General features: G+C 43.4%; 116 protein-coding genes, 1 other RNA gene, 8 pseudogenes and 2 other annotated features (1 of these 127 only partly in view). Of the genes and pseudogenes, 31 read left to right on the top strand and 94 right to left on the bottom strand.

Features of this window, described 5'->3' with window-relative positions; genetic code table 11:
• The 3 genes and pseudogenes from BFW96_RS12385 to BFW96_RS12395 all read left to right on the top strand — a co-directional run.
• On the top strand, window positions 1-100 hold the 3' end of the coding sequence (locus tag BFW96_RS12385; RefSeq protein ID WP_069839567.1) for a nitronate monooxygenase. The gene continues 944 nt to the left of window position 1, outside the view; the window shows 100 of its 1044 coding nt (coding positions 945-1044); its start codon lies beyond the left edge, outside the window; the stop codon is at window positions 98-100.
• A 331-nt stretch (window positions 101-431) separates the two neighbouring features.
• Window positions 432-1228 (top strand): annotated as a pseudogene (gene murI / locus BFW96_RS12390) (glutamate racemase).
• Window positions 1229-1622: 394 nt separating this feature from the next.
• A complete protein-coding gene (locus BFW96_RS12395) occupies window positions 1623-2330 on the top strand; it encodes a YrpD family protein (RefSeq protein WP_069839568.1) in 708 nt (235 codons plus the stop codon).
• 399 nt (window positions 2331-2729) lie between these two features.
• Here BFW96_RS12395 and BFW96_RS12400 read toward each other — a convergent pair whose 3' ends face one another.
• From BFW96_RS12400 to csn, 5 genes and pseudogenes are all read right to left on the bottom strand, one after another.
• Complete coding sequence (locus BFW96_RS12400) at window positions 2730-4139, bottom strand: MDR family MFS transporter (RefSeq protein ID WP_069839569.1); 1410 nt, start codon at window positions 4137-4139, stop codon at window positions 2730-2732.
• 151 nt (window positions 4140-4290) lie between these two features.
• Window positions 4291-4758, bottom strand: coding sequence for a MarR family winged helix-turn-helix transcriptional regulator (locus BFW96_RS12405; RefSeq protein WP_038829673.1), 468 nt, complete (start codon window positions 4756-4758; stop codon window positions 4291-4293).
• A gap of 304 nt (window positions 4759-5062) precedes the next feature.
• Window positions 5063-5815, bottom strand: a complete 753-nt coding sequence (locus BFW96_RS12410; RefSeq protein WP_069839570.1) for a metal-binding protein ZinT — start codon at window positions 5813-5815, stop codon at window positions 5063-5065.
• Window positions 5816-5968: 153 nt separating this feature from the next.
• Window positions 5969-6211 (bottom strand): annotated as a pseudogene (locus BFW96_RS12415) (sigma factor-like helix-turn-helix DNA-binding protein); the annotation flags it as partial.
• A gap of 195 nt (window positions 6212-6406) precedes the next feature.
• Complete coding sequence (gene csn / locus BFW96_RS12420; protein ID WP_069839571.1) at window positions 6407-7243, bottom strand: chitosanase; 837 nt, start codon at window positions 7241-7243, stop codon at window positions 6407-6409.
• Between the two features lie 444 nt (window positions 7244-7687).
• On the opposite strand from csn, the pseudogene BFW96_RS12425 reads away from it, so the two are divergent.
• Window positions 7688-7881 (top strand): annotated as a pseudogene (locus BFW96_RS12425) (hypothetical protein).
• 136 nt (window positions 7882-8017) lie between these two features.
• Window positions 8018-8830: an alpha/beta hydrolase gene (locus BFW96_RS12430; protein WP_069839572.1), complete on the top strand. Its 813-nt coding sequence runs from the start codon at window positions 8018-8020 to the stop codon at window positions 8828-8830.
• A gap of 287 nt (window positions 8831-9117) precedes the next feature.
• On the opposite strand, the gene BFW96_RS12435 is transcribed toward BFW96_RS12430, so the two are convergent.
• The 3 genes from BFW96_RS12435 to BFW96_RS12445 form a co-directional block, all read right to left on the bottom strand.
• A complete protein-coding gene (locus BFW96_RS12435; RefSeq protein ID WP_069839573.1) occupies window positions 9118-9474 on the bottom strand; it encodes an SH3 domain-containing protein in 357 nt (118 codons plus the stop codon).
• A gap of 51 nt (window positions 9475-9525) precedes the next feature.
• A complete protein-coding gene (locus tag BFW96_RS12440) occupies window positions 9526-9885 on the bottom strand; it encodes an SH3 domain-containing protein (protein ID WP_069839574.1) in 360 nt (119 codons plus the stop codon).
• A gap of 449 nt (window positions 9886-10334) precedes the next feature.
• Window positions 10335-10721 carry a VOC family protein gene (locus tag BFW96_RS12445; RefSeq protein ID WP_069839575.1) on the bottom strand — a complete coding sequence of 129 codons (387 nt, stop codon included), beginning with the start codon at window positions 10719-10721 and terminating at the stop codon, window positions 10335-10337.
• A 285-nt stretch (window positions 10722-11006) separates the two neighbouring features.
• Here BFW96_RS12445 and BFW96_RS12450 point away from each other — a divergent pair, with 285 nt between their 5' ends.
• Genes BFW96_RS12450 through BFW96_RS12470 form a run of 5 tightly spaced genes read left to right on the top strand, consistent with a single transcriptional unit; the run spans window position 11007 to window position 13324 of the window.
• Entirely contained in the window at window positions 11007-11252 is a 246-nt protein-coding gene (locus BFW96_RS12450) for a hypothetical protein (protein WP_014477469.1), read from the top strand.
• Between the two features lie 17 nt (window positions 11253-11269).
• Window positions 11270-11638, top strand: a complete 369-nt coding sequence (locus BFW96_RS12455; protein ID WP_069839576.1) for a spore coat protein — start codon at window positions 11270-11272, stop codon at window positions 11636-11638.
• A gap of 18 nt (window positions 11639-11656) precedes the next feature.
• The gene (locus tag BFW96_RS12460; RefSeq protein ID WP_069839577.1) at window positions 11657-12793 is read left to right on the top strand and encodes a zinc-dependent alcohol dehydrogenase; all 1137 of its coding nucleotides are present in this window, start codon (window positions 11657-11659) and stop codon (window positions 12791-12793) included.
• Window positions 12794-12811: 18 nt separating this feature from the next.
• Window positions 12812-13009 (top strand): hypothetical protein, encoded by a 198-nt coding sequence (locus BFW96_RS12465; protein ID WP_069839578.1) that lies wholly within the window; start codon window positions 12812-12814, stop codon window positions 13007-13009.
• 15 nt (window positions 13010-13024) lie between these two features.
• Window positions 13025-13324 carry a spore coat protein gene (locus tag BFW96_RS12470; RefSeq protein ID WP_069839579.1) on the top strand — a complete coding sequence of 100 codons (300 nt, stop codon included), beginning with the start codon at window positions 13025-13027 and terminating at the stop codon, window positions 13322-13324.
• A gap of 228 nt (window positions 13325-13552) precedes the next feature.
• Here BFW96_RS12470 and sacC read toward each other — a convergent pair whose 3' ends face one another.
• The 7 genes from sacC to levR all read right to left on the bottom strand — a co-directional run bounded on the left by sacC (window position 13553) and on the right by levR (window position 21344).
• Complete coding sequence (gene sacC, locus BFW96_RS12475; RefSeq protein ID WP_234698038.1) at window positions 13553-15556, bottom strand: levanase; 2004 nt, start codon at window positions 15554-15556, stop codon at window positions 13553-13555.
• On the bottom strand, window positions 15495-15626 hold the full coding sequence (locus BFW96_RS21910) for a hypothetical protein (protein WP_227098854.1): 132 nt from the start codon (window positions 15624-15626) through the stop codon (window positions 15495-15497). Before BFW96_RS21910 ends, sacC begins: the two co-directional genes overlap by 62 nt.
• 116 nt (window positions 15627-15742) lie before the next feature.
• Window positions 15743-16570, bottom strand: a complete 828-nt coding sequence (levG, locus tag BFW96_RS12480; RefSeq protein ID WP_040082343.1) for a PTS fructose transporter subunit IID — start codon at window positions 16568-16570, stop codon at window positions 15743-15745.
• A 22-nt stretch (window positions 16571-16592) separates the two neighbouring features.
• Complete coding sequence (gene levF, locus BFW96_RS12485) at window positions 16593-17402, bottom strand: PTS fructose transporter subunit IIC (RefSeq protein WP_069839581.1); 810 nt, start codon at window positions 17400-17402, stop codon at window positions 16593-16595.
• Between the two features lie 16 nt (window positions 17403-17418).
• Entirely contained in the window at window positions 17419-17907 is a 489-nt protein-coding gene (gene levE, locus BFW96_RS12490; RefSeq protein ID WP_069150778.1) for a PTS fructose transporter subunit IIB, read from the bottom strand.
• Window positions 17907-18347, bottom strand: coding sequence for a PTS fructose transporter subunit IIA (gene levD / locus BFW96_RS12495; protein WP_014664766.1), 441 nt, complete (start codon window positions 18345-18347; stop codon window positions 17907-17909). Before levD ends, levE begins: the two co-directional genes overlap by 1 nt.
• A 189-nt stretch (window positions 18348-18536) precedes the next feature.
• Window positions 18537-21344: a transcriptional regulator LevR gene (levR, locus tag BFW96_RS12500; RefSeq protein ID WP_069839582.1), complete on the bottom strand. Its 2808-nt coding sequence runs from the start codon at window positions 21342-21344 to the stop codon at window positions 18537-18539.
• A 731-nt stretch (window positions 21345-22075) separates the two neighbouring features.
• Here levR and BFW96_RS12505 point away from each other — a divergent pair.
• Complete coding sequence (locus BFW96_RS12505; RefSeq protein WP_069839583.1) at window positions 22076-23464, top strand: amino acid permease; 1389 nt, start codon at window positions 22076-22078, stop codon at window positions 23462-23464.
• Between the two features lie 84 nt (window positions 23465-23548).
• On the opposite strand, the gene BFW96_RS12510 is transcribed toward BFW96_RS12505, so the two are convergent.
• Window positions 23549-24181, bottom strand: a complete 633-nt coding sequence (locus BFW96_RS12510; RefSeq protein ID WP_040082335.1) for a LysE family transporter — start codon at window positions 24179-24181, stop codon at window positions 23549-23551.
• Between the two features lie 153 nt (window positions 24182-24334).
• Here BFW96_RS12510 and BFW96_RS12515 point away from each other — a divergent pair, with 153 nt between their 5' ends.
• The 5 genes from BFW96_RS12515 to BFW96_RS12535 all read left to right on the top strand — a co-directional run bounded on the left by BFW96_RS12515 (window position 24335) and on the right by BFW96_RS12535 (window position 29162).
• Window positions 24335-25162 (top strand): TrmB family transcriptional regulator, encoded by an 828-nt coding sequence (locus BFW96_RS12515; protein WP_014664770.1) that lies wholly within the window; start codon window positions 24335-24337, stop codon window positions 25160-25162.
• A gap of 194 nt (window positions 25163-25356) precedes the next feature.
• Complete coding sequence (sigV, locus tag BFW96_RS12520; RefSeq protein WP_069839584.1) at window positions 25357-25857, top strand: RNA polymerase sigma factor SigV; 501 nt, start codon at window positions 25357-25359, stop codon at window positions 25855-25857.
• Complete coding sequence (rsiV, locus tag BFW96_RS12525) at window positions 25857-26714, top strand: anti-sigma-V factor RsiV (protein ID WP_069839585.1); 858 nt, start codon at window positions 25857-25859, stop codon at window positions 26712-26714. The genes sigV and rsiV overlap by 1 nt, the downstream gene beginning before the upstream one ends.
• Window positions 26715-26827: 113 nt before the next feature.
• On the top strand, window positions 26828-28732 hold the full coding sequence (locus BFW96_RS12530; protein ID WP_069839586.1) for an acyltransferase family protein: 1905 nt from the start codon (window positions 26828-26830) through the stop codon (window positions 28730-28732).
• A 133-nt stretch (window positions 28733-28865) separates the two neighbouring features.
• Complete coding sequence (locus tag BFW96_RS12535; protein ID WP_069839587.1) at window positions 28866-29162, top strand: YrhK family protein; 297 nt, start codon at window positions 28866-28868, stop codon at window positions 29160-29162.
• Between the two features lie 233 nt (window positions 29163-29395).
• On the opposite strand, the gene cypB is transcribed toward BFW96_RS12535, so the two are convergent.
• The 7 genes from cypB to BFW96_RS12570 form a co-directional block, all read right to left on the bottom strand.
• Window positions 29396-32560 (bottom strand): bifunctional cytochrome P450/NADPH--P450 reductase CypB, encoded by a 3165-nt coding sequence (gene cypB, locus BFW96_RS12540; protein ID WP_069839588.1) that lies wholly within the window; start codon window positions 32558-32560, stop codon window positions 29396-29398.
• Window positions 32561-32575: 15 nt separating this feature from the next.
• Entirely contained in the window at window positions 32576-33160 is a 585-nt protein-coding gene (fatR, locus tag BFW96_RS12545) for a transcriptional regulator FatR (protein WP_069839589.1), read from the bottom strand.
• A 219-nt stretch (window positions 33161-33379) separates the two neighbouring features.
• Window positions 33380-33922, bottom strand: a complete 543-nt coding sequence (locus BFW96_RS12550; protein WP_069839590.1) for a class I SAM-dependent methyltransferase — start codon at window positions 33920-33922, stop codon at window positions 33380-33382.
• 187 nt (window positions 33923-34109) lie between these two features.
• Entirely contained in the window at window positions 34110-34268 is a 159-nt protein-coding gene (locus BFW96_RS21520; protein ID WP_139123535.1) for a hypothetical protein, read from the bottom strand.
• Window positions 34269-34423: 155 nt separating this feature from the next.
• Complete coding sequence (locus BFW96_RS12560; protein ID WP_004399102.1) at window positions 34424-34573, bottom strand: YrzI family small protein; 150 nt, start codon at window positions 34571-34573, stop codon at window positions 34424-34426.
• 391 nt (window positions 34574-34964) lie between these two features.
• Window positions 34965-35765 (bottom strand): formate/nitrite transporter family protein, encoded by an 801-nt coding sequence (locus BFW96_RS12565; protein WP_069839591.1) that lies wholly within the window; start codon window positions 35763-35765, stop codon window positions 34965-34967.
• Window positions 35766-36026: 261 nt separating this feature from the next.
• On the bottom strand, window positions 36027-36395 hold the full coding sequence (locus tag BFW96_RS12570; RefSeq protein WP_014664781.1) for a Na-translocating system protein MpsC family protein: 369 nt from the start codon (window positions 36393-36395) through the stop codon (window positions 36027-36029).
• 315 nt (window positions 36396-36710) lie between these two features.
• On the opposite strand from BFW96_RS12570, the gene fdhF reads away from it, so the two are divergent.
• Both fdhF and BFW96_RS12580 read left to right on the top strand, forming a co-directional pair.
• Complete coding sequence (gene fdhF / locus BFW96_RS12575; protein ID WP_083252886.1) at window positions 36711-39653, top strand: formate dehydrogenase subunit alpha; 2943 nt, start codon at window positions 36711-36713, stop codon at window positions 39651-39653.
• Between the two features lie 18 nt (window positions 39654-39671).
• On the top strand, window positions 39672-40154 hold the full coding sequence (locus tag BFW96_RS12580; protein WP_069839593.1) for a helical membrane plugin domain-containing protein: 483 nt from the start codon (window positions 39672-39674) through the stop codon (window positions 40152-40154).
• Between the two features lie 33 nt (window positions 40155-40187).
• Here the strand turns inward: BFW96_RS12580 and BFW96_RS12585 are convergent, their stop codons facing one another.
• The 5 genes from BFW96_RS12585 to BFW96_RS12605 all read right to left on the bottom strand — a co-directional run bounded on the left by BFW96_RS12585 (window position 40188) and on the right by BFW96_RS12605 (window position 43985).
• The gene (locus BFW96_RS12585; protein ID WP_003237358.1) at window positions 40188-40418 is read right to left on the bottom strand and encodes a YrhC family protein; all 231 of its coding nucleotides are present in this window, start codon (window positions 40416-40418) and stop codon (window positions 40188-40190) included.
• 82 nt (window positions 40419-40500) lie between these two features.
• Window positions 40501-41640 carry a bifunctional cystathionine gamma-lyase/homocysteine desulfhydrase gene (locus BFW96_RS12590; protein WP_069839594.1) on the bottom strand — a complete coding sequence of 380 codons (1140 nt, stop codon included), beginning with the start codon at window positions 41638-41640 and terminating at the stop codon, window positions 40501-40503.
• A gap of 1 nt (window position 41641) precedes the next feature.
• Window positions 41642-42565, bottom strand: coding sequence for an O-acetylserine dependent cystathionine beta-synthase (locus BFW96_RS12595; protein ID WP_014664784.1), 924 nt, complete (start codon window positions 42563-42565; stop codon window positions 41642-41644).
• A 62-nt stretch (window positions 42566-42627) separates the two neighbouring features.
• Window positions 42628-43323, bottom strand: a complete 696-nt coding sequence (mtnN, locus tag BFW96_RS12600; RefSeq protein ID WP_014664785.1) for a 5'-methylthioadenosine/S-adenosylhomocysteine nucleosidase — start codon at window positions 43321-43323, stop codon at window positions 42628-42630.
• A gap of 20 nt (window positions 43324-43343) precedes the next feature.
• Window positions 43344-43985, bottom strand: coding sequence for a class I SAM-dependent DNA methyltransferase (locus BFW96_RS12605; RefSeq protein WP_014664786.1), 642 nt, complete (start codon window positions 43983-43985; stop codon window positions 43344-43346).
• 192 nt (window positions 43986-44177) lie between these two features.
• Here BFW96_RS12605 and BFW96_RS12610 point away from each other — a divergent pair.
• Window positions 44178-44380, top strand: a pseudogene (locus BFW96_RS12610) (YrzA family protein).
• A gap of 36 nt (window positions 44381-44416) precedes the next feature.
• Here the strand turns inward: BFW96_RS12610 and BFW96_RS12615 are convergent.
• The 13 genes from BFW96_RS12615 to BFW96_RS12675 all read right to left on the bottom strand — a co-directional run bounded on the left by BFW96_RS12615 (window position 44417) and on the right by BFW96_RS12675 (window position 57702).
• A complete protein-coding gene (locus BFW96_RS12615) occupies window positions 44417-45112 on the bottom strand; it encodes a YrrS family protein (RefSeq protein WP_040082312.1) in 696 nt (231 codons plus the stop codon).
• Window positions 45113-45176: 64 nt separating this feature from the next.
• Window positions 45177-46931, bottom strand: coding sequence for a peptidoglycan D,D-transpeptidase FtsI family protein (locus BFW96_RS12620; protein WP_069839595.1), 1755 nt, complete (start codon window positions 46929-46931; stop codon window positions 45177-45179).
• Between the two features lie 53 nt (window positions 46932-46984).
• Window positions 46985-47458, bottom strand: a complete 474-nt coding sequence (greA, locus tag BFW96_RS12625; protein WP_004399078.1) for a transcription elongation factor GreA — start codon at window positions 47456-47458, stop codon at window positions 46985-46987.
• Between the two features lie 250 nt (window positions 47459-47708).
• Window positions 47709-48344, bottom strand: coding sequence for a uridine kinase (gene udk, locus BFW96_RS12630; RefSeq protein ID WP_003225916.1), 636 nt, complete (start codon window positions 48342-48344; stop codon window positions 47709-47711).
• A gap of 6 nt (window positions 48345-48350) precedes the next feature.
• Window positions 48351-49619 (bottom strand): peptidase U32 family protein, encoded by a 1269-nt coding sequence (locus BFW96_RS12635; RefSeq protein ID WP_003229802.1) that lies wholly within the window; start codon window positions 49617-49619, stop codon window positions 48351-48353.
• Between the two features lie 18 nt (window positions 49620-49637).
• A complete protein-coding gene (locus BFW96_RS12640; RefSeq protein ID WP_040082309.1) occupies window positions 49638-50567 on the bottom strand; it encodes a peptidase U32 family protein in 930 nt (309 codons plus the stop codon).
• A gap of 5 nt (window positions 50568-50572) precedes the next feature.
• Window positions 50573-51226: an O-methyltransferase gene (locus BFW96_RS12645; protein WP_014664790.1), complete on the bottom strand. Its 654-nt coding sequence runs from the start codon at window positions 51224-51226 to the stop codon at window positions 50573-50575.
• A 151-nt stretch (window positions 51227-51377) separates the two neighbouring features.
• Window positions 51378-52460, bottom strand: a complete 1083-nt coding sequence (mltG, locus tag BFW96_RS12650; protein WP_069839596.1) for an endolytic transglycosylase MltG — start codon at window positions 52458-52460, stop codon at window positions 51378-51380.
• A gap of 140 nt (window positions 52461-52600) precedes the next feature.
• Window positions 52601-52882 carry a DUF1292 domain-containing protein gene (locus tag BFW96_RS12655; RefSeq protein WP_014664792.1) on the bottom strand — a complete coding sequence of 94 codons (282 nt, stop codon included), beginning with the start codon at window positions 52880-52882 and terminating at the stop codon, window positions 52601-52603.
• A gap of 17 nt (window positions 52883-52899) precedes the next feature.
• Window positions 52900-53316 (bottom strand): Holliday junction resolvase RuvX, encoded by a 417-nt coding sequence (ruvX, locus tag BFW96_RS12660; protein WP_003229795.1) that lies wholly within the window; start codon window positions 53314-53316, stop codon window positions 52900-52902.
• 7 nt (window positions 53317-53323) lie between these two features.
• Window positions 53324-53590 carry an IreB family regulatory phosphoprotein gene (locus BFW96_RS12665; RefSeq protein WP_003225903.1) on the bottom strand — a complete coding sequence of 89 codons (267 nt, stop codon included), beginning with the start codon at window positions 53588-53590 and terminating at the stop codon, window positions 53324-53326.
• 84 nt (window positions 53591-53674) lie between these two features.
• The gene (gene alaS, locus BFW96_RS12670; protein WP_040082306.1) at window positions 53675-56311 is read right to left on the bottom strand and encodes an alanine--tRNA ligase; all 2637 of its coding nucleotides are present in this window, start codon (window positions 56309-56311) and stop codon (window positions 53675-53677) included.
• 329 nt (window positions 56312-56640) lie between these two features.
• Complete coding sequence (locus BFW96_RS12675) at window positions 56641-57702, bottom strand: AI-2E family transporter (RefSeq protein WP_040082305.1); 1062 nt, start codon at window positions 57700-57702, stop codon at window positions 56641-56643.
• Window positions 57703-57804: 102 nt separating this feature from the next.
• On the opposite strand from BFW96_RS12675, the pseudogene BFW96_RS21915 reads away from it, so the two are divergent.
• Window positions 57805-58065, top strand: a pseudogene (locus tag BFW96_RS21915) (amino acid ABC transporter permease); the annotation flags it as partial.
• Window positions 58066-58099: 34 nt separating this feature from the next.
• On the opposite strand, the gene BFW96_RS12680 reads toward BFW96_RS21915, so the two are convergent.
• The 8 genes from BFW96_RS12680 to cymR all read right to left on the bottom strand — a co-directional run bounded on the left by BFW96_RS12680 (window position 58100) and on the right by cymR (window position 64884).
• Window positions 58100-58231: a DUF3918 family protein gene (locus BFW96_RS12680; RefSeq protein ID WP_014664797.1), complete on the bottom strand. Its 132-nt coding sequence runs from the start codon at window positions 58229-58231 to the stop codon at window positions 58100-58102.
• Between the two features lie 21 nt (window positions 58232-58252).
• Window positions 58253-58444, bottom strand: a complete 192-nt coding sequence (locus BFW96_RS12685; protein WP_069839597.1) for a hypothetical protein — start codon at window positions 58442-58444, stop codon at window positions 58253-58255.
• An 11-nt stretch (window positions 58445-58455) separates the two neighbouring features.
• The gene (locus BFW96_RS12690; protein WP_082032957.1) at window positions 58456-58980 is read right to left on the bottom strand and encodes a PRC-barrel domain-containing protein; all 525 of its coding nucleotides are present in this window, start codon (window positions 58978-58980) and stop codon (window positions 58456-58458) included.
• A 56-nt stretch (window positions 58981-59036) separates the two neighbouring features.
• A complete protein-coding gene (gene recD2 / locus BFW96_RS12695) occupies window positions 59037-61433 on the bottom strand; it encodes an SF1B family DNA helicase RecD2 (protein WP_069839598.1) in 2397 nt (798 codons plus the stop codon).
• Window positions 61434-61457: 24 nt separating this feature from the next.
• Window positions 61458-62078: a tetratricopeptide repeat protein gene (locus tag BFW96_RS12700; RefSeq protein WP_206696623.1), complete on the bottom strand. Its 621-nt coding sequence runs from the start codon at window positions 62076-62078 to the stop codon at window positions 61458-61460.
• Window positions 62079-62163: 85 nt separating this feature from the next.
• A complete protein-coding gene (gene mnmA, locus BFW96_RS12705) occupies window positions 62164-63279 on the bottom strand; it encodes a tRNA 2-thiouridine(34) synthase MnmA (protein ID WP_069839599.1) in 1116 nt (371 codons plus the stop codon).
• 27 nt (window positions 63280-63306) lie between these two features.
• Window positions 63307-64449: a cysteine desulfurase family protein gene (locus BFW96_RS12710; protein ID WP_014664801.1), complete on the bottom strand. Its 1143-nt coding sequence runs from the start codon at window positions 64447-64449 to the stop codon at window positions 63307-63309.
• Window positions 64450-64467: 18 nt separating this feature from the next.
• Complete coding sequence (cymR, locus tag BFW96_RS12715) at window positions 64468-64884, bottom strand: cysteine metabolism transcriptional regulator CymR (RefSeq protein ID WP_003225879.1); 417 nt, start codon at window positions 64882-64884, stop codon at window positions 64468-64470.
• A gap of 202 nt (window positions 64885-65086) precedes the next feature.
• Between cymR and BFW96_RS12720 the strand changes: the two genes are divergently transcribed.
• Window positions 65087-66352 carry a replication-associated recombination protein A gene (locus tag BFW96_RS12720; protein WP_069839600.1) on the top strand — a complete coding sequence of 422 codons (1266 nt, stop codon included), beginning with the start codon at window positions 65087-65089 and terminating at the stop codon, window positions 66350-66352.
• 39 nt (window positions 66353-66391) lie between these two features.
• Here the strand turns inward: BFW96_RS12720 and BFW96_RS12725 are convergent, their stop codons facing one another.
• From BFW96_RS12725 to BFW96_RS12745, 5 genes are all read right to left on the bottom strand, one after another.
• Entirely contained in the window at window positions 66392-67156 is a 765-nt protein-coding gene (locus tag BFW96_RS12725; RefSeq protein WP_014664803.1) for a tRNA threonylcarbamoyladenosine dehydratase, read from the bottom strand.
• Between the two features lie 81 nt (window positions 67157-67237).
• Window positions 67238-67430: non-coding RNA, 6S RNA (gene ssrS / locus BFW96_RS12730), on the bottom strand.
• Between the two features lie 60 nt (window positions 67431-67490).
• Window positions 67491-69269: an aspartate--tRNA ligase gene (gene aspS, locus BFW96_RS12735; RefSeq protein ID WP_069149972.1), complete on the bottom strand. Its 1779-nt coding sequence runs from the start codon at window positions 69267-69269 to the stop codon at window positions 67491-67493.
• Window positions 69270-69282: 13 nt separating this feature from the next.
• Complete coding sequence (hisS, locus tag BFW96_RS12740; RefSeq protein WP_069839601.1) at window positions 69283-70557, bottom strand: histidine--tRNA ligase; 1275 nt, start codon at window positions 70555-70557, stop codon at window positions 69283-69285.
• An 89-nt stretch (window positions 70558-70646) separates the two neighbouring features.
• Window positions 70647-70879 (bottom strand) — a binding site (T-box leader).
• A 59-nt stretch (window positions 70880-70938) separates the two neighbouring features.
• Window positions 70939-71109 carry a YrzK family protein gene (locus BFW96_RS12745; RefSeq protein WP_014664807.1) on the bottom strand — a complete coding sequence of 57 codons (171 nt, stop codon included), beginning with the start codon at window positions 71107-71109 and terminating at the stop codon, window positions 70939-70941.
• A gap of 132 nt (window positions 71110-71241) precedes the next feature.
• Here BFW96_RS12745 and BFW96_RS12750 point away from each other — a divergent pair, with 132 nt between their 5' ends.
• Window positions 71242-72798: an N-acetylmuramoyl-L-alanine amidase family protein gene (locus BFW96_RS12750; protein ID WP_069839602.1), complete on the top strand. Its 1557-nt coding sequence runs from the start codon at window positions 71242-71244 to the stop codon at window positions 72796-72798.
• Window positions 72799-72824: 26 nt separating this feature from the next.
• On the opposite strand, the gene dtd is transcribed toward BFW96_RS12750, so the two are convergent.
• The 8 genes from dtd to comN form a co-directional block, all read right to left on the bottom strand.
• Entirely contained in the window at window positions 72825-73265 is a 441-nt protein-coding gene (gene dtd / locus BFW96_RS12755; protein WP_040082299.1) for a D-aminoacyl-tRNA deacylase, read from the bottom strand.
• A gap of 12 nt (window positions 73266-73277) precedes the next feature.
• Window positions 73278-75482 (bottom strand): GTP diphosphokinase, encoded by a 2205-nt coding sequence (relA, locus tag BFW96_RS12760; protein WP_003229747.1) that lies wholly within the window; start codon window positions 75480-75482, stop codon window positions 73278-73280.
• Window positions 75483-75650: 168 nt separating this feature from the next.
• Window positions 75651-76163: an adenine phosphoribosyltransferase gene (locus BFW96_RS12765; protein ID WP_003229745.1), complete on the bottom strand. Its 513-nt coding sequence runs from the start codon at window positions 76161-76163 to the stop codon at window positions 75651-75653.
• A 5-nt stretch (window positions 76164-76168) separates the two neighbouring features.
• Window positions 76169-78529, bottom strand: a complete 2361-nt coding sequence (gene recJ, locus BFW96_RS12770) for a single-stranded-DNA-specific exonuclease RecJ (RefSeq protein WP_069839603.1) — start codon at window positions 78527-78529, stop codon at window positions 76169-76171.
• A 66-nt stretch (window positions 78530-78595) separates the two neighbouring features.
• Window positions 78596-78919 (bottom strand): LapA family protein, encoded by a 324-nt coding sequence (locus BFW96_RS12775; protein WP_040082297.1) that lies wholly within the window; start codon window positions 78917-78919, stop codon window positions 78596-78598.
• A 74-nt stretch (window positions 78920-78993) separates the two neighbouring features.
• The gene (locus BFW96_RS12780; protein WP_069839604.1) at window positions 78994-79491 is read right to left on the bottom strand and encodes a cation:proton antiporter regulatory subunit; all 498 of its coding nucleotides are present in this window, start codon (window positions 79489-79491) and stop codon (window positions 78994-78996) included.
• Window positions 79492-79648: 157 nt separating this feature from the next.
• Window positions 79649-81862, bottom strand: coding sequence for a protein translocase subunit SecDF (gene secDF, locus BFW96_RS12785; protein WP_069839605.1), 2214 nt, complete (start codon window positions 81860-81862; stop codon window positions 79649-79651).
• Window positions 81863-81900: 38 nt separating this feature from the next.
• Window positions 81901-82197, bottom strand: coding sequence for a post-transcriptional regulator ComN (comN, locus tag BFW96_RS12790; RefSeq protein ID WP_069839606.1), 297 nt, complete (start codon window positions 82195-82197; stop codon window positions 81901-81903).
• 115 nt (window positions 82198-82312) lie between these two features.
• Between comN and spoVB the strand changes: the two genes are divergently transcribed.
• A complete protein-coding gene (gene spoVB / locus BFW96_RS12795; protein WP_040082292.1) occupies window positions 82313-83869 on the top strand; it encodes a stage V sporulation protein B in 1557 nt (518 codons plus the stop codon).
• A 3-nt stretch (window positions 83870-83872) separates the two neighbouring features.
• On the opposite strand, the gene BFW96_RS12800 is transcribed toward spoVB, so the two are convergent.
• Window positions 83873-84529, bottom strand: a complete 657-nt coding sequence (locus tag BFW96_RS12800; RefSeq protein ID WP_069839607.1) for a DUF421 domain-containing protein — start codon at window positions 84527-84529, stop codon at window positions 83873-83875.
• 197 nt (window positions 84530-84726) lie between these two features.
• On the opposite strand from BFW96_RS12800, the gene BFW96_RS12805 reads away from it, so the two are divergent.
• Entirely contained in the window at window positions 84727-85116 is a 390-nt protein-coding gene (locus BFW96_RS12805) for a TIGR04086 family membrane protein (protein WP_032728255.1), read from the top strand.
• 53 nt (window positions 85117-85169) lie between these two features.
• Here the strand turns inward: BFW96_RS12805 and yajC are convergent, their stop codons facing one another.
• The 9 genes from yajC to iolG all read right to left on the bottom strand — a co-directional run bounded on the left by yajC (window position 85170) and on the right by iolG (window position 92618).
• Window positions 85170-85436: a preprotein translocase subunit YajC gene (yajC, locus tag BFW96_RS12810; protein ID WP_003237527.1), complete on the bottom strand. Its 267-nt coding sequence runs from the start codon at window positions 85434-85436 to the stop codon at window positions 85170-85172.
• 37 nt (window positions 85437-85473) lie between these two features.
• Window positions 85474-86619 (bottom strand): tRNA guanosine(34) transglycosylase Tgt, encoded by a 1146-nt coding sequence (gene tgt, locus BFW96_RS12815; RefSeq protein WP_014664820.1) that lies wholly within the window; start codon window positions 86617-86619, stop codon window positions 85474-85476.
• Between the two features lie 26 nt (window positions 86620-86645).
• Window positions 86646-87674: a tRNA preQ1(34) S-adenosylmethionine ribosyltransferase-isomerase QueA gene (gene queA, locus BFW96_RS12820; RefSeq protein WP_069839608.1), complete on the bottom strand. Its 1029-nt coding sequence runs from the start codon at window positions 87672-87674 to the stop codon at window positions 86646-86648.
• A gap of 29 nt (window positions 87675-87703) precedes the next feature.
• Window positions 87704-87904 (bottom strand): DUF2905 domain-containing protein, encoded by a 201-nt coding sequence (locus BFW96_RS12825; RefSeq protein ID WP_014664822.1) that lies wholly within the window; start codon window positions 87902-87904, stop codon window positions 87704-87706.
• Window positions 87897-88901 carry a Holliday junction branch migration DNA helicase RuvB gene (gene ruvB, locus BFW96_RS12830; protein ID WP_014664823.1) on the bottom strand — a complete coding sequence of 335 codons (1005 nt, stop codon included), beginning with the start codon at window positions 88899-88901 and terminating at the stop codon, window positions 87897-87899. The genes BFW96_RS12825 and ruvB overlap by 8 nt, the downstream gene beginning before the upstream one ends.
• Before the next feature lie 10 nt (window positions 88902-88911).
• Window positions 88912-89517 carry a Holliday junction branch migration protein RuvA gene (gene ruvA, locus BFW96_RS12835; RefSeq protein ID WP_069839609.1) on the bottom strand — a complete coding sequence of 202 codons (606 nt, stop codon included), beginning with the start codon at window positions 89515-89517 and terminating at the stop codon, window positions 88912-88914.
• A gap of 137 nt (window positions 89518-89654) precedes the next feature.
• Entirely contained in the window at window positions 89655-90167 is a 513-nt protein-coding gene (bofC, locus tag BFW96_RS12840) for a sporulation cell-cell signaling protein BofC (RefSeq protein ID WP_040082284.1), read from the bottom strand.
• A gap of 47 nt (window positions 90168-90214) precedes the next feature.
• A complete protein-coding gene (locus BFW96_RS12845; protein WP_069839610.1) occupies window positions 90215-91522 on the bottom strand; it encodes an MFS transporter in 1308 nt (435 codons plus the stop codon).
• A gap of 70 nt (window positions 91523-91592) precedes the next feature.
• A complete protein-coding gene (gene iolG / locus BFW96_RS12850; RefSeq protein ID WP_069839611.1) occupies window positions 91593-92618 on the bottom strand; it encodes an inositol 2-dehydrogenase in 1026 nt (341 codons plus the stop codon).
• Between the two features lie 236 nt (window positions 92619-92854).
• Here iolG and BFW96_RS12855 point away from each other — a divergent pair, with 236 nt between their 5' ends.
• Window positions 92855-93502, top strand: coding sequence for a phosphotransferase (locus BFW96_RS12855; RefSeq protein WP_069839612.1), 648 nt, complete (start codon window positions 92855-92857; stop codon window positions 93500-93502).
• Window positions 93503-93548: 46 nt separating this feature from the next.
• On the opposite strand, the gene BFW96_RS21525 is transcribed toward BFW96_RS12855, so the two are convergent.
• Window positions 93549-93668 (bottom strand): hypothetical protein, encoded by a 120-nt coding sequence (locus tag BFW96_RS21525; RefSeq protein ID WP_014664829.1) that lies wholly within the window; start codon window positions 93666-93668, stop codon window positions 93549-93551.
• Window positions 93669-93869: 201 nt separating this feature from the next.
• Here BFW96_RS21525 and BFW96_RS21530 point away from each other — a divergent pair.
• Window positions 93870-94197 (top strand): annotated as a pseudogene (locus tag BFW96_RS21530) (DUF5412 family protein).
• Between the two features lie 282 nt (window positions 94198-94479).
• The gene (locus BFW96_RS12870; protein WP_069839613.1) at window positions 94480-95934 is read left to right on the top strand and encodes an alanine/glycine:cation symporter family protein; all 1455 of its coding nucleotides are present in this window, start codon (window positions 94480-94482) and stop codon (window positions 95932-95934) included.
• A gap of 41 nt (window positions 95935-95975) precedes the next feature.
• Here BFW96_RS12870 and BFW96_RS12875 read toward each other — a convergent pair whose 3' ends face one another.
• From BFW96_RS12875 to nadB, 6 genes are all read right to left on the bottom strand, one after another.
• On the bottom strand, window positions 95976-96698 hold the full coding sequence (locus BFW96_RS12875) for a YebC/PmpR family DNA-binding transcriptional regulator (RefSeq protein WP_069839614.1): 723 nt from the start codon (window positions 96696-96698) through the stop codon (window positions 95976-95978).
• 106 nt (window positions 96699-96804) lie between these two features.
• Complete coding sequence (gene sgpA / locus BFW96_RS12880; protein ID WP_040082279.1) at window positions 96805-97404, bottom strand: spore germination protein SgpA; 600 nt, start codon at window positions 97402-97404, stop codon at window positions 96805-96807.
• Window positions 97405-97551: 147 nt separating this feature from the next.
• Window positions 97552-98706 (bottom strand): spore coat assembly protein SafA, encoded by a 1155-nt coding sequence (gene safA / locus BFW96_RS12885; protein WP_069839615.1) that lies wholly within the window; start codon window positions 98704-98706, stop codon window positions 97552-97554.
• 115 nt (window positions 98707-98821) lie between these two features.
• Window positions 98822-99928 (bottom strand): quinolinate synthase NadA, encoded by a 1107-nt coding sequence (gene nadA / locus BFW96_RS12890; RefSeq protein WP_014664835.1) that lies wholly within the window; start codon window positions 99926-99928, stop codon window positions 98822-98824.
• Window positions 99915-100784 carry a carboxylating nicotinate-nucleotide diphosphorylase gene (gene nadC / locus BFW96_RS12895; RefSeq protein WP_014664836.1) on the bottom strand — a complete coding sequence of 290 codons (870 nt, stop codon included), beginning with the start codon at window positions 100782-100784 and terminating at the stop codon, window positions 99915-99917. Before nadC ends, nadA begins: the two co-directional genes overlap by 14 nt.
• Complete coding sequence (gene nadB / locus BFW96_RS12900) at window positions 100738-102330, bottom strand: L-aspartate oxidase (protein WP_069839616.1); 1593 nt, start codon at window positions 102328-102330, stop codon at window positions 100738-100740. The genes nadC and nadB overlap by 47 nt, the downstream gene beginning before the upstream one ends.
• A gap of 102 nt (window positions 102331-102432) precedes the next feature.
• On the opposite strand from nadB, the gene BFW96_RS12905 reads away from it, so the two are divergent.
• On the top strand, window positions 102433-103620 hold the full coding sequence (locus tag BFW96_RS12905) for an IscS subfamily cysteine desulfurase (protein ID WP_041521395.1): 1188 nt from the start codon (window positions 102433-102435) through the stop codon (window positions 103618-103620).
• Window positions 103580-104122, top strand: a complete 543-nt coding sequence (locus BFW96_RS12910; protein WP_014664839.1) for a transcription repressor NadR — start codon at window positions 103580-103582, stop codon at window positions 104120-104122. The genes BFW96_RS12905 and BFW96_RS12910 overlap by 41 nt, the downstream gene beginning before the upstream one ends.
• Window positions 104123-104146: 24 nt before the next feature.
• Here BFW96_RS12910 and pheA read toward each other — a convergent pair whose 3' ends face one another.
• Genes pheA through spo0B form a run of 4 tightly spaced genes read right to left on the bottom strand, consistent with a single transcriptional unit; the run spans window position 104147 to window position 107422 of the window.
• Window positions 104147-105004, bottom strand: coding sequence for a prephenate dehydratase (gene pheA / locus BFW96_RS12915; protein WP_014664840.1), 858 nt, complete (start codon window positions 105002-105004; stop codon window positions 104147-104149).
• A 16-nt stretch (window positions 105005-105020) separates the two neighbouring features.
• Complete coding sequence (gene thrR / locus BFW96_RS12920) at window positions 105021-105464, bottom strand: transcriptional regulator ThrR (RefSeq protein ID WP_003222630.1); 444 nt, start codon at window positions 105462-105464, stop codon at window positions 105021-105023.
• A 60-nt stretch (window positions 105465-105524) separates the two neighbouring features.
• A complete protein-coding gene (gene obgE / locus BFW96_RS12925; protein WP_069839617.1) occupies window positions 105525-106811 on the bottom strand; it encodes a GTPase ObgE in 1287 nt (428 codons plus the stop codon).
• 32 nt (window positions 106812-106843) lie between these two features.
• Window positions 106844-107422 carry a sporulation initiation phosphotransferase Sop0B gene (gene spo0B / locus BFW96_RS12930; RefSeq protein ID WP_014664842.1) on the bottom strand — a complete coding sequence of 193 codons (579 nt, stop codon included), beginning with the start codon at window positions 107420-107422 and terminating at the stop codon, window positions 106844-106846.
• Between the two features lie 77 nt (window positions 107423-107499).
• On the opposite strand from spo0B, the pseudogene BFW96_RS21535 reads away from it, so the two are divergent.
• A pseudogene (locus BFW96_RS21535) lies at window positions 107500-107624 on the top strand (hypothetical protein).
• 120 nt (window positions 107625-107744) lie between these two features.
• Here BFW96_RS21535 and rpmA read toward each other — a convergent pair.
• The 11 genes and pseudogenes from rpmA to radC form a co-directional block, all read right to left on the bottom strand.
• Window positions 107745-108029 carry a 50S ribosomal protein L27 gene (gene rpmA / locus BFW96_RS12935; RefSeq protein WP_003222623.1) on the bottom strand — a complete coding sequence of 95 codons (285 nt, stop codon included), beginning with the start codon at window positions 108027-108029 and terminating at the stop codon, window positions 107745-107747.
• Window positions 108030-108041: 12 nt separating this feature from the next.
• Window positions 108042-108380 carry a ribosomal-processing cysteine protease Prp gene (locus BFW96_RS12940; protein WP_014477547.1) on the bottom strand — a complete coding sequence of 113 codons (339 nt, stop codon included), beginning with the start codon at window positions 108378-108380 and terminating at the stop codon, window positions 108042-108044.
• A gap of 2 nt (window positions 108381-108382) precedes the next feature.
• Window positions 108383-108691, bottom strand: coding sequence for a 50S ribosomal protein L21 (gene rplU, locus BFW96_RS12945; RefSeq protein ID WP_010330275.1), 309 nt, complete (start codon window positions 108689-108691; stop codon window positions 108383-108385).
• 13 nt (window positions 108692-108704) lie between these two features.
• Window positions 108705-108780: a sequence feature (ribosomal protein L21 leader region), on the bottom strand.
• 57 nt (window positions 108781-108837) lie between these two features.
• Window positions 108838-109704 (bottom strand): stage IV sporulation intramembrane metalloprotease SpoIVFB, encoded by an 867-nt coding sequence (gene spoIVFB / locus BFW96_RS12950; protein ID WP_014664844.1) that lies wholly within the window; start codon window positions 109702-109704, stop codon window positions 108838-108840.
• Window positions 109697-110491 (bottom strand): stage IV sporulation protein SpoIVFA, encoded by a 795-nt coding sequence (spoIVFA, locus tag BFW96_RS12955; protein WP_069839618.1) that lies wholly within the window; start codon window positions 110489-110491, stop codon window positions 109697-109699. Before spoIVFA ends, spoIVFB begins: the two co-directional genes overlap by 8 nt.
• A gap of 148 nt (window positions 110492-110639) precedes the next feature.
• Entirely contained in the window at window positions 110640-111446 is an 807-nt protein-coding gene (gene minD / locus BFW96_RS12960; protein WP_014664846.1) for a septum site-determining protein MinD, read from the bottom strand.
• A gap of 1 nt (window position 111447) precedes the next feature.
• Window positions 111448-112128: a septum site-determining protein MinC gene (gene minC / locus BFW96_RS12965; protein ID WP_014664847.1), complete on the bottom strand. Its 681-nt coding sequence runs from the start codon at window positions 112126-112128 to the stop codon at window positions 111448-111450.
• Between the two features lie 52 nt (window positions 112129-112180).
• The gene (gene mreD / locus BFW96_RS12970) at window positions 112181-112699 is read right to left on the bottom strand and encodes a rod shape-determining protein MreD (RefSeq protein ID WP_014664848.1); all 519 of its coding nucleotides are present in this window, start codon (window positions 112697-112699) and stop codon (window positions 112181-112183) included.
• A complete protein-coding gene (gene mreC / locus BFW96_RS12975) occupies window positions 112696-113568 on the bottom strand; it encodes a rod shape-determining protein MreC (protein ID WP_040082268.1) in 873 nt (290 codons plus the stop codon). Before mreC ends, mreD begins: the two co-directional genes overlap by 4 nt.
• Window positions 113569-113598: 30 nt before the next feature.
• Window positions 113599-114612 (bottom strand): cell shape-determining protein MreB, encoded by a 1014-nt coding sequence (mreB, locus tag BFW96_RS12980; protein WP_003229650.1) that lies wholly within the window; start codon window positions 114610-114612, stop codon window positions 113599-113601.
• A 91-nt stretch (window positions 114613-114703) separates the two neighbouring features.
• Window positions 114704-115006: pseudogene (gene radC, locus BFW96_RS12985) on the bottom strand (RadC family protein); the annotation flags it as partial.
• Between the two features lie 130 nt (window positions 115007-115136).
• Here radC and BFW96_RS21730 point away from each other — a divergent pair.
• Window positions 115137-115289 (top strand): hypothetical protein, encoded by a 153-nt coding sequence (locus BFW96_RS21730; RefSeq protein WP_042975112.1) that lies wholly within the window; start codon window positions 115137-115139, stop codon window positions 115287-115289.
• Window positions 115290-115343 lie beyond the last annotated feature (54 nt).

Below are 115343 nucleotides of genomic sequence, written 5' to 3' on the forward strand. Positions count from 1 at the left end.
GATGTCTTTATGGGCAGGTCAAGGGATACGATCATTAACTGAGGAAATGTCGGTTAAGCAGCTTTTACATAAGCTTTGCCCAGAGGATATAAAAATATAAGTGCAGCTCATTGTTTGGATAGAGCCAACAAGCAAACTCCGACAGGCAGTTTGCTTTTTTTTGTGATTTCACACCCTGAACCGTAAAATCATCCAGAATCTAGCCCAGAATCCGAAAACTTGACTGGTTGGTGCGATCTTGATGTTTTCGCCACATTTACATCACCAAGTTTTCACTATTGGTCTTCTCTCTCTTCTCAAGAGTTGCTGCCTATTCAAAAAATCGATAGCCCCCATATTTAACTCGAATATTAAAATCAGCCTTTTTCATTTGATTCAAATGATATGAAGTCATATGATAAAAAAAGATTAGATAGAAAGCGTGAAAAGTTATGAAAATAGGTTTCTTTGATTCTGGAATAGGTGGAATGACTGTATTGTATGAGGCCATAAAAGTTCTTCCTTATGAAGATTACATTTTTTATGCGGACACTTTACATGTTCCATACGGTGAAAAATCAAAGATAGAAGTGAAGAATATATTTTTAATGCAGTTGAATTTCTAGCCAGTCAAAATATCAAAGCTCTTGTTATTGCATGTAATACAGCTACTAGCATTGCTGTAGAAGATCTTCGGAGAAATTTCGACTTTCCGATAATCGGAATAGAGCCTGCTGTAAAACCTGCTATAAAAAACTGTGAGGAGGAAAGGAAAAGAGTTCTCGTAGTTGCTACTCATTTGACGCTTAAAGAAGAGAAATTTCATCATCTAGTAAAAGAAGTTGATCACCATGACCTTGTTGATTGCTTAGCTCTTCCAGGGCTGGTTGAATTTGCTGAGAACTTTGATTTTAATGAAGACAAGATCATTAAATATCTAAAGAATGAACTATCTTCTTTTGATTTGAAACAATACGGAACCATTGTGTTAGGATGCACTCATTTTCCGTTTTTCAAAAACAGTTTTGAAAAACTGTTTGGAAAAAAAGTTGATATTATTTCAGGCAGCGTCGGTACTGCAAAACAGTTGAAGAAAATACTTGCAGAGCGTAACCAGCTTGGTAAAGGATCGGGCTCAATCACCTTTTTCAATTCAGGCCATAAAGTCGATGACCACGAAATCGTATTAAAGTACAAAACATTGTTTGAAATATTAGATGAAAATCAAAGGAGTCATGTTGGACATTGAATGTAAGGGCTCCTGGTTATAAACAATGCAAATTATGGGTTTTCAGTAAATGTACAAAATGATAGAGGCAGTCTTCTGAGGGGAAATATGAACTAAGAAGTGGGCTTCAAAAGCCCACTTCATTACCCTTTTATGTTTATATTTTTCCCTCTCTTATCTCTCCCCCTTTTTTATATTGAATTTCTTTTAAGCACAAACACATTAGAAATTTATAGTTAAATGTACACTTCATAGGGCATTATTTGAGATTACGAATCAACCGTTTGCCAGATCTATAAAGTCATAATGTGTAAATTCTGTGTCTATTTGCATGTTCATTATGGAATTTTTTTCATAATGTTTTATAATACTAGATGATAGCGTTTTCTAATTATAATAATAGGGGGAGACAATGATGATGAAAAAAGGACTGCTTGCGGGTGTGCTTACGGCAACCGTGCTTTTTGGCACATGTGCAGTAGATGTGCCAGGTATTATTAGCCCAAAAACCGCAGAAGCTGCATCACAGCTAACTGATGGAATCGGCGGGAGGGCTTACTTGAACAGCACCGGTGCCATTCTTGTTACGAAAATCCAGCTTCCTAGCTCCGTTCAAGTTTCAAATGGGACAGCCTACATCTACTCTGGCTTTAGCGGAGGCACAGAATCCGATATCGGGCTTCAGTACAGTGCAAAATATAATGTATGGAAACCATATATGAAAGTTGGTTCAAAAGGACAGGATCAGGTTCAGTACCTCGAAGGTGGAAGCCAATTCACGAATACGAAAGGTTTCCGTCCAGGCAGCACCGTACAACTTACCATCTACAAAAATCTTAACGGCAATACCCGCGCTACCTACTGGGGCACGAACAATGCGGGATACAATGGCCGCCTCATTTCAGAAATCAGCAAAACAAATGTCGGCTCCATCTCGAAGTGGAAAGCGCTCGCTACAGTTGCAACAACAGGGTCACGCCAATCTATCAAATCAAATTTTTCAACATCTTTTACAAACATCACCATCGACAACAAAGCAATAACACCTGTGATTGATACTCAAGACTTTGCTAAAGTAACAGTCTCAGGCAACAGTGTCAGTTTGTCCGTTGTGAAAAACTAAAACATGTCGAGCAACCAGTGCGGCAATTGGCTTAAAAGGGGTTTAAAAAGCCCTTTTTTCATTTCAATTTAACAGTTAGCTTTGGTAAGCAGCCCGCCCGGTAGCCAAGACAGCTAACTGTTTGTACAGCAAAAACCGCTTCAACTTATTAAGGTCGAAGGCGGTTCTTTTTAAAACGAATCACTTGTCTGTATTCTCCTTCTTTTCAGCTACTTACTACGTGATAAGCGCGAAAAATTAAGGCTCCCCTTTGCCGCTCTCTTAAAGGATAGGGCATCTCTTCTAATATATGTTCTTTAGCTTCCCCTCTGATTTCCGCTGTACTAGTAAAGCACAGAGTTTTTTTAGTTCCCGATTGATACAAGTATAAAAATCCAATAATCACCAATTCTCATTTGCTTATTTAGCTTTTTTATGTGTGAGGAATAGACTTGGGATGAAGATTACAGCAAGGACAATGGTGGATACTAAGAACCCAGCATGGTAACCTTTTAAGCCATTCGCAATCGTTGGTTGTAATCCTTGCATGACAGTTGCGACCACAGTGGCGATAACAGCCGTACCAAAGCTCGAACCGAGATTTTCAATAATATGAATACCGACACCTGCTTCTGGAAGCTGTTTGCTGCCAAGCCCTGTATAAGCATTACTCGTCAATGGAAGCATAATTCCTCCAAAACTGGTCCCACGGATGAATAATATGATGGAAATCCAAATCATACTCGTTTTATCGGTGATAAAGATAAGTGGAATAGACCCGATAAGCGAAAGAACAAGACTGGCCATAACGACGTATTTCGCACCGATCCGATCAATCATTTTTCCAATCATTGGCCGAGTAACAAGCATCCCGACTCCTTGGGGGATTAATGCTAGCGCAGCTTCGATTGCCGTGAAATGACGGAAGTTTTGAAAGAACAATGGAAGTATTAACATGGGTCCCATGACGGCAATATTCGCTAATAATAACCCGACGCTGGATGCTAAGAAGTTTTTGTGTGCAAACAAATTTATGGGGAGTACGGTTTGATTTTTTCTGATTCGGTTATATACGATGTAAATTACAGCTAAAGCGAGGCCGATGCCCGCCCATAGGATTGTTTCGCTATTGTTAAATGATGCATGGTCCGCTGCTTTCGTAATTCCGTATATCATTGCTGCACTCATTAAGGATAAATTGATAATTCCAAAAATATCAAGTTTGCTATTTTTGTTGAATGGCTCAAAGTCTGGAAGAGTTTTCATCATCAGTGGTGCAGCAATCAAAACGATGAACACGTTGATGAAGAAAATCCAATGCCATGATGTAGCTTGGACGATGAAGCCCCCGATTACAGGTCCTAAGATTGGGCCCAAAATCATTGGTGTGCTGACAATAGCCATCACTTTCCCTATATGTTCTCGGCCTGCTGTTTTAACCAATAGCGTTGACATAAGCGGGGTAATAATTCCAGCGCTAAACCCTTGAAGTAAACGGAATAAGATAAAGCTAGAAATATTCCAACTAACCCCAGCAAAAACAGAAGTTACACCAAAGGCGATGACTGCACCGATTAAGATTTTCTTTCCGTTAAATTTGTTCATAAGCCAGCCGGATACAGGAACTGCAATAGCAAGGGCTAAAACATAACCTGTAATGGACCATTGAATGGTATCCAACGTCGTGCTGAAATCTTTATTTAATTTGTCAATGGCGATGTTTACCATAGTTGAATCAAGCATTGGAGCAATTGCTCCAAGTGCAATTGCCCAGGCAGCCGAGAGAATTTCTTTCGATAAGCCTGATTTCTTTATTTGATCTTTTGACATATTATTCTCCTCTCAGAAACCATTTTGTTTCTCTGTCAACAAAAAGATAGCACCATATTGTTTCCTTGTCAACAAAATTAAGAATAAAAAAAGACAGCCCTTTCACAATAGAGTTGGGCTGACTTTGGTTTCTTTATTCTATTTATCCGATCTAATTAACAGCTATTCCCTGTTTCTTTATTTCAGTATCCAAATGCCTGCTGTACTTTTCCACGAAGCTAAGCATACTGTCAAATTGTTCTTCGGTAACTTGTTCAAAAACGACTTTGTCCCGTTCTCGAAACTCTTTATGGAGTTCCTCATGGATGTTATAAATTACTTTGCCTTGCGCAGTAAGCCTAAAATAAATTTCTTTTTTATTATCCGGCTTCTGGTAGCTTTCAATAAGGTCTTTTTTTATCAGTTTCTTAGTTAATTTACTTATGGCACCTCTCGTCATATAAAGGGACTCCGCAAGTTTTCTCACATTGCTATCAGCATTTTTCCCAATGGATTCAATACAATGTACTTCAGAAGGCTTGTACCCCTTCAAACTGTCTTCCATCTTAGACTTATTAAGCAACACCATCTTGTTAAATAAGTCTCTGAAATTCAATATGAGCTGTTCTTCTTTGTTCATGGCCTGCCCTCCCACCAGTTGGTGCACTAGCAATATTATATTCATTTTTTGTTTCTATTTCAACAAAATGAGAAAATGATAACTAGTAACATCAGGGCAGTCCCTTGACTTTTAATTGGATGCTGTCGGGCTTATAGACCACCTTAATTTAGAAATCACCGTCGGCGGAGAGAAAAAACGCCAAAAACTAAAGAGGACAAAAAGCTGCTGGCGAAGGGTCAGCAGCTAATACAAGGGCGTATAAATATTTCATTCCATACTTTATGATAAAAGAACACCATACTTCATAGAATAAAATCATCATTTAATGAGCCATCATCTCATGGGCAATATCGTGCCCATCCATTTTTGACGGGTAGTAGGTAGGCCAGTTTTTGACTTCATCAAGTAAAGCTTCACGGTCGTCACCCCAATAGAGATGGTAATGACTAGCTTTAGTGGGATAAATACTATGATCGCTAAACTGGATATACTGAGGAAGCCCTTCCGCTTTTTTAGCTAGTTTGAATATGTATCTTACCCCCCTATTGCCCGCATCATATGTTAGAATTTCGTACCCGTCATACGTATACTTACCAGAATATTCTTTTCCATTTTTAAAGAAGGTTACAGTATCTTTGTGGATTACAATACGGTCAACATCTGTTTGATAACCTTTTTTATAATACTCTTTATATTCTTTAGCTGTCTTGTCGCCTTCGTGTTCTGATTTATATGAAAACACTTCGTCAAGAGTACCATCTTGCAGGTATGGAAATACAGATTGCCAATCTCCTTCCCAATCAGAAAGTGGGCGATCTTTTACTTGACTGTTTTTAAAATAGCCTTCATACATTTTTTCTGTTTCTTTATCATGCGCATGACTATGATCGTGAGAATGTTCATGTGTGTGACTTTCAGATGTGTGCTCTTGCGCTTTGGAAGAGTTTTCTTCAGCTGCTGAGGATGATGTTGTTTGATTAGACTCTTTAGATGAATCGGAAGTCTGACATCCTGCCAATACGAGTAATGAACCTATAGCTAATATACCTAACCTCTTTGCAAATAAAATCTTCATTCCAACACTCCTTTTTATTAAATCGAAAACATTACGATTTATATTATACATCTATCTCTTGCCTACATCAACGGGAACTTCATCTACCTATTTCAGAATCGTATCTGGCAGCGGATGGCCAATTTACATTAGAAAACTGACTTTGTTCATCAGTTATTCCTTTACAATACGAAAGTCTACGATATTTCCATATTGATCCGCTTCAATATGACAGCATCCCTCAAGCAGCTGTTTTCATTTTCCCCTTCCGCGCTGTACCCTTGATTTTGCTCCCGAGTAAGAAATGCCGAGCTTTTCACTCAGCTCTTTTTGTGATAACCCCTGATATTCAGTTAACTTGAGCGCCTCTCGATACTTTTCAGGCAACCGTTTGATGGTCGATTGAATACACACAGTATCTTTCCCGGACCTGGAGGAGAGACACCTGAAGCATACGCCTGGTGATACATTCATTACTTGATACTGACATTTTTTTAAAATATTTATGCTGAACGATCATATATAGGAAAGACAAGAGCTTGTTTGTCTCTTGTCTTTTTCACATCATGCGGAGAATGCAGCGGCAAGAAACGCTGCCGCTTTATTCAATGCTTATTTGATTACGAAATGACCGTACTCGTTTGAACGGACATGAATCGGCCCATTTAAATTGTAGTTGTTCTCCTTGGCGATAGAGCGAAGCACGTCCACACGGGCAACCGACTCTCTCCACTCGTCACGGGTGTCATGATTTGCCGGATTCATCAGATCGTCATAGCGTACGTCCAAGAATTTATTTAACCACTTCTTCTCGTCTATTCCGTCTTTTGGTGACCCGCCCGCTTTTTTGTTCGTACGTTTAATTAAAGCATAAAAGGAGTCAGGATCATCACCATCGCCATGCTGAATAACCGTATCGTACATTACAGCTCTTGCCAATGCTGTTTTTAGTCCGGCATTATCCGATCGTTTCATGGCAGGCTGATAATACAAACGGTCATTTACTTTGTCTTGGGCAGCGCGAAATTCCTTATCATTTGCAAGCGACTTCCAGGCAGAAGCGAAGCCCTTAAGATTGCTTATGTCATCGCTTTCTTCCTTGGCCAGACGGCGCAATTCAGGCAGGTACTTTTTCAGTTTGTTATTCGGAACTGCCTTTGTGTATTCTTCCACTACTTCCAATGCATCCCCGGTAGCCGTTGTAAAACCTGCCCGTCCGCATGTATAGCCTCGCCCGTCACCCAATGGCTCGACATATCCATATTGGATCTCCGTCGTGCCGTTTTCGAAGATACTTGTCAGCTGTTCCGCCCGGCGTTTTTGATCTTTATTCAGTCCCGCCGCAAAAACCGTTTCGCTCATCATCAAGGTAAAAAACATGGTGAAAACAAGTAATGAGATTGCTGCCTTTTTCCAGAAGTCCGCTTTTTTCTTCAAACTGATATTCATTTTATTGCCTCCTTCTAAATATTGTAAATCCAGACTTAGTATACATGAAGAAGCTGTCCTATTGTTGAAAATACATTGTTTTGTCAATATTTTGAATCCAAAGTAATATAACTTGCATCTTACTCTTTTCTTTGCCAATCAGTCTCAGCCCTTCTAACTTGGAAGGTCCCCTTTGATTTTCATACTGCTTCAACTTTCATTAACAAGATGCCATAAAGCTTTACTCTAATTTATAATGAAAATGATCATCGAAAATAGGTAAGGAGGTGATGTAAATGGCAAGCAAGATGAGAATGCCAGATTCCGCAACGTCCCATGCAAAGCCTATTATTGGGAAGGCGATACTTTGCATGGGGTAGACTTTCTAAAAGATCGCCCAAGTAAGCTTTTCTGATATAGTGGCTTTGCACCTTATTTAACATAAAAAATAAGGAGCTGGCAGAAATGGCATATGTAAAAGCAACCGCTATTTTACCTGAAAAGCTGATATCGGAAATTCAAAAGTATGTCCAAGGAGAAACAATATAGGAAACGCTTCTATTAAAAAAGCATTTAAAAACGGCAAAACCATTCATCAATTATGTGAGGAATATCACCTCTCTGGTGAAACAATAAAAAAAATTGTCTACTCTAAATAAACCAAACGGAAGCACTGATGAAATATAATCAGTGCTTTTTATATGGCGAGTTTGTTTCTTAGTTATTTCCTGCATATGATCCCATTGGCTCATTGTGTAAAGTTAAGGGAGATGAGAAGAAAGGAAGGTTTTACAAATGACGATAAACAATGGAACGTTGCAAGTACCCGGCGCCAACATCCACTATCAGGTGCGGGGCACAGGTCCAATCATTCTTTTGGTCCACGGCGGAGGCGGTGATGCCGACAAGTTCCATCATGTTGCCAATCATCTGGCTAACTGGTACACGGTTGTTACTTACGATCGCCGTGGCCATTCCCGCAGCAATCTCGCCCATCAGGTTGAGAATTACCGTGTGGAAACACACAGCGACGATGCTCACCGTCTTCTAGCCAAAATCACCACTAAGCCGGCCTATGTATTTGGAAGCAGCTCCGGTGCTGTTATAGGGCTTGATCTGTGCATACGCCACCCTGAACAAGTACGTGTCATGATCCCGCACGAACCAATCCTATTGCAGCTTCTGCATGGAAATGAGCTGAAACAAGCCGAGCAATTCATGGAGGACCTTAAGATAAATCATCGAGGTGAAGTCACGAAGTTAATAGCAAGATTAGAGACTGACGAACAATCAAAGAATGTCCTGACAAAACGGCTCCTCGGCAATTCAACGTATTTCACTGATTATGAAATTCAAGGAATTCTCAACTATACATTAGATATCGAAGCATTAAAAACTGTGTTTACATCTGCATCGGTGAAGATAATCCCAGCTGGCGGAAGTGCTTCACGGGAGCTTTTTCCTTATCGCTGCGCGAACGCCCTAGCAGAACACTTGGAAACAGAATTGGTTGAATTCCCCGGAAATCATACGGGGTACACCATGCATCATAAAGAATTTTCTGAGAGGTTACACGACATGTTAGAAAAAAGTAAACATACGGGTTAAGGATAGATTAAAATTTTCATAAAAGGACCAAGAGAACTTTTCAATAACGAGAACGGTAATGTGAGATGTTCCCTATCTTCATTTCGTATTTTAGAGCATTAAATACAACCCTAAAGCGGCTGGTTGTTTTGTCCTCACCAACAACCAGTGTCTAACATCATGAAGCTACTTTGAAAATCACCACAAATGCAGGAATAGAAGACGCAAGCATAGCAAAAACCATACCAACTATTGTGATTGGTATGGTTTCTCTCTGATAGACCCTTGAGAGGGAGATCCGTATATCGCTAGTTGCATTTGTAACCGACTGGGCCATCTGAGCCTGTGTACACATACGTGTCAGACACATATCCAATATTTACGATCCCCCGGGAATCTTTCCATTGGATTTGGTCCCAAATATTACTCGTTCCATACTTCCCAGTCACTGTTGTTCCATAAGCATAACAATAATAAGGAACACGGGAGCCACTCGGAATGGAAAGCATAATAGGATAATTTGTGCCTGGACCGCTGCGCATATTTACAGGCGCACCGCTGCTTGTTGAGACAGTAAAGTACTGAACGGCAAGCGCTTGACTGGAAAAAATGAATAATGATGCAATCATAACGGTTAACATACTGAGCTTTTTCAGTTTAGCCAATGTCATCCCTCTTTCTTCAATTTCTTCATTTTGAGAATCGATAGAACAATGCTACCAGCTGCATTTAGGAACAACCGGACCATCTGAGCCTGTATACATATAAGTATCAGAGACAAAACCAGGAACGATCTCGCCGCTTGCAAGCGTCCGCTCTGTGTAATTCCAAATATTACTCGTCCCATACTTTCCAGTTACAGTTGTACCGGTTTTGTAGCAATAGATCGGGATGCGGGTTCCGCTCGGGATGGTCGTTACAATTCCCCAACTTGTACCTGGGCCGCTGCGCATATTTACAGGCGCACCGCTGCTTGTTGAAACCGTATAATACTGAGCCGCAAGTGCATGACTAGAAAAAATGAACAATGATGCGATCATTACCATTAGCATACCTAGTCTCTTTAGCTTATTCATCTTATACCCTCCCCTTTAAATGCCGTACGTTTGACTTACTTTAATCCAGTTACAAGATCTACTTTCAGAAACATGCCCCCTCCCCTCCCATATATGTATCAATGTACCATAAACTAGATCTTTCAAAAGTGGAATTATTCCTATGTTTTCGACAATTAAAGATACAAAATAAATGGCAGTCAGGCTTGATATTAAGGACTTGGATCATGCGGTTCATTTCCACCAATTAACTCTATCCGTGTACTGCTGCCTTGTATCCGCGCTTTTCCTCGATTCGTGGATACTTCTCCTTTTTCATCTAATCAAAAACGAACACCAAACAAACCAGCGTAAATGCTGTAAGTTCAGTGTCCAAAGGGTGTTATGGCTTTGCTTTTTTTCTAGGGCGTAACTAAAAAGGATAAGGTGCGTTATCAAAAGCTGATTCTATCATTTTGCAAGTCGAAAAATTATAGCATTTTATATATTTCAATCAGGTTATGATCTGGATCTCTGAAGTGAGCAACTCGGGCACTCCATTCCTTGCGATCATGCGGTTTATTCACACATTTCACTCCTTTTTTGTGTAAATCGTCATACGTTTTGTCAACATCAGCTACCTTAAACTGAAGCAAAAATTTTGATTGAGCATCTCCTTCTAAAGATTGTTTTTCCTCTCCAACGATTTCAGCCATCGTTTCTCGAGATAATAGCTCTATTTTCGTTTCCCCATTATCAAAGAGTGCATATTCCATTTCATTCTCTAACCAACTTATCGGAAGTCCTAATGAATCTTTATAAAACTCGACGCTTTTCTTAAAATCGTTCACCAAAAGTCTAATTTGCAGCAGCTTCATATTATGTGCCTCCTATAAAAAATACTTTTTACTGGTCAACATTTTAATGATACAAAAAGAAACTTGACAGCATGATGTCAAGTTTCCATAAAAAACTTCACTCGTCTTTCAGGTTCAAAATATACTCACCATTTAAAGTGCAGTTTATTCCATGTCATGAGTAATGTACGCTAACGAGCAAAAACAGCGTTCCTACATAAACAAAAAATAATACCGAGTGTTCTTTCTGTATGCTTCAACTTCATTTTGGGAAATGTAACGTTGATAAAAGGAGGTTGCATCAATATGGATCATCAAACATTAGCAGCTCACGAAGCTGTAGACTTACATGAAATCGTGAACTTTAAAACACTTTGTATAGCGAAATCAAAGTTAATGCAAGGACTTGTGTTTGACCAAGAACTGAAGGACTTGATGCAAAAAGATGTGCAGCAATCCATTCAAGACCTTACTGAATTACAAGCGGTTTATGAGCGTGCCTCATTTCAGGCCCCTGTCCCTCAAAGCCGCCCAACGCCAATCATCAATTGAAAGGGAGGTAAGCCTCTTTGAATAATGATCATTTAGACCCCATTAATTCGCTGAATGTGCCTGAACTAGCAGACACTACATTCGCGATGGATTTTCTTATACGAGCTAAGGAAGGCGTACGGAATACTGCTGTAGCTTTGACAGAAACCGCTTCACCAGATGTAAGAGCCATGCTGCGAAAACAGCTGATGCAAGGAATTGCGATGCACCAAGAGATTACAGAACTGATGATCAGCAAAAAATGGTTCCATCCATATGAGCTGAGCGAACAGTATAAGCTGGATCAGCTCTCTGCAAAAAACACGATCATGGTCGGCAATATGAACCTCTTTCCTGATGAAACAAATCGAAAAGGGATGTTTGACCGGACACCTGATGAACACTAACACTGGAGGTTTTACAGCATGAAGGCAGTAACGTATCAAGGCATTAAAAATGTTGTTGTCAAAGATGTCCCCGATCCAAAGATTGAAAAATCCGATGACATGATTATCAAAGTCACTAGTACAGCCATTTGCGGATCAGATTTACATTTAATCCATGGATTCATTCCGAATATGCAAGAAGACTATGTCATCGGCCATGAACCGATGGGAATCGTCGAAGAAGTTGGTTCTGATGTGACTAAACTAAAAAAGGGAGATCGGGTAATTATTCCCTTTAATATAGCATGCGGGGAATGTTTTTTTTGTAAAAACCAACTGGAAAGCCAATGTGATCAGTCTAATGACAATGGGGAAATGGGTGCTTATTTCGGCTATTCAGGGCAAACTGGCGGTTATCCGGGCGGCCAAGCTGAATATTTAAGAGTGCCGTTTGCGAATTTTACCCATTTTAAAATTCCTGAATCTTGTGAGGAGCCCGATGAGAAATTAAGCGTGATTGCCGATGCCATGACCACCGGCTTTTGGAGTGTTGACAATGCCGGCGTAAAAAAAGGCGATACTGTAATCGTTCTCGGCTGCGGACCAGTCGGCCTGTTTGCTCAAAAGTTTTGTTGGCTAAAAGGCGCAAAACGCGTCATAGCAGTTGACTATGTAAACTATCGCTTACAGCATGCGAAACGCACAAACAAAGTAGAAATCGTTAATTTTGAAGACCATGAGAATACAGGGAATTATTTAAAGGAAATTACGAAAGGCGGAGCGGATGTAGTCATTGACGCTGTTGGGATGGATGGGAAAATGAGCGACCTCGAGTTCCTAGCCAGCGGGTTAAAGCTTCATGGGGGAACGATGAGTGCATTGGTCATTGCTTCCCAGGCTGTTCGCAAAGGAGGAACCATACAAATTACAGGTGTGTATGGAGGCAGATATAACGGTTTTCCGTTAGGAGATATCATGCAGCGTAACATCAATATACGCTCTGGACAGGCTCCTGTAATCCACTATATGCCGTACATGTTTGAACTCGTATCAACGGGCAAAATTGATCCGGGAGATGTTGTCAGCCATGTTCTGCCGCTTAGTGAAGCCAAGCATGGCTATGACATTTTTGATGCAAAAATGGATGATTGTATAAAAGTTGTGTTAAAGCCTTAAAAAACGGAGGTGACAGAAATGGAATACGCCTTACATGAACTGCTTGAGGTCCAGGAAATGACTGCTTTCAAGACCCTCTGTTTGACGAAATCTAAAACAATGAAAGCATTGGTATCTGATCCGAAGCTTAAAGAAATCATGCAGCAAGACGTTGACATCACCACCCGGCAGCTGCAGGAATTTGCCGCTATTTTATCTAATGCAAAGCAAGAATGAGGAGATGAGTGAATAATGAATCCAATCATTGAATATCTAACAGGCATGAATGTTCTGACAGACCAAATCATTGCTATGGACTTATTAATTTCAGCAAAAAACGGAGTCAGAAATTATGCGATGGCAGCCACTGAAGCCGGAACGCCTGAAGTAAAAGAGGTCCTTATCCGCCATTTGGAAGAAGCACTCGATATGCATGAACAACTCTCAAGCTATATGATAGAAAAAGGCTGGTACCATCCTTGGAATACAGACGAGCAAGTCAAGCTGAATTTACAAAATATTGATACGGCGATCCAATTACCAACCCTTTAATAGACAATGATTGATTTGCTGAGGAACAGTATTGATAGACCAAAACTGCTCCTCAGCTTTTTTTAGTCGCTATGAGCACTGTTTTTCATCTTTCGGTCCTCATGAGTGTAAACAGATTAACATTGATACGGATTTTCTAAGATGATTTGGAGGCATGTAACCGCGAAGCATTAATTTGTTGAAATAACGAGAAGGCACAGATTATTCAGATCTGTGCCTTCTTAAAAATTAAGACTCCTTGTTTACATTCTGAAAGACAGCAGTCGCGTCCCACACATTCAAACCAAATTGGCCTTCTGAAAATGTGGAATCATTGGTATCAATCACAAGACGATCATCTAAATAAATTGTAAAACGATTACCGTTGGCCTTTGTTTTCAGATGATACTTTTTATTAACATCGATCGGCGTTTTGTATTCAGCAATGACAGAAGCAACGCCGTTCTCAAATTTAAAGAATTTCACCAGGTCATGCTTCGCATCCACGTTGGCAAGATAACCGTTTTTGGCATCTTTGTCAGAGCGAAACATGAGTGCTCCCGCCCCTCTTCCGTTTCCATCCTTTATGGTGATATCAGTTTCATAAGTGAAGTCTGACCCGGATGCTGAAGACAAGATAAAGGAATCGCCATCCGACCGCCCTTGTTTTCCCTCAATTGTGTCGGCCCACGTGCCATTTACCGTTGTCCATCCGGTTACATTGGACATAAAAGGTGACGTGCCCCAGACCTTTTTTAAAGGGTGAATCCTTAAAGATTTTACCTTTACATCTCCATTTGCAGCATATAATTCAAGCCCTTTGCTTGATCGATCTGGGAGAATGACATCTGTTATGACCTGCTGTCCGTCATTCCCAAATACTTCAACCGAGGAGCGGTCAACAAAAATGCGCATCTTAACCTTTCCATTTACCGGCTTCAGCGGTGCTGTTTCTTTTCCGGTGTCAAAGGCCGGATTAAAGGTGACGTTGCCCGACTTGCTCCGGTCAACGAACAGTTTGGAGTTCCTTCGGTCATAGCCGACTTTCGTAAATTGCTTTTCTCCTGTTCGGACCTTAAAACCAAATTCAGCAGCTGAACCAGGGCTTACTTTAAATTCTGCATTTATTTCATAGGCATCTCCAGATAGACCCGCTAACACATTATGACTTGCAGGTGATATGCTCAGATTCTTCCACTTCTTAGAGGTCCCGCGAATGGCTTCCAGCTCTTTTACTGGTGTTTGGATAACTCTAACCCCGTTGGTAAGCGCTTTCAATTTTAACTCTCTTGGAATAGTCGTTGCACTTCTCCATGGGGATGTCGGAACATCATTCGCATATTGCCAATTGCTCATCCAACCTAACCAAAGCCTCCGGCCGTCTCTGGATGGAATATCGGACCAGGATACAGCTGCGTAAAAGTCTCTGCCGTAATCCGTCCAGAGAACTTTGTCTGATGGGTTTTCATTTTTAAAATGAGTTCCATCAAAGTCCCCTACGAAATATTGCATACCTGATCCTCCCGAAACCGCTCCGTTTCCGACACTGACTTGCAAGACCCATTTTTTTTGATTCGGTTTGCCATCTACCGGTAGCTCAAATAAATCCGGACATTCCCATACTCCCCCGTGGCTTCCTTGCCCCTGTCCAAATTCACTTGCATACGCCCACTGTTTCAAATTTTTTGATGTATACATGAGAATTCGGTCACCAGCTGCCAGTACCATCACCCACTTTTTCTCTTTCTCATACCAAAAGACTTTTGGATCGCGAAAATCTTTTTTACCCGGGTTTGGAATGGCAGGGTTGCCTGCGTATTTCGTCCATGTTCTGCCTTTGTCATTGCTATAGGCAATACTTTGCACTTGATGGCCTTCCCGATCCTGTGTATAAATGGCCACAAGCGGCTTCTCTTTGCCTGTTTGAAAACCGCTTGTGTTATTTTTATCGACAACTGCGCTTCCAGAAAAGATCGTGCCTTTTTCATCCGGATACAGCGCAACAGGAAGGTGCTCCCATGTAACCAAATCTTTGCTGACGGCATGCCCCCAATGCATTGGCCCCCACTGAAGCCCGTAAGGATGGTATTGATAGAACAAGTGATATTCCCCCGCATAATATACCATTCCGTTTGGGTCATTCATCCAGTTTGCTTCCGGTGTGAAGTGATATTGAGGACGGTATTCCTCATCATAGTAGCTTGAATCGGCTGCATCCGCCGAAAATGCCATAGTCAACAGCAGGGTGAACATGATCATGACTTGAATAAGTCTCTTTTTCATTTGTTCCTTCGCTCCTCTCTTCATGGTTGAACACTTTCAAGAGAGACTGCTGCGCAAGCTGGTCCGTTTCTGGAAATTCTCTTCTGTTTCGCTGTTATCCGAATCATTTATATCTTAAAAGACTGCTGCAGTTTCTCTCTTCTTCCCTCACACAGCTTATGCTAAGAATCCAGCCCAATACCCGAGAATCCCGATGATAAAGATGCCGCAAATAATGAGAAGAGGGTTCACTCCTTTGCGCAGCATCCAAGCCACCAATAACGTTAATCCGAGCGGCAGCGCACCCGGCATAATGCTGTCTAACACATTTTGTACCGTTTGAACATCTACTTTGCCGCTTTCATCCTTAATCCTGGATACAACGATTGGAATGTTGATGGTGGTCCATTTGGACACGAGGGCCCCCATAACAAATAACCCGAGAATCGAAGCACCCTCTGTAAGCTTTTGAATGCGATTCCCCGCTAAATCCTGAAGAATCTCCATTCCTTTCACATAGCCATACTTTAATCCGTAATATTTTGTGCTTAATCTTATGGCATTCAGCAAGAAAAAGAATAGCAAAGGACCGGCAATGTTTCCTCCTAAAGCAAGAGAGGCTCCTAAGGCAGCTAAGACCGGGCGAATCGTTCCCCAGAAAATGGGGTCGCCTACGCCCGCTATTGGTCCCATCAAACCGATTTTCATTCCGCTTATCGCTTTTCCATCAATTCCTTTATTGTTCGCCATTTCTTCTTCCATGGCTGCCGTCACGCCAAATATAGGCGCTGTCAGCCACGGGTGTGTATTAAACCATTCCAAATGGCGCTGCAAGGCTTCGTTTCTTTTCGCTCCGGGAGCGTACAATTTTTTGATCGCCGGTATCATGACGTAACAATATCCCATTGCCTGCACACGTTCGAAGTTAAAGGAACCGAGCAAAAAATTTGAACGAATAAACATGCTGAAAATTTCTTTTTTCGTTAATCGTTTTTCTTTCTCCATTTTTTTCTTCCCCCCTCATCGTTTAGGCATCAAGATCGTCATCATCGTCATCATAAACAGCAACACTGCCACTGTCTGATGCGGCCGCGACTGCTCCGTGCGCGCTTTGTTTTTGCATCATCTGCTGGTATAAAAGCGCCAGACAGAGACCAAGGGCTCCGAATCCCACTAAGTTAAAATCGGTAAACGCCGCTAATAAGAAACCGATATAGAAAAATGGCTTTAAGTAAGGAATATTCATCATATTGATCACCATGGCATACCCGACAACCACAATAATGCCTCCGCCTATTTGCAGTCCTTTTGTAATGACATCAGGAATATTTCCCAGGAATGCCTGAACAGCGCTGACACTAATTAAAGCAACAATTAATGTAGGAATCATGACGCGCAAAGCTTGAAACACCATCGCGGTAATATGCATAATTTCAATTCCTTTTATATTTCCTTCTTTTGCATATTTGTCAGCGCGGTGAATGAAAAAGACAGTGATCGTCCGAACAAAGATCGTCAGCGCCTGACCCGCAGCTGCCAAAGCAACAGCGACAGCAATCCCTTCGCCAATTCCCTGATCAGCGGTAATAACTAAAATGGTTGAGATGACAGAAGCGATCGCCGTATCAGGCGCCATGGCAAGCCCGACGTTCATCCAGCCGAGCGCCATCAGCTCCAGTGTGCCTCCAAGAATAATTCCCGTTTTTAAATCCCCGAGCACCAAGCCAACTAACGTACAGGCCACAAGCGGCCGGTGTGTCTGCCCTTCATCCAATACGCTTGCGATTCCGGTGATTGCTGCAATGACTAACAACAAAATAATTTGTAATGAAGACATATTCTCATCCCCTTGATTATTTTGTTACGTTCCGTAATATCTGTACAAAATCTTCACTGGCATCTGAAGGCAGCTGCCTTAATTCCAGTTTCACGCCCTTGTCACTTAATGTTTCAAATGCCTTTATATCTTGCTCTGTGACACTGACTGATTTTGTGATTTGCCTGCGCTGATTTTCAAAACGCATTCCCCCGACGTTTACGGTTTTGATCGGTACGCCTGCTTCTATGAGGGATACGATATCGGACGGATTTTCAAACAAGAGCATGGCTGTTACTCCTTCATAGCGCGGACTATGAAAGGCTTTTGCCATTTTAGAAACAGAGACGGCACTCGCCTTTACATTTGAAGGCGCAACAGATAGGATCAGCGTTTTTCTCATTTCGTCCTGAGCAATATCATCGGAGACAACGATGATTCGATCGGCCGCATGTACTTTAATCCACCTTGTCAGGATTTGGCCGTGAATAAAGCGGTCATCAATTCTTGCTAACACAATGTTCATCATAATTCATCCTCTCTTGTATCTTGATTGGCTGTTTTTACTTTTTCTAAATGTTCACTGCACACTTGAAAGCTTTGCTGACTCATTGCTTTTAAGTTGTTCAGCAAAGCTTTGAGAGCCAGATGTTCTCTCAAGCTTAATACCTCCAGCAGAATCGGCAGGTTTACGCCGGCTGCCATATCCATTCTTTGATCCTCAGCAATGATGGAAGCTGCCGCGTTATATGGCGTCCCTCCAAAAATATCGACTAAAAAAAGCACCTCATGTTCTTCCGGAATATCCTTGAGCGCCTGATGATATTTTTCCTGCAGCGTTTGAATCCCTTCCCCTTTAAAAAACGGCACTGCAATCAAGTTATTTTCTTCACCGAATATCATCCCTGAAGACTCTTTTAATGCTATGGGAAAATCTCCATGACCACTGATAATAACTGAAATCATATCTATTGCTCCTTTCCTGTTTTGTACATCCATATATAATGCAAGGATCGTGCCAACACATTTGTGTTAAGCGTTTTCATTGATATTTCAGCCAATCGCAGTTTGTTTTTGAAACACTTAAAACGAAAAAAATAAACCTGTATTAAAATGGTGTTCCATTTAATACAGGTTCATATGAAAAAACTGGTTTTAAAACAGATGGCCATGCACTTCTTCAGCAAATATGGCGGCTATAAATAGTTTTTCATCATCACTTATGCGAAGTCCGAGCTTTTCTTCATAAGGGGCCAGTGTCCGCTCTGTGACGTTCACCATTTCCTTCATCTGATCATTAATTTCTTCTTCCTCCGAGAAAGCGATCGGATTCTGCTTAATTACCCTTTCAAAGGCGAAAGCTGTATGCATAATGACTTTGATCAAAACGGCATTATTGAAAATGACACCCAGCTCATCTTGAACGGTTTGCAGCCACTCTACTAACATTTCGGTCACATGATGGGGATTTAAGAAGACAAGATACTTTTTCAAGCTATCCTCGCAAAGCTCCCTGACAATAATATTTGCTTCGTTTAATCCATTGCTCAAGGGAATGCTTCCTTTTGTAATCGCCTGTTGAATCATCTTCTCTCCCTCCCCTTCAATTAACACTTCTAAGGATACATGCGGAGCATTCATTTTAGGGTCTTTCGTTCCGACTGTGGCAAGGATTTCATACTCTTTTTCGATTTCTTTTATCCTGTTGGCCAGTTTAATCGATGATACGGTTAATATGTGAATCGGGGTATCGGAGGCCTTGTTTACGATCGTGGTTAAAATGTCTTCCAGCTTTTTGGCCGTTCCGCTGCCTGTCGTGCAGATGGAGACCAATGCCTTCTTTTTGCCGGCTGCCGCTGGCTGGCGCTCCCATAACTCGATAAAATCCTTCGTGACCGATTGATAGATCGCATGCAAATTCAAATTCAAATAGTTGACCTTTCTGACAGCATCCAGCACCATTGAGGTCGTAACATTGCTGATCGTTTTGATGGCAATTCCAGTCTTTTCCTCGAGCCTGCTTTCCAGCATTGCAAGCGAGCCCATATCTACCAGCATTAACACACCTTCGCCTTCATCAACCTGTTTCATTTTTTCTGCTACGCATTCAAGAATGTCCGAAGGTGAAACAGAAAGCGGCATATCAACTGCTGCAATCGGCGTGCTCCCTAATAGTTCTGTCGCAACTTCAACCATTGAACTCGCCGTGCTGTTTCCATGAGCAGCAACGATAATACCGACTCTTTTGTTCTCTTTTAACGATTTGATCGAATGAATTAACATCGTTAAGTAGATGACTTCTATTTCAGGAATAGCCACTTTAAAATATTCCTGCATTTTATCTTTAAAAATCATCGCCACCCGATATTCTTTCACGTGCGTATCACGAATTTCATCCGTCTCCTGTGTATTTAAGACATCAATTTGCTTTCCGCGCTTTAAAAATGCGTCAATATGCATACTCAAGAAATAAATAAATTTACGGTCAAATGTGCAATCCAGTTCATGTTCAGCTATTTCTTTTAACTGTTTTGTCATTTGAATCACGTCATCTTCAACGAATGTCAGCAGGCTGTCCTTTTGAAAGGCTTGATGATGAAAAAAACTTCTGACATGCAAATGAACATCAGTCAAGATGTATTGGTTAATATCCTTTTTGGATAAACCTTCTTTCATAAGCGTTTTTACTTTTTCCTCGATCAAATGATATAAGTTAAAGGAGAGGTCTTCGTCAATTTTTGTTGTTTCATCTTCTACAATCGGAGAGATAATCGTTGTAATATTGACATATTCTGAAATGGCTTTGCTTCTTTGCATGTTTTTGCTGCTGGACATCCATTCTTGCTTGATTTCATCAGGCAAATCCCGAACCGTCAGTTCAATAACCTCATTTCTGTCAAGGTTATGCAAAAAACCGTGTGCGCAAACTAACTGGACATTTGATTTCAGCTGTCCGACATTCCCAAATTTCGCGGAATGAATAAGCGCATTATAGACATCGATGTGCACACTGAGATTCTTCTTAATCCGCTCTGCTTCTTTCCCTAATAAAAACGTTGTCAGCTCCACTCTTTCTTTAAGCGATCGCTCTTCAAGCGAAGGAATATGAATGGTCATTGGGATTCTTCTCAAAAATGTTTTCAATAGGGCAGAACTCGGATTTTCTGTAGTCGCACAAATAAACAATACGTTCGATGTTCGTTTATGTTCAGATTCTCCAAGCCTGTTATAAGAACCGCTGTCAATAAAATAAAACAGCATTTCCTGTCCCTCAGGAGGGAGACGGTGGATTTCATCCATAAACAGAATGCCCCCATTGGCCTGTTCGACTAAACCTGCCTTATCCTCGGCGGCACCTGTAAATGAACCTTTTTTGTGTCCGAATAATTGAGAAAGCAATAATTGAGGGTTGTTGTAGTAATCTGCACAGTTAAATGTAATAAATGGTGCGCCGGCCTTCAAAATGTCAGAGTAAATGGCAAACTGGTAAATTCGGTTCGCAAAAAGGGATTTACCGGAACCAGTCGGCCCTAGGAGGAGCATATGCAGACCGTTAGGCGGATAAAAGACAGCTGCTTTTGCCTGGGAGATCGCTTTTTTCAAACTCCCTTTTGCCCCAATCATAAGCTCTAGAGGATTCGTGGAAATGTGTTGATGATTCTGTTTTAAATCCCCAGAAAACACCTTAAGGTCTTTCACTTCCATCATCCCTGTATCCCATTTCTTGTTGAATACCTTTTCTGCTATCTCGACTGGAATGTAGCGCACAGGAAACGTTTTAATTTTGATGACCTTTTTGGTCCGGACAAGATTGTTCAGCTCAAAGCTGACATTGGACCGCTCCATTTTCAACTGCTCAGCAATTTCCTTTGCTGAATTCCCTTGTATTTTTAAAAGATGATCTAAGGTTGAATCATGAAAATTATGCATGAGCTGATGGTATATTTTATCTATTCTTTTCACGTCTATCATCCTTTGTCCTTATTAGATAAGCCTTTAACAAGAATATTCCGAATTTTATTTGCCTTGAGATGATCTGCATCGTTCAAAAAGGTCTCTATAGCAGATTGACAAAGCTGACTTTTATGCGTATATGTTTACATTTCGAACCATTTGAATCTCATCTTAGTATGATAGATTCGCAGTTCTTGAGGGCAAGTCCCCTTCAAAAGTAATAATCAGTAAACAGTTTATCATTCTTGAGGAATGTAATGATGTCAAAATCACCAATGACAAAAAATGAACCTTATAGCTCAGGACAAATTTCCTAAATACCCCCCCCGGGAGATTCATTCACAATAAAAAAGGGCGGTCACTATATGTGTTCGCCGCAGTATCACGATATGCAAAACTTCTTCATTTTTACAATACATCTGGAAAGTTAATGATTCGGTAAACTTATCAGCAATGATGATGTCTTACAGCCATTCACCTAGGATAGAAAAATCTCCGATATCCCCTGCAGGCCACCATTATAGCGGGCATACAATGGTTCAAATCGATGCCTATTAAAAAATAGCCTATCAGATCGTCCAAATGACATTCCTGTTTATTCTGTTATTCAATAGAACTGCAAGTTTTATTCATAAACTCAAAATAGTTTTAAAATTTAAAAATAAAAGCCTCTCCTCTTTTAAATGTTATAATATCCGTTAAAACTTTACTCATCTTTTTATTATTGGAGGAAAATAAAATTGATAGGCAATTCTAGCAAAGACAATTTTGGCCAGCAACAGAAATTGTCTAGAGGCCTTAAAAACAGGCATATACAATTAATGGCGATTGGAGGTGCAATCGGTACAGGTTTATTTTTAGGGTCAGGTAAATCCATCCACTTTGCAGGGCCATCCATTTTATTTGCTTACTTGATCACCGGCGTATTTTGCTTTTTCATTATGCGTTCGCTCGGAGAACTGCTCTTATCAAATGCGGGATACCACTCTTTTGTGGATTTTGTAAGGGACTATTTAGGAAACATGGCAGCATTTATTACTGGGTGGACCTACTGGTTCTGCTGGATTTCCCTCGCGATGGCTGATTTAACGGCGGTCGGCATTTATACGCAATATTGGCTGCCCGATGTGCCTCAATGGCTGCCCGGCCTTCTTGCGCTTATTATCCTGCTGATCATGAATCTTGCCACCGTTAAACTTTTCGGAGAATTAGAATTTTGGTTTGCATTGATCAAAGTCATTGCCATACTGGCCCTGATCGTAACTGGCATTTTCCTGATTGTGAAAGGTTTTTCCGCAGCTTCCGGCCCTGCCAGCCTTACCAACCTTTGGAGCCATGGCGGCATGTTCCCAAATGGATGGCATGGGTTTATCCTATCGTTCCAAATGGTCGTCTTCGCTTTCGTGGGTATTGAACTTGTTGGACTGACAGCTGGTGAAACAGAAAATCCCCAAAAAGTGATCCCTAAAGCCATCAATCAAATCCCTGTCCGGATTTTACTTTTTTATGTAGGCGCACTTTTCGTGATTATGTGTATCTATCCTTGGAATGTGTTGAATCCAAACGAAAGCCCATTTGTTCAGGTCTTCTCTGCTGTGGGCATCGTTGTGGCCGCCAGTTTGATCAATTTTGTTGTATTAACATCAGCCGCATCAGCTGCCAATAGCGCTTTATTCAGCACAAGCCGAATGGTCTATTCACTTGCAAAGGATCATCACGCACCTGGACTATTAAAGAAATTGACTTCTTCTAACGTTCCAAGCAATGCGCTGTTCTTTTCAACCATCGCCATTCTGATTGGCGTTAGTCTGAATTATTTAATGCCTGAGCAAGTCTTTACACTGATTACAAGTGTTTCTACAATATGCTTCATTTTTATTTGGGGCATCACGGTGATCTGCCATTTGAAATATCGAAAAACAAGACAGCATGAAGCGAAGGCAAACAAATTTAAAATGCCTTTTTATCCATTATCCAACTATTTAACACTTGCATTTCTTGCATTTATTCTTGTCGTATTGGCATTGGCGAATGATACACGTGTTGCTTTGTTTGTCACCCCTGTCTGGTTTGTTTTATTGATTATTTTGTATAAGCTGCAAACCCGCAGAGGACATCAGATGAAATAAAAAAAAGACAAGGGATACTCACTCCCTTGTCTTTTTTATGAGGCCAAACACTAAGTTTTAAATTTCGTTCACTTCATTTAAGTATTAACTCAAACCAGTTTTGATGCCGAAACCTACTAATATCATTCCGGTTATTTTTTGAAACACTTTCTGGAACCTCGAGTTTTTCATCCATTTTTTCGCGTAATCAATAATATAAACAAGAAACAGAAACCACAACACCGCTAATAAGGTTAGGATTGAAGCTAAAATGATGAGCTGCTGGTTTATATTTCCGTTTAAATTGATAAATTGGGGCATGATTGTAACATACACCAAAACAGTTTTAGGATTAAGAATGTTACTGAGTGATCCCTGCATAAAGGAAGTTTTATAATAACGTTTCGGAGAACTTGCCATATTTTTTGTTTGGGACTGCATGTCATCTAACGAAAACATACTTTTTGCAAAAAAGCTTTTTACGCCTAAATAAATTAAGTACGCCGCTCCCAAATATTTGATCGTTGTGAAAAGAATCACTGACTTTGCAATCACCACCGATAATCCTAAAATGGCAATCACCGTCCAAAAGGAAAGTCCAGTTGCCAATCCGAGAATGTTATAACGTCCGGCTTTCGGGCCATATCGAAGCGTATTTTTCATCACAAGCATCGTATCTGCACCCGGCATGATAACCATCATGGCAGCGATCGGTATGTATGCGAGTAAGCTGTGCATTGTTCTCTCCCCCTTTAAAAATCCCCTCAATCATATAGTGACTACAAAAGTAACTACTTATAAAAATTGTATCAATGCGTTTGGAATAAATCAATATGGTTTGTTAAAATAGCGATTACAAAGGCAATGATTGCTTTTTATATTGGAGGATATATGAAGGAAAATATGTTAGACATTTTGAAAAATCTCAATTTTACAGAATATGAGTCGAAAGCTTATTTGGCGTTATTGCAAGAATCACCTTTAACAGGCTACGCCGTTGCCAAAAAATCCGGAGTGCCCCGTTCTAAAATTTATGAAGTCCTGGAAAGCCTTGTGATCAGAGGAGATGTTTTTGTCAGTCATGGAAATACGCCTCAGTATGTTCCTGTCCCCGCGAAAGAACTGATTAAAAACCGCCGGCTCAAAGCGGAAGAACATTTTGATCAAGCTGAAAAATATTTTGAAAAGTTCGAGCAGACCGCAAATGACCGGGAAAACATCTGGAATATCACCGGCCGCAGTGAAATTCTTGAAAAAGTGAAGGCCTGTATCTTATCCGCAAAAAAAAGAATCCTCTTAGAAATATGGAAAGAGGATTTTGAAGAGATAGAATCAGAGCTCAAACAGGCGGCAGATCAAGGCGTTATTGTCACCATTATTGCTTACGGAGACATCGTTTCTGATTTCGCTAATATTTACCTGCATGATATGAGCAGTGAAATTACAGAAGAGTATGACGGACGGTGGCTTGTCTATAGCGGAGATGATTCAGAAGTAGTTGCGGGCATTGTCTCGCTTGGCAACGACAGCCGTGCCGCATGGACGATGCATGTAGGTTTAGTCATGCCTATTACTGAAGTGATCATTCATGATCTGTACCTTATGGAAATTCTGAAAAAGCATAGAGAGCTTTTGGAAGAAAGCTTTGGGAAAAACCTCATTCAATTGCGTCGTAAATTTTCTATCCACTCAGATTTCAAAAAACATTACTTGGAATAGCGTTTGGCATCGTTTACCCCAAAAACAAGGCTTGTACGAAATAAGCCTTGTTTTTTTATGCATAAAAACTTCCCCATGCTGATTTACTTCTTTAAAAAAATGTGATTCTGCGCAAACTATTTTTCAGCCTGCCGCGTCTATCCTAGGTAACAGCCTACGATATACGTATATTCAAAAAGGAGCCCTTTATTGCAATGAAGAAAAAACAAACAACAAAAGCGTTGCTTGTCGCATGCATAACTGATCATAAGCAAGATTTCTACAGGTTGGCTTTCAGTTATGTGAAAAATCAAGATGACGCATTAGATATTGTTCAAGAATCGATAAAAAAAGCGCTGAGCTCAGTTGAAACGATCAGAAACCCCGAGACGATAAAAAGCTGGTTTTATAAAATTTTGGTGCGGACAGCTATTGATTTTTTGCGCAAACAAAAAAAGATAAGAGTGATGGACGACGAAACGATAGAATTTTTAAGCAAGGGAAAAGAAGACCATTACAAGGATACTGATCTCCATGAAGCGCTTGACGAATTGCCTTACCGCTATAAAACCATTATTATTTTACGTTTTTTTGAAGACCTCAAATTAGAAGAAATTGCGGAAATTACAGGAGAAAACACGAATACCGTCAAAACGCGCCTATACAGAGCATTGAAGCTGATGCGCATTCAGTTGACGAAGGAGGATCTTTCTTAATGGATAAGAGATTACAGCAATTAAAAGAAGAATATAAAAATGTTCCGATTCCTAAAGAATTGGATGTCATTGTTGAAAAAGCCCTTCAGCAAGAACCAAAAAAGAAAAAAATCGTCATGTGGCCGACATCAGCAGCAATCGCTGCAGCTATTTTATTCACTGCGCTTGTGAATATCAACCCTGACGCCGCTCACGCTATGTCTAAGATCCCTGTCATCGGCAAAATCGTCAAAGCGATCACCTTTATTGAAATCAAAGAGGAAAAAGACCAATCAAGCATTGATGTCAAAACACCTGCTTTGTCCGGACTTTCTAATAAAGAGCTTGAAAACAGCATTAACGAGAAATACTTGAAAGAAAGCCAGCAGCTGTATAAAGAGTTTATACAATCCACATCCAAAAACAAAAAAGGGCATCTCAGCATCTACAGTGATTACGAGACGGTCACAGACACGCCAGATTTGCTCTCGATCCGGCGCAATATTGAAACAACACAAGCATCTTCCTACACACAAAGCCGTTATATTACGATTGACAAAAAGAATGATATTTTACTTACATTAAAAAGCTTATTCAAAGATGAGCGCTATATCAAAGTCATCAGTCAAAACATCAAAGAGCAAATGAAACAGCAAATGAAGGAAGATCCTAATAAAATATATTGGCTCACTGATGAAGATGCTGAACCGTTCAAAACGATTCTTCCTGATCAAACGTTTTACATTACTGAGGACCATAAACTTATGATCTCATTTGACGAATATGAAGTCGCCCCCGGCTATATGGGCGTTACCGAGTTTAAAATTCCAACCAGCGTCATTTCAAACTTGCTCGTGGGAGAACGTTATATTCGATAAAATAAAAAAACATCCATTTTAGATTATGGATGTTTTCTCTCTTTTCTATTTGAGGTCGTAACCTCGCTATCAAAAACAAACGAGAATATTTGCATACTATTGGAGGAATACCCATGTATCACAAGACACAGCATCATCGATACATCTCTGGACTTGATGGCCTTCGGGCTTTTGCCGTCCTGTCCGTTATCGCTTATCACCTAAATTTCAATTGGGCTAACGGAGGCTTTATCGGAGTTGATATCTTTTTTGTTTTATCCGGATATTTGATTACCTCCATTCTATTGCCAGCATATGGAAATGATATCAATCTTGATTTTTGGGACTTTTGGGTGCGCCGCATTCGGCGGCTTCTGCCAGCGGCTTACCTTATGATCTTTTCCACTGTTGTTTGGGTCGTATTGTTTGACCGGGAACTATTGCACACCGTACGCGGGGATGCGATCTCTTCTCTCTTTTATATGAGCAATTGGTGGTTTATTTTTCACAAGCTATCATATTTTGATAGTTTCGGTTCCCCATCACCTCTAAAAAACCTTTGGTCGCTGGCGATTGAAGAACAATTTTATATCATATGGCCAATGTTTTTCGTTTTTGGAATGTACATATTGAAAAGCCGTGCCAGATTGGCTGCGGTAATATCGTTGCTTGCGCTTTGTTCAGCCATGATGATGAGCATACTGTATGAACCTGGCGGAGATCCGAGCCGCGTCTACTATGGTACAGATACTCGTTCGTTTGACCTTCTCATCGGTTGCGCCTTGGCTTTGGTATGGCCGATGAAAAGGCTGTCTTCCAACAGGCTGCCAAGCAAACTGAAGCACACTTTGCACGCCACTGAATTTTCGACATTTTGCATTTTAGTGTTATGTGTCTATTTCACAGATGAGTACGAACCTTTTCTTTACAGAGGCGGAATGCTATTCATTAGCATCACTGCTGCAATTCTTATCGCATGTGTTTGCCATCCGAGCAGCTTTTTAGGCAAGCTCCTTTCATGGAGGCCGCTTCGGTGGCTTGGAACAAGGTCTTACGGTATTTATCTTTGGCACTACCCTGTTATTGTGTTGAGCACACCAGTTCAAGAGATCGGAAACCCTGTGTTTTGGCATATCGTGCTGAAGATTATTGTGACATGTATACTTGCCGAGCTTTCCTATCATTTTATTGAGAAGCCGATACGGACACAGGGATTTAGAACATTTTTCAGCGGTATTTTGATACATAGAATCAAGGAATGGAAAACGACATCTGTTATTAGCAAAATGTCAATTGGTTTCGTCATTTTCACTATACTTATTTTTGCAGGAGGGCTGTCTGGATTGGCCGGAGAGCAAAAGCACCCTACTAAATGGACCTATAGCTCACAAGAAACAAATGCTGACACCAGCCAAGCTTCTGGGGATAAAAAGAATGCTGCAGCAGATAAAAAACACAATCCTGAACAAAAAACACCAGGCACCAAGCAAGGACAAAAGGAAAATAAAAATAATGGGCAAGAGACTCATAAAAAGAAAGACACGCAATCTCAACAGTCGAAAGAACCCGCAGACACTGCGATAGAAGTGTTAGCTATAGGCGATTCCGTCATGCTTGATATTTCTTCACACCTGCATCAGTCACTTTCAAATGTGACGATTGATGGAAAGGTGGGAAGACAAATGTCTCAAGCTTTGGAACTCGCAAAGGAATACAAGTCTTTTAATCAGCCCAACAAGGCTGTCATCATTGAGCTTGGAACCAATGGCTACTTTACAAACAGCCAAATCGAACAACTGCTTCAATCTTTCTCAAAAGCCCATATCTATCTCGTCAATACACGGGTTCCCCGCCAATGGGAAAGCAAGGTTAATGAATCTTTACAGCACCAGGCAAGCGCACATCAAAATGTTACGTTAGTTGACTGGCATACAGAAGCCCTTCGGCATCCGGAATATTTTACCCCTGATGGTGTTCACTTGGTTCCTAAAGGGGCAAAAGCTTTGACTGCTCTTATTGTTCAGGCGATGAAATCGTAAAAAAGAGATCCTATACGGATCACTTTTTTACTTTAGTTTCTGATCGTTGATTATGTCTTCTTTCAGCAAGGCAGCCCTTATGTTTACATGCCGTTTACGTAAGGGTAAGCCAAAATTGAATGGAGGGATGATAATGAAAGGAAATGAAGAACATGACATCCAAAAAGAGCTGAAACGATATGAGCTTTTTTTCAAAAAACGATATAAGATTCTTTATACAGTAAACGATTTTATCATCGGTGCTTTGTTTCTCGTTGGAAGCTTTTTCTTTTTCTATGACCGTTTAAAGTCGGCAGGAATATGGCTGTTTGCGGTCGGAAGCTTGCTGCTGTTAATCAGGCCGACCATTAGGCTGATTCATGACCTTCATTACCGTAAACATGTGGAACGGCAATTCAAACATCAATCTTTAACAGATGACCGATCTTAAGGAATAAGAAAGAATAAAATGCCGAAAGCCTGAGTCAAAAATCGAAAACAAGACTTTTAGACTATTTATTTTTAAAAATAAGGTAAAAAGAACTAAACTTTTGCCTCTGTATGACGATATGAATAATAAGGCCGGCGCGATACTCCCTATAACATCCTTTTCAGTAGATTTCATTATCGTGCCGGTTTTCTCACATGCAAAGCAATCCCGCCAATCAGATTGGCGGGATTTTATTACATTCCTGTCCAAACGTCTTTTACATAACGTTTTTGGTCTTGCAGCTTTTGCAGCCAATCGGCGGATTCTTCCTGACTTGCCCCTTTTTCAGTTTCATATGCCCATCGCAAAGTTTTCTCTACGTCAGGAGCCATTTGCGATCCATCACCGCATACGTAAATATGGGCTCCTTTTTCAATGAGTGTCATCAATTTCTGTGAATCTTGCTTGAGCAAGTGCTGGACATATCCTTTTGATTCGTTTTCGACGCGTGAGTAGCATCGGCGGATTGTGACCAAACCTTCCTGTTCCGCTTGATCCAGCTCTTCTCTGTAAAAGTCGTCATGATCCGGGCGCCGGCAGCCGAAGTATAAAAGTGCTTCACCAAGCGTGCTTCCTTCCTTATTCAAAACAGATCTTGCCTGAATAAAGCCCCTGAATGGCGCAATTCCTGTACCCGGACCAACCATAATCATAGGCGTGTCAGGGTCATCCGGCATCTGGAATCCGGACTGCGGCGTACGAATGAAGCAGGCTGCTGCATCACCTCTATTCAGGTCTGCTAAATAAGTAGAGGCGACACCCCGGTATTCACCTCGGCCGCTCCATGCTGAGGCTTTCACAACTCCTACCGTCATGCTCACGATATTTGCATGGGCTTTCGGTGAACTTGAAATGGAATAGTATCTCGGTTTTAGTGATGGCAAAAGTGCTAAAAACTGCTCAAACGGCATTTCGCAGGCAGGATAATCGTCTAAAAGATCAAGCATGGTAAGACGTTTTGCAAGCACCTGCTCTTTGTAAGTGCCATCATCTGAAACGAGCTGTTCCAGTTCTTTTTGATGCGGCGGGCAGACTGTATAAGAAGCCAGCTCGCGAAGCTGAAGCCTTGAAGCCGGTTCCTGCAGCTCTACATAGGACGACAGTAAATCCGCTACTTTAATCGGCCGGTCCATCGGCAGGTGAGCCATATGAGCGCTTCCGCTTATTTGTATTACATGATTGGACTGCAAACCGAATCGGCTGAGAACCCGCTGAACAAGCTCCCTGCTGTTCTTCGGAAGGATTCCGATATGATCGCCTTCTTTATATGTTTTCCCCACCGGAATTTCCAATTCAATATGGCGGGTCGAACGCGTACTGTCAGCTGACTGGAGCTCTCGATTCTCTAATACAATCCCTTCAAACGCGCCATATGCTTTGGCAACCGGCGTTTCCGTCGCTTCACTGAGAAAAGTAATCGACAATGAAGGCCTGTCTTCTTTCTGGGCGATTTCGTTAATATCAAATGCGTCCAGCGTTTCCTTCCAGAAGCGGTTTTCCCAAGACTCGCGATGGCTTTCAAAATCATCGGCCGCATCACCTTCCCCAATCGCTGTTAAACGCGTTGCCCCCTTTGCTTTCATCATGTCATCAATCAGGCGTGGAATCCGCTGATACGTGCTGGCCCAGCTTCGGTTTCCGCAGCCGAATACCGCATAGGAAACGCCTTTCAATCGGCCTTCCTCAAGCTCTTTCAGCCACTCTACAAAGCCGGCGGCATTATCAGGCGGAGCCCCATTATAAGAAGCTGTTACAATGACGACTGCCCCTTCTTCAGGGAGCTTGCCGATATAATCATCAAGCGGAGCCGTTTCAGCTGTAAAGCCCATCTGGCGGCCTTGAGCGGCCAGTTCACCGGCTATTCCCTCAGCTGTCCCAAGGTTTGAACCGTAAAGAACGAGTAAAGGTGTGCCGTGTTTAGGTTGGGTTTCTTTTGGCTTTGTTTCTGTTTTGATGTCTGCCTGTTCTCTTCGCTGTACATTGATTGCCACTGTTTTCCGCGGTTTCACAGTAATTTTAAAATCATCCGGCTTGATTGTTAATGCTTCTTTGATTTTTAGTTCATAGCCATTATGATTTATCAAATCAAAATGCTTTAATACAAGACCGAGAACCATTGTCGCTTCTTGAAGAGCAAACTGCATGCCGATACAAGCGCGCTGGCCGTTTCCAAACGGCTTATACGCATGATGAGGGATACTTGAAGGATCTTCAAACCGTTCCGGACGGAAATCTTCCGCATCCGCTCCCCAAGCGTTTTGGTCCCGGTGCAGCTTCGGAATTAAAATGGTGACAGGCTGCCCTTTGCTGATCGGATATTCCCCGCCTAGAACAGTGTCCTCCTTCGCATATAGAGAAAAAGCCGGAGCTGTTGGATACAGTCTCAGGGTTTCGTTTAACACCATCCGAATGTATTTGAGCTGCTGGATTTGTTTATATTCAGGCGTGTCATCCGTTAGCACGCGATCCGCTTCCTCCTGAGCTTTTTTCAGTTTTTCCGGATGTGTAAGCAGACAATAAATCGCAAAGGAAAGCAAACCGCTTGTTGTCTCATGTCCAGCTATTAAAAATGTGATGATTTGATACCTTATGTTTTCGTCATCCAGCGTTTCACCCGTTACTGGATCTTTGGCATAAAGCATGAGAGACAAGAGATCCTTAATGTTTTCATCCGGATTCGCCTTTCGCTCCGCTATCATTCTATCGACAAGGGAGTTCATGACTTCTATATCTTTTTGGAACTGCAGTTTCGTTTTCACCATCATTTTATCTTGCAGGCCCAGTCTTTTCGATTGATTCATCGCCTCTTTTAAGGCACGGAGCATGCTGGTGATAAACGGATGCTGCGAATCACGGTAAAAGCTGTTGAATCGATAGTTAAACCCGCATAACCCAATCGTATCAAGCGTCAGACGCGTCATATCGTCCGCTACGTCAATTTCTTCATTGGGGTTAAGGCGGCTCCATTTTTGTATAAGCTGGGTTGCGATATCCAGCATCATAGAATGATAGCCTTTCATCGCTTTTTGGCTAAAACTTGGCAGCAAAATACGGTGGGCTTTTTGCCAGTTCGGTTCGTGCGTCCAGCTTGTAAATAAGCCATCTCCGCCGAACTCGCGCACCTTTAGCAAACCTTTGCCAAGGTTCTTGTCAAAGCGGCTTTCATCACACACTTCAGTCACAAGATTGTGGCCTGAGACAAAAACACTGGATACTCCCGGAAAATCAAAACGGAAAATCGGTCCCAATTCATCAGCTAACCGCCATAAAGATTGAGAAAGCTGTTCTTTTTCCAGATGCGGAAGGTTTTTTAAAGGTCCGTATGTTTTGGGCTGAGGTATTGCGCTTGCCTGTTTCATTGACATCTCCCTTTCCTATTTTTGTGATGATTGAAGCTTAATGGCATCCCAGCAGCACTGTTCCAATTCAGTAATTAAACCAGTGTCCATCTCTATATCACCTGTTTGAACGAGCTGATATATCTTGAGAAACGCCCCTAATACAATCGCGATTAACACATTAGAGGGCAGGCTGCGAATCACGCCTTCCGCTTTTCCCTTATTAAAATAGTCATCAAGCATTTGAGTCAGATTTTCTATCATTTTTTTGCTTGTACGATTTAAGTAATGAGCGTCTTTTTTGGTTTCAAGAAAAAAAAGCGCATAATCGCTCTCTTTCGTAAACTGAACGAGACAGCTAAATACGTGGTGGAAGCCTTCTCTGACAGGCAGTTCCGAAATGTCTCGCTTCAGCTTTTCTGTAAATCGCTGAATGCTTTCTTGAAACAGTACGTTGACGAGTGTTTCTTTGCTGTCAAAATAGCGATAGATCGTCCCTGTCCCCACATGAGCACGTTCAGCTATCATAGGAATAGTCGTAGCGTCAAAACCCCTTTCTGTAAAAAGCGAGACTGACGCTTTCATAATCATGTCGTATTTACTGCTGGATGCGGATAACATGTAATGCAACCTCCGATTCGTTTGCGGAATGAATATTCATTCCTTTTGTTCATAAAAAATATTTGCCCTATCTGATATCACCTCTTTGTTCTTTCTTCTGTTATAAGTTTATATGAAAAAAACTTTTTTTAATATAAAGTATATGCAAAAAATAAAAAATTAAGAAAATATACCCAATCCCTCATGTAAGGACCTTGGATATATTTCCCGAGAAATTTTTTATTTAACAGCCACAATACATAGACAGGAATCACGCCTGATGACAGAAAGTTCCCTGAAATGCTGGTCTTTCAACAGTTGAATATACGTTTTTTCTTTTTCACCGGTATTTGCATCAATACTGATGTAACACCGGCCGTCAATTTGAAGCACCCTGTAAATTTCTCTTAATGCAAGCCTAATATCGGTGCAGCTCTGAACCGTATGTAAAGAAAACACTTTATTAAAGATACGGTCATCAAAGGGAAGGTTCTCTGGAAAGCCATGAAAAACCTCCCCTTTCCCCATGTTTTTTCGATTCGCACGGGATATCTGTCTTACCTTTCGCTTTGAAGGATCAATGCTTTTTAAGCTTCCCTTGTCTAGTTTCTTGGCTATGCTTTTAAAAACACTGCCATTTCCGATTCCAATTTCTAAAATTCTGTCATTTCCTTGTATATCTATAGAGTCAATCATCATATGCTCAATGGTTTTAATTTGCTTATATTTCCGAGAAAATAATTTCCAAAGATTCGATCGTTTATAGAGTCTATTTTCTAGCATTTTAAACACCTACTTTTGGTTTCCTATGTTTATTTATTATATTCGAAAAATAAACATCATCTTCTTTTCTAAAAGGGAAGGAAGGTACCAACTAGACGGCAATGTGTCTAAAAACGTTTCGATAGAACTAAACTTTTTCATTTTTCCCGCAAAAAAAGCAGAAAACAAAATGTTTTCTGCCCTCTTTCTAATGCCAATGATAAGGGAATACATACAGCCTTTGCTGCTGCATTGCCATCAGCCTCTGCTGTCGGAACGGATTTCCATAGCCATGTTTGAAGGAATGCGGCATGGACGCATAACCATGGCCAATCGACGGCAGCCTTTTTTGATCACCGTTCATGATGCCATCACCTGCCTCACAATAACGTTGATTTACTATATGCAGGTGCGCATTTTCTTGACAGCTGTTTCGCTAAACTTGGTCCTTCTCCATTGTATAATGCATCAATAATTCCATTCTAAGCATATGCCATTCCCCCTTCAGTTTTTTTATTGCTTTTAGCGCCAGTTTGTTAAATAAAGATGCTTTAACTGAGACTCCTTCATTTCATCATAAATCTGCTCAATCTGCTGTTCTCGTTCGAATTCTTCCAGGCTCTTAAACCGTTTTTTTATCGTTAACGTTAAAAAGAATAGGTTAATCGTCATATGCTCACCCCCTTTCAAAGTCCGCACCAAGCGAAATAGCCCGCAGCATCAATCCTTCTGCCGCGGGCAAATAAAAACCGCAGACAAAAGAAGACACCAATGCCTCTACTGCCTGCGGGGAGTTGCGTATGTCCGACTATTCCGAATTTAATGCGTGCGATAAGCATCGGTTAAGGAAGGACACGAACTCTTCCACAGGCTGAATAAACCATGAACTTTTCCTTGTGTATCACGTACAGGTTGACGTCGTTGTCTCATTGTCATTTTGGTTCAGCCTCCTTTGCTCTTTTTTCTTACTTTGTAAGTATATCCACCAAATTCCATTTTGTAAACATCTTTTTCTAAAAATGGACTGAAATTGTGCAAATCATCGAATGGTTTTGCCCGTTGCTCATGATACCTGCTTCATTTCTTTTCTGGAGCGGTCTTTCTTATGATATGCAATAAAATAAATGAGTCCGACAAATACAGCTCCGCCGATGACATTGCCGATAAAAGCAGGAATGATGTTTCCGATAAACTGCCCCCACGTGAACGAGCCTGCAAAAATGGCAGCAGGGATCACAAACATGTTGGCGACAACGTGCTGAAATCCGATAGCCACAAAAGCCATAATTGGGAACCAGATGCCAAGGATTTTACCTGCTGCGTCTTGGGCGCCGAAAGAAAGCCACACTGCAAGACATACAAGCCAGTTACAGCCGATGCCGGAAATGAGAACCTTTCCAAAGCTCATATCGAGTTTTCCTTGGGCAACGGCAACCGTTTTTTCTAAATAAGGACCTGTTTCAGTCAATCCAACCAAATGCCCAAAAAAGTACGCAACAAACAATGCGCCGATTAAGTTCATAACTGTGACGATTCCCCAGTTAATCGCCAACTCTTTTACTGATATTTTTCTCGAAAATAACGCCATCGCAACTGACATCATATTTCCTGTGATCAGTTCAGCGCCAGCGAGAACGACAAGGATTAGACCGACTGGAAATACTGCTGCACCGATCAAACTGGACAGGCTCCCCCATTCTTTCGGAAGATCACCGATCACCCTGATATCAAGCAAATACCCAAGTGCGATAAATGCGCCGCCTAAAAACCCCAGCACAAGCAGTGACGGCAGCGGGAGCTTTATTTTTTTCATCCCTGCTTCTATTGCTGCTTCCGCTATTTCATCCGGTTTTCGAAAAGCCATAATAAAACGCCTCCATACTTCTTCTTTTCTAACAGTTATGCAAGAAAGGCAATAAAAAAGGCAGCACTCAAATAACCTGTGTCAAACCAGGCGTTTGAATGCTGCCTAACTTGTATGCATACCCATACAACAATATCAAGCAGTATGTAAGATATTGAAAGAGAATATATACAGTTCGTGCATACATTCCATTGCTTTAGCCTTCTATAACTGTAGCAACATCATATCAAATGTGACAAATTTGTGTCAATGGCAAATATGCTAGCTTTGCACAGCTTCTTTTTGATCATCTATTTTTCGGTCAAAAACAAATACAGATACAGCGATGTTTTCCTCAATTTTAATATCAGAAAACAAATGGACTAGCTTAGCTCCCATAAGTTCCTCCATTCCTTCCGGCGTTTGTTTGGAATAAAGGTCTTGAATCAGGCTTGTCCGGGCCGCATGTACCATCTCTCTTCCTTCAGGCGTACGGGCGATAAACTGCTCGCTTGCACTCAGATTTCCGTATAGCGTTGAAACTGCCATGTTTTCTACAAATACAGTATGAATTCGCTCAGGCCCTTTTCCGAACAATTCTTTGCGAAGCTTTCGAATGATATCATTGAATTCGTGAATTTTTTTAGACATGCTGATTACCCCTTCCGATATTGCCTTATAAAGGCTTTTCCCGGTTCCCCTTAGGACATTTAACTTGGTTAAAATTTTCCTGCCATATTGTATTATAATAAATATCACTTTATAATAAAAGCAGTGTTGATGGATTTGTAATAGGATCTTGTTATGAGTCTATCGTTTTATAAAAATCAAGGATTGGTCTGTTAGTAAGACTTGCTAGTGAACTATTCCGCCATGTGTGTTTACACCTTCTTAGAATTAAGGACAGGTGTATCTATACATGGCTTTTTTTGACTTCGTGAAAGAAAGATGGAGGGGAATATGAATATGATGGACGGTAAGTCGATCAGTATCCGTGTAGACGGAACAGAAATTCAAGCACGAGCAGGGGCCACAATTTTAGATATTTTAAATGAAAACGGAATTGAATACCCGCAGATTTGCCATGTACCAGAGGTTGATCCGATTCAAACTTGTGATACTTGCATTGTAGAAGCAAATGGCAAGCTGGTTCGTTCATGCGCGACGGTCGCGGAAAACGGAATGTCAATTGATCTTTCGGGAAATCGAGTGAAAGAAGCGCAAACCGAGGCGATGGACCGCCTTCTTGAAAACCATTTGCTGTATTGTACGGTTTGCGATAACAACAATGGGAACTGTACGCTGCACAATACAGCGGAAATGATGGGGATTGAGCATCAAAAATACCCGTATACGCCAAAAGAAGATCCTTCTTGCGCGGTTGATATGTCTCATCCTTTTTACCGCTATGATCCAAACCAATGTATTGCCTGCGGCCAGTGTGTTGAAGTCTGTCAAAACCTTCAGGTAAATGAAACACTCTCAATCGATTGGGAACGCGAACGCCCTCGCGTGATTTGGGATGAGGGAGTTCCGATCAATGAATCTTCTTGTGTCAGCTGCGGTCAGTGTGTCACAGTATGTCCATGTAATGCACTGATGGAAAAATCAATGCTCGGGCAGGCTGGCTTTATGACAGACATTAAAGAGGACGTTATGGAGCCGATGATTGACCTCGTGAAAAACGTTGAACCGGGATATGGCAGCATTTTTGCCATTTCGGAAGTTGAAGCGGCAATGCGAGAAACGAGAACGAAAAAAACAAAAACTGTATGTACGTTCTGCGGTGTCGGATGTTCGTTTGAAGTATGGACAAAAGGCCGGGATATTCTAAAGATCCAGCCTGTTTCTGATGCTCCGGTTAACGCGATTTCCACATGTGTCAAAGGGAAATTCGGCTGGGATTTCGTCAATTCTGAAGAGCGGATCACAAAGCCTTTAATCCGTAAAAACGGAGCTTTTGTGGAATCTTCTTGGGAAGAGGCCCTCGATCTTGTCGCAAGCAGACTAGGATCAATTAAAGAGCAGTACGGTAAAGGCTCTGTCGGGTTTATCTCTTCTTCTAAAATTACGAATGAAGAAAACTACGTCATCCAAAAGCTAGCGCGTCAGGTATTTGAAACAAACAACGTCGATAACTGTTCACGCTACTGTCAGTCTCCTGCCACAGACGGATTGTTCCGCACTGTCGGCATGGGCGGTGACGCCGGCACGATTAAAGATATCGCCAAAGCCGGTCTTGTCATCATCGTCGGGGCCAATCCGGCAGAAGGACACCCGGTGCTTGCAACACGCGTCAAACGGGCGCACAAGCTTCACGGTCAAAAACTGATTGTTGCCGACCTGCGTAAAAATGAAATGGCTGAGCGATCTGATCTGTTCATCAGCCCTAAACAAGGCACAGACCAAGTTTGGCTGATGGCTGTTACGAAATATATGATCGACCAAGGCTGGCACGATCAGGCGTTTATTGAGGAGAACGTCAATTACTTTGAAGATTATAAAGAAACCCTTAAAACGTATACGCTTGATTATGCAGAACTCATCACAGGCCTTTCAAAAGAAAACATCATTCAAATCGCTGAAATGATCCGTGATGCTGACGGCACTTGTGTCCTTTGGGGAATGGGTGTCACACAAAATACAGGCGGTTCTGATACATCAGCAGCCATATCAAACCTGCTTCTCGCTACGGGCAACTATCGCCGTCCGGGTGCAGGCGCTTATCCTCTGCGCGGACACAATAACGTGCAAGGCGCTTGTGATATGGGAACATTGCCTGGCTGGCTGCCGGGATATCAGCATATTACAGATGACAAAGCCCGCGCTAAATTTGAAGAAGCATATGGTGTTGAGATTGATGGAAAGCCTGGTTTAGATAATATTCAAATGCTTCATGCCATTGAAGAAGGCAAAATGAAGGCCATGTATCTTGTCGGTGAGGATATGGCATTGGTCGATTCAAACGCGAACCATGTGCATGATATTTTATCTAGCCTTGATTTCTTCGTGGTACAGGACATCTTCCTGTCAAGAACAGCCCAATATGCGGATGTCGTCTTGCCGGCCACTCCTTCACTTGAAAAAGACGGAACATTCACCAACACAGAACGCCGTGTGCAGCGATTGTATCAGGCGCTTCCGACGCTTGGTGACGCAAAGCCGGACTGGTGGATTATTCAAGAGGTGGCAAACCGTTTAGGAGCGAATTGGAATTACAGCCATCCAAGTGACATTTTCTCTGAAATGGCGAGTCTTTCTCCTCTGTTTGCCAAAGCAAGCTATGAGGTGCTAGAAGGCTGGAACAGCTTCCTATGGGGCAGCTTCACAGGTGAAAGCACACCGCTTCTGTATGAAGACGGATTTAATTTCCCTGACAAAAAAGCCCGCTTTGCCCTTTCTGATTGGACTGAGCCAGCGGCATTTCCAGAGGAATATGATCTTCATATCAATAATGGCCGTATGCTGGAGCATTTCCACGAAGGAAACATGACAAATAAATCGAAAGGCATCCAAGCTAAAGTGCCGAATGTATTCGTTGAAATCTCACCTGAGCTTGCACAAGAGCGAGGTGTTTGTGACGGTTCGCTTGTACGCCTCGTTTCTCCGTTCGGAGCAGTCAAATTGAACGCGCTGATCACAGATCGGGTACGGAAAAATGAACTCTATCTGCCAATGAACTCAACTGATAAGGAGTCAGCGATTAACTTCTTGACGGGGCCTGCAGCTGATAAACGGACGAACACGCCTGCTTATAAACAGACAAAGGTCCGCATGGAAGTGCTTGGCGGCTGTGAAACAGCGCCGCTTCCGAAAACAAATCCGCGCAACAAAAAACGGCACCCGCAAAACGGAGTCGAAGCAGAAAGAAAATGGAACCGCCCGGGCTATGTCCATCTGACTGATTAACCGATAGGAGGAAAACGAATGGCCACTCCCATTACGACGATCAAAAAAGAAACAAAAACAGCCGAGCAAATGAAGCTTGAAAAAATAGAAGAACTGAAAGAGCTGCTGGCGGAAAACGAGGACGCCGTCTCTAAAACGATGACGTTAATGAATGAACTCAATGATCTAGGAATTTTTGACGCGGCAACAAGCATGCTCAGAGCGAAGGAAGACATTGCCAAGATTGCGCTTGGCCAGGTTTCCCGTGAGCCTGTCACCAACCTCATCAACACGATGATGGCCGCCGGAGGCGCATTGACAAAAGCCGACCCTGAGTTTACAGCAAAGCTTTTAGAAAGCGTAATGGCTGGGACTGAACAGGCACAAAGCTTTTTAAAAGAAGACAAGAAAGTCGGGGTTCTCGACCTGTTAAAAGCAATGAACGACCCTGACATCAACAGAGCCGTCGGCTTCGGCCTTCAGTTTTTAAAAGGCATGGGAAAAGAACTTCGAGAAAAATAACAAAAAAACAGCCATCGCGATGATGGCTGTTTTTTATTCGTCGGCTTCTTCCAAACGCTTCTTGTAAATAAGTGAACGGTCAGCGCAAAAGAAGGCACCGGCTAAAAATACGCAATCCGCTAAAAACATAGTCGATTTCTGGCCTAATGTTAAGCCTTGATCAGGGAGAACTGCGCCTATATATAAAAAAGTACTGACTGCAAGCAATGTAAAAGCAAAATGCTTGTAGTCTTCTTTTAAAGATTTCATTCTATTTTTATTCAAAAGAATCACCTGCCAGATTCATAGTATACGACTATTATAATATAATCCGGCGACTTACAGAGAAAGTAATTCTATCCATTTGTTATATATTTTCAAGCGCTTGGCCAATATCTTCCAGCAAATCTTCCGCATCTTCAATTCCCACAGAAATTCTGATCAAGCCTTCCGTAATGCCGAGCTCAAGCCGGCGTTCTCTCGGAATAGAGGCGTGTGTCATTCTAGCCGGAACAGAAATTAAGCTTTCAACCGCCCCCAAGCTTTCAGCAATGGTAAACAGTTTCAGATTTCCTAAAAACGCATCTACCCGTTCTTCACTGCCGATATCAAAGGAGATCATGCCGCCGAAGCCAGATCCTTGCGTTTTTGCAAGCTCATGTCCGGGATGATTTGAAGAACCGGGATAATATAACGTTTGGACAGCAGGGTGATTCTCAAGAAAGCTTGCGATTTTCCGCGCATTTTGATCGATCGCTTCCATTCTGAGTCCCAACGTTTTGATTCCTCTCATCAAAAGCCAGGAATCTTGAGGGCCGAGCACACCGCCTGTGGAGTTTTGCACAAAATGCAGCTCTTCTCCAAGCTCTTTCGAGGCTGTTACAACTAAACCTCCGACGACATCACTGTGTCCGCCAAGATATTTTGTCGCACTATGAAGCACGATATCAGCGCCTAAAGTAAGCGGCTGCTGAAAATAAGGCGTGTTAAAGGTATTGTCTACGATAAGCAGTACTCCTGATTTTTTTGCGATATCCGCCATGAGCGTCAAGTCGGTGATTTTGAGCAACGGGTTTGTCGGTGTCTCAATATAAATGGCTCTTGTGTTAGGACGAATTGCTTTTTCAACTTCTTTTCTGCTGCTCGTATCGACAAATGTTGATTCAATGCCAAGACGGTTAAGCACCTTTGTCATCACGCGGTATGTTCCGCCGTACACATCATCAGTCAACACGACATGATCTCCGCTGTTAAACAGCATCATAACTGCTGTAATGGCAGCCATTCCTGAGCTGAACGCATAACCTGCTTCCCCGTCTTCCAGTTCTGTCACAAGTGATTCGAGAGCGGTTCGAGTCGGATTGGCCGTTCTTGAATACTCGTAGCCTGTATGCTGCCCTGCTTTCGGCTGTTTGTACGTGCTTACTTGATAAATGGGCACGGAAACTGCGCCTGTTTTCTCATCACCTGTGATTCCGCCATGTATCATCATTGTTTTTTTCTTCATATCAGATGCCCCCTTCGTATATTTGTTTGCTGATATATCGATCGCTGCTGTCAGGAAATACAGTAACAATGTTAGTTCCCGCGGATGCTTTTTTCGCTTCCTCCAATGCTGCATAAAGCGCTGCACCTGAAGAGCTTCCGATCAGCAGGCCTTCTTTTTCTGCCGCTTCTTTCACAAGTCTAAACGCATTCTCATCTGTTACGGTGTAGATCTCGTCAAAGTGATTCTTATTCATATAATCGGGAATGAACTCCATGCCGATGCCCTCGGTTTTATGAGCATGAGGCTCTCCTCCGTTTAAAATCGAACCCTCCGGTTCAACAATCACCGTTTTGACTGCTGGATTTTTTTCTTTCAAGTAGGAAGCTGTTCCTGCAAACGTGCCCCCTGATCCTGCCCCGGCGACAAACGTATGAATATTCCCGTCAAGCGCTTCCCATATTTCAGGTCCAAGCGTCTTATAGTAAGTCGATGGATTTACTCGGTTTTTAAATTGCAAAACACAATAAGAATTTTCAATCTCAGTCTCCAGCTGCATGGCTTTTTGAATTGCGCCCTGCATTCCGTCCTCACGCGGGGTATGAATGATTGATGCTCCAAGCGCCTGCATAATTTGCTGCTTCTCTGTGCTGAAATGTTCCGGGACACAGAAAATCGCTTTCAACCCATATTTTCTGGCACTTAGCGCAAGGCCGATCCCTGTATTGCCTGCCGTCGCTTCTATAATCACTCCGCCGGGCTTTACCTTGCCTGAATCGAGCGCGTCACGAATCAGCATATCTCCCAGTCTGTCTTTGATGCTTCCGCCGGGATTCATCATTTCAAGCTTGGCATACACCGCGACTCCTTCTGGAACATCAAAGTTCTTTAAGCGGAGAAGCGGTGTATTCCCAATCAGCTCGGTAATGTCCGTAATCACTGTCATGTATGTCCTCCTCCTTATTAGAGGTTGTTTTTAGAAAAAACGGAGGAGAACATGCCTCCGTTTTAATGAATGCGTTTGATCACCTTTAACACAAGCTCTGTTGAATTGACAGCCGCCTGCTCTAAAAATTGGTCAAATGAAACATGTGATTCTTTTCCTGCGATATCTGATAACGCTCTGATGACGACAAACGGCGTTTTAAATTGATGGCACACCTGAGCCACTGCCGCAGCCTCCATTTCAACCGCGTATAGATCAGAAAATCTCGCACGCACCTCTTCAACCCGCTTCGGATCGTTCATAAAAGAATCGCCTGTTGCAATCGTTCCTTTTGCAACCTGAATGCCGTCGAGTTCGGAAACCGCTTCTTCCGTGATGCTGATCAGCTTTTCATCCGCCGGATAAGCAGCCGGAAGACCTGGCACTTGCCCGTATTCATAGTCAAAAGCCGTTACGTCTACATCATGGTGGCGAACGTCAGTGGAAATGACGACATCTCCTACATTCAATGTATGATGAAATCCGCCCGCTGAGCCTGTGTTAATCACATAATCAGGCTTGTAACGGTCAAGCAAAAGCGTCGTGCTGATAGCAGCATTCACTTTTCCAATTCCTGATTTTAGAAGAATCACTTCAGTTCCTTCATATTCGCCAGTTGTAAATTCACAGTGTGCGATTGTTTCTGTTTTTGCATTTTCAAGTTTGTTTCTTAGGATGGTAACTTCCTCTTCCATTGCTCCGATGACTGCTAGTTTCATCTATTCACATTCCCTTCATTTTACCGTTTGATCGCCTCCATTATCCACACGAAGTCGTTTTGCTGAGTGAATTGGACTGCAAAACTTTCAGCTGTAAACATCTCTTTCAACGCATCCAATGTAGGATAATGTTCTGTCTCTAAATCATTTGCAAGCTGATAGAAGCCTTGTGAACGGGCTTTATCGATAGCCTGTTGATACGCTTGCGCATCTTCAAAGACGGTATCGGCAAACACTATTTTATCATGCAAATGAAGGTATTTGCCATATTGCTTTATGGCGGCCCGCTTTTCTTCGTCGGTTAAATGATGAAAAGCGTATGAACTGACAATGGTATCAGCCTGAAATGGCGGCTTAGGGAATGTCAAGAAGTCTCCGTCTACGATTTCCGTTCTGCCTGAAAGCTTGTCAGAAGCCAGTTTACGCATTGCTGGAGAAGGTTCGATTCCAAATACAGTTTTGCCCGCATCAAGCAGCTTTGCTGTCAAATTCCCGGTCCCCGGGCCAAATTCTAACACGTGCATTCCAGATTTGCTGACGATGGCATCAAGGATATGATCGTAGCCTCTGAACGCTTCTTTATACTGAATATCAAAGCCTTGTACTGTTTGATCATAAGTTGCTGCCCAATCTTCAAAGAGAGGGATAAATTCACGTCCCATATTTGTCACACTCCATATTTAATAATTCCTATAAGTATACTATGAATTAACGATGGAACAGTTCCTATCATACCACATCTTCTGAAAAGCAGGTACTAAAACACTTTGTGTATTTTATGCCATCTCATATTGCGCAAAGACTGCAAAAAAGCTTATACTTCATATGACTTGTGAAAGCTGGAGGGTCAAGACATGAATTTTCAATTAGATCTGATTAAAGACAAAGTGGAATTTTTTGAAGCGGCTTCATTGCAGGAGCTTGAAAAGAAAATCAATACACAAATTGAAAACATAAAGCCATCATGCTCCGGGTGAAATCTGTTTCACACCAAACTGCTGTGGCAGAAGGAAGAATATTGTATAGCGCGGTGGTTCATTTCGCAGCAGAAGCCTAAAACAAAAGCAGCCGGTTATAGCCCGGCTGCTTTTGTTTATTTTAGCTTTTCTACTTTTGTCGGCTTCCAGCCTTTTTTATCAACCCATGTAATCGTGACTTGATATTTATTCCCAGTCGCCTTGTCTAAAATCTTGCCTTTGGCGTCCTGAGGGCTGCCGTTATTTCCGAGCCAGAGCACCGTCATGTTATCTGTTGAGACACCTGTTGCATATGAAATGGCTTTTAGCATCTCAGCCCAGTCTTGTGAGCTTGAATCATAAGTAGCGGCATGCTCGCCTGTCTGCTCAGTTCCGACTGCTTTCCAGTCAGAATTTTCATACGTTTTTTCCACATCGCTTGATGAGCCGCCTTCTGTAACTTTTGCATCTTTAAGCCCGTCACCTGCTGAATCTGAGTCAGAGTCATCTTTTTTAGAAGAAGAATCATCTTTTTTGGAATCTGAATCAGAATCTGAAGACTTCTCAGAATCCTTTTCGCTGTCAGAAGTATCTTTCTTGCTGTCTTTTATATCCTCATCCGATTTCTTTTCCGTCTTTCCTGAAGCCGGAGATTCTTGTTTTTGTGTTGTTTCAGAATCCTTGCTGACATCTTTGCTAGAAGGACTGTTAATGAAGAGATTCGCTGCTACTACGACAATTAGTATGGATACGATTGCGATTAAAATGTTAAGCACTAAATTGGCTTTTCTGCGCTTATCACGGTTTTCATAACGAGATTGATTATTGCTCAATAATTCTGCACTCCTTTATCCCTCTTGGCTCAGCATATATTTTAACATGTGCTGAGAAGTTGTTCTATTTCTGATTGATTTCAATTTCGTGTACTTTTTTAACAATATCATAAAACACTGAATTTGTCAGAGCCTTATCTCCCGGTGTATCCATGTGTAAAACAACAAGAGCGTATTTCGGCTTATCCGCGGGAAAGTATCCGGCAAACCATTTTTCATAAAGCGTTTCTTTCTCTTTTGAAAGCTTGCCTGTCTGGGCTGTGCCCGACTTCCCTGCTACAGTATACGGAAGATCTTGAAACCTTCTGCCCGTTCCGGAAGGAGATTCTACCACCCGCCGCAGCATTTTTTGAAGCTGCTGTGACGTATATTTGTCTATCGTTTCTCCTTTAAGCTTCTGATCTTTAAACGTAACGAGCGTTGTGCCATTCTTATACTCAATTTGTTCGGCAATTTTCACCTGCCGTTTTTCTCCGCCGCGGGCGATTGTCGCCATCATATTGGCTACCTCGAGCGGTGTTACCTTTACATTTTTCTGCCCAATCGCTGTTTGCGCAATGGCTTTTTTGACTGATTTGTCTTTTTCGTCCCCCCATATCACGCCGCTTTTTTCGTTATACAGCTGACGGAAATCGGTTTCGTGGTACAGCTTTCCCTCCCAGCCTGCCCGATCAGTGAGAGCCAGCTTCTCAGACATATCTTCAATAACCGAGCTGTCTTTTTTCATTAATTGTTCTGCAAGACTCGTAAATGTGTAATTGCAGCTTTGGGCAAAACTTTCATCAAAAGACAAGGTTCCTTTGTCGTCCCCCGGTTCCCCGTACAGGTTTAAATTGCAATTAAAGGTTTGGCTCGGCTTCACCGTATTATTTTCGATTGCTGCCGCTGCAATAACTGTTTTAAAAACTGATCCGGGATAGATTGGCGTCAGCATATAATTTTGAAGTGTATTTTGCCGGGACACATCCGCATTAGGTTTGCTTACAATACCCGAAACGCTGCTATTTTCGATGTCCAGCAGCACAGCTCCTCCTTTTTTCAGCCCCTGTTCATCCAATACCTCCTCCATCGCTTTTTGAATGCTTTGATCGATCGTTGTTTTGACCTGGAGCGGATAAAATGTATTGGCTTCAGCTGTATATTTGACGTCCATGCCAAACAAAGGGTTTCCCTTTCCGTCCACATGATATAAAAGTTTTGTGTCTTGTTCCGGAAGCAAAAATTCATCAAATGTCCGTTCTAAACCGGTTGTTCCGATTTCTGTCGTAATCGGAAGGTTCTCCTTGTCAGGATATTTCTTTCGGAGCAGTGCCGGATCTTGATTCGTGCTCCCTATCGTATGTGAAGCAAGGCTTGGCTTGTCTTCATTCTCCATATATACGCCGTAAATGCCGGGATATTTCAAAGAATTGATTTTTGTGATAGATTGTTTTGAAAGTGTTTTGATTTTCTTTTGCTGCAAAATGACCGGTTTTTTTGCCTTACCTAGTGTCTGGCGCAAATCGTCTTCAGACATGCCGAGGATGTCCGCAACTTTTTTGATCGGCCAATCCTGTGTCAGCAGAAAAGGGAACAAAACAACCGCAGGCTCGCTTTGGCCTGTCAGCGCCCGCCCGTTCCGATCTAAAAAAGAGCCTCTTCCATCAGAAATGAGCACTTCCTCCGTTCGCTGTTTCACACTTTCTTGAATCAAATTGATTTTCTTTTTAGAAAATGATTCTGTGAAGAACAGCTGGATTTCCGCAAGCCTCAGCAGAAGCAGAAAAAACACAATCAAAAAAGCGATGACTGCCAGCTTCATTCGTTTCGATATCATCATAAAAAAACACCTCACCCACATTGTGGACGAGGTGTTTCGCTGCTAAACAGATATTATGAAATTTTCACAATTTTCACGAGCATTTCTCCGCCCGGTGTTTGAACTGTGACTTCTTCGTCTACTTTTTTGCCTAAAAGGCTTTTTGCGATCGGTGAATCGTTTGAGATTTTCCCTTCAAACGGATCAGCTTCAGCGCTTCCGACGATCGTATATGATTCTTCATCACCGTCAGGCAGTTCGACGAAAGTGACGGTTTTACCCAAGCCGACTACGTTAGAGCCGCCGTCATCTTCAATGATTTTCGCATTGCGAATCATATTTTCAAGAGTCGTCACGCGGCCTTCTACAAATGCCTGCTCTTCTTTCGCTGAATCGTATTCAGAGTTCTCGGAAAGGTCTCCGAAGCTTCTCGCAATTTTGATGCGCTCTACTACTTCTTTTCGTTTAACCGTTTTCAAATATTCTAATTCTTGTTCAAGTTTCTGTTTTCCTTCTGCAGTCATAGGAAAAACTTTCTCTTGTGCCATGTCCCTTCACTCCTTCTGGTTGTCCCTCAACATCTTCGATTATGTATGAGAGCATAAACTAAAAAATACAAGAATGAGAACACAGGGCAGTCCTCGTTCTTCTCTCCCATATAGGTACTGTTTATCTTAAACTGAATCTTGTCGTTCTGCAAATATTTCGCGTTTATAAACAGGGAAAGAAGGGAATTCGCACATTCCCTTCCTGCCTATACATAATATGGTCAGAGTTATTTATGTCTATGCTATGGTATTACAAAATCGCGTTTTGTTCAAGAATGGTTTGAATTTTTGTGACCATCAGATCAATTGCGACGTGATTCTGTCCGCCTTCCGGGATAATAATATCAGCGTATCGTTTTGTCGGCTCGACGAATTGATTATGCATCGGACGGACCACTGACACATATTGTTCAATGACAGAATCAATAGAGCGTCCGCGCTCATTAATATCCCTCATAATCCGTCTGATGATACGCAAGTCAGCGTCCGTATCAACGTAAAGCTTGATATCCATCAGATCACGAAGCCTTTTGTCTTCAAGCACAAGAATGCCTTCAAGGATAATAACATCCTTTGGCTCTACGTGAACCGTTTCTTCTGAACGGGTGTGCAGCTTATAATCATAGATCGGCTTTTCAATCGGGCGATAATTCAATAGATCCTGAATATGCTCGATTAAATAGTCATTATCAAACGCAAGCGGATGATCATAGTTTGTGTTCAGCCTTTCTTCAAACGGAAGATGGCTTTGGTCTTTATAATAAAGGTCCTGCTGGATCATTAAAATCGAGTGTCCTTTAAATTGTTCATAAATGGACCGTGTGACACTCGTTTTTCCTGAACCGGAACCTCCTGCGATTCCAATGACTACTGGATTCTTACCCATGGGCTGTTACTTCCCCTTTCTCATCATGTTGCTCGGATAAATCTTTTTGTCTAGTTTGAATTTGACAATTTGCAGGGGATGGCGGGCAGCATCTAGCTCATTTCCGTCTTCGTCCCAAATGGTTTCAATCGTATGTGTAAAGTTTTCGATTTCCGGACCGAAAAATTCCACTTCGTCGCCTTTTTTGAAGAAATTGCGCTGCTGAAGCGTGACCATTTGTGTGTCTTCATCATAATTCAGCACTAAGCCGACAAAATCATATGTCGTTTTTTTGGCGTGCTCGCCGAACATTTGCTCTTCATAGCCTGGCGTTCCTTCAAAGAAAGCTGTCGCAGTGTCCCGGTTGGCGCACTTATCAAGCTCTTCAAGCCATTCTTTTTGAATCACAAAGTTCTCTGGATCAGCGCAATAAGCATCAATTACTTTACGGTATACGCTGACAACAGTTGCTACATAGTGAATGGATTTCATGCGGCCTTCAATCTTTAAGCTGTCTATTCCCATTTCGATCATTTTCGGAATGGATTCAATCAGCTTCAAATCTTTCGGGCTCATCGCAAATGGTGCATCTTCTTCACCATACAAAGCAACGGCGTTGGCACCGTCTGTTTGGTAGAGATCATAATCCCAGCGGCATGACTGGCAGCAGCCTCCGCGGTTGGAATCCCGCGCTGTCATGTGATTGCTCAGCACACAGCGACCGGAATATGCAATACACATTGCGCCGTGAATGAAGGATTCGATTTCGATATCTACCTTTTCTTTCATTTCTCTGATTTCAAGAGCGCTTGTTTCACGTGCCAGCACGACGCGATCAAGACCTTCTTCCTTCCAGAACTGGACAGCCTTCCAGTTTGAAAGAGACTGCTGTGTGCTCAAGTGAACCTCAACATTCGGCGCCACTCTGCGGCATGTTTCGATAATAAGCGGATCCGCCACAATGATGCCGGCAACGTTGGCATCTCCAAGCGCTTTTAGATAGTCTTCAAGCCCGTCCATGTTTTCATTATGAGCGAAAATATTCGTTGTTACATAAATCTTCGCGCCATATTTCTTCGCGAATTCAACGCCTTCTGCGATTTCTTCGATCGTAAAGTTATCGGCATTCGAGCGCAGCCCGTATTCCTGTCCTCCGATAAAGACCGCGTCCGCTCCGTAATGAACAGCGATTTTCAGCTTTTCAAGATTACCCGCAGGTGCGAGAAGCTCCGGCTTTTTCGTAATCACACGCTTACCATTGACGATTGTGGATATTTTATCATTTACGGCAGTCATAGCTTAACCTCCTTTTGATTAATAAACCGTTTCCTTGAAGAAGAATCCGGTATCGATTTTTCTGTTCACTGGCTGGATGCTTTCAATGCGTTCAATCCAGTCTTCTTTTTTCGCTTCGTATTCGTCACGGTCTTCCACGCACAAATCAATTGCTTCTCTGTACATTTTGGTGACTTCTATTAAGTATTCAGGCGTTTTCAGGACACCGTCAATTTTGAAGGAATCAATTCCGGCATCTATCAATTCCTCGAGCTCATCAATGATGCACACATCGTTCGGGCTCATAATATGAGTGCCGTTTTCATCTTCGAAAATCGGATATTTATTATCACGTTCTTTATCGTGCAAAAACATGCCAGATTCTTTTTTCTTTCTTTCAATGTCCATGACTTTGCCTTGATATTCAAAATAGTTTCCAATCAAAGAACGCTTCGATTGGAACATGCACGTCATTCCATGCACCTGGATTTCAATTTCGACTTCAGCATTTTCTTTCATTTCGACAATGCTATCCATGTTTAATTCTCTGGCAAGCACAGAACGCGCCGCGCCCTTGCGTCCCCAGTAGTTGCATGTATAGTAGTTGGTGCCTGTTGTTTCTGTACTCCAATGAAGCTTCAGATCAGGCGCAGATTCACGGGCAGCCATCAGCACGGCAGGATCGCCGAATACCGCTGCATCGACACCGGCTTCCGCTAAGAAAGCCAGATATTCGCCAAGCTCACCCACTTTATCGTTATGGAAAATTGCATTTACAGCAACGTATACTTTTGCCCCTTCTTTGTGGGCAATCTCTACGGCTTTCGTTACATCTTCACGAGAAAACTCTCCGGCCAATCTCAAGCCGTATCTCTGTTCCCCAACTAAAAACGCAGTTGCTCCCGCCTGTATGAGCGGTAAAATGTCAGCCGTACTTGTCGGCGTCACTAAGAGCTCTGGTTTTTTCATGACGTTCACCTCTTCTTTTTACTAATCGCAAGTCCGTCCCCGACAGGAACAATCGCAGTTTGGTAATCCGGATGATTCATCAGCCAATGATTATATTCATCAATTTTTGTTATAAGCCTGCGCCTTCTCTTCGGTTCTATTTTGCTGTAATCCTCTGCCACCAGACCTTTAAACAGCACGTTGTCCGTTAAAATCACCCCGTCCGGTGAAAGCATCGGTTCATATAAATGAAAAAAGTTTTGATACTGACCTTTTGCAGCGTCAATAAAAATGACATCGTAAGGCGCAGTTACATGAACGGCGTCAGCTAATTCAAGCGCATCTCCATAAAAAACATGAATCCGGTCATCAAGCTGAAATTCCTTGATATTGTTTACCGCTTCTTCGTGCCGTTTCTCATTGCGTTCAATTGTATATATTTCAGCAGACGGCAGCTCCAGCGCCATTCGAATGGCAGAATAACCAATGGCCGTTCCGATTTCTAGTATTTTTTTCGGCTGTTTCAGAGACAAAATTTGAAGCAGCACCTCCATGCCCGCTTTTTCCATGATCGGGACATGATGTTCTTCTGCATATGCTTCAAGCTTCTTCACGTTATCCGGCCGAGGCTTTAATAATGCTTCTATATAGTCATTTATTTGTTCATACCGGTCAGTCACTACAAACAGCCTCCCGTTCTAAAAAGGAGTGCCCCAGTCTTATGCACAGGACACTCTCTGAATACATCATGATACATCGGTAAACAACCCGATATATTTTATCATAAAACCTTGCAGAAAGCGAACAAAAGGAGAGCTTTTTGCTCTCCTTTTATTTCTCATTTTTTGAGGAAATGTATTTTTCTTTTGCTTTATTATGCTCTTTTAGTGTTTTTGTAAATACGACCTCACCATTTGATTTGGCCAAGAAGTATAGATAGTCCGTTTTATCCGGATGCAGCGCCGCTTCCCATGACGACATGCCGGCATTGGCGATCGGTCCTGGCGTCAGTCCTGTGTTTTTATACGTATTGTATGGTGAATCGATTTCCAGATCCTTATAAAGAACCCGATCTTTATGCTTGCCTGCCGCGTACAGGACGGTCGGATCTGTTTGGAGCGGCATTTTCTTTTTCAGGCGGTTATAAAAGACGCTCGCAATTTTATGGCGGTCGGCTTTTTCTGTCGCTTCTTCTTCAATTAAAGAAGCCATCGTCAGCAGCTTATGCACAGAAAGTTTATTTTTCTTCATTTCTGATTTATATGTTTCCACATAAGAATTTGTCTGCTTGATCATTTCCTTGATAATGTCTTCAAGTGATGTGTCCGGATCGTTAAAAGGGTATGTAGCCGGGAATAGGTACCCTTCAAGCGGGTGCTTAATGTTTTGATTAAAAACATCGTTTGTCACAGTGTCCGGGAATTCTTTCTTCAGCTGATTGATAAAGGTTTCATCGTCCAGCTTCGCTATGACTTGTTTTTTCGAGTATTTCGTTTCATCAGCAATAGCAGCCGCGATTTGGGTCAGCTGTGCTCCCTCAGTCACTGTGATTTGAAATGCGTAGCCTGTAGCCCCGCTTGTCAGCTTCTGAATAATGGCATCTAAATCCATTCCTTTATTCAGATGATAGAATCCGGCCTGAAACCCGGAAGCACCTTTATATTTCACATAGTACTGAAATGCCTTCTCGCTTTTTATGACATCATTTTTCTTTAATATCGATGCGATGGCTGAAACAGACGAACCGCTCGGAATGTTAATATTCACTGTCGTTTTACTGTCTTTTTCAACAGGTTCAAGCAATGATTTCCCATATAAAAATGCCCCGCCAATGATGAGAAACAGCACAACAATGGAAGACAGTATGATTCTTTTTTTATTAAAAAACGATTTTTTTTGCTGATTGATATACATTAGGTCTCCTCCCATCAGCTCTTATACTACATGATTCATTGTATTTCGGCAATTTATTACAAAATAAGGGCGAAAGAGGCCTGCATCAAGCAGAAAAAAACCGGAGCAGTATAGCTCCGGCTTTGGTTTGGCACGATGACTTATTCTTCGTCTTCGTCCGCTAGGAATGTGTTTAGTGTTTCTTCGATCATATCCCATTCTTCGTCAGTTTCAATCGGGAATAGCTCACCGTTTTCACCGTCTTCGTTTGGCGTGAAGCTGGAAGCAAGAATTTCTACTTCTTCGTCATCTTTTGATTCGATTGGGTAGTACAATACATAAGACTTGCCAAACTCTTCGTTTTCAAATGTAAACAGCACTTCACAAAGCTGTTCATTTCCTTGCTCGTCAACAATTGTAATATTTTTTTCGCCGTGTTCCATTTTTTTCACCTCTGGCTTTAATTTAAGCTGTCGAGATATCCTTGTAAAATCATGACAGCCGCCATCTTATCAATGACTTTTTTTCGTTTTTGCCTGCTTACGTCAGCTGCAATCAGCATTTTTTCAGCCGCCATTGTGGTAAGACGCTCGTCCCACAGCACAACAGGAACATTGTACGTTGTTTCAAGCACTTTAGCAAATGTTTGGCTGGCTTCGCCTCTCGGGCCGACTGTTCCGTTCATGTTCTTAGGAAAGCCGAGCACGATTTTATCTATAGTATAGTCCTTTATCAGTTCAGATAAACGAGATAAACCATAATCGCCTTCCGCTTCATTTATCTTTATGGTCTCAATGCCTTGAGCAGTCCAGCCCATTTCATCGCTCAGAGCTACACCGAGTGTTTTGGTTCCTAAATCGAGTCCTAATATTCTCATTCTTTATTTACGCCTCTTTATGCTGTTCTAAATAAGACTTCACCAATTCCTCGATTAATTCGTCTCTTTCAAGTTTGCGAATTAAATTGCGAGCGTCACGATGCCTAGGAATATAAGCGGGATCACCTGACAGCAAGTATCCGACAATCTGGTTGATTGGATTGTAGCCCTTTTCCTGAAGCGCGTCATACACAGTAATCAGCACCTCATTTACGTTAGTCTCAGCAGAATCATCGGAGAAATTAAATTTCATCGTTTTATCAAACGAGCTCACCGTTTTGCACCTCTTTCCCAAATTCGCAGGCAAAGTTCAGCCTGGGGTCCTAATCTTACCATCATTCTACACTACATGGGCGAATTATAAAACGGATTTCACCCAATCTTCTACAGAAGCCAAAGCTTCTTCTAGTTTTTCCGGCTGTTTGCCGCCTGCCTGCGCCATGTCCGGACGGCCTCCGCCGCCTCCGCCGCAAACTTCCGCAGCTTGTTTAACCAGCTTGCCAGCATGAAGGCCTTTCTCAATAAGGTCCTTTGTGACTCCGGCAGAAATATTTACTTTATCGTTTTGTACCGCACCAAGCACAATCACCGCAGAGCCAATCTTTGCTTTGAGTTCATCAACCATTGTGCGGAGATGGTTCATGTCTTTTGCATTAACTTTTTCCGCAAGCACGTTTACGCCGCCAACTTCTTTTACTTTCGACAGGATCGCTCCTGCTTCCACGTTGCCTAGTTTCGCAAGAAGAGATTCATTTTCTCTTTGTGCTTCCTTCAGCTCAGCCTGCAGAGCCGCGACCCGTTTCGGCACCTCTTTGATATTTGTTTTCAGCTCGTCAGCAGTCTGCTTCAATACAGAAATCTGGCTGTTCATTTCGACGTAAGCGCCTTGCCCCGTTACAGCTTCAATCCGTCTTGTGCCTGCCCCGATTCCAGATTCAGAAACGATTTTAAACAAGCCGATTTCTGCTGTATTTCTGACATGGCAGCCGCCGCACAGCTCTAAACTGTAATCCCCAACTTGAACGACACGGACAATATCGCCATATTTTTCGCCGAACAGAGCCATCGCACCCATTTCTTTTGCCTCAGCGATCGGTTTCAAATCAATATTGACCGGGATGCTCGCCCAAATTTTTTCGTTTACGATTCTTTCAATTTGGTCAAGCTCTTCTTTTGTCACTTGGCCAAAGTGTGAGAAGTCAAAACGAAGACGGTTTTCAGTTACAAGAGAGCCCGCCTGATTGACATGAGTTCCAAGAACATCTTTTAGAGCCTGATGCAATAAATGCGTTGCCGTGTGGTTTTTAATGACGCCGCTTCTCATATGGTCTTCAACTTCAGCAGTAACATGCAAGCCTTTTTGAACAGTACCGCTCTCCACAACACCTTCATGCACATGCTGGCCGTTCGGCGCTTTTTGGACATCTTTAATTCTCACAACTGCCTGCTCGCTGCGGAGATAGCCCTTGTCGCCGATTTGACCTCCGCTTTCTGCATAGAACGGTGTTTCATCAAGAATGAATTGAATGCTTTCGCCTTCATGAGCCTCTTCGATTAATTGGCCGTCCTGAAGAAGCACAATGACATTGGCATCAGCTTTGGTTTGAGAATAGCCGACAAATGTACTTTCATCGGTCACGTCGCGCAATGCGCCGCCCTGCACCTGCATGCTGCCGACATCCTGGCGGGCGTTTCTTGCCCGTTCACGCTGCTGGTTCATTTCTTCCTCAAAGCCTTCATGGTCAACCGTCATGTTCTCGTCTTCTGCGTATTCTTCAGTCAGTTCAACCGGGAATCCATACGTATCATACAGTTTAAACACATCAGCACCTGAGATGACGCTGCTGCCCTTGTCTTTTTCTTTTTTGATCATTTCTGACAGGATCGCAAGCCCTTCATTAAGGGTCTCATGGAATCGTTCTTCCTCGGTTTTAATGACTTTTGCGATGAAATCCGCTTTTTCTTTTACTTCAGGATAGAAATCAGCCATGATTTCTGCGACAACCGGCACTAAATCAAACATGAACGGACGGTGGATGTTGATCGTTTTGGCATAACGGACGGCACGGCGCAATAAGCGTCTTAATACATAGCCGCGGCCTTCATTTGACGGCAGCGCCCCGTCACTGACAGCAAAGGCAACTGTTCTGATATGGTCGGCAATCACTTTAAACGCAGTGTCCTTCACATTGTCTTTGCCGTATGTTTCACCAGAAATCGATTCTGTTGCTTTGATGATCGGAACAAACAAATCGGTATCAAAGTTTGTCGGAACATTCTGGATGACAGATACCATTCTTTCAAGTCCCATGCCTGTATCAATGTTCTTCTTCGGAAGCGGTGTGTACGTGCCGTCAGGGTTATGGTTGAACTCTGAGAACACAAGGTTCCATACTTCTAAGTAACGGTCGTTTTCTCCGCCTGGGTAAAGCTCCGGATCTTCTGGATCATTACCATATGCTTCACCGCGGTCGTAGAAAATCTCCGTGTTCGGTCCGCTCGGCCCTTCACCGATATCCCAGAAGTTCCCTTCCAGACGGATGATTCTTTCTTCAGGAATACCGATTTTTTTCGCCCAAAACTCATACGCTTCTTCATCCTCAGGGTGAACCGTAACTGAGAGAAGCTCTTTGTCGAAGCCGATCCACTTATCGCTCGTTAAAAACTCCCAAGCCCATGTAATGGCTTCTTCTTTAAAATAATCGCCGATGGAAAAGTTTCCGAGCATTTCAAAAAAAGTATGATGGCGCGCAGTTTTACCTACGTTTTCTATATCGTTTGTTCTGATTGCTTTTTGAGCGTTTACGATTCTTGGATTTTCCGGAACAACACGGCCGTCAAAATATTTTTTCAGCGTCGCAACACCGCTGTTGATCCAAAGCAGTGAGGGATCCTCATGAGGCACTAATGACGCGCTTGGCTCTACCGCATGCCCTTTTTCTTTAAAGAAATCCAAAAACATTTGACGCACTTCCGCAGAAGTTAAGTGTTTCATTGTATTTCCTCCTCTATAAAAATCGAAATTCTCTTCAGTGACAGCAAAAAAGCCCTCCCCCTATGCAAACCAACGTTTACACAGGGACGAGAGCTGTCTCGCGGTACCACCCTGATTACGGGCTTCATTCGCCCGTCACCTTAAACCCTGTAACGCAGGATGTGCGGCAGTGATTAACTGCACTCAGGATTAGCTTCCTCCGATCTTCTGCTAAAGCTCCTTTCAGCTTATGGAGCTTCTCTCTTTAACAGGGCTTCGGCGTACTCAGATCCGTCACTCGAGATTCGTATGTATTCTACGAGAAATTATAGACAAGCGGCACGCCAATGTCAATGCTCTGTCCTCATCCGCAAAAAATGGATCATCATCACTTTTAAAACAGCCGTCGCAGGAACAGCCAGAATCATCCCGACGATTCCCGCAAGCTCCCCTCCGGCGAGGAGCGCAAGCATGATTACGACCGGATGCATTTTAAGGCTTCTGCCGACAATGAACGGACTAAGGATATTGCCTTCCATAAACTGCAGAATAAACACCGTAATCACCACAACAAGAACCGCCTTCACTGAGATCGTCATCGCAATTAACAATGCAGGAACAGCTCCAATGAAAGGCCCAAAATACGGAATGACATTCGTGATCCCAGAGATAAGGCCGAGTATCAGCGGATACGGAAGCCCAAATACCCAGAACGTAAAGCCGGCAATCACGCCGAGAATCAAGCAGACCAAAAGCTGCCCGCGGATGTAATCTCCAAGAGAGTCATCCACATCGCGCAAAAAGGCGCTGCCACGCTTTCTCCACGACTTCGGAGTCAGGTACCATACCGTCTTTTTCATTAGCTCAATGTCCTTTACCATATAAAACACAAGAAAAGGGATGGTTGCCGCAATTAAGAAATAATCAAGCACGTTTCGGATTCCGCTGATCGCACCCTCGATCGTTCCAGCAAAAAACGCCTCCGTCTGGCTGATCATTTTATCTATACGGTGATGCATACCATCAGGCCAATCATCTGTATGGTTATGCACATGAAGAAGGAGCCCATTATACGTTTCGGCAAACATCGGTATATTTTCTGACAACTCCGTCAGCTGCACGATGAGAACAGGCACCCCCTTATACAGCGCCCAGCCAATCCCGCCAAAAAAAAGAACATAAATCACCAAGATGCTCAAAGTCCTAGGCAATCCTTTGCCATGCAGCCATTCTGTGACCGGAAGCAATAAATAAGATATAAAAATGGAAATAATCAAGGGAATAAAGATCGTTTTTATGACGTACCAAAAGGGTGTCCATAACATATCAAGCATAAAAAAGACGTAGACTGTTAACAGAACCAGCAAACAAATGGCCACCCATAACAAAAGCTGCACCGGTTTTTGAAGCATCTGCTTTCACCTCACCTATATCTTTTGAGGTTTACACAGAATTATTCTTTTATGTTTTCAGCCAGTCATAAGTTGTGGACATTTTTTCAGATCGTTTAGTGTGTTTTTAAATCCGCTATGCTATCTGAAATTACCCGAAGCGGCTGATAGAAGCGTCGTGCTCCACCGGGCTGAGCTACACTGACTTTGTTATTTTCATGCCGCAAGCGCTTCGCTGCATGGTTCCGCCCATTAGATACATCGCTTGCTGTTGTGATTGCTCTGCCCGAACTGATCAGACGGTGGTTATTTTTTTCGATCTTTTTACTTACGGCACTTATGTATGTGGCAGTCAATTACTTCCTTTCTGTCCGGCAAATATAGAAAAGGATACTCTTTAGAGAGTATCCTTTTTGCATTAAAACATTTTCATCATTCTTCTTCTCATCCGCTTCATGCTTCGATTATTCAGCATGTCAGATTGAGTCGCCATTCGGTACACGAGAGCTCCGGCTCCCATTGCCAAAAGAGAAGTCATCGTCCGATTCATCCTGCGCATCTCCTTTCATGATTAAAAATTGATGCTGCGTTCATCCTCAGAAAACAAATCATCCAAGCTGCTTAACGTTCCGTCTTCTTCCACCTGATGAGTTGCAATCTTCCCTTTCGCCACAGTCAGTTCAATAAAACAGTCCCAGCAATAATATTGGTTCACGCCGATTTTCCCGATATCCTTACTTTTGCAATTCGGGCATATAAGCATATCTCACACCTCTATCCGTTCAGAACGATCTCGTCTTTCCGCACCTCGACAAGCGAATCCGCTCTTTGGATCTGGCGCTTGCTTCCCGCCAGGTCAGAAAAGAAACCGTCCGAGAGTTCATATGCTACGATTATGCCCCTGTCCAAACAAAAGTATACATCTTCCAGCATCCCCAATATATCCCCCTCTTGCGATTTCACAAGCTTCATTTTCATCTGCTCGTATGTGAAGCATGATTTCGGAAGAGGCAGAAGCTGTTCTGAACTGACCGAAGCCAATATGCGGTCATCAAGAACGGAAGAGATATCACACGCTCGTAATAGCGCATGATGATGATGCAAAAACCGTTTTTGTGCAAGAATAAACCCGAGACAATCTCCCTGCAGAGAAAAACAAATATCAGAAATTGCCCCGAGATAACAAGAAGTTCGTTCTGAGTATACTGGGAATCCTTCTACTTCATGGCATGTTCTCAAAGTGTGATCAACCACCTTTTGTTGAACAGGCTTAGGTTTTGCTTTGCGCCTTAGACTCATACGATGAAATCAATTCCACTGCAAATGAAAAAACTCCCGCTTACACGGGAGCATGTTTACAGCTGTTCTTCTTTCATAAAATCAAATGGTGTAATGCCTTCCATGCCAATGTTGGCGTCGTGTACGCTGAATGGGAGCTCTTTTTGGAGAGCCTCAAGCTCGGCATCCATTTCCTCAACCTGTACGGACAGCCTGTTTTTTAAGGAGGTCTGTCTGACAGTTGCATCATTATTTTTCACGCCCCACTCCAGCGCCTCCTCTTCCCCGCATAAAATGAGAAATTTCTTCGCTCTTGTAATCGCGGTATAAAGAAGGTTTCTTCTGAGCATTCTATAGTAGCCTTTCACAACAGGCAAAACCACAATCGGAAATTCACTTCCCTGCGATTTATGAATAGAACAGCAATACGCATGGGTAAATTGATTAAAATCTTTTTTCGTAAACGTCATTTCATTGCCATCAAAAGAAACGACGGCCATGTCTTCTTTTTCTGTATTTTCCTTTGCATAAAATATCGACGTAATTTCGCCAATATCTCCGTTGAATACATTGTTTTCCGGCTGATTGACAAGCTGCAAAATTTTATCTCCGGTTCTGTAGACAACATCCCCGAACTTCAATTCTCTCCGTTTTTCTTTCGGAGGATTTAAAATATCCTGCAGCATCACATTCAACTCATTGATGCCGGCTTTTCCTCTGTACATCGGAGCGAGGACCTGAATGTCCTTTGCCGTATAGCCTTTTTTCAATGCATTGGCGACAACCTTTTCAACAACTTCTTTAATTTGCGAGCCTCCGCAGCGAATAAAGGATCGGTCCTTTGTGGGGGCAGTCAAATTGTTCGGCAGCAATCCATTTTTCATCTGGTGGGCAAGCTCGACGATTGATGACCCCTCAGCCTGGCGGTAGATGTCTGTCAGTCTCACCGTGGGAATCACCTGGGATGCCAGTAGGTCTCTCAGCACTTGGCCCGGACCTACAGAAGGCAACTGGTCTTCGTCTCCGACAATGATGATTTGGATATGATCAGGGATCGCCTTGAATAGATGGTTCGCCAGCCATATATCAAGCATGCTGGCTTCATCGATTATTAACAGCTTCCCTTCAATCGGCTCATCCTCTGTATGGGAAAAGCCTTCAGCGCCGTTCCAGCCAAGCAGCCTGTGTATCGTGACTGCAGGAAGTCCCGTTGATTCACTCATTCGTTTTGCTGCTCTCCCTGTCGGAGCGGCCAAAACAATCGGAAAAGCTTCATCCTTTTTATAAGCTGACGGGTCTAGTGACACACCGTGAAGCTCTCCGTAGAGCTCGACAATCCCTCTGATAACCGTGGTTTTCCCTGTTCCCGGGCCGCCTGTTAAAAGAAGCATCGGCGAGGAAAGGGCTTTTTGAATCGCTTCCTTCTGGCTGGGGGCATACTGAACGTTCATCCGTTCTTCCAATTCCCCCAAAGCGAGCAGAAATTCTGATTCGGGAAACTGGTCATCATATTCAGTTTGGCTTGCGATATGTTTCACTCGCTTAGCAACATTTTGTTCAGCGTAAAACAGCGATGGAAAATAACAGCGTCCATCTTCTATGACAATGTCTTTATTTTCTCCAAGAGCAATAATCGCGTTAGCGGCATCCATTTCTGTGATGCGCTGATCTTCCTTTGCTGACTGGTTTAACAGTGATTGGGTATCGATGATCAGCTGCTCCGTTTCTATGTACGTGTGCCCCTCTGACAGACAAGTCGTTTCAAGCGTGTACAGAATCGCAGCTTTTACCCGCTCAGGATGGTTACCCGAAAGACCCATTCTGCCGCCCAGCTCATCCGCTTTCCCAAACCCGATGCCTTCTACGTCCTTCACAAGCTGATAAGGATTTTCTTGAATCTTTTCAAGCGTCTCAGATTCATAGGCTTGATAGATTTTCATGGACAGCTGCGGGCCAAAGCCAAACTGGTTCAGGGAAATCATGATTTGCTCCAGCCCCTGATGCCGCTGCAAGGCACCGGCCAGCGTGTCTGCTTTCTTTTTTGAGAGCCTCGGAACATCATAAAGCACTGAAGCGTCAGCCAATATTTTGTTAATGGCGCTCTCGCCCAGCTTTTTCACAATTTCTTCAGCTGTTTTTTTGCCGATTCCCTCGAATAAGTCACTCGATAAATATTGTATGATGCCTTCCTTAGTCGTCGGTATCTCTTTTTTAAAATGCTCCGCTTGAAATTGGAGCCCGAATTTCGGGTGTGTTACGATCTTTCCGTAAAACGTGTAGGTCTCTTCTTCTTGAAGCGCAGGGAAGTAGCCCGTCACGGATACGGCTTTATCTTCTATGGCTTCGGAGGTCTCTGTTACTTTCACTTTCAGAACCGTATATAAATTGGTGTCATTATGATAGATGACTGTGTTAACTGTCCCTTTTAAATAGGGCTCTTCCTCCAGTTTAAGCTGATCCGGATGCTGCTGCACGAGCTGTCCCTCCTCCTGTGCCTGTTATGATGGGTCGATCAGTTTTTTAGCATGAAGCGCAAGCATATGATCTGGCTGGATATCGATCGCCTTGTCCAGCATTTCCAACGCTTTTTCCCGGTTTTCTTTATAAGCATAAGCGACACCGGCATTATAAAATGCATCTGCATGCCCGGGATCTTGCTCTGTTACAGCTGAGAACTGGCTGAGCGCTTCGTCCAGCATGCCCTCATTGGCTAAGCACATCCCGAATTGAAAGCGTGCTTCCGTATCGTTTTCATTCAGCTCAACCGCTCTTTGTAAATATGGCAGTGCAAGCTTAGGCTGTTCGAGCTTGACAAGAACCGTTCCGAGCATGTAAAACAGGTCGCCGTTTTCCATCCCCGCACGAAGCGCTTTTTCAAACATGTCTTTCGCTTCTTTGTACATTTCTTTTACAACATAGACATTTCCTGCTCCATAATAAGCAGTGGCTGCGCTATTGTCTAATTCAAGCGCTTTATCATAAAACGCAAGCGCACGTTCCAGCTCGTTTACGGATGAAAGCAGGTTGGCAAAATTGATATACGGAATCGCGTCTTCTTTATTTTCTTCAATCGCTTTTGTAAATGCCTCTGCCGCTTTCTCGTAATCGCCTTCCTGCATCGCCTCTATACCGAGTTGATTATAATCCACCGATCATCTTCCTTTCACTAAAAAACCCCAACTCAGTGTTGAGGTTTTTCATCTTTTATACGTACCACAATTTTGTTCCGTCTTTGTACACATCATCAATTGTCCCGCCGCCAAGGCATTCTTCACCGTCATAGAAGACAACGGCTTGTCCCGGCGTTACAGCTCTGACTTGTTCATCAAAGATGACTTCCGCTTCACCTTCGCCAGTCATGCGCACCGTCACTTTATGATCTTCTTGACGGTAACGGAATTTAGCCGTGCAGGAAATCTCTTCGCCCTTCATGATATCCGAACGTACCCAGCTGATATTTGTTGCTGTGATTTTGTCGGAATATAAAAGCGGGTTATGGAACCCTTGATCTACGTAGAGGATGTTCTTTTCAAGATCTTTCCCTACCGCAAACCACGGCTCGCCGCTTCCGCCGATGCCAAGGCCGTGACGCTGTCCGATCGTGTAGTACATCAACCCGTCGTGGCGGCCTTTAACTTCGCCGTCCATCGTCATCATATCGCCCGGCTGTGCAGGGAGATATTGGCTGAGAAACGTTTTAAAGTTGCGCTCGCCGATAAAGCAGATGCCTGTACTGTCTTTTTTCGTCGCCGTTGCAAGTTCTGCTTCTTTGGCGATTTCACGCACACGGCTTTTTTGAAGTTCGCCGATCGGGAACATGACTTTGCTCAGGGTTTCCTCTGTCAGCTGATTCAAGAAGTACGTTTGATCCTTGTTTTCATCAATGCCGCGCAGCATTCTGACTTTTCCGCCGCTTCTGTCTACTCTTGCATAGTGGCCAGTCGCTAAATAGTCGGCGCCAAGTGACAATGCATGCTCCAAAAAGGCCTTGAATTTAATTTCTTTGTTGCACAGTACATCCGGGTTTGGTGTTCTGCCTGCTTTATATTCATCAAGGAAGTATTGAAATACTTTCTCATAATATTGCTTTTCAAAGTTTACGGCATAATACGGGATTCCGATTTGGTTGCAGACGCGGATCACATCTTCATAATCCTCTGTCGCCGTGCAAAAACCGTTTTCGTCCGTATCATCCCAGTTTTTCATAAAGATTCCGATTACATCATAGCCCTGTTCTTTTAACAGCAGGGCCGCCACAGATGAGTCTACTCCGCCGGACATGCCGACGACGACTCTTGTATCCTCCGGCCGTTTTTCCATTTCATTCACTCCAATAACTAAGCCGCCTTATTGTGTCAGTCGTTTGACAACGTCGGCCACATGTTTGGCAGCAGTTTTCACTTGCTCAGCCGTATTGCCGAGGCCGAAGCTGATTCGAATAGAGGACGTCAGCCTGTCACTCTCTTCTCCGAACATAGCAGTCAGAACATGTGACGGCAGGACTGAACCGGCCGTGCACGCTGAACCGCTTGAGACAGCGACACCCGCCATATCAAGATTGACCAGCAGCGCTTCCACTGACACACCGGGGAAATAAAGATTCAAAACATGCGGCAGACTATGCTCTTTGTCCCCGTTGATCTCGAATGCCACACCTGCATCTTTAAGCGTGTCGGCAAAGATTGCTTTAAACGATTGATACTTCTCGTTTTTTTCGTCCCGTTCTTCACTTGACAGCTTAATCGCTTCTTTCAGCCCGACAATGCCCGGAACATTTTCTGTTCCAGCACGGCGTTTTCTTTCTTGCTCTCCTCCGAATAATAGCGGTGAAAGCTTCACATCTTTACTCGCATATAAAAAGCCTGTCCCTTTTGGCCCGTTGAGCTTGTGCCCGGAAACAGACAGAAGATCAATATGGCTGTTTTTCACATCAATTGGCAGCAACCCGAACGCCTGAACAGCATCGGTATGAAAATACGCTTTGTGTTCCTTTAGCAGCTCACCGATTTCATCGATCGGCTGCACTGTTCCGACTTCATTATTTCCATACATCACTGTCACAAGGATTGTATCATCACGCAGTGCTTCTTTCACCTGTTTTGCACTGACTCTTCCATTTTGGTCAACGTCCAGATACGTTATGTCAAATCCGTCTTCCTCAAGTTTTTCACATGTGTGAAGCACAGCATGATGTTCAATTTTTGTCGTGATGATATGTCTGCCCAGATCTTTACGTGCAAGCGCGGTTCCCATAATCGCCAAGTTATCAGCTTCCGTGCCCCCGCTTGTAAAAATGATCTCCTGCTCTGCCGCTCCGATTTCTGCTGCGATCTGCGCTCTTGCTTCATCCACCCATTTTCGAGATTCTCTGCCAAATGAGTGAATACTGGATGGATTACCGAAACTTCCTGAAAAATGCGGTATCATTTTTTCCAGCACGCGCTCATCCATCGGAGATGTTGCGGCATGATCTAAATAAATCCGTTCCATAATGTTTACACCTCTGATCTAAATATAGAACATATAAGCTTCTTGCTCTCCGTCTGTATAGCTGGCAAGATCCTCTAATGTTGTACTGTCTAAAACCTCTTTTACAGCGTCTCGGATGCGAATCCAAAGTTCACGCTTGGCAGGCTCCTCATCTTCCAGCACTTCAACAGGGCTGATCGGCCCCTCTAGCACACGGATAATATCTCCCGCCGTAATGGCATCCGGTTCACTGCCTAATACATATCCGCCATATGCGCCTCTGATGCTTTTCACTAAACCGGCATTACGGAGCGGCGATACCAGCTGCTCCAAATAATGCTCGGACAAATTATTCGTCTGTGCGATGCTTTTTAATGAAGTCGGGCCCTCACCATGCTTTTTTGCAAGCTCAATCATAATGGTGAGCCCGTATCTTCCCTTAGTTGATATTTTCAACATGAACACCTCTGTTATTTCATGATTTTCCACATTTATAATGGTAATTTCTATATGTTTCGTCCGTTTATTATCTAATAGACCAACTGTTATTATAACATACCTTCAGCGAATTTTCATTGAGGCAAAAGGAAACGGGCCTTTCCCCTTTTCTAATGTACGGTTTTCCGTTACCCTGTAATTAAGTAAGGAGAGATGATAGATGAAGCCATTGGCATATCGGATGCGTCCGACAAAAATAGAGGATATTATCGGCCAGCAGCATCTGGTGGCTGAAGATAAAATTATCGGCAGAATGGTCCAGGCAAAACATTTGTCATCCATGATTTTGTACGGGCCGCCCGGAATTGGAAAAACATCAATCGCCACAGCAATCGCCGGTTCAACAAGTATTGCTTTTCGAAAGCTGAATGCTGTCATTAACAATAAAAAAGATATGGAAATCGTCGCCCAAGAAGCCAAAATGTCCGGCCAGGTGATTTTGATTCTGGATGAAGTCCACAGGCTGGATAAAGGAAAACAAGATTTTCTATTGCCCTATTTAGAAAATGGGATGATCATTTTGATCGGAGCAACCACGGCTAACCCGTATCATGCCATTAATCCGGCGATCAGAAGCCGGACCCAGATTTTTGAGCTTGAGCCGTTAACACCTGAACTGATCAAACAAGCGCTGGAAAGGGCCCTTCATGATGAACATCGAGGCCTTGGCACATATTCTGTATCCATTGATGATCAGGCGATGGAGCATTTTGCTCACGGATGCGGAGGAGATGTCCGCTCCGCTTTAAATGCACTTGAGCTGGCCGTGTTGTCAACGAAGGAGTCAGCAGACGGTGTGATTTATATTACATTAGAAACCGCGGAAGAATGTCTGCAGAAAAAGAGCTTTTCTCACGATAAAGATGGTGACGCGCATTATGATGTGCTGTCCGCTTTTCAAAAATCGATCCGCGGCTCTGATGCCAACGCTGCTCTTCACTATTTGGCAAGATTAATTGAAGCCGGTGATCTGGAGAGCATCGCAAGACGCCTCCTCGTCATCGCCTATGAAGATATCGGCTTAGCAAGCCCGCAAGCCGGTCCGAGAGTGCTGCACGCTATTCAGACCGCTGAGCGAGTCGGTTTTCCCGAAGCGCGAATCCCGCTGGCCAACGCAGTCATTGAGCTTTGCCTCTCACCGAAATCAAACTCAGCCATTCTGGCAATCGATGAGGCTCTGGCTGATATCAGAGCCGGAAAAATCGGAGATGTACCGAAGCATTTAAAGGACGCGCATTATAAAGGAGCTCAGGAATTAGGAAGAGGAATCGACTATAAATACCCGCACAATTACGACAATGGATGGGTCGAACAGCAATATCTCCCTGATCCTTTAAAAAATAAGCAATACTACAAGCCGAAACAGACAGGAAAGTTCGAATCCGCCTTAAAGCAGGTGTACGACAAATTAATGAAAAGAAAATAAAACAAAAACAGCCTTGCTCTTCAAGGCTGTTTTTATGCGTTATTTATCCTTTACGCGTTTGATTTCAATGTCTTTTAAAAGATCCATGACAACATGTCCACCCATAATCAAGCCTGCGACTGACGGCACAAACGCATTAGAGGATGGCGGCATTTTCGCTTTACGGATTTTCGCTTCGTCATTTCCCACTTCTTTTCTGACATCTTCCCGAATGACAATCGGGCTTTCATCAGAAAAAATCACTTGAACGCCTTTTTTGATGCCCTCTTTGCGTAATCTCGTACGGACGACCTTCGCAATTGGATCAGTGTGCGTTTTTGAAATATCTGCGATTTGGAAGCGTGTCGGGTCCGTTTTGTTCGCGGCACCCATGCTGGAAATGAGCGGAATATCCCGTTTCAGACATTCTTTCATTAAATGGATTTTATAATGAATCGTGTCTGACGCGTCAATGACATAGTCGAGATTATAGTCAAAAAATTGCTCATACGTTTCTTCCGTATAGAACATTTTTAACGCGATCACTTCGCACTCCGGGTTAATGTCAGCGATCCGCTCCTTCATTAAATCAACTTTCGGCTGTCCGACAGTTGAAAGCAGCGCGTGAAGCTGACGGTTTACATTTGTAATGTCCACATCATCTTTGTCGACAAGCAGAATGCGGCCGACGCCTGACCGCGCGAGAGCTTCCGCCGCGAACGACCCGACTCCGCCGACCCCAAGCACAGCAACCGTGCTGTTTTTCAGCGTTTCAAGGCCTTCTTTTCCGATAGCTAATTCATTGCGTGAAAACTGGTGTAACAAGAACCTCACTCCACATTCGTATTCTGGTTTCATCTATAAAATGGCTGATCCATGGGCAGCCGTTTTTCTGCGCACAAAAAATAAAGTCCCAATAGTGCCGTTGTAGCTTTCCTTTGTTTTGAACCCGCTCTCAGCAGGTGGGTGCCCTCTTTTAAATCTTGTAAGTCCTCTTTACCGAATGAAAAGAGGCATGTACGCCATTTAAAAATGCGGGCTCCCAAATCAAAAAAATGTTCGGTCAAAACTAGGTGTACAACTAACACATCAGGACTTTATTTAACTTGTCAAAATCATATCACAGACGATTTTGATTTTCAAGAATCGAACTGCCCAATCAGTTCTTAACTTTTTTCTTGATAGAAAGATGAAGCTCATCAAGCTGAGCATCGCTTACTTCGCCTGGCGCTTCTGTCATCAAGCAGCTTGCGCTTGCCGTTTTCGGAAATGCAATCGTATCTCTCAGGTTCGTACGTCCAGCTAGAAGCATAACGAGACGGTCTAAGCCGAGTGCGATTCCGCCGTGCGGAGGAGCGCCGTATTCAAATGCTTCCAGCAGGAATCCGAACTGTTCAGCCGCTTCTTCTGGTGAGAAGCCGAGAAGCGCAAACATTTTTTCCTGAATATCCTTTTCGAAAATACGGATTGAACCGCCGCCAAGCTCATAGCCGTTTAAAACGAGGTCATAGGCTTGTGCTTTCATGTCTTCAGGCGCTGTTTCAATCAGCTCAAGGTCTTCGCGGACAGGCATTGTGAACGGATGGTGCGCTGCGTAAAAACGGCCTTCTTCCGGATCATGCTCTAATAGCGGCCAGTCGATGACCCATAAGAAATTGAACAATTTTTCATCAATCAGTCCGCGTTCTTTCCCAAGCTTTAAGCGCAGGGCGCCGAGTGATGCGGCCACAACTTCGAATTGATCCGCTCCGAACAGCAGCAAATCACCTTCAGCAGCATCAAGTGCTTCAATCAGCTTAGACTGCTTTTCTTCATCAAAGAATTTAGCGATCGGGCCTTTCACTCCGTCTGCCTCAACTTTCACCCAGGCAAGCCCTTTTGCCCCGTAGTTTGCAGCAAAAGCGCCAAGAGCGTCGATGTCTTTTCTGGAGTAGTCGCCGGCACCGTCTTTTACGTTGATGGCTTTGACCACGCCGCCGTTTGCTACAGCTGATGAGAACACTTTAAATTCCGTATCCTTTACAATGTCAGACACATCCGTCAATAGCATGTTAAAACGCGTATCCGGTTTATCAGAACCGTACTTGTTCATTGCTTCGTCATACGTCATTCGAGGGAGAGGAAGCTTAAGTTCCACACCTTTTGTTTCACGCATAACCTTTGCCATCATCTCCTCAGCCAATGACATAATGTCTTCCTGGCTCATAAAGGACATTTCAATATCAATTTGCGTAAACTCAGGCTGGCGGTCCGCGCGCAAGTCTTCATCGCGGAAACAGCGGGCAATTTGATAATATCGTTCAATGCCTGATACCATCAGAAGCTGTTTAAATAGCTGCGGAGACTGCGGAAGCGCGTAGAACTCACCTTCGTGCACACGGCTTGGCACCAAGTAGTCACGTGCGCCTTCAGGCGTGCTTCCTGTTAAAATCGGCGTTTCAATATCAAGAAACCCGTTTTCATCTAAAAAGCTGCGAACAGCTTTCGTCACGTTATGGCGCAGCTGCATCGTCTGGAACATAGCCGGTCTGCGCAAATCTAAGTAACGGTGTTTTAAACGAACGTCCTCTGATACATCTTCTGCTTGATCAGAAATCGCAAATGGAGGTGTCTTTGCAGCATTTAATACGTTCACTCCATCAGCATGAATTTCGATCGCGCCTGTTTTCAAATTCGGATTAACTGTCCCCTCTTCACGCGCCACCACTTTTCCTTGAATATCAAGCACGTATTCATTTCTGATGCCTTCCGCAATAGCAAGCGCTTCTTTTGACACATCAGGGTTAAAAACGACTTGAACAATTCCCGTACGGTCACGCAAGTCAATAAAAATCAATCCGCCGAGGTCCCGTCTTTTTTGGACCCAGCCTTTCAGCGTTACAGATTCACCGATTGCTTGTTCAGTTATTTCACCGCAATAATATGTTCTACCAAACAATGTGTTCCACTCCTTATCCCTTTTGGTTTGCCTTCATTACATGTATAAATTCATCAAGTGCCACTTCAATCTGTTCGCCCGTCTGTGCATCCTTTACATTGATTTTGTTTTGGGCCAGCTCATCTTCACCCAAAATCGCAATAAATCTCGCATTCAAGCGGTCAGCTGTTTTAAACTGGCCTTTCATTTTCTTATTTTCATAATCGATTTCACTGGAAATGCCTGCTTCTCTCAGTTTGTACACCAATGAAACAGAATAATCCTTTGCTTTTTCGCCGAGTGTGACGATATAGCAGTCGATTCCCTTATCAACAGGCAGCTCTCTTTTTTCAGCATCAATTGCGGCAAGCAGGCGTTCGATGCTCATCGCAAATCCGATGCCCGGTGCTTCAGGCCCTCCGATCTGTTCGACAAGTCCGTCGTAGCGTCCGCCGCCGGCAAGTGTCGTAATCGCGCCGAAGCCCTCCGCATTGCTCATAATTTCAAATGCGGTGTGGTTGTAATAATCCAGCCCCCTCACAAGGTTCGGATCAATTTCATACGAAATGCCAAGATCGCTTAAGTATTGTTTCACTTTCTCAAAATAAGCGGCTGATTCTTCATTTAAATATGTCAAAATCGAAGGTGCCGATTTCATCAGCTCATGATCACGGTCTTTTTTGCAGTCCAAAATTCTAAGCGGATTTGTGTGCAGCCGTGACTGGCAGTCTGAACAAAATTCTTCGATGCGAGGCTCGAAGTGTTTCACGAGCGCTTCTCTGTAGCTTTTGCGGCTAGCTTGATCGCCGAGGCTGTTTATGACAAGCTTAACGTTTTCTAAACCTGCTTTTTCATAAATACTCATCGCAAGCGCCATCACTTCAGCATCGATTGCTGGGTCTTTCGAGCCAATCGCTTCAATTCCAAACTGATAAAACTGGCGGTAACGGCCCGTCTGAGGACGTTCATAACGGAACATCGGCCCTACATAATAAAGCTTTGTCGGCTGTACAGGATTTGCGAACAGCTTGTTTTCATTAAAAGCGCGAACCGCAGCAGCTGTTCCCTCCGGACGAAGCGTCAGGCTTCTGCCTTTGCGGTCCTCGAAGGTATACATTTCTTTTTGTACGATATCTGTTGATTCTCCGACGCCTCTGGCAAACAGTTCTGTATGCTCAAAAATCGGTGTGCGGATTTCTTTATATTGATAAGTGCGGCAAGTGTCTCTCATAATTTGTTCAACAAACTGCCAGCGATCTGATTCTCCAGGCAGAATATCCTGTGTTCCTCTTGGAATGTTATATCCCATAAGTAGACCTCCTTATGTATTCCTTTTAAAATATACAATTGTCGTTCATGATGAAAATGAAAAAAACTCCCGCCCCTACTATACATGATAGTAGGGACGAGAGTTATACCCGTGGTGCCACCCTAGTTGGAATATGTTCATATTCCCGCTCGATCCTTTAACGCAGGTTCACGTTCACTGCCTAATGACGTTATTCACGCGTTCAGCAGGAAACCTCCGGAGTGTTGTTTCGAGAAAGACGCAATGGGATCCGCTTTCAGCCTGGGGCGGGTTCCTCTCTAGCCATGCAATCTGACCTACTCTTCTCCATTATTGGTTCAAATCTTTCATCATTTGCTATGTACTCAATTTCTATTATAATAATGGGATTGGGGTTCTCTGTCAAGCTTTATTCCGGTTGTTTTTCCTCAGCGCTGCTTCTTTGGACATAAGACCAAATTCAGATGCTGTTTCCGTTAGATAACCAGTCGTATCGGGATCTGCGTGATCGCTGTAATGCAGATTTGCTTCACCGTCTTGAAATGCCCGTCCCATTTTTGGATGATATTTCATGATTTGCACACCTTTTTGATTGTATTTACGCTTAGTATAAACAAATCATTTTATTTTTATTTAAAAATCAGAAAGGACTTTACGATATTAAACAAGAATGCTTTTTTAATGATCATCTGAAAGGAGGACACAATGAGCAAGAAATACTTTGTCCTTATTGTATGTATTATTTTCACCGGAGCGCTTTTCCCGACATTTTCATCCGTTACAGCCGCTCAAGGAGAAGCAGTCATCGCAACAGATGAAATGAATGTCAGAAGCGGCCCGGGGCTTAGCTACGGCATTACAGCGGAAGTAAAAAAGGGAGAACGCTATCCCATTTTAAAGGAAGATGGAGACTGGGTGCAGATCCAGCTTGGTTCCGGAGAAAAGGGCTGGGTAGTCTCCTGGTTAATTACAAAGGAACACCAGGCCAGCACAAGCTCTTCAGGAAGCAGTGACACTGTGACATCAACAGACCCCGATCTGCGGATGAGAACCGGCCCGGGTACTTCATACGAAGTCATCGGCAAATTCCCGCAAGGCAGCCAAGCATCTGTCGTTGATAAAGATTCTGGCTGGATCAAGATTTCCTATCAAAATGCCACCGGATGGGTGTCATCTGAGTATGTCACGTCAGGAGGCAGCAGTTCAGCATCTAATGAGAGTGACCAAACCGAGGATTCCGGTGCGTCAACGACGGGCACAGTCGGTGTTTCTTCACTAAATGTAAGAGCCTCCGCCTCACATGACGCGGGAATTATAACAAAACTTGACCGCGGAACGAAACTGACGGTTCTCAACGAGAAAAATGGCTGGGCTCACATTGAGGTGAATGGGCTGAAAGGCTGGGTTGCAAGCCATTACCTTTTGACTAATTCTGATCCAGCTGAGAATTCGGCAAATGCAAGCAGTTCGTCCTCCGCTAAAAAAGCCTATATTATGTACGGAGGAACGAATCTAAGAAGCGATGCGTCAACATCAGCTTCGATCGTTGAGCGTGCTGCCAAAGGAGATTCATACACCATTACCGGTTCAAAGGGAAACTGGTATGAAATCAAGCTTGATAACGGGCAGACTGCTTATGTAGCCAATTGGGTAGTCCAAACATCTAAAAGCGCAGAAGAAGCAGGTGAACCGCCAGTCTCTGATTCCCCGTCTGGAAACGGCTCTCTCAACAATAAAACGATTATTGTTGACCCTGGACACGGAGGAAAAGACAGCGGAACAATCGGGTATTCGGGGAAATTCGAGAAAAACCTGACGATCAAAACGGCAAAACTGCTCGCTAGCAAACTTAGATCGGCTGGGGCAGATGTGTATGTGACACGCCAGGATGATACCTTTGTCAGCCTGCAGTCACGGGTCTCCACGTCTCACTATCGCAACGCTGACGCCTTTATCAGCATTCACTATGACAGCTATGCGGATACCTCCACAAGAGGCAGTACTGCTTACTACTACAGCCCTGCCAAAGATCAGGAACTCGCATCAGATGTACACTCTGAAGTGGTAAAGCGGTCTTCCATTCCAGATCGCGGCGTGTTATTCGGGGATTATTATGTACTCCGGGAAAACAGACAGCCCGCTATGCTGTATGAGCTGGGATATGTAAGCCATCCGCAGGAAGAAGCCATTGTACATAGCAATTCATACCAAGAAAAAGTAACAGATGGGATCGAAAGCGGATTAGAGAAGTACTTCCAATAAAAAAAGCTGCCTCTTGGCAGCTTTTTTTATTTTGAATCCATTATAAGCGTGACCGGTCCGGAGTTTGTAAGCTGAACATCCATCATGGCTCCAAACGTTCCGGTCTCTACTTTGATTCCTTTTTCACGAAGCAGGTCATTCCATTTTTCATAAAGGCCTAAAGCTTTATCAGGTTTGGCCGCATTCATGTAGTTCGGCCGGCGCCCTTTTTTTGTATCTCCATAAAGCGTAAACTGTGAGACAGATAAAATTTCTCCTCCTATATCTAAAAGAGACAGATTCATTTTTCCTTCACTGTCATCGAAAATACGGAGATTGACAACTTTATCGGCTAAATAAGCTGCATCCTCTTCTGTGTCATCGTGAGTGATGCCGACCAGCACCATGAGGCCTTGTCCAATTTGGCCGACGACCTCTTCGTCCACTGTAACGCTTGCTTCTGTTACTCGCTGAACAACTAATCTCATTTTCTAACCCCTTTAGTTCATGACGCGGCGCACAGAGTAGATATCTCTAATCTGTTTAATACGCTCGACGACTTTGTGCAAGTGATTGATGTTCTGAATAAAAATCGCCATATGAATGGTTGCCACTTTATTGCGATCCGATTTGCCAGAGACAGATGAAATATTTGTTTTTGTTTCGTTCACTGCCTGAAGCACCTCGTTCAGCAATCCGCGACGGTCGTACCCAAGAATCTCTATCTCAACATTGTATTCCTTGCGCTTTTGAACCTGTGACTCATGTTCCCACTCTACCGGGATCAGCCGCTCTTGGGCTTCATTCGTTTTGACATTCGGACAATCTTCGCGATGGACCGAAACCCCTCTGCCTTTTGTGATAAAGCCGACAATATCATCACCCGGCACAGGATTGCAGCATTTTGATAAACGGACAAGGAGGTTGTCGATGCCCTTGACGCGAACACCAGCTTCCCGTTTTCTTCCTTGAGGGTATGGCTTAGGTTCCCCGGTGACTTCCTGAACGATCTTTTCCTGTTCTTCCTGATCGCGCTGTTTTCTCTCTTTTTCTGTTAGGCGGTTTGCCACCTGCAGAGCTGTAATGCCGTTGTAGCCGACCGCTGCGTACATATCTTCTTCATTTGAGAAATTAAATTTGTCAGCAACCTTTTGAATATTCTCCGGTGTTAAGACATCCTTCAATTCAAAATCCAGGTTTTTTATTTCTTTTTCGACCAGTTCACGGCCTTTTTCGACATTTTCTTCACGTCGCTGTTTCTTAAAGAATTGACGGATCTTATGCTTCGCTTGGGATGTTTGGGCAAGCTTCACCCAATCCTGGCTCGGACCATAGGAATGCTTAGAAGTGAGAATTTCAACGATATCACCTGTCCGAAGCTTATGGTCAAGCGTAACCATTTTTCCGTTCACTTTGGCACCGATTGTTTTATTGCCGATTTCAGAGTGAATCCGGTAAGAAAAATCAATCGGAACAGAACCGGACGGAAGCTCGATTACATCTCCTTTTGGCGTAAAGACATACACCATGTCAGAAAACAAATCAATTTTGAGCGATTCCATAAATTCTTCTGCATCTGTCGATTCATTTTGAAATTCTAAAATTTCACGGAACCAAGAAAGCTTTTTCTCAAAGGTTGCGCCTTCATTGGCTGCTTTCCCTTCTTTATAAGCCCAGTGAGCCGCAACCCCGTATTCAGCGATTTCATGCATTTCGAAGGTGCGGATCTGCACTTCCAGCGGATCGCCTTTAGGCCCGATAACCGTTGTATGAAGCGATTGATACATATTCGGCTTCGGCATTGCGATATAATCTTTGAATCTGCCGGGCATCGGTTTCCAGCATGTGTGAATGATGCCGAGCACCGCGTAGCAGTCCTTTATGCTATTCACAAGAATACGGACAGCCAGCAAATCGTAAATTTCATTAAATTGCTTATTTTGCAGCACCATTTTTCGATAAATGCTGTAAATATGTTTCGGACGTCCCGAGAAGTCAGCCTTGATATTCACTTCTTCGACACGTTTCTTCACTTCATTGACAACCTCATCGACATAAAGCTCACGTTCTGCGCGTTTCTTCTTCATCAGGTTGACAATTCTGTAATATTGCTGAGGATTCAAATAACGGAGCGCCGTATCTTCCAATTCCCATTTAATTTTTGAAATCCCGAGACGATGCGCCAAAGGAGCAAAAATTTCCAGTGTTTCATTGGAGATTCTTCGCTGTTTTTCTTGAGGCAGATGTTTCAATGTCCGCATATTGTGAAGACGATCCGCCAGCTTGATCAATATGACCCTGATATCTTGAGCCATAGCGACAAACATTTTGCGATGATTTTCCGCCTGCTGCTCCTCTTGAGATTTATATTTAATTTTGCCGAGTTTTGTTACGCCGTCTACAAGCATTGCCACTTCTTCGGAAAATGCTTCTTTCAGGTCATCGAGCGTCACATCTGTATCTTCCACGACATCGTGCAAAAATCCGCCCGCAATTGTGGAAGGGTCCATTTCAAGATCGACGAGAATCCCCGCAACCTGAATCGGATGAATAATATATGGCTCGCCCGATTTGCGGTATTGCTCGCGGTGAGCATCTTCAGCGTACAGATATGCTTTTTCGACAAATGCGATATGCTCATCAGATAGATAGCTTCGCGCTTTATCAATAACTTGCTCGGCAGTCAATACTTGTTCGTTCGCCATGGAATCACCTTTTTTAAAATGTAAACTGTATTGTAGTTTATTATCAAGAAAAAAACGAAAGATGTAAAGAGCAGAAGTTCAAATAGCCAAATATTATATAAAATAAATGCAAAACAATAGGAAAAAAGCACCCTGACATGGAGTGCTTTTTTCGTTATGCGATTATCCTTAGTATTTCATTAATGTTAAGATGTCATAATCTTCCAGCTTATTTCTGCCGTCAAGGTAAGAAAGCTCGATTAAGAAAGCGATACCAGCAACAACGCCGCCAAGTTCTTCAACAAGTTTGATTGTCGCTTCAATTGTGCCGCCTGTCGCAAGCAGGTCATCTGTAATAAGCACACGCTGACCAGGCTTAATCGCATCTTTGTGGATCGTTAATACGTCTTTTCCGTATTCCAAGCCATAATCCACTTTGATTACTTCACGAGGCAATTTGCCTTCTTTGCGGACCGGCGCAAAACCTACGCCAAGCGCGTAAGCAACGGGACAGCCGATAATAAAGCCGCGCGCTTCAGGGCCAACGACCAAATCGATTTGCTTTTCTTTCGCATATTCAACAATTTGATCTGTGGCATAGCGATATACATCGCCTTTATCCATCAGTGTTGTAATATCTTTAAATTGCACGCCCTCTTTCGGGTAATCCGGTACAATTGTTACGTATTGTTTTAAATCCATCTGTTTTATGTCCTCCTCGTACTTTCATAAGCCTCTGAATCTTGTTTCATCAGCTTATTCAGCCATTCCTTCAGCTCTTCAGCAGAAGAATAATTCAGCTTTTGATCCAGTTCCATCAGCTGCTGTTTCGCCTGATATGTTTGTGAGTCTGTTAAGTCACGTTTCTTTGCTCCGCTCACAACAGACAGCACACCATTCTCTATTTTAACAAAACCGAGATCAAAAAACACCTTTGTCATGAAATTGATTGTTTCAACGGACCAGCCTTTATGTTTTGCAAGCTCTGAACCGTGTTTTTTCACATCAAAAGCGCCTCTTTTCAGCAAGAACGCATAATACCATTTAAAGTGGTCTCTTGCGGGAAAAGTCGATAAAAAGTGGTCCTCATGATTGAGAAAAATAAAATATATCCGCTCAGGCGCCTTTCCTTCCAGCAAACGTGCGAGCATGTCCAACGAAGGCGGCGGATCCAGCAATACAATATATGCACCATCGAGGTCAAACGCCTTTGCTTGATCTTCTGAGCTGATGACCTGCACTTCTTGACGAAGGCCATCAGTTTGAAGAAGTGTTGTTGAGTCTTCTTTGAAAGAGACAATGGCCCGTTTAGCAGATGGAAGGGCGGAAACTGTATCTTCCCACGTCCGTTTTCCCCTTAAATCAAACAGCTGCCATTCAGAAACAGCGGCATCCTTTATCATAAGCTGCGGTTTTTTCCGATTGTTCCATTCGTTGATTGACATCTCACCGACAATGGAAATTCTTGATCCCGGTACGATGCCTTCTTCGAGCTCACCTTTATTAAAACCGACGCAATCAAGCTGAGACGACTCATTTTTGATCGTCATTTTGACATGAGTTTTATTTGCCCCTATCTTGCGGACATCTTCCAGTACTGCGTTTTCTACGAGAACGTGCGGTTTCGGGTTCAGCATGCCAAAAGGAGAAAGCATGTTCATTTCTGTGATGCTTTCAACTGTAATGTCCTCGACGCTGCAGACAAGGTCGACTTCCTGTACAGGAACAAAATCCTCTTCCGTAAGCGTATTGTCCGCTATTTCATTCAGCCTGCTTCGCAAATCCGACACATCTTCGGCTTTCAGCGTCATCCCCGCCGCCATTGGATGGCCGCCGAAATGAGGAAGAATATCCCTGCATTCAGAAAGGCTCTCAAATAAATTAAATCCCCTGATGCTTCGGGCCGAACCTTTAGCGATCCCCTTTTCTTCATCAATGCCAAGCACAATAGCAGGGCGATAGAAACGGTCCACAAGCTTTGAGGCCACAATCCCGACGACTCCCGGGTTCCATCCGGCTTTTGCCACGACAATTGCAGTTTGATCGAGCCCTTGCCGTTCAACCATTTCAATCGCTTCATCCGTCATTTTGCTGACCATTTTTTGGCGCTCTTTGTTCAGCTGGTCAATTTCTGCGGCAAGCTCTTCCGCTTCAAACGAATCCTCTGACATGAGCAAATGAACAGCTGGGTCCGCCTGTTCGATTCTTCCGACGGCATTCAGCCTTGGAGCGAGCTGAAATCCGACAGTTTCTTCGTTCGCTTCTCCGATGTCTCCGCCTGACAGCTTAATCAGTTCTTTTAAGCCGAGCCGGTTTGTCCGCCGAAGCCTTTCAAGTCCTAGTGTTGCAATTAATCTGTTTTCGTCATGCAGCGGGACAAGGTCAGCAATGGTGCCGATTGCCGCCAGGTCAAGCAGTTCATCCGGAAGTTCACCCAATAAAGCATGGGCCAGCTTAAACGCGACTCCGACCCCTGCAAGCTCTTTAAACGGGTAAGTGCAGCCCGGCTGCTTCGGGTGGACGATCGCATGGACATCCGGAAGCTCCGGTCCCGGTTCATGATGATCTGTAATAATGACATCCAGCCCGAGTTCTTTTGCCACCTTCGCTTCATGCACAGCGGCAATTCCTGTATCAACCGTAATGATCAAGGAAAAGCCCCGTTCTTTAATCGAACGAAACGCCTGTTCATTAGGTCCATATCCTTCTTTAAAACGGTCAGGTATATAAAAATCAACTTGAGCCGATAGTTTTTGCAGCGTGTGAAGCATCACTGACGTACTGGTAACCCCATCGGCGTCATAATCGCCATATATCATAATCTGTTCTTGTTGTGAAATCGCCTGTTTTATTCGATCTGCCGCTTCTTTCATGCCTTTCATTTCAAAAGGATCATAAAAATCGGCATCCTTTGTATGTAAAAACAGCCTAGCGCTTTCTGCCGTATCAAAGCCTCTTTTTACAAGCAGGGACGCAACAAGAGGTGTTATATGCAATTGTTCTGTGAGTGATTTGACCTTATCCTGATCTGGTCGCTGGATTTCCCATCGCATTTTTGACGCTAACATAAATTCACCCCTCAACCACCCTATTATACTAGAGCAGGCTGAAGGGTTTCAAATAATATTCGAAAACTAGTCTTTTTTCTCAATCATGGCTGAAGCATCCTGTGTGTCGGTCTGATCAGCAAGCTGGGTATCCTCTTGTTTATGGATTGCAGTTCTATTTTCTTTCCGCAGTGTTTTGATTTCCCGCTTTAATTTCATCACCTGAAAAATGCCGACAGAAAATACAATGAGCGCTCCCATTAAAACCGAGCCTAAAATAACAAGAATGAGCGGCCATTCTGACCTGCCAAACAGGTAATCAACTTCTACGGATCGAACATTAATGACTGCAAAAATAGCGACAATTAAGGTAAAAATAAGTGCGAAAATAATGGTCCATTGTTTATTCATTCTCTTTCCCCCAAACTTCTTATTGAGGTAACTTTCCCTATCAAGACTGGTTTTAAACATGGCTTAACACTAGGTTAAGCCATGTTTACGGTCAATTTTTCCCGGATCAGCCTCTTCAGTCCGCTTCCCTCACCGGACATGACAAGTGTATCGCCTTCATCAATGACTGTTTCAGAGCTCGGATTTAGTTGTCTATCCTGATTCTTCTTAATCATTGCAATGACCGTCACATGATATTCCTGCCCCACATCCAAATCACCAATCGTCTGATGAATGGCAGGCGCTCCCGCTTCTGCTTTACACCACTCTATCATAAAATCATCAAGGGCTGACTCAACCTGTTCTATTGCTTTCGGTTTATATGCCATTCCGCCAAGAATTGCAGAAATCTGCCTTGCTTCAGCGTCATCAAGCTGCATGGAGGCAACACATTCTTCATGGTCGTTTTCGTCAAAATAGTAAAGCTCTCTCCGTCCGTCATGATGAATGATAATTGAAATTTTATCACGGTTTCTAGTAACCATTTCAACTTTTTGTCCTATGCCCGGCAGCTCTGATTCGCGAACCCTCATATATAAACCCTCCTACATATCTGAAAACCAGTCACAAACACGTTTAACACCATATATATGTTTAAATGTAAGCGTATGTCATTATAGCAAATGCCTGTTTTAAGTTCAATGAAACTTCAAAAAACAGGCTGTCCCGCAGAGGACAGCCTGAGATGTTTTATTGAGCCGAGTCTTTTTTCAATTCTTTCCCTTTCCATGCAAGCCAAATTTGTGCGGCAATGTATAGAGAGGAATAAACGCCTGTTAACAGCCCGATCAATAAAGCAATTGAGAAGTTTGTAATAGAAGATGCTCCAAAGATCAGCAACGTGATAACAACGATCACGACAGTTAATACAGTGTTAATAGATCGTGTAAAGGTTTGCTGCAGGCTCAGGTTTACAATATGGTTCAGGTCGGCAAATGTTTTCGGCTTGCGCTTTTTCATATGCTCGCGAATCCTGTCAAATGTAACAATTGTATCGTTAATCGAATACCCGATAATCGTCAGGACGGCCGCGATGAACGTAACATCAATTTCCAGCCTTGTAATACTGAAGAACGTGACGATAAAGAATGCGTCATAAAGCAGTGAAGCGATTGCGGCAATCGCCATTTTGTATTCGAATCGGATTGAAACGTAAATGATGATGCCAATAGAAGCTATAGCAACTGCGTACAGCGCATTTCTTGCCAGCTCTTTGCCGACTGTCGGTGAAACTGTGCTGACATTCGGCTCTGTCCCGTATTTGTCTTTAAAGTACGTTTTTACTTTGGCAATCGTTTCTTTATCAGGCACTCCAACAAAACGGGCAACACCGACATTGCTCTTTTCACCTGACAGAACAACAGTATCAGGGTCCATGCCCAGAGATTCAAAATCCTTCTCAACTTGCTCTGTCGTCAGCTTATGGTCACTTTGCACTTCAATCCGTGCACCGCTTGCGAAGTCAATGCCAAGATTCAGCTTGAACACAAGCAGGATAATAATCCCGGCAATCGTGACCGCACTGGAGAAAATAAAGAAATATTTGCGTTTGCTCGTGAAATCCCATTTTTGGAACGGCGTATGCGGCTCTGTATTTTCGTCCGTATCCTGAATATCCATAATATGCTTCTTATTAACGCCGAACCAGCCTTTTTTCCGGTCAAGCCATCTGCTTTCCACAAGGAGAGCGAGAAGAAATCTTGATAAGAAAACGGCAGTGATAAAGCTTGTCAAAATCGATAGGATCAGCATTGTCGCAAACCCTTTAACAGAGCTTGTCCCAAAGATAAAGAGCACAACCGCGGCAATAATCGTTGTAATATTCGCGTCAAAAATTGTCGCAAATGACCGTCTGTTTCCTGAACGGAAGGCAGAGCGAACTGACTTGCCTAGCTTAAGCTCTTCTTTAATCCGCTCATAGGTAATGATGTTGGCGTCAACCGCCATCCCTACCCCTAAAATGAGCGCGGCAATCCCCGGAAGCGTAAGTACAGCATTCATCCAGTCAAAGACCTGGAGTGTAATGTAGATATAAACGGATAGCGTAATCACCGCGATAAATCCCGGCAGACGATAATAGAAAAGCATAAATAAGAAAATAATTGCGATACCGACTATACCGGCAAACACCGTATCATGGAGCGCCTGCTGTCCAAATTGAGCGCCTACTGATGTCGAATACTTTTCAGTCAGTTTCACAGGAAGTGCACCTGCGTTTAAAATGTTTGCTAAATCTTTCGCTTTTTGAACGGTAAATTGTCCTTCAATCGTAACGTCTTTTGTGTTCAATTCCTTACTTACATTTGGAGCTGATACATATTTAGGATGCTCTTTTTGAACTTCTTTTTTAAAGGAATCGCCTTTTTCGTAATCCAGCCAAATGACAAGCTGGTTGTTTGGCGCCATCTTCATGACCTTTTTGGTCACTTCACCAAATTTATCAGCATCTTTTAATTTAATACTGACAATAGGTTCGTTTGTTCTAGCATCATATGTTTGTTTAGCCCCATTTTCGACGAGGTCAGAGCCATTCAGCAATTCTTTGTCATTCGTATCTCTGAAAGAAAGCTGCGCTTCAGTTGCCAGAATTTCACGCGCTCTGTTTTGGTTTGTCACCCCAGCGAGCTGAACGCGAATCCGGTTATTTCCTTCAATTTGGATGTTCGGTTCGCTGACACCGAGAACATTTGCCCGGCGGTTCAACGCCTCTACTGTGCTGACCAGAACGTCTTTTGTGATTTTGTCACCTTTTTTTACAGGCTGTACATCATACAGCACCTCAAATCCGCCTTGCAAATCCAATCCTAACGTAATATTGTTCGCGGCAGGCTTCGTAAAGTAGCCCAAGCCCGTGCCGATCAATAAAACGAAAAGGAAAAACGCAATCAAGCGTCCTTTTTTCATTATGTATATCCTCCCTTAAACCTGTGCGAATCAATCTGCTATCTCAGCAGTTCTTCCAATGCTTCCTGTCCTTCTTCACTGCCCAGCCAATTAGACGTTTTGAATGACTCAACGGTTGCATAATTCATAAATTCGCCAATTTTCACTGATAAAATATCACTCGCCAGTTCATAAATGTTCAGTTCCATTTTCTTTTTCCACTTCTTATTTGTTAAGTATGACCACAAACTTTCAAGTTCAACATCATCATACCCGAGAATCTTAAACTCTTCCAGTTTGCTGAAAAGAAACGGCCTGACGTGGTCTTTATATAGATCTGCGGGATGCTTCTCCATGAATTCCACGCTCCTTTTTTATTGTTTTTCATGAAGACTTGTCATGCTTGGACGATATATACGCATATCTTTATTGTATATGATTCCAGGTAGTTTGAGAAGGCAGGGGGTAAAAATGGCGAAACAGACTTTTTTAAAGGGCACTCTTATTCTTATCGCAGCAGGAATGGTTACAAGAATGCTCGGGTTTGTCAACCGGGTGGTTATCGCCCGTTTTATCGGTGAAGAAGGGGTCGGGCTTTACATGATGGCGGCGCCTACCTTTTTCTTGGCCACTACATTAACTCAATTCGGTCTGCCGGTCGCGATCAGCAAGCTTGTCGCTGAAGCCAGTGCGCGCGGAGATCATCAAAAAACGAAAAACATTTTAGTCATGTCTCTGACCATCACGGGAGTGCTCAGCCTCATCTTTACACCGCTGTTTCTGTTTTTCGCCCCGGTTATGGCTGAAACGATGCTGACAGATAAGCGAACACTGTACCCGCTTCTGGCCATTACGCCGGTTGTGCCGATTATTGCTATATCGAGTGTGCTGAGGGGGTACTTTCAAGGAAAACAGAATATGAACCCGCTCGCTATGTCACAAGTCCTTGAACAGGTCGTCCGTATTTCACTCGTAGCTGTCTGCACGACGATTTTTCTCCCTTACGGAATTGAATATGCTGCAGCGGGGGCCATGCTTTCCTCAGTAGCAGGTGAGCTAGCATCCCTTCTTTATTTATTTGTTTGCTTTAAGTATAAAAAAACAATTAAAATCAGAAAGCATTTTTTCCAGTCAATTAAAAATGGAAAACAAACCTTTACCCAATTAATGAGCGTATCCCTTCCAACTACCGGGAGCCGCTTTATCGGAAACCTTTCTTGGTTTTTCGAGCCGATTGTCGTCGCTCAAAGCCTTGCCATTGCAGGTGTGGCGACAATTTCCGCAACAAAGCAATACGGTGAACTGACCGGCTTTGCCATGACTCTGCTGACTCTGCCCAGCTTTATTACATATTCTTTGTCGACCGCGCTTGTTCCTGCGATCAGTGAAGGAATGGAGCAGAAAAAATTGCAGGTGGTGGAATACCGCTTGGAACAGGCGATGCGTCTCTGTCTGCTCAGCGGAGGCATTTCAGTTGTTATTTTATTTGTATTTGCGGATGAACTGATGAGAGTGATGTACGGTTCCTCAAGCGCAGCTGTATTTATAAAAGTGATGGCCCCGTTTTTTTTGCTTTATTATTTCCAAGGCCCGCTTCAAGCTGTGCTGCAGGCGCTTAATTTGGCAGGAGCTGCGATGATGAACAGCTTAATCGGAGCGCTTGTCAAAACAGGTCTTATTTTTGTCCTAGCCACAAGGCCGTCTCTTGGCATTATGGGGGCGGCATTGGCCATTGTTACAGGCATGGTGCTCGTCACGCTATTGCATGCAGCAACCGTAAGCAAAGTGCTGCCGATCAGCATTAAAATTAAGGAATACGCACTCAGCTTCGCTGTTATTGTGATTAGCGGATTCATCAGCTCCGCCATCAAACAATATATTCGTTTTGGAGCATCTGAGGCTGTGAATCTCGCTGGATGGATTGCGGTGAGCGCCGCTATTTACATTGCCCTCCTGCTCGTTTTCCGTTTAATTAAAAAAGATGAGCTTCGCCGCATTCCCATTATCGGACGTTTGATCATCCGATAATGGTCACGTACGGTGCCCATCTTTTTCATCAATAAATAATTCTCCGTCTGTAAACGAGCAAAATGAAATATCTAAAGGGTCTGTGTACCCGTGTTTTTGCAAATTTCCAAGCAGCCATTGTTTATCTTTACCGATTCTGGACAGGTTTTCGGTTTGAATGGAGCCGTCAAGGATGAGCGGCAAGTCGAGCTGCCGATGCTCTCCGCTATTTTCTTTCTTTACAATAGTCAGTTTGCCCGACGGTTCTAAAATCGCAAATGATACATCAGCTACTCTGTCGATACTATTTTCTCTGAGCTGAACCATTAAATCATCAAAATTATACCGCTGTGATCTCATCGCGTCTTCGTCAATTTTCCCATATTTAATAATTATGGTCGGCTTACCGTCAAGAAGCTGGCGGACTTTTCGGTTTTTTAAAGATAAGTATGCGAATGTCACTTGAATAACCATTAATACAAGCATTGGCAAAATGGTGTGAAACAAATGATCTTCTACGTTTTCTATGGCCAAAACGGCAATTTCAGCCATCATGACAAAGACAACGAGGTCTAAAATGCTAAGCTCCCCGATCTCCCGTTTGCCCATGAAACGAAAAATGATCAGTATCACAAAATACAATACGATTGTGCGAAACGCAATAGTGAGAAGCTCTTCCATCATGCACCTCCGACTCATCATAGGATGCAACAAAACGAACAATTTATGTAAGAAAAACCGATTGTATTTCATAAAGCTTTTACGTCTAATTCAAGGGTTAAGGGAATACATTTTTACAAAGACGAGCCATCAGCATGTCTGACGGTTTTGCACAAAAAGAACAGAAGCCTTTTAATACAGGCAGAGAGGAGACAATCATGGAGGAAACGAAACAAGTTGGAAAAGGCATTCTTTACGGCTTAATCGCCATATTTTCAGCCATGCTCCTGACAAGTTTAGCGGTTTCACTTTTATTGACCGCAACCTCGCTGGAAGAGTCATCATTTAACTGGCTGATCACCGCTATCTCATTTCTCTCTTTATTTATCGGCGGATTCATTTCAGGCGGGAAAGGCAAGGAAAGAGGCTGGATGATTGGCGCATTGACTGCCTTAAGTTTTTCTCTGATTATCTTATTGTTTCAGTATTTAGGATTCGGAAAGACATTTACGGCAGAACAGCTGCTCTTCCATCTGGGGTTTTTAGGGGTGTGCATGCTGGGCGGGATTTTCGGCGTAAACATAAGGGGAAACAGGTCTTCCACATAAAAAAGAGCGGGCTCACCCGCTCTTTTTTTGTTTGCTATGTATAGCTCCTGCTGTTATTCAGCAGCAGAAACTTCTCTGATCGCGCGGCGGTCGAACGTAAGACGTGTGTTTTCACCAGTCTTAATTACGACTTTGCTCTCATCGATAGAGTCAACAGTACCGTGCAATCCCCCGATTGTCACTACTGAATCGCCTTTTTTCAGTTCCTCCTGCATTTGGCGTACAGCCTTTTGCTGCTTTTGCTGAGGACGAATCAGCAAGAAGTAAAGGACCGCAAACATTAAAATAATAGGAACCAATGTGCCTAAAGTGCCAGTCATCATTTTCACCCCTTTCTGTAAGCCTGTTATTGTTTATTTAGAAGCTTTTCGCATTTGGCTTGTTATAGCCGTAACGCTCAAAGAACTCTTCTCTGAAATCACCCAGACGATCCTCGCGAATGGCCTGTCTTACCTGCTCCATTAAGTGTAACAGAAAATGAAGGTTATGGTAAGTTGTTAATCGAAGGCCAAATGTTTCATTGCAGCGAATCAAGTGCCTAATATACGCGCGAGTGTAGTTTTTACATGTATAGCAATCACACTCTTCATCAATCGGACGGAAATCTCTTTCGAATTTCGCATTTTTCATATTGAGTCGTCCTTCAGCTGTAAACACTGTGCCATTTCTTGCAATCCGAGTAGGCAGCACACAGTCAAACATATCGACCCCGCGGATTGCTCCGTCGATCAGCGCGTCCGGAGAACCGACTCCCATCAAATATCTCGGTTTATCCTTCGGCAAGAGCGGTGTTGTAAACTCGAGTACACGGTTCATCACATCCTTCGGTTCACCGACAGACAATCCGCCTATAGCATATCCCGGAAAATCAAGGGAAATCAAGTCCTTCGCACTTTGTGTGCGCAGATCTTCATATTCTCCACCTTGGACAATACCAAACAGCCCTTGTTCATCCTGACGATTGTGAGCATTCAGACAGCGTTCCGCCCAGCGGCTTGTCCGCTCAACTGACCGTTTCATGTAATCGTACTCTGCCGGGTATGGCGGGCATTCGTCAAACGCCATCATAATATCCGAGCCGAGTGCGTTTTGGATCTCCATCGCTTTTTCCGGAGATAAAAACAGCTTGTCCCCATTTAGGTGGTTGCGAAAATGGACGCCCTCTTCCTCTATATTACGAAACTTGCTTAAAGAAAAGACCTGAAAACCGCCTGAATCTGTTAAAATGGCGCGGTCCCAGTTCATAAACTTATGAAGCCCGCCCGCTTCTTTGACAATATCGTGACCCGGTCGCAGCCATAGGTGATAGGTATTGCTTAAAATGATGCCCGCATCCATTGCTTTCAGCTCTTCAGGCGCCATTGTTTTGACTGTCGCCAGTGTGCCGACCGGCATAAAAACCGGCGTTTCAAAGGAGCCGTGAGGCGTATGCACTTTGCCCAGCCGCGCTCCTGTTTGTTTGCATTCTTTTATAAATTCATAACGTATTGGTTGTTCAGCCACTTTTAATGAGGCCTCCTGTTCTCAAATTAGATAATCAGCATCGCGTCTCCGAAGCTGAAGAAACGGTATTCCTCTTCCACCGCATGGTTATAGGCACGCAGAATGTTTTCTCTTCCAGCAAGCGCGCTGACCAGCATAATCAATGACGATTTCGGCAAATGGAAGTTTGTAATCATTCCGTCAATGGCTTTAAATTCATAGCCTGGATAAATAAAAATAGATGTCCAGCCGCTCGATGCTTTAAATTGCCCGTCAAGTTCCCCAGCAATCGTTTCAAGCGTGCGTGTCGAGGTCGTGCCGACAGAAATGATCCTGCCGCCATTTTCTCTTACTTTGTTTAAAGCCGCAGCCGTTTCTTCCGACATTTGATAAAACTCTGCATGCATATTATGCTCTTCCACTTCATCGGCACTCACAGGGCGAAATGTTCCAAGGCCAACGTGAAGTGTGATGAACTCAATTTGCACACCTTTATCTTTCAGCTGCTGTAAAATTTCTTCCGTGAAGTGAAGGCCTGCTGTAGGCGCAGCGGCAGAGCCGATTTCTTTTGAATACACGGTCTGGTAGCGCTCTTTGTCATCAAGCTGTTCTTTGATATATGGCGGAAGCGGCATCTCTCCAAGGGATTCCAGCACCTCGTAAAAAATACCGTCATATTGAAATTCCATTTTTCTGCCGCCATGCTCCAGCTCTTCCGTGCAAACTGCCTTCAATCTTCCGTCTCCAAATGTGACAACGGTTCCTTTTTTCACCCGTTTCGCCGGTTTGGCAAGTGTTTCCCATTTATCGCCGGTTTCTTGTTTCAACAAAAGAAGCTCCACTTTCGCACCGGTATCCTCTTTTGTGCCGAATAACCGCGCAGGCAGCACACGGGTATTGTTCAGCACAAGACAATCTCCTTCGTTAAAAAAGCTGATAATGTGTTTAAACGAGCTGTCAGTCAGCTCTCCTGTATGTTTATCAAGCACCATCAGCCTTGAAGCATCGCGTTCCTCCAACGGTACTTGTGCAATTAAACGTTCCGGTAGTTCAAAATCAAATAAATCGACTTTCATGATAACTTCACCTTTATTCTAGTCTTTTGTTATTTCATTCTGCCGAAAAGATTAAGCAAAATTGATAATACCACACTTATGATAATACAAGTGACAACCGGGAAGAAAAACGTGACATTTCCTTTTTTCACAAAAATATCTCCCGGCAGCTTGCCGACAAAATGCAAAACTGCTCCGATAATAAGCAAAACAGCACCAAGAATCATCATGATCTTAGGAAACTCAGTCATATCGGGGAGCCTCCATTTGGAAATGATGATAAACGGCCGGTGTCACGATCCTTCCACGCGGCGTTCTTTGGATAAATCCAATTTGCAGCAGATATGGTTCATATACATCTTCAATCGTATGCGATTCCTCGCCGATCGTAGCGGAAATCGTATCAAGGCCCACTGGCCCGCCGTTAAATTTTTCGATCATGCCCATCAACAGCTTATGATCAATATGATCCAAACCGAGACGGTCAACCTGAAGCCGCTCCAGCGCATCCTGAGAAATGTCTTCCGTAATCCGGCTGTCACCCAGGACTTGGGCGAAATCGCGCACCCTTCTCAGCAGGCGGTTCGCCACGCGCGGCGTACCTCTAGATCTCCTTGCAATTTCAAGAGCAGACGGTTTATCAATCTCAACCTCAAATACATCCGCAGTTCTCGTGACAATATCGGCCAGTTCTTCTTGTGTATAGTACTCAAGGCGTGACATGACGCCGAATCTGTCTCTTAAAGGAGCCGTCAATAGCCCTACCCTCGTCGTAGCTCCCACCAGCGTAAACGGCGGCAGGTCAAGCCTCACTGAGCGGGCAGAAGGGCCTTTGCCGATCACAATATCCAGGCAAAAGTCTTCCATTGCAGGATAAAGCACCTCTTCAATCGATCTGTGCAGTCTATGTATTTCATCAATAAATAATACATCTCCCGGTTCAAGCGCCGTTAATATAGCAGCCAAATCACCAGGCCTTTCAATCGCAGGCCCTGATGTCGTCCGCAATTCCACTCCCATTTCATTTGCAACAATGGAAGCCAGCGTTGTTTTTCCAAGTCCGGGCGGCCCGTACAGAAGAACATGATCCAGCGTCTCCTGTCTCATTTTCGCCGCATCTATAAACACGCGTAAATTTTCTTTCACCTTATGCTGTCCGATATACTGTGCCAGATTTTGCGGCCTCAGGCTTTGCTCTATCACTGATTCATGGTTGTCTGCTTCACTTGAGACGAGCCGTTCATCCATGAACATCACCTTACTTTAATAGTTTTTGTAATGCTTTTTTCACATATTGGTCTGTTGTCAGCCCAATTTCTTCTTTAAGGTGAGGAAGCACCTTTTTGATTTCTTTTTCAGCATATCCGAGAACCCTGAGGGCTTCAAGTGCTTCTTCGAGAGCCGTTTCCGCTGTTTGCTTTTCAAGCCTTTCTTCATGATTAAACAGATTTTCAATCATTTCAGGCACAACATCTGCCAGCTTTCCTTTTAAATCTAGAATAATCTGGCGTGCGGTTTTCTTTCCTACCCCAGGAAACTTGACCAAAAAAGCTTCATCCTCATTTTCAATTGCTTGGATGACCGCTCCCGGATCACCCGATCCCAAGATGGCAAGTGCTCCTTTCGGCCCAATTCCGGTCACGTTTAACAGCTTTGTAAAGAGCGCCTTCTCCTCTCTCGTTGAAAAACCGTAAAGCGAAAAAGCATCCTCTCTGATATGATGATATGTAAAAATCGTTTCTCGGTTTCTCTCCTTATATATAAACGGATTCGGCGTGAAAATCTGATAGCCGATGCCTCCGTTCTCTATGACGATATATTGGGGAGATACATAATCAATCGTCCCTTTAACAAATTCAATCACGCACATTCACCTCTTTGACTGTTCTTCATTGTACCATAAAAACAGCCAAAGTCTTATAGAAAAGTTAACATACGTTCGCTTCTCTCTCATTCTTTCACGAAAAAAAGACATGAATACATGTCTTCAATCAGATGACGTTACCCGCTGTATGTCTTAATATGTTCGATGACATCCTCGAACTCCGCTTTTGTCCGAAAAGGAATGCCTTTCAACAGATTTTTTTGCATGTGGCTTTCCAGCCTTTCTAAATCAATTTGAAAAAAAGACTGAATGGGTTCGGAAGCTGGCTCAGGCCGCCCATGAAAAGTGGAAATCACTCCATTATCCGATACACCGATATACCCGTTCACTTTGCTGAGCGGAGAAATATCGTCCATTTGCTTCCGGAAGAGCACATATCCCTTTTTTTGTTCCACAAGCGTCCATCCGGCATAAGCCGCCCAAAAATCATCCATGGAAAGCACTTTTTCACGCTTATGCTCAATGCTGACATCGCCGTCCAAATACACCTTTTCAAGCTGCACATGCACCTGCAGCGGTTCATAATGCTCCACTTCCGCGCCAAGCGCGCGGGAAGGAGCGCCTATTTGAAATACTGCGGCTGAGCAAAGAATGCCCAGCAAAAGATACGCCGTGCTGAATCGTTTCACCCTCTACACCTCTTTGCACACGTTTATGATTAGTTTGACCAAAGAGGCTACTGCTTAACCGTTTTATCAAAATTTGTCTGCACATTTTCCCTGATAAACCGTTCCTCCGTATACACCTCTGTTCCTTGCTCAGGAATTGTCAAGAATTGCGTCAGAAAAGCACTGAAAAAATACAATGCCGCAAAGATCCAAATTACGCCGCCTGCACCGAGCGGTCCAATGAAAAGGCTCACGATACCCGGCGCGATAAACGCACACAAACCAGATCCCAAATTCAACACCGACATGGCAGCGCCTTTATTATCAGGCGCAAGCGTTGGCAAAAGAGCGCTTAATGGAACGTAGCCGGCTAATGCCGCGCCGTAGCAGCAGGCGATCATCATCATCACCCAATACTGATGCCCGATCAGCTGAGGCGTGTAATAAAGCGCCAGCGTAAAAATGCCGCATCCGACACCGCCAAACCACATGACGGTATTGCGCCAGCCAAGTTTATCTCCAACTGCGCCAAAAATAAGATTAAACACAATATTCACAAAAAACAGCGTCCCCCAAATTTGCAGCCATTCCGAAACCGAATACCCGTAATGTGCTAAATAAGTCGGAAGAAAGATGGCAAATCCAAATTGTCCTATTGCATTAATCGTTTTGACCACTCCGCCGATGCCGACCTTAGGGTTTTCAAACATAATTGTAAATGCCTTCGACAGTTCTTTCCATTTCGGCTGATCTTGTTTTTTTGCTGGGGCGAATTTATCTTTGTTAAAAAATAAGGCTAGAAATCCGCCTGCCGCCACAAACAGCAATGCACTCCAAAGCGTATTGATTTCTCCAAAGGCAGGAACCGCATAGCTGGAATAGAACGGGCCGAGTACGTTAAGGCCGCACGTAAACATAAACCAAAACCAGCCGACAGCTTTTCCGAGAATTTTTTGAGAGGTGCTGTATGATACCCACACGAGAAAAGAGTATGCAAACAGCGGATATCCCAAGCCTCTAAGGGCATAGCTGCCTAAGAGAGCCGGATAATACATATGAGGAATCGCCCAGCCGATAAAAGCGGCCGAACCGAGGATAAACGCAAGCAATCCGATCGTCATCGTTTTTCTCGGCCCCCACGTTTGCACAAACGTTCCTGAAAGCCAAGCCGAGATGGTGACAGCAATGCCGTACATGGTAAATAACGATGCGGATTGCTGCATACTGAGACCATGATCCACGAGAAAAGGAGACAGCCAGCCTTGTTCGAGGCCGTCTCCAACCATAAAGATGACAACGCCAATATAACCCCAAACCATGTGAGAAGGAATTCCGATTTTGTTCAAAACATTTCCTTTAGCATGTACTGTATTCATTTTCTCCACCGCCTACTTAAAGTATCAATGGAGTATATACCCAAGCTTGCGGAATTGTAATCCTTTTTGATTAAAAAGCGATTTTTTCAGTGTGCTCAATACTGACAGGCATGCCAAAAGCAAGCGATTGCTGTGCTGCTCTGGCAATCCGTTCGGCCTGTAAACCGTCATTGCCGGTGCAGGCAGTCTCCTGCTTTGTGCTGATCGCTTCTGCAAAACGGAGAATCTCCTCCTCATACGCATCCTTATAGCGTTCAAGGAAAAAGAAATGCGGTTTATCCTTCATCACAAAATCAGCGGTTGACACTTCAACCGTCGTCGGCCTGCTATTGTCCGCCGCTGCAGAGCCTTTCGTCCCGAAAACCTCTACCCGCTGGTCATATCCGTACACTGCTTGGCGGCTGTTATCAATCACGGCCATGGCACCGTTTTCAAAAGTCAGCGTAATAACAGCTGTATCAATATCCCCAAGCTCCGCAAAAGAAGGATTCACCAAAGCCGACCCTTTTGCATACACTTCTGTCACTTCACTTCCCAAAATATATCTGGCCATATCAAAATCATGGATTGACATATCCAAAAACAAGCCGCCTGACATGCGGACATAATCTATATTCGGGGGTTCTGGATCCCGAGACGTGATTTTTAATAAGTGAGGTGTACCGATTTCACCATTTTCAACAACTGTTTTGATTTTCTTAAAATGAGGATCAAAGCGGCGGTTAAAACCGACTTGAAGTGTTACTCCATGTTTCCGGACGGCCGCAAGCGCTTCTCTTGTTTCATCTAGAGAGAAACTAACTGGCTTCTCACAAAAAATATGCTTTTTCGCTTCGGCTGCTTCTCTGATCATCTGTGCATGTACGGCTGTAGGTGAGCAAATAAAAACAGCATCAATTTCAGGATCATGTAATAAATCACGATAATCAGAAGTTATGTATTCAATCTGATGACTGTCGGCCCAGCTTTTTATACGGCTCGCCTGAATATCAGAGATTGCTTTTAATTTCATGTGAGGAATCCGGCTTATATTTTGAACATGAAGTTTGCCGATGCGGCCTGCACCGATAATCCCTGTCACAATCTGTTTTGTCATCGCATGTTCCCCCTTGAATATTCACGAAAGCGCTTTATTTAAAATTAATACTATCCCATTTGTAAGCGCTTTTCAAGAATGGAAATAAACGCTCTATGTCTCTTTTATCACAATTTATGCTTATAAGTAGCCTTCTTCTCCAAGACCAGATACACTAGAATTAGGCTCTTTTTCCTGAACAGTTTATGATTTTCCTATAAACGACTGCATAAAATAGAGCAAAGAAGGTGAATGAAATGCTGACAAAAGCAGAGGAACTGGCCCATTCAGTCATATACCGCAAAAACAGCAGATTTGATAAAGTCAAAGAGAAATCCGAGGAATTAACACTAATCGGCAAGGGTAGAAGCGCCTATGTATTTGCCTTAACAGAAGGCGGCCGGAAAATGGCGCTGAAAGTATTTTTTCCGGAGTATCAAGCGACAGCAGTCAAAGAAGCCGCGATCTATGAAAAATTAGCCGGGTCCGCATTCTATCCTGACATTTACGAAACTGGCGATTCATTTATTCTTATGGAATATATTAAAGGTGAAACCTTTTATAACTGTCTGAAGAAAGGCATTGCAATCAGTGATAACATGATTCAGCAGGTTGAAGAAGCACTTTCTGACGCCCGGGCAGCCGGACTGAACCCGTCAGACATTCATTTGCGGAATCTGATATTGACAGAAACCGGAGCGGTGCGGGTGATTGATGTTGCGAGATTTGAGCAGACAAAAACATGCACGCAGTGGAACGACTTAAAATCAGCATACCATTCACTCTACAAAAAACCGATATTCCCCAAAAGGATTCCGGGTTTTTGGCTGGAGATCATCGCATTTTTATATAAGAAAGATTGGTTTCAAAGGCATTTCGCACAGCGGAAAAGAAAGTATTCTTAAATCAAAAAGGCAGCCGCTTGTGTGGCTGCCTTTGTTCTGATGTTTACTATCTTACGGTAGAAATCAGTTTCATTTGTTCAGGCGACAGCTTAATTCGATAGCCTCTCACAGTTAAGTAGACCGCTTCTGAGTCCTTCTCTCCGGAATGACAATACGTTTTCTTCATTTTCTGTCTCCCCTCACCCTTATTGGTTTTATTTCATCATATCATTGCTTTATTGAGTTAATTTTAAAGAAATGTAAAGATCATATGAATCCGATATATGGTAAAATGAGAGAAAAAAAGGGAGAGAGTCACATCAAGACACGCAGCAAAGTCCCGTTGATGTTTATGCTGCTGGTATTCTTTTGCGGCGCCGTTTATTGGATGTTATTTTCACTAAAAAACGTTCCGAAAGGAAACCTCGTCCAATCGGTTGAATCGCCTGACGGCAGCTATACGTTAAACACTTACGTATCCGAAAACACCTTAAGCTTAGATGCGGCCAGAGGTGAACTTGTAAATGAAAAAACACTTGTTAAGAGAACAATCTATTGGAATTATCCGGACAGCCGTCCAGCAGTGACATGGATCAATCACAACACAGTGAAAATCGGCAATCAGACATTACACCTCGATACTGATGAAACCGTATGATTGGCGAAAAGATGATCATTGGATCCGTGAAGAACCGCCTCAGGCACAAGTGAGGTGACGATACATGAATAAGAAGAACAAGCAATTGTGCTCGCTTGTTCTTTTATATACGGATTGACTGAACTAGGCTAATTGTTGCAAGAATTTTATAACAATTGCCCTAAGTCGGCCTCTGCAGAAAAACGCAGCGTAATCGATACGCCGCGTTTTTTCTTTTTTTCTTCCTCTTCTTATTGATAATTATCAGTCATATAATGTGACAAATCGATTGTAGAAATAGTTCGATTAGCCCAAAATCCTTTTTATACATGTATTCGAATGGAAGTGAGGAGGAAGCTTGATGGCAGATATTGTTGCTAGTTTAAACGCGGTATTATGGAGTACCCCCGTCATTTATATTTTATTGGGAATTGGATTGGTCTTTTCAATTATGACCCGTTTTTTACAAGTCAGACATTTGAAAGAAATGATTGTTCAGATGTTTAAAGGAAAGAGCTCTGAAGCTGGCGTTTCTTCTTTTCAAGCATTATCAATTGCGCTGTCCGGCCGAGTGGGTACAGGAAACATCGCAGGAGTGGCGACAGCAATTGCATTTGGCGGACCCGGCGCTGTGTTCTGGATGTGGGCGATTGCCTTTATCGGGGCGGCGAGTGCCTTTGTTGAATCAACGCTTGCCCAAATTTATAAAGTGAAACAAGACGGTCAATATCGGGGCGGCCCTGCTTATTATATAGAAAAAGGCTTAGGCATTAAGTGGTTTGCCGTCTTATTTGCCGCTGCTGCGCTGATTGCAATGGCCCTTCTGATGCCGGGCGTACAGTCCAACTCCATTGCGGCCGGGGTCAAAAATGCATTCGGCATCTCTCCTTTCATTACAGGGTGTGCTCTCGTTTTATTATTAGGGTTTATTATTTTTGGCGGCGTCAAACGAATTGCTAATGCCGCGCAAATGATTGTTCCTTTTATGGCCCTTGGATATATCCTGCTGTCTTTGATTATTATTGTCATGAACGTGTCTGAATTGCCTGCTGTGATCTCGCTGATATTCAAAAGCGCTTTTGCATTGGATTCCGCTTTTGGCGGCTTAATTGGCATGGCGATATCCTGGGGTGTTAAACGTGGGATTTACTCAAACGAAGCCGGCCAGGGAACAGGACCGCATCCCGCAGCCGCTGCAGAAGTTTCTCATCCGGTCAAGCAGGGACTGGTTCAGGCATTTTCTGTTTATATCGACACCTTGTTTGTATGTTCCGCTACAGCTTTCATGATCTTGTTTACCGGTATGTACAATACCCAGGCTGCAGATGGTTCCTTTATCGTCCATCACCTTAAAGGCGTAGAAGCAGGACCTGGTTTCACACAAGCGGCAATTGACAGTGTTCTCCCCGGATTTGGTGCAGGCTTTGTTGCCATCGCTTTATTCTTCTTCGCATTTACAACAATTATGGCGTATTACTACATCGCAGAAACAAATATTGCTTATTTAGCACGGGGCAGAGAAAGCAAATGGGCAATGCTCGGCTTAAAACTGATTATTTTAGCCGCCACGTTCTATGGGACTGTGAAAACAGCTTCACTTGCTTGGGCATTGGGCGATGCAGGGCTTGGCATAATGGTATGGCTGAATGTCATTGCCATTGTGCTGCTTGCCAAACCGGCGCTTCTCGCTTTAAAGGATTATGAACGCCAAAAGAAGCAGGGCTTAGACCCGGTCTTTGATCCGAAAACGCTGGGTATCAAAAACGCTGATTTCTGGGAGAAAGAATACACTAATGAAAATGAACGTGTCTCTTAAACAAACTAAAAACCGGCCCGATATGACATCGTGCCGGTTTTTTATGAGCGATAATTAGTATACACTTCTTGAACATCATCATCATCTTCAAGGATGTCTATTAATGTTTCCAGTTTCTCAACAGCCTGGTCATCGGCATCTGCATAGGTTTTGGGGAGCATGGTCACCTCCGCTGAAGAAATTGGATATTTCGATTCGAGCGCTGTTTTTACCTCTTCAAAAGACTCAGGCTCTGTTAAAACCTCATATAGGTCTTCTTCAGCCCGCAGTTCTTCTCCTCCTGCTTCCAGCACATCAAGCATGAGTTCATCTTCTTCTATTTGCTGTTTAGTCCGGTCTATCGTAATGAATCCCTTCCGTTCAAATAAAAAGGCTACACATCCGCTTTCTCCCAGGCTTCCGCCATTTTTATTAAAGGCAGTTCGCACATTTGACGCCGTTCGGTTTTTATTATCTGTTACGCATTCAACCATGACGGCAATCCCTGAAGGACCGTAGCCTTCGTAGGTGATTTCTTCATAGCTGCTTCCATCTTGGCCTCCCGCAGCTTTTTTAATGGCCCGGTCTATATTATCATTCGGCATATTGGCGCCCTTTGCTTTTTCGATAACTAGACGCAATGCTGAATTTGCTTCCGGATCCGCTCCGCCTTCTTTCGCTGCCACATAGATTTCTTTCGCAAGCTTCATAAATATTTTCCCGCGCTTTGCATCCTGTGCATTTTTTCTCTTTTGTATGTTTTTCCACTTAGAATGGCCTGCCATGTTTTCACCTGCTTTTCCTTTTTCTATGTACACTTTAATGGGTATTATTCGCTGATGCAAAGAAAAAGGCTGCCGAATATCACTATCTTCCGGCAGCCTTTCATCCTTAGCGGGTGTTCATTTTATGAAGTCTTCTGAACAGCCCTTTATCTGTCGATACTTGGACGTCACGGCCATTCGCATAGTTGCGAGCAGCTTTTGCGACATTATCTCTGTCAGACTTTGTGAAATCCCTGTGGCTTCTGACTGCGACAACTACTCGGTCATCCGATACCATCACTTGTGTGTCATTGACATTTTTCACTTGTTTCACACGGTTGGCAATTTTGGCCGCCAGTCTTCTGTTTTCTTGGTTGTCATACCCATTGTACGCCACATTCCGATTCATGTTTCGGTTATTCGTGTTGTTATATGTTCCATCAGTAGCCAGAGGAACGCGATCGTCAGCAGTAACACGGTCACGGTTATTTACATTCGTGGTGTTTCGGTTACCGTCGTTCTGATCCTCCATTAATTCAGAAACAGGACCATCGTGGTCGATTCCGTCTCCCTGTCTGTCAGCATCGTTTTCATTTGTATAATATCCGATTGGACGGGTATTGCCGTTATTGCGCGTATCATTCATGGCATTATTATCGTTTGCTCCGCATGCTGTTAAGCCGGCTGTCATAAGAATCAAGCTAGCGATCGTCATTTTTTTACCCAATGGAAAAACCCCCCGTGGACGAATTGAGCATGTTTGCTCGTTTTTATCATGTGCGTCCGAGGGGCATGTTAAGCGTGTCAGTTCTGTCCATTTGGCAGTGATCTGCTTGAAAACAAAAAAAGGAACGATTTACATCGTTCCGAACGATCACTCATTTTCTTCTTCCGGCCGGCCAAACATTTGGTTTACAGAAGGCTGATTCGTCATTGGCATAGAAACTCCTGCCGAATATGGGTTTGGATTTGGGTTAGCTGTGCCATATGGCATATTAGGACTTCCATAAGATCCCAGTCCCGAGTGGCCAGGCGCAGAGAAATATGGCTGATGATCACCGTCACAGCCGCAGTCGTCATGATCTTTGTACGGCATGTAACCAGGAGCCGCAGCAGGCTGGTACGCTCCCATTACTTGGGGAGTGCCATAATAAGGGCCATATGGCATATGTCCATACGGAGATCCATAAGCCGGAGATGCGTAATGCGGATCAATGTATGAACCGTAATGTCCGTGGTGGCTGTTTTCATGATGCTGGTTTTCATAACCCGAGTCATACTGAGGCGAGACAAAGCCTGGCTGATATCCATGCATCGGATACGGATAAGCATGTGCAGGATAGAACGGATAGCACAATCCGGATCCTGGAAGAATTGGCGAAACAGGCACCGGACATGGTACAAAATGAGCCGGATAATGAAAATAAGGCTGAACAGCCGGCATATTCGGAACTGTGTGATGAACGTTTTCTTCTTCTACACCGCCTACTTCTGGCGCCTTTGGCATATTAGGCATATTCGGATAATTTGCATTTTCCATATTACTCATAGCCTCCTGTTGTGGAAATTGATCTTGCATATGATACATATGATCTATATTTCCGTCATGATGTTTTTTCGGCTCCTCCGGTTTAGGAGGCGACCAAGGCTGGAAAAGCTGTTTCATATCATAATACTCGTTCACATCAGCTTCAGGATACACATTTTCCTGCAAATTAGGCATCGGCGGGACATACGGCACAGACTTCTTTTCTTTCGGCTTTGTGTCTTCTACGTCGACAACGGATTTAGGCTTCTCTTTCGCATATGGATGTTCTTGCTTCACATTCCCGGCCGCAGGACTTTTGCCCGCTTTTGGCTCTTTTCTGACCGGGACGCCTTCTGACGGCACTTTTATTTTCATTCCAGGCATGATTAAGTCTGGATTACTAAGCTGTGTATTGAGTTTTTTCACTTCCTCAACATCGACTCCGTACTTTTCAGCTATTTTCCAGAGCGAATCGCCTTTTTGAACGATATGGATTTTCAACGTTTTCCCCTCCTATGCAAAACGTGAACAGTTCAGCTGTGCTTACAATATGTTTCTTCACAACATATGCCTGAACAAAAGAAGTTATGAGTACAGGAAGGGAAATATTTCTGATCTACGTGATCGAAAGCATTCGATTCAGGGCAAGGAGTGCATCCTCCTGAATGGCTTTTGGCACCTTAATGACGCCTGAAGGCTCTCCTTTTTCAATTTGTTCCAACGACCACAACAAATGCGGCAAATCGATTCGGTTCATTGTCAGGCAAGGGCACATGTCAGGGTTGAGTGATTCGATTTGTTTATCAGGGTGCTCATGAATGATCCGCTGGACAAGATTCATTTCTGTCCCGATTGCCCACTTGCTTCCCGCCGGAGCCTGGTTGATTGTGTCGATAATATATTTAGTTGATCCGCTATCATCGCTTAGTGTCACGACTTCGTGGGAGCATTCCGGGTGCACAATGATCTGAATGTCGGGGTCACGCTCTCTCATATCATGGATATTTTTAGTGGTGAATTTCTCGTGAACAGAACAATGCCCTTTCCACAAAATCACTTTCACATTCGTATGCTCGGATTCAGTCACTAATTCATCTGTAATCGGGTCCCACACCGCCATATCTTCAAGCGCAATGCCCAGATCATAAGCCGTATTTCTCCCTAAATGCTGATCAGGCAAAAATAAAATTCTTTTTTTCTGTGTAAACGCCCATTCAAGCACTTTTTTCGCATTCGAAGAAGTCACAGTTGCTCCGCCATGCTTTCCGACGAATGCCTTGATCTCCGCAGTGGAGTTCACATAAGTTAAAGGTATGATCGTATCTCCAAATATATGCTGAAGCTTCTCCCATGCCCTATTGGTTTGCTGCATGTCAGCCATGTCAGCCATAGAACATCCAGCTCTCATATCTGGCAGGACAACCGTTTGCTGCTCGCCTGTCAGCATATCAGCGGTCTCTGCCATAAAGTGAACGCCGCAAAATACGATGTAATCCGCTTCTTTGTTTTTTTCCGCTACTTGGGCCAATTGCAGGGAGTCGCCTGTTTGGTCAGCAAATTGTATCACTTCATCCTTTTGATAATGATGGCCTGGTATAAAGAGCCTGCTGCCGAACTTTTCCTTAATGGCGGCAACACGCATTTCCATATCCTTTCTTGACAGTCCTTTGTAACTTTCCGGCATCATATCATTCGATTGTTTGATCACATCAAGAATTGACATAACGGCATTCCTCCACAGATTCATTTGATAACGTAACATCCATGCTGATATCTAAACTTTTGACGGAATGAGTCAGAAATCCTAAGGAAATATAATTCACACCCGTCCCTTTAAAAGCAGGCAAAGATTCTAACGTAATCCCGCCAGAGGCTTCAGTTTTTATATGATCCGGTGTGAGCTTTGAAAAATGACGGACCGTATCTGGCGGACAGTTGTCAAACATAATAACATCTGCTCCTGCTTCAATTGCTTCTCGAAGCTGGTCCTCCGTTTCAATTTCCACTTCGATATTTACCATGTGCCCCACGGCCTGACGAGCTTTCTGGCATGCCTCTAAAATAGAGCCGCATGCAGCAATATGATTGTCTTTAATCATGACACCGTCATACAAGCCGAATCGATGATTATACCCGCCACCCGCTCTGACAGCGTATTTTTCCAGCATTCTCAGCCCCGGTGTTGTTTTTCTCGTGTCACAAATTTTAATCTGTTCATCATCCAGCCTGTGGACAGCCTCTCTTGTCATCGTCGCAATTCCTGACAGCCTCTGAATAAGATTTAATACGACCCGCTCTCCTGAAAGAAGCGCTGCCGCCGGACCTCGTAATACTGCAATCACTTCACCTTTTCGCAAAATGTCCCCATCTTTTTTGTGTAAAATGATTTGAACATTTTTATCTAATAAAGCAAAGCCTTCTTTTATCACCGCAGCCCCTGCAAAGATCCCCTCTGACTTTGCAACAATCTCCGCTTCACAGCTCTGCTCTCCAAAAATAGACTGCGATGTAAGATCCCCTGACCCAATATCCTCAAGAAAAAAGTGATTCAGTAATTTTTTCAGCTGTAAATGATTCATTGTTCCAAATCCCCTCGTTTATTCTGATCTTCGTTCCTTTTTTTGTATGGACAATTTGTCTTCCCTGCCAGCTCACCTCAGCATGAGGAAAATCGGTGCGGAAGTGAGCCCCCCTGCTTTCCTCCCGTAAAAGCGCAGAAAACGTCATCAGCTTTGCAGTTTGCCATAAATGAGAAAGCTCCAGCTGCCGAATTGTGATATCCTTCACATTCATTTTTTGAAAAGGCAGCGTATGAAGCCAGATGCTAAGCTCAATCAAACTGCTTTGTTCCCGCAGAATAGACATGTGGCTTGTCATTTGGCTTTGCAGTTCATGCACCTCTATATCTGGCACCTCGTAGAATACGTTTTTGGGAGTCGCTTGATATTGCCTGTTATAAACCGGTTTTTGCATAATATGCTCTGCTGCTCTTTTACCAAACACCAGCGCCTCCAATAAGGAATTGCTCGCAAGCCGGTTTGCTCCATGTAAACCAGAGCATGCAGTCTCGCCAATCGCATAAAGCCCCGGTACTGTCGTTTCTCCCCAGCGATTAACTGAAACACCCCCCATTAAGAAGTGCATTCCCGGCGCAACAGGGATTTTTCCACTATGGATATCAACCCCTGCTTTTTCACAAATGGCGGTGATGGTAGGGAAACGCGCTTCAAAATCAGAAATCGCACTGAAGTCAATATAAACGTGATTTCCTTTTGCCATTTCCTCATGAATAACCCGTGAGACAACGTCCCTTGGAGCCAGGTCACCTAAAGGGTGCCGTTCAGCCATAACCCGGCGGCCGTTTTCGTCTACTAAACATCCGCCTTCCCCTCTGACAGCTTCTGAAACAAGCCCATAGGAAACACCATTTTTCACAAGCAGTGTCGGGTGAAACTGTGTAAACTCTAAATCCGTTACTTCCGCTCCGGCCCTGTAAGCCAGAGAAAGACCGTCACCTGTGACAGAGGGATCATTCGTATGGTGAAGAAACAGGTTCCCGCAGCCGCCGGCAGCCAGCACAACTTCGTCTGCATGCCTTACCTTGAGCCGCCCCTTGCAGTCTTTTGTCATAACGCCGATACAGCGGCCATCCTCTATAAGCAACTCTGCTGCCGTTTCATGCTCGATTAACTTAATTTTGCTGTCGATCCGTTTGAGCAAATAATCGACAAGCAGCCTGCCTGTTGCGTCTCCGCCCGCATGAAATATACGGTTGTATGAGTGGGCTCCTTCTCTTCCGAGACAAACATCGCCTCGTTCATTGCGGTCAAATGGAAATTCACGCTCCAATAGGCTTTGAATCATCATTTTTCCATCATGTAAAACATCTGCTGCAATAGCTGGATTATTATGGCCGCACCCTGCGTATAACGTATCCTCCAGATGGGCTTCAATCGAGTCACCTTTTGTATAGGCCGCAGCAATCCCGCCTTGTGCATAGACAGAATTGCTGTTTTTGGCGCTTTTTTTTGTGATAACAGTCACTTCGTATGACGGCGGGAAAGCTGCCGCTAAAGAAAGTGCCGCCGCCCCTGAACCGATGACTGCAATCGTCTTTTTAGACATATGTCATCCTCCTGTTGTTTACACCTGTCTTGACACCTATATTTACACAAGGATAAAATAAACTCAAGAGTTTTTTATGGAGAACGGATGGAGGAAGACCGGATGATTTATTTAGATTATGCAGCGACAACGCCGATTTGTGAGGAGGCTCTTAACGTTTATCAGAAGCTCAGCATGGATATGTACGGAAATGCAAGCAGCCTGCACGATGCAGGAGGAAAAGCAAATCACATACTGGAGTACTGCCGTGAAAAAATCGCCAACATCATTAGCGGTAAAGCAAGCGGCATCTATTTTACAAGCGGCGGCACTGAATCTAATTTTCTGGCCATTCAATCATTGCTAAACGGCCTGCCAAAAACGAAAAGACATTTTATTACGACCGCCATGGAGCATCAGTCTATTCAAAACTGTGCTGCATATCTGGAACAGCATGGATTTGATGTCACCATCATTCAACCGAATGAATACGGGCTTATTACCGAGGAAATATTAGCAGCTCATATCCGTCCAGAGACAGGCTTGATATCTATTCAGCATGCCAATTCTGAAACCGGGATCATTCAGCCCATTCAACGTCTGTCTTCATACCTGCATAACAGGGATATTCTTCTTCATTGCGACGCTGTTCAAACGTTTGGGAAAATTCCTATCAATACAGAAGATTTGGGAGTAGATGCACTCTCAATATCGAGCCATAAAATCCATGGACCTAAAGGAGTGGGTGCGGTCTATATCCGCCCGGATGCCCCTTGGAAACCCGTTTATCCTCTCACTACTCACGAACGAGGATTCAGAGCCGGCACCGTAAATGTTCCCGGGATCGGAGCCTTCACTGCCGCGGCGGAATGGATCGTAAGCGAAATGGAAACACAGATACCCCGCAATGAGGCATTAAGAACATACTTTCTAGACCAAATCCGTATGCGTTCTCTCCCTGTAACCCTTGCGGCAGACACTTCACAAACAGAATGTCTTCCGCATATTGTAGGGTGTTTTTTTCACTCATTTGAAGGACAATATGTTATGTTAGAATGTAATCGGAGCAATATTTGCATTTCAACGGGCAGCGCTTGTTCTGCCGGTTACCACGGTCCGTCAGCAACGATGAAAGCATTAAGAAAAACGGAACAAGAGGCTCTGCAATTTATCCGCATCTCTTTTGGCAGGCATACAACAGCTGACCAGCTGGATCAGTTATTACATACGTTTACAATGCTTTGGGAACAAAAGAAAGGAGAATTTGATATTGACCGAGGAATTAAAGCTTATGGGCGCCAACAGGCGTGACCAGCTTCTTCTGTGGCTGAAGGAATCTGCATCACCGCTGACAGGAGGAGAACTCGCAAAAAAAGCAAACGTTTCAAGACAGGTTATTGTACAGGATATATCGCTCTTGAAAGCGAAAAATGAACCGATTATCGCCACAAGCCAAGGATATGTATACATGGATGCGGCCGCTCAGCAGCACCAGCAGGCGGAAAGGATCATAGCATGTCTACACAGTCCTGAACGGACAGAAGAGGAACTGCAGCTCATCGTGGACGAAGGCGTTACAGTGAAAGACGTAAAAATTGAGCATCCCGTTTACGGAGATTTAACTGCAGCCATCCAAGTAGGCACCCGGAAGGAAGTTAGCCATTTCATTAAAAAAATCAATTCTACGAATGCTGCCTACTTGTCACAGCTGACCGACGGCGTGCATCTGCATACATTGACAGCATCTGATGAACACCGCATCGATCAAGCCTGCCAAGCACTCGAAGAAGCCGGCATTTTAATTAAAGACTAAAAAAAGCCCTCTAGAGGGCTTTTTTTATAATTGGTAGGACTGGTATGCACCCAAAAGCTTCACTTTGCAGCCAAGCGCTTCAAGCTCCTGCATGGCTCCTGGAATCAATACATCATCAAATGCTTTCTCAATATCAATAATAAAGAAATAATGGCCTAATCCCGTTTTAGTCGGACGTGACTCAATTTTTGACAAGTTTAAATTTCTCCAAGAAAATGCAGACAGCACTCTATGCAGCGCCCCCGACTGATCATCCTGCGGAAGCATGACCATTAAGGTCGTTTTCGGCCTGGAACTCAATTTTGAATTCACTTCAAAAGATATGTTTTCATCCGGGGACAGGATAACAAATCTTGTATGATTGTCCCTATAATCCTGTATATCACGTTTCACGATTTTTAATTCGTATGTAGAAGCTGCCATCTCATTGGCAATGACCCCGATATTCAGCTCGGGATGGTCACTGACAAACTTTGCTGCCGCCCCGGTAGAATTGGCGTATTCATATGGAACGGAAGGAAATTGACGATGGAGAAATTTATGGCATTGCGCAATCGCGTGCGAATGTGAGTAAATTTTGTCGAGCTCTTTCCACGCATTCTCTCTAGAGGGATGGACGAGCAAATGCTGATGGATCGGCAACGTCATTTCACCCACGATTGGCAAGGGCTGTTCATGTATTAAATAGTCTATTGTCAGATTTACTGATCCTTCTAATGCATTTTCCAAAGGAACAAAAGCGAAATCAACTTCGCCTGCAACTGCCGCATCTATACACTCCGGAATGGTGCGGTAAGCCACATGTTCGGCGCCGTTTTGAAAACAAGAACTGACTGCTAGATGTGTAAATGTAGCTGCTGGACCTAAATAACCGACTTTCATGACGATTTTCTCTCCCTTATGCACCTGAACCTAATATTTCAACCTTTTCTACAAAATCAAACTTCCTGAGCTTATTCATTAATGTATGAATGTCTTCTTCCATTGCAGACGTACTGATAGACAGTGTCACATTTGCTCTCCCTTGAAGCGGAATGGTCTGGTGAATGGAAAGAACGTTGCTACCAGAATCAGCTACCGCCTGAAGGAGCTGAGATAACGCACCTGACCTGTCCTCTAAATGAAAGAAAAGTGTGATAATTTGTTCTTTAACCATAGTATAGAATGGAAAAACAGCATCTCTGTATTTATAAAATGCACTTCGGCTTAAATCAACCTTTTGAACGGCATCTGCTACTGAGTCTGCTTTTTTTCGATCAAGCAGCTTTTTGACTTCCAACGTTTTTCTCATTGCATCGGGCAATACATCTTCACGGACAAGATAAAATGTCTCCTCTTTCATTTGCATCTCCCCTTTAAAATAGAGAGCCTGACACCAGGCTCTCTTCTCAGCCAACTTTCATTAATCAATAAATTCAAATTCAAATTCCAGAAGCCTGATAATATCTCCATCCTTGGCTCCGCGTTCTCTGAGTGCTTCATCAACACCCATTCCGCGCATCTGTCTCGCAAACCGTTTAACCGATTCATCACGTGAGAAATCAGTCATCTTGAATAATCGCTCAAGGCTGTCTCCTGAAAGCACAAATACACCGTCTGGATCGCGTGTAATGTTAAATGGCACTTCTTCATTTTCCATCGTGTACATGACACGGTTTTGTGTAAGCTCTTCCTCATCATACAGCGGGAACTCCGGTGTGTTCTCAAGCTGATTGGCAACCTCAAACAGAAGCTCGCGAAGGCCTTCTCTTGTCACCGCGCTGATCGGGAATACCGGATAATCATCCGTCAGTTTTTCTTTAAAGGCTTCAAGATTTTCTGCAGCTTCCGGCATGTCCATTTTATTTGCAACGATAATTTGCGGACGCTCAGTGAGTCGCAGATTATACTCGCTCAGTTCCTGGTTAATCGTGACATAATCATCATACGGATCGCGGCCTTCTAAGCCGGACATGTCAATGACGTGAACAATAACCCGTGTCCGTTCAATATGGCGCAAAAACTGATGGCCAAGTCCGACGCCTTGGTGTGCGCCTTCAATCAGTCCTGGTAAATCTGCCATTACAAAGCTGCGTCCGTCATCCGTTTCAACCATGCCGAGATTCGGCACAAGCGTTGTAAAGTGATAGTCCGCAATTTTCGGTTTTGCAGATGAGACAACAGACAGCAACGTCGATTTTCCTACGCTCGGGAACCCGACGAGTCCGACATCTGCAAGCACTTTTAATTCAAGAACAATGTAGCGTTCTTTTCCCGGCTCGCCGTTTTCTGAAAGCTGAGGCGCAGGATTAGCCGGTGTAGCAAAGCGGGAATTCCCTCTTCCGCCTCTTCCGCCCCTTGCAATGACAGCCTGCTGTCCGTGCTCTGTTAAATCAGCGATGACCTGCTTTGTATCATCGTCTGTTACAACGGTGCCTGGTGGAACTTTAATAACCATATCATCGGCATTTCGCCCATGCTGGTTTTTGGACATGCCATGCTCGCCGCGAATCGCTTTAAAGTGTTTTTTGTATCTAAAATCCATTAGGGTGCGGAGACCTTCATCTACTTCAAAAACGACGTCTCCTCCCTTTCCTCCGTCGCCGCCGGCAGGGCCGCCTTTTGGCACATACTTTTCACGGCGAAACGCAACCATCCCGTTGCCGCCGTCGCCGCCTTTTACATATACTTTGACCTGATCTACAAACATAATGTCCTCCGTTCTAACCGTTAAAAACTCCGCTAGTCCAATCCAATTTCAATCAGACATTCGTGACTTGTGATTTTAAAACGCATGATATCAACTTCCTCATATCCATTCTGCCGAATATCATCAAAAGCAGATGGATCGGCAAAGGCGCCGTGGAAATCAAGGTATAGAATCAATTGTCTGTCAGGATGATCTGTTTGGAGCGAAACCGTTAAATGGTTTTCACTCTCTCTGCTGACCGCTTGATCAAACAAATCAAACAGCTTTCTCATCAGTTTCGCCAGCTTTTGGTCATAAGCCGACAAATCCTTAATTTCTCCAAGAACTTCATATTCAAGCGTCATATAATGGGTTTTCCAATTAAATGTAAGAAAATCAAACGCCAAATGCGGTGTTTTCAGGTTTGAGAGCTTTGATTCGTGCTTTGCGTCTATAACCATTTCTTCAATCATTTCAAAGACGCGATCATACTTCTGTAAGCTTAAGTTTCCTTTAATCAGCTGCAGCTTATTCATCCAATCATGCCGGGAATGGCTAAGCAGATGAATCAGTTCGTTTGTTAATGCCGTGTCGCTTATATTTTCTTCTTGATTTTTTGAAACATCCTTCATTTTCGCACTCCCAATCATTTAATTTCTTATTTAGGAGTCTGTATAAGTGTGTATTATGAATTATAACAGAGAAGGCTTTGTTAGAAAAACAATTGTTTTTCCCAGAAATATCATGTTCCTTTTTTCTGGCGCTTTGGTTGATTTGCAGCCAGGCAGAACATTTTATGTATTACTGCTTGGGGAACATATCCAGTGGGTTTGAGATGTTTATTCTCATTCTTGGCGGGGTCTGCTCGCACATACTCTGCATTTCATTCTAGGTGTTTACTCCGCGTATTGCAAAAAAAACTCCAGTCATCAACGACCGGAGTTTTTTGAATCATTATTGAGCTACAGGATATACGCTCACTTTTTTGCGGTCACGGCCGAAACGTTCGAATTTAACAGTTCCGTCGATTTTCGCAAATAGAGTGTCATCTCCGCCGCGGCCCACGTTTTCACCTGGGTAAATTTTTGTTCCGCGTTGACGGTAAAGGATAGAACCGCCTGTTACGAATTGACCGTCAGCACGTTTAGCACCTAAACGTTTAGCCTCAGAGTCACGTCCGTTCTTTGTAGAACCTACTCCTTTTTTAGAAGCGAAAAACTGAAGATCTAATCTAAGCATGTAGCTCACCTCCTATATTATGTTTGTGGTCACACGCAAGTTGTCTTTGTAATCCCGTTCGATTGTCTCAAGCGAAACAATCATGCCTTCAATCAGCAGCTGAGCTTTTTGTCGCGCATCCGGATCAAGAGATTCAGGAAATTCAAAATAAAAATAACCCCCGTCCTCCCCTATATCAAGAAGCGGCTCGAAGCCTGCGAGCACAATGACCGCGTTAACGGCTCCAAACACAACGGCTGTCACTCCGGCACAAACAAGATCTTGTCCATGTTCAGCAAAATTCGCATGGCCCGTCATTTCAAAAGACAATATGCCTTTATCATGAGACCTTCTGATTGTTGCCTGAATCATGCTTACGCGTTGATTTTTTCGATCGTCAATTTAGTGTAAGGCTGACGATGACCTTGTTTTTTATGAACGTTTTTCTTTGCTTTGTATCTGAAAACAGTGATTTTTTTCGCACGGCCTTGTTTTTCAACTTTAGCCGTTACTGTCGCGCCTTCAACTGTAGGGTTGCCGACTTTCACGTTGTCTCCGCCAACAAACAAAACGTCTTCAAAAGTAACTGTTTCACCTGCTTCAGCAGCAAGTTTTTCGATGTAAACAGTTTGGCCTTCTTCAACTTTGATTTGTTTACCGCCTGTTTTAATGATTGCGTACATTCTCTGCACCTCCTATTAGACTAAGACTCGCCAGATACCAGGGGGCTGTAAAAGCTCTTAACACCTGTACTGAGCGGTTGTAGCAATGGTGCTACATCCATAACATTAAAAAATATACCAAAATACAAGACGTTTGTCAATCGATTTTAGTAAGGCAGCAGCAGTTCCTCCATGGAGGAATTCGTCCGCTTATCGGCAAAGTAAGCGTGCAGCACTTCATTCTCGTCAAGCTGGCTGAGCTTCTCGCCTGATTTCTCAATAATAATTGGATGTTTGCAGCCGCGTTTGAACTCGGCCATCACGTGATAGACTTTATCCTCCGCCTTTACTGTCAGCGGCAGAAGTTTCTCAAGATCCCGGTTTTTTCCGTAATACCTTTCAAGAAGAAATCTCACATGGATATAGTGCCTTTGCCTATATTCCTCAAACAAAGAAACAGCCAGAAAGACAAACAAAACCCATGCGCTGATTTGCAGAGGAATCACAAATAAAACCCAGCACCCAAGCAACAGGCAGAAGCAGAGCGACGTTTTTAGATTGAGCCGGTGAGCCTTTTGAAAGGGCAGCTGTTTGGAAAACAACAAAAATAACAGTTTTCCGCCATCCAGCGGCCAAATCGGCAGTAGATTGACAAATAAAATAGAAAGATTATAAAAGGTGAAGAGTTCAAAGGTATGCTGATGAATCACTGAGGCTTCTGCAAGCATCCAGGCAGCAACCTGAAGCCAGATGTGCTGAAGAGGGCCGGCAATAATGACCGCAAATTCTTCCTTTAACGGCCGATTCCCATGCTCTTCCACTTCAACCGTTCCGCCAAACGGCAGCAAAAATACACGCTTGATTCTCCAAGAAAAAAACACAGCCAGAGCAGCATGCCCCAGCTCATGAATCAATACAATCAGGAGCAGACATAATAATGCTTTCATATGGCCTGTGAGCAGCCCCAGCGCCGCAATAATCCAAAGAAAAGGATGCACATGGATCTTTAAGATAAGGTCGAGCCATTTATTCAAATGAAATCACCTGAATCGGATCAATAAATTTATCGCCGTCTTTCATGGCAAAATAATAGACCCCTTTATTATGATCATCAAGCTTAATTGAACCAAGCTTTTTGCCTTTATCCACAAAATCATATAAAGCAACATCCACATCTTTGAGCTCGCCATAAATACTGTAGGTGTTGTCAGCATGCTGCACCTTAACCGTCAATCCCGTCTGGCTGTCTTTGCTGACTTCAACCACATAGCCTTCCTTTACGCTATCAATCGTATCGCTGCTTGTTTCAACTTTAATTCCTTCCCCATTGTTCTGAAAATCCTGCTGTACTTTCCCGGATGCAGGCGCGACCAGATCTTTGCTTACTTCAATCTGCTGTTCCTTATCTTTGTGTTCAGGAGCCAGAAAAGCAAGCGGATTTCCAAATTTCGTTTCAAACCAATGGCTTGCCGAAGCAAATTGAAATTCAGTTTCGAAAGTTTTGGCTACGGCGGGTTTAATCTGGCTGACGGGTCCAATGTTTGTTTTATAGGCTATAGCGGAAACGAGAACAAGGCAAGCCGAAAGAAGACATTTCAGGATAATTGAATCTGTTTTCACCAATGGGTGTTTTCCGTTGAATGTTGGCATGTTATCTTCGTAGACCGGAAGTGTTCCATGCTTTTCCTGATCCGTTACCATCACCCAGGTCGGGGGTTTCTGCTTTTCAGAAACTGTCTGAGTAGAGAAACGTTTTGAGCTGGAAAGCTGTTTTCTTCTTTTCTCTAATCGTTTTCTGATTTCATCTGCTCTGTGACTCATTGCCATCATCCTTTGCATTCGTTGGGTTTGTACATCATATGTCTTGTCCATGGCAAATATTCGGTTTAGTCAGGAACAAAGCAGACAAAAACAAAAAAACCTGACACAGCATTTGCTTTGTCAGATTCTTCTCTTTGATTCTATCACATTAAGATCTTACGCCGAAAAATGACTTAATCTTAGCCATCATTCCTTTGTTTTGCTCTTCAAGCACTTGTAAAGGAACAGATTCACCTAAAATACGGCGGGCAATATTTCGATATGCAATGGAAGCGCGGTTTTTCGGGTCCATCGCAATCGGTTCGCCATGATTGGAAGCTTTAATGACTTCATCATCATCAGCCACGATTCCGAGCAAATCGATCGACAGATGCTGTACGATTTCGTCGATATCCATCGTGTCACCGTTTTTCATCAGGTGATTTCTGATTCTGTTTACAACAAGCCGCGGCGATTCAACATTTTCTTCTTGCTCCAGCAGCCCTATAATACGGTCAGCATCACGAACGGCTGAGATTTCAGGCGTAGTGACCACAATCGCTTTATCAGCTCCAGAAACGGCATTTTTGTACCCTTGCTCGATTCCCGCAGGACAGTCTATGATGACATAGTCAAATTCCTGTTTGAGCTCTTGGACCATGTTTTTAATTTGTTCAGGAGCAACAGCTGTCTTATCGCTCGTTTGAGCAGCAGGCATTAAATAGAGCAGATCATCAAAACGTTTGTCTTTTACGAGCGCCTGATGCATTTTGCATCTGCCCTCTACAACGTCTACAAGATCGTAAATAATTCTATTTTCAAGACCCATTACAACATCAAGGTTGCGCAGTCCTATATCAGTATCCACTAAGCATACGCGCTTCCCTAAAATGGCTAAGGCGGTACCGAGGTTCGCAGATGTTGTTGTTTTACCTACTCCGCCTTTTCCCGAAGTTATTACGATAGCCTCACCCAATTCACATTCCTCCCTCAAGCCTTGTTAGATCAGGTCTTAAATGAGCCAAATGTTGAAGGCGTTCAATGACCATATTTCCGTCTGTATCTAAATAAGCACATTCCATTTCGTTCCCTTTTTGAATGTGGTCTGGGGAGCGATTTAACACATGATTGATTCTTAATTGTGTCGGCAGCATTTCAGAGGCGGCGATGACCGCTTGATTATTTCCGTTAAAACCGGCGTGCGCGATTCCTTTCAGAGAGCCCAGAACAAAAATGTTCCCTCCGGCCCTGACTGTTCCGCCGGGATTCACATCACCGATCAGGAGCAAGTCGCCTTTTACCTGCAGCACCTGGCCTGAACGGACAATTTTTGAAACAGAAATAATTTCGGCTTCCTCTTTTATCCGCTGTGCTTCTTTTTTAGTAATGACTTCACTGTCAATAGAATGAACAAACAAATCTTTCTTTGACGCAATCAATTCAGTCAGCTGTTCCTCTTGCTCCTTATATAAAAAGCGATTTCCCAGCTTAACATGGACGCTGATTTTCTGGCCTTTTCCATCGGTATATTGTTCAATTGACAGCATATTCTGAAGACCATCGAGAAGCTCATCAAAAGAACACGCATCATCCAGATGCAATGTTAACCCATTCTTTGTTCCTTTTATCGTTACATATTGCTGCTTTTTGGTCTTCACAATATTCACCTCAACAACATACTCATTTCGTCAAAAAAAGATAAAATCCTTTTTACTCATCTCTCAATTCTTTCTTTAGACTCATAAAAAATAATCTAAACGGCAGAACAAGAATAAGAGCTGCTACAATATTCAATAAAATTGTCGGTATAAACCGGTCAAGCACAAATCCGTTAAACGTCATAATATCTTTATGAATCAAAGACTGAATGCCGAATACGTAAAATTCGAGCAGACAGACAGCCAGAACCGCTATCAATATCACTACAAAAGCGTTTGTATGCAGCACTTTAAACGCTTTTGAAGCCAAATAGCATAGCCCTGCAAAACCAAACATGTAAACGCCTAATAGACTTGTATAGTTCATGTCATATAGAAAACCAAAAATAAATCCGTAAATCATCGCGTGTTTTTGGTTGATAAAAGCCGACATGAATATCAATACAAGCATCAAAAAACGCGGAGCGAGCACTTGGTCGTCTGTAACGAAAGGAAAATGCACCAAATCTGTAAAAATGCTTTCCGCAGAAAAAACAAGCATCATAACGAAAGGGAGAAGGAAACGTTTCACGATCCTTCCTCCTCTGTATCGACAGTCGGCACGTCACGGTTAACAACGATCACATTATTTAAATCGGTAAGGTCAGCCGCAGGTTTTACATAAGCAACCTTCGTTAATCCATAGGAATCTGACTCGATATCAGTCACTTCACCGATTGTCAGCCCTTCTGGGAAAACACCGCCTGTGCCTGATGTTTCAATAAGATCGCCTTTTTTCACGTCTTGTTTATCCTTACGCTCAATAATTGTCATCTTCAGACGTTTTTTCTCTTTGTCATATCCTTCGATCAAGCCGTAGCCTTTGCTGCCTTTTTTTCCGGAAATTTTCGTCGCGACTCTGTTATTGCGGTCAGTATCGCTTAAAAGCTGAACAGTTGAAGTGAAATTGTTCAGTCCGGAACTTTTGATCTTGCCGATTAATGCACCTTTTTCGTTCGTAACGGCCATATCTTTCGCTACGTTTTGCTGAGTCCCCTTGTTAATGGTGACCTGTTTCGCCCAATTATCAGGGCTTCTGGCGATGACCGTTGCCAAAATCGGCTTGTAATCCTTAATCGATTTGACATGGCCAAGCTCGGCACGCAAGGATTTGTTTTCTTCTTCAAGCTCTTGAAGCTTGGCTTCATATTGTGTCTGTCCGTCAAGCTTTTCTCTCAGACGCTCGTTTTCTTTGTATGTGTTTTTTAAATCATTGATGTTCTCAAATATTCCTGCAAAAAATTCGGCAGGCGTATGAAAAATATTTTGAAATACTCCCGTCGTATCGCCGATCACTTTCTCAGGCCAGGTGGTATTGCGGCCGCCCTTCAGCGAAAATCCAATCATAGCCACCAATATGATAATACACAGAAGTAATAGCATTAACCGCTTATTCGGCATCGTGTTACACCTCTTCTATTGAACTCCCGATTATCTAGTTTTCCCTTTGAAAAGATGGATGTGCTCCAGTGCTTTCCCTGTTCCGATCGCTACACAATCAAGCGGATCTTCGGCGATAAGGACCGGCATTTTCGTTTCTTCGCTAATGACTTTGTCCAAATTGCGAAGAAGCGCTCCGCCGCCGGTTAACACTATACCTCTGTCCATGATATCTGCTGCAAGCTCAGGCGGTGTTTTTTCGAGTGTGCTCTTCACGGCTTCAACAATTGTAGATACAGTGTCGCGTAGAGCGTTAGAAATCTCTTTTCCTGTAATTTCGATTGTTTTCGGCAGACCTGTCAGCAGATCGCGTCCGCGGATTTCCATGTTATCGGACTCTTCAGGAGCTTCTGCAGATCCGATTTCCATTTTAATCGCTTCAGCCGTACGGTCACCGATCATCAGGTTGTATGTTTTTCTGATGTAGTTGATAATCGCGTCATCCATCTCATCACCGGCTACGCGGATTGATTGAGACGTTACGATGCCTCCGAGGGAAATAATCGCAACTTCTGTCGTACCGCCCCCGATATCAACAACCATGCTACCAGTCGGTTCCCAAACTGGAAGATTGGCTCCGATTGCTGCAGCAAATGGCTCTTCAATCGGATACGCGTCACGCGCTCCCGCCTGTCTTGTCGCATCGATAACAGCGCGTTCTTCAACAGCTGTAATACCTGATGGAACACATACCATTACATATGGTTTTCTGGCAAACATGCCTTTATTTTTAATGGCCTGATTGATGTAATATTTCATCATCGTCGCCGTTGTTTCATAATCAGCGATAACGCCGTCTTTCATCGGGCGCAGAGCCACCACGTTGCCCGGTGTCCGTCCAATCATATTTTTCGCATCATTTCCGACAGCAACAATCGATTTCGTATCCGTCTGCAAAGCGACAACTGACGGCTCTCTCACAACAATTCCTTTTCCTTTTACAAAAACAAGCGTATTCGCAGTTCCAAGATCTATACCAAGGTCTCTTGCACCAATTCCAAACATATGTATGTATCTTCCTTTCTTAAAGCAAAAATACCCTAAAGGGAAAAACTCATAAACTCTATTATAGCTTAATTCGACGAAAAAAAAAGTGTTACAAATATCCTTTTTCCTTTAAACTCACAAATTTTTTGTCCCCGATCACCAAATGGTCGAGCAGCTCGATGCCAATCAGGTTTCCGCATTCAAACAGCCGTCTTGTCACTTCAATATCTTCCCTGCTCGGCGTTGGATCTCCAGATGGATGATTATGAACACAGATAAAGGAAGCGGCAGATCGCTTAAACGCTTCTTTAAACACCTCTCGCGGGTGGACAATAGATGAATTCAGGCTTCCGATAAATACGGTGCGTTTATGGATGACTTGATTTTTTGTATTTAAGTATAAACATGTGAAATAGACATAAATACAGAAAATATCTAAGGATACGTATGTTAGACGCACAGCTGCACGAAATGTTTCAAAAAAATTTTTCTGATTTTAAAAAAGGTTTATAATTTAAGTAGAAATAACCAGGGAGGCACTTATGAACATTAATAAAATAAGATCAGCGCTCTACAAGTCGGCTAAAATTTTAGGAGATGTTAATGCTGCTAAAAACGGCACTCTCGGGAAACGTATTGCCCGCCGTGCAGCCGGTAAAGCAACAAATAAACTATTACGGAATCTATTTAAATAAAAAAGGAGAATTTGGGAAGATGCAGTATTTGTTATTATAGAGAGGAGTGATCAA

Origin of the sequence: Bacillus sp. F56 (assembly GCF_001748205.1) — a bacterium.
In the GTDB taxonomy this organism is placed as follows: Bacteria; Bacillota; Bacilli; order Bacillales; family Bacillaceae; genus Bacillus; species Bacillus stercoris.

Excerpts from the sequence above, each read along its gene's own strand:
- BFW96_RS12395 (WP_069839568.1), top strand. The coding sequence starts at position 1,623 with ATGATGAAAAAAGGACTGCTTGCGGGTGTGCTTACGGCAACCGTGCTT.
- BFW96_RS12400 (WP_069839569.1), bottom strand. The coding sequence starts at position 4,139 with ATGTCAAAAGATCAAATAAAGAAATCAGGCTTATCGAAAGAAATTCTC.
- BFW96_RS12405 (WP_038829673.1), bottom strand. The coding sequence starts at position 4,758 with ATGAACAAAGAAGAACAGCTCATATTGAATTTCAGAGACTTATTTAAC.
- BFW96_RS12410 (WP_069839570.1), bottom strand. The coding sequence starts at position 5,815 with ATGAAGATTTTATTTGCAAAGAGGTTAGGTATATTAGCTATAGGTTCA.
- csn (WP_069839571.1), bottom strand. The coding sequence starts at position 7,243 with ATGAATATCAGTTTGAAGAAAAAAGCGGACTTCTGGAAAAAGGCAGCA.
- BFW96_RS12430 (WP_069839572.1), top strand. The coding sequence starts at position 8,018 with ATGACGATAAACAATGGAACGTTGCAAGTACCCGGCGCCAACATCCAC.
- BFW96_RS12440 (WP_069839574.1), bottom strand. The coding sequence starts at position 9,885 with ATGAATAAGCTAAAGAGACTAGGTATGCTAATGGTAATGATCGCATCA.
- BFW96_RS12445 (WP_069839575.1), bottom strand. The coding sequence starts at position 10,721 with ATGAAGCTGCTGCAAATTAGACTTTTGGTGAACGATTTTAAGAAAAGC.
- BFW96_RS12450 (WP_014477469.1), top strand. The coding sequence starts at position 11,007 with ATGGATCATCAAACATTAGCAGCTCACGAAGCTGTAGACTTACATGAA.
- BFW96_RS12460 (WP_069839577.1), top strand. The coding sequence starts at position 11,657 with ATGAAGGCAGTAACGTATCAAGGCATTAAAAATGTTGTTGTCAAAGAT.
- BFW96_RS12465 (WP_069839578.1), top strand. The coding sequence starts at position 12,812 with ATGGAATACGCCTTACATGAACTGCTTGAGGTCCAGGAAATGACTGCT.
- BFW96_RS12470 (WP_069839579.1), top strand. The coding sequence starts at position 13,025 with ATGAATCCAATCATTGAATATCTAACAGGCATGAATGTTCTGACAGAC.
- sacC (WP_234698038.1), bottom strand. The coding sequence starts at position 15,556 with ATGTTCACCCTGCTGTTGACTATGGCATTTTCGGCGGATGCAGCCGAT.
- levG (WP_040082343.1), bottom strand. The coding sequence starts at position 16,570 with ATGGAGAAAGAAAAACGATTAACGAAAAAAGAAATTTTCAGCATGTTT.
- levF (WP_069839581.1), bottom strand. The coding sequence starts at position 17,402 with ATGTCTTCATTACAAATTATTTTGTTGTTAGTCATTGCAGCAATCACC.
- levE (WP_069150778.1), bottom strand. The coding sequence starts at position 17,907 with ATGAACATTGTGTTAGCAAGAATTGATGACCGCTTTATTCACGGCCAA.
- levD (WP_014664766.1), bottom strand. The coding sequence starts at position 18,347 with ATGATTTCAGTTATTATCAGTGGTCATGGAGATTTTCCCATAGCATTA.
- BFW96_RS12510 (WP_040082335.1), bottom strand. The coding sequence starts at position 24,181 with ATGCACAGCTTACTCGCATACATACCGATCGCTGCCATGATGGTTATC.
- BFW96_RS12515 (WP_014664770.1), top strand. The coding sequence starts at position 24,335 with ATGAAGGAAAATATGTTAGACATTTTGAAAAATCTCAATTTTACAGAA.
- sigV (WP_069839584.1), top strand. The coding sequence starts at position 25,357 with ATGAAGAAAAAACAAACAACAAAAGCGTTGCTTGTCGCATGCATAACT.
- rsiV (WP_069839585.1), top strand. The coding sequence starts at position 25,857 with ATGGATAAGAGATTACAGCAATTAAAAGAAGAATATAAAAATGTTCCG.
- BFW96_RS12530 (WP_069839586.1), top strand. The coding sequence starts at position 26,828 with ATGTATCACAAGACACAGCATCATCGATACATCTCTGGACTTGATGGC.
- BFW96_RS12535 (WP_069839587.1), top strand. The coding sequence starts at position 28,866 with ATGAAAGGAAATGAAGAACATGACATCCAAAAAGAGCTGAAACGATAT.
- cypB (WP_069839588.1), bottom strand. The coding sequence starts at position 32,560 with ATGAAACAGGCAAGCGCAATACCTCAGCCCAAAACATACGGACCTTTA.
- fatR (WP_069839589.1), bottom strand. The coding sequence starts at position 33,160 with ATGTTATCCGCATCCAGCAGTAAATACGACATGATTATGAAAGCGTCA.
- BFW96_RS12550 (WP_069839590.1), bottom strand. The coding sequence starts at position 33,922 with ATGCTAGAAAATAGACTCTATAAACGATCGAATCTTTGGAAATTATTT.
- BFW96_RS12560 (WP_004399102.1), bottom strand. The coding sequence starts at position 34,573 with ATGACGATTAACCTATTCTTTTTAACGTTAACGATAAAAAAACGGTTT.
- BFW96_RS12565 (WP_069839591.1), bottom strand. The coding sequence starts at position 35,765 with ATGGCTTTTCGAAAACCGGATGAAATAGCGGAAGCAGCAATAGAAGCA.
- BFW96_RS12570 (WP_014664781.1), bottom strand. The coding sequence starts at position 36,395 with ATGTCTAAAAAAATTCACGAATTCAATGATATCATTCGAAAGCTTCGC.
- fdhF (WP_083252886.1), top strand. The coding sequence starts at position 36,711 with ATGATGGACGGTAAGTCGATCAGTATCCGTGTAGACGGAACAGAAATT.
- BFW96_RS12580 (WP_069839593.1), top strand. The coding sequence starts at position 39,672 with ATGGCCACTCCCATTACGACGATCAAAAAAGAAACAAAAACAGCCGAG.
- BFW96_RS12590 (WP_069839594.1), bottom strand. The coding sequence starts at position 41,640 with ATGAAGAAAAAAACAATGATGATACATGGCGGAATCACAGGTGATGAG.
- BFW96_RS12595 (WP_014664784.1), bottom strand. The coding sequence starts at position 42,565 with ATGACAGTGATTACGGACATTACCGAGCTGATTGGGAATACACCGCTT.
- mtnN (WP_014664785.1), bottom strand. The coding sequence starts at position 43,323 with ATGAAACTAGCAGTCATCGGAGCAATGGAAGAGGAAGTTACCATCCTA.
- BFW96_RS12605 (WP_014664786.1), bottom strand. The coding sequence starts at position 43,985 with ATGGGACGTGAATTTATCCCTCTCTTTGAAGATTGGGCAGCAACTTAT.
- BFW96_RS12620 (WP_069839595.1), bottom strand. The coding sequence starts at position 46,931 with ATGATGATATCGAAACGAATGAAGCTGGCAGTCATCGCTTTTTTGATT.
- greA (WP_004399078.1), bottom strand. The coding sequence starts at position 47,458 with ATGGCACAAGAGAAAGTTTTTCCTATGACTGCAGAAGGAAAACAGAAA.
- udk (WP_003225916.1), bottom strand. The coding sequence starts at position 48,344 with ATGGGTAAGAATCCAGTAGTCATTGGAATCGCAGGAGGTTCCGGTTCA.
- BFW96_RS12635 (WP_003229802.1), bottom strand. The coding sequence starts at position 49,619 with ATGACTGCCGTAAATGATAAAATATCCACAATCGTCAATGGTAAGCGT.
- BFW96_RS12640 (WP_040082309.1), bottom strand. The coding sequence starts at position 50,567 with ATGAAAAAACCAGAGCTCTTAGTGACGCCGACAAGTACGGCTGACATT.
- mltG (WP_069839596.1), bottom strand. The coding sequence starts at position 52,460 with ATGTATATCAATCAGCAAAAAAAATCGTTTTTTAATAAAAAAAGAATC.
- BFW96_RS12655 (WP_014664792.1), bottom strand. The coding sequence starts at position 52,882 with ATGGAACACGGCGAAAAAAATATTACAATTGTTGACGAGCAAGGAAAT.
- ruvX (WP_003229795.1), bottom strand. The coding sequence starts at position 53,316 with ATGAGAATATTAGGACTCGATTTAGGAACCAAAACACTCGGTGTAGCT.
- alaS (WP_040082306.1), bottom strand. The coding sequence starts at position 56,311 with ATGAAACACTTAACTTCTGCGGAAGTGCGTCAAATGTTTTTGGATTTC.
- BFW96_RS12675 (WP_040082305.1), bottom strand. The coding sequence starts at position 57,702 with ATGCTTCAAAAACCGGTGCAGCTTTTGTTATGGGTGGCCATTTGTTTG.
- BFW96_RS12680 (WP_014664797.1), bottom strand. The coding sequence starts at position 58,231 with ATGAATCGGACGATGACTTCTCTTTTGGCAATGGGAGCCGGAGCTCTC.
- BFW96_RS12685 (WP_069839597.1), bottom strand. The coding sequence starts at position 58,444 with ATGCTTATATGCCCGAATTGCAAAAGTAAGGATATCGGGAAAATCGGC.
- BFW96_RS12690 (WP_082032957.1), bottom strand. The coding sequence starts at position 58,980 with ATGAGTCTAAGGCGCAAAGCAAAACCTAAGCCTGTTCAACAAAAGGTG.
- BFW96_RS12700 (WP_206696623.1), bottom strand. The coding sequence starts at position 62,078 with ATGCAGGAAGGCGATTACGAGAAAGCGGCAGAGGCATTTACAAAAGCG.
- mnmA (WP_069839599.1), bottom strand. The coding sequence starts at position 63,279 with ATGGAAAAACGGCCGGAGGATACAAGAGTCGTCGTCGGCATGTCCGGC.
- BFW96_RS12710 (WP_014664801.1), bottom strand. The coding sequence starts at position 64,449 with ATGGAACGGATTTATTTAGATCATGCCGCAACATCTCCGATGGATGAG.
- BFW96_RS12720 (WP_069839600.1), top strand. The coding sequence starts at position 65,087 with ATGAAGCCATTGGCATATCGGATGCGTCCGACAAAAATAGAGGATATT.
- hisS (WP_069839601.1), bottom strand. The coding sequence starts at position 70,557 with ATGGGATATAACATTCCAAGAGGAACACAGGATATTCTGCCTGGAGAA.
- BFW96_RS12745 (WP_014664807.1), bottom strand. The coding sequence starts at position 71,109 with ATGAAATATCATCCAAAAATGGGACGGGCATTTCAAGACGGTGAAGCA.
- BFW96_RS12750 (WP_069839602.1), top strand. The coding sequence starts at position 71,242 with ATGAGCAAGAAATACTTTGTCCTTATTGTATGTATTATTTTCACCGGA.
- dtd (WP_040082299.1), bottom strand. The coding sequence starts at position 73,265 with ATGAGATTAGTTGTTCAGCGAGTAACAGAAGCAAGCGTTACAGTGGAC.
- relA (WP_003229747.1), bottom strand. The coding sequence starts at position 75,482 with ATGGCGAACGAACAAGTATTGACTGCCGAGCAAGTTATTGATAAAGCG.
- BFW96_RS12765 (WP_003229745.1), bottom strand. The coding sequence starts at position 76,163 with ATGGATTTAAAACAATACGTAACAATTGTACCGGATTACCCGAAAGAG.
- recJ (WP_069839603.1), bottom strand. The coding sequence starts at position 78,529 with ATGTTAGCGTCAAAAATGCGATGGGAAATCCAGCGACCAGATCAGGAT.
- BFW96_RS12775 (WP_040082297.1), bottom strand. The coding sequence starts at position 78,919 with ATGAATAAACAATGGACCATTATTTTCGCACTTATTTTTACCTTAATT.
- BFW96_RS12780 (WP_069839604.1), bottom strand. The coding sequence starts at position 79,491 with ATGAGGGTTCGCGAATCAGAGCTGCCGGGCATAGGACAAAAAGTTGAA.
- secDF (WP_069839605.1), bottom strand. The coding sequence starts at position 81,862 with ATGAAAAAAGGACGCTTGATTGCGTTTTTCCTTTTCGTTTTATTGATC.
- comN (WP_069839606.1), bottom strand. The coding sequence starts at position 82,197 with ATGGAGAAGCATCCCGCAGATCTATATAAAGACCACGTCAGGCCGTTT.
- spoVB (WP_040082292.1), top strand. The coding sequence starts at position 82,313 with ATGGCGAAACAGACTTTTTTAAAGGGCACTCTTATTCTTATCGCAGCA.
- BFW96_RS12800 (WP_069839607.1), bottom strand. The coding sequence starts at position 84,529 with ATGGAAGAGCTTCTCACTATTGCGTTTCGCACAATCGTATTGTATTTT.
- BFW96_RS12805 (WP_032728255.1), top strand. The coding sequence starts at position 84,727 with ATGGAGGAAACGAAACAAGTTGGAAAAGGCATTCTTTACGGCTTAATC.
- yajC (WP_003237527.1), bottom strand. The coding sequence starts at position 85,436 with ATGACTGGCACTTTAGGCACATTGGTTCCTATTATTTTAATGTTTGCG.
- queA (WP_069839608.1), bottom strand. The coding sequence starts at position 87,674 with ATGAAAGTCGATTTATTTGATTTTGAACTACCGGAACGTTTAATTGCA.
- BFW96_RS12825 (WP_014664822.1), bottom strand. The coding sequence starts at position 87,904 with ATGACTGAGTTTCCTAAGATCATGATGATTCTTGGTGCTGTTTTGCTT.
- ruvB (WP_014664823.1), bottom strand. The coding sequence starts at position 88,901 with ATGGATGAACGGCTCGTCTCAAGTGAAGCAGACAACCATGAATCAGTG.
- BFW96_RS12845 (WP_069839610.1), bottom strand. The coding sequence starts at position 91,522 with ATGAATACAGTACATGCTAAAGGAAATGTTTTGAACAAAATCGGAATT.
- iolG (WP_069839611.1), bottom strand. The coding sequence starts at position 92,618 with ATGACAAAACAGATTGTGACAGGGATTATCGGTGCAGGCCGCATCGGC.
- BFW96_RS12855 (WP_069839612.1), top strand. The coding sequence starts at position 92,855 with ATGCTGACAAAAGCAGAGGAACTGGCCCATTCAGTCATATACCGCAAA.
- BFW96_RS21525 (WP_014664829.1), bottom strand. The coding sequence starts at position 93,668 with ATGAAGAAAACGTATTGTCATTCCGGAGAGAAGGACTCAGAAGCGGTC.
- BFW96_RS12870 (WP_069839613.1), top strand. The coding sequence starts at position 94,480 with ATGGCAGATATTGTTGCTAGTTTAAACGCGGTATTATGGAGTACCCCC.
- BFW96_RS12875 (WP_069839614.1), bottom strand. The coding sequence starts at position 96,698 with ATGGCAGGCCATTCTAAGTGGAAAAACATACAAAAGAGAAAAAATGCA.
- nadA (WP_014664835.1), bottom strand. The coding sequence starts at position 99,928 with ATGTCAATTCTTGATGTGATCAAACAATCGAATGATATGATGCCGGAA.
- nadC (WP_014664836.1), bottom strand. The coding sequence starts at position 100,784 with ATGAATCATTTACAGCTGAAAAAATTACTGAATCACTTTTTTCTTGAG.
- nadB (WP_069839616.1), bottom strand. The coding sequence starts at position 102,330 with ATGTCTAAAAAGACGATTGCAGTCATCGGTTCAGGGGCGGCGGCACTT.
- BFW96_RS12905 (WP_041521395.1), top strand. The coding sequence starts at position 102,433 with ATGATTTATTTAGATTATGCAGCGACAACGCCGATTTGTGAGGAGGCT.
- pheA (WP_014664840.1), bottom strand. The coding sequence starts at position 105,004 with ATGAAAGTCGGTTATTTAGGTCCAGCAGCTACATTTACACATCTAGCA.
- thrR (WP_003222630.1), bottom strand. The coding sequence starts at position 105,464 with ATGAAAGAGGAGACATTTTATCTTGTCCGTGAAGATGTATTGCCCGAT.
- obgE (WP_069839617.1), bottom strand. The coding sequence starts at position 106,811 with ATGTTTGTAGATCAGGTCAAAGTATATGTAAAAGGCGGCGACGGCGGC.
- spo0B (WP_014664842.1), bottom strand. The coding sequence starts at position 107,422 with ATGAAGGATGTTTCAAAAAATCAAGAAGAAAATATAAGCGACACGGCA.
- rpmA (WP_003222623.1), bottom strand. The coding sequence starts at position 108,029 with ATGCTTAGATTAGATCTTCAGTTTTTCGCTTCTAAAAAAGGAGTAGGT.
- BFW96_RS12940 (WP_014477547.1), bottom strand. The coding sequence starts at position 108,380 with ATGATTCAGGCAACAATCAGAAGGTCTCATGATAAAGGCATATTGTCT.
- rplU (WP_010330275.1), bottom strand. The coding sequence starts at position 108,691 with ATGTACGCAATCATTAAAACAGGCGGTAAACAAATCAAAGTTGAAGAA.
- spoIVFA (WP_069839618.1), bottom strand. The coding sequence starts at position 110,491 with ATGAGTCACAGAGCAGATGAAATCAGAAAACGATTAGAGAAAAGAAGA.
- mreC (WP_040082268.1), bottom strand. The coding sequence starts at position 113,568 with ATGCCGAATAAGCGGTTAATGCTATTACTTCTGTGTATTATCATATTG.
- mreB (WP_003229650.1), bottom strand. The coding sequence starts at position 114,612 with ATGTTTGGAATTGGTGCAAGAGACCTTGGTATAGATCTTGGAACTGCG.
- BFW96_RS21730 (WP_042975112.1), top strand. The coding sequence starts at position 115,137 with ATGAACATTAATAAAATAAGATCAGCGCTCTACAAGTCGGCTAAAATT.